The following is a 115,343-nucleotide window of genomic DNA, read 5'->3' as shown; positions in this document are numbered from 1 at the left end:
CCATATGTCTGCTGATGGCAAAATTCCTCTGCAAGCAAGCTTGCGTTGTATTTTTGCCTTCAGCAGCCGCATGGCTGAATAGTTACGAATTTTTATATTTCTTCCGGGTCTTCTAAGGGTTCAGCGGGGATAAAAACGCGGCTCTTTTCCTTTTCTTTTTTTATAACTGCCTTTTCCTGGGCCTCCTTACAGAATTCCATCTGAGAATTTAACAGGGCTTTCCCCCGCTTATCCGGTTTTACATAACTTCCGTCCGGCTGCAGAAGATGCACTTTTACATTGTCTCTCATTTCCACGTCTAAAATATGGATAACCTCTTTCTTAATCTTCTCATCTTCCACAGGGAAAACAATTTCCACACGTCTGTCCAGGTTACGCGGCATCCAGTCTGCACTTCCCATAAATACATCTTCCGCGCCGTTGCAGTGGAAATAGAAGATACGGCTGTGCTCCAGAAAATCTCCCACAATGGAACGAACGGTAATATTCTCGCTGATTCCCGGAATTCCCACTTTCAAACAGCAGATCCCCCGGACAACCAGATCGATTTTTACGCCGCAGGAAGAAGCATAATACAAAGCAGCCATAACCACCGGATCACACAGAGAATTCATTTTCGCCATAATATGTGCCGGTTTTCCTTCCTGGGCGTACTTCGCCTCTCTTTCTATCAGCTTTAAGAATTTATCCTTCATCCAGATGGGAGCAACTACTAACTTATTCCATTTTTTCGGTTCGGAATATCCGGATAACATATTAAATACAGCCGTAGCGTCCTCTCCGATTCTGGCATCTGACGTAAACAGTCCGCAGTCCGTATATAACTTAGCTGTGGAATCATTATAGTTTCCGGTTCCAAGATGAACGTAACGTCGGATTCCCGTATCTTCCCGGCGGACAACCAGCGTAATTTTACTGTGGGTCTTTAAACCTACCAGTCCATAAATAACATGGCAGCCTGCCTTCTCCAGCTTTTTCGCCCATACAATATTATTTTCCTCATCAAATCTGGCCTTTAATTCCACCAGAACCGATACCTGTTTCCCATTTTCCGCCGCCAGAGCCAAAGCCGCAATAATCGGGGAATTTCCGCTGACCCGGTACAGGGTCTGTTTGATAGCCAGTACATCCGGATCCTTTGCCGCCTGGCGGACAAAATTCACCACCGGATCAAAGCTCATATAAGGATGGTGCAAAAAGACATCCTGCTGACGGATAACGGAGAAAATATTCTCTCCATCCTGAAAAGCCGCTACCGGCGCAGGGGTATAGCCCGGCGATTTGTACTGTTTGAAACCGTCCAGGCCGTAAATTTTCATCAGCACGGTTAAATCCAGAGGACCAGGGATTTCGTAGATGTCTTCTTCCTTGATGGAAAACTCATTTTTCAGGATTTTTAAAAGCCGCTTATCCATCTTTTCTTCCACTTCCAGACGGATAACCTCTCCCCACTGTCTCTTCTTTAACTGTTTCTGGATTTCTACCAGCAGATCTTCTGCCTCATCCTCATCAATGGTTAAATCTGCATTTCGCATAATCCGGTACGGGTGGGCGCATACCACATCATAGCTGAGAAACAGTTTGCCGATATTCTTCTCAATAATTTCTTCCAGAAGAATCACCGATTTCTTTCCGTTTTTCCCTTCCGGAAGGAGCACTACCCGCGGAAGTACGGAAGGCACCTGAACGGTGGCGAATTCCAGTACTTCTTTATCTTTCTTCCTGTCTTTTTTCTTGATCAGAGCTCCGATATTCAAGGTTTTATTTCTGATAAGAGGAAATGGGCGGGAAGAGTCCATAGCCATAGGCGTAAGTACAGGATAAATATTTTCTTCGTAATAATGATCCACAAATTTTTCCTGTTCCTCCGTTAGGGCTTCATGTTCCGTAATAATTTCCAGGCCTGCTTTCTTTAAAGCAGGAAGAAGGGAACGGATATACGTATTATACTGCACCTGCACCAGATTATGGGTCTGTGTGCTGATCTGCTGAAGCTGTTCTTTGGGAGTCATTCCGGCAATATCCGGTTTTTCATATTTAGCATGAACCTGGTCTTTTAAAGAAGCCACACGAACCATAAAGAATTCATCCAGATTCGAAGACGTAATGCTTAAGAATTTCAGACGCTCAAATAACGGGATTGTCTTATCTCTGGCCTCGCTTAATACCCGCTCATTAAATTTCAGCCAGCTTAATTCCCGATTCACAAAATATTCTGATTTTTCATATTTTTTTAAATCCATCTCTCTTTTCCTTTCTCCAAATTTTTCAGGCTTCTTCTATTTCTTTCTTATGCGGCGCAGCCGTAAACGAATTCCGAATATCTCCTCAAAAAATTCCACTTTATCTTTCAGAAGTCCCAGTTCCAGACTGAAATCCTGGGTGGAATCAATGCTTAAAACCAGTGTTCTGTCTTTGACCACCGCTTTTAAAGCTGCAACCTTCTGGTAATGGCTTCGATCCATCGCATTGGCCAGACGGAGGATCGCCGTCAGTTTTGCCACCAGACGATACCCTTCTCTGTCAATTCCCGTTTCCGCATTCATTTCTCCAAAATAAGCGAACTCCGTGGTATTATACCGTACAGCGCAGGCGATAATCTGCCGCTCCGCCGTGGAAAGGCCGATCACCTCCGTAGACATAATAATGCTGTAAGAACATTCCGCTACGTCTCCCATACTTATGTATTTCCCGCAGTCGTGCAGCTGTACTGCAATCTGCAGAAGGAGCCGTTCCCTGGATCCCATTCCGTGGATCTTCTTCATGCTGTCAAAGATTGCGAGAGCCAGTTTCGTGGTTCCCTGAATGTGGTTTTTCCCGCTGGAATACCGTTTGGCAATATTTCTTGTGGCCACCAGAATATCATTTTCAAAATTATGGGCGCTTTTGATTAATTTCAGTTTTTCTCCGTAATCATAGGCAATTCCGTCTCCCAGAGACACACCCGGAACCCAGAGCGCCTCCGCTTCAAAAATTTCAATAAACTTCTTATATATTACAATAGTAGGAACCACAAGTGAGGCATATTCTGCTGCAATTCCCATTTCTTCTGCCAGACTGTCTGTGGATTTATAGGCGATCTGTTCATAGCGTTCTATAAATTCATCCCTTGCAATAATTCTGTCGCTTAATTTTTCATGGAAAATTGTCTCTGTCAGAAAGTCACCCATGAAAATTACATGCTTTATATCCCGGTCTTTCAGATACAGCCGCTGAAAACTCATCAAATCGTTCCGTACGAATTCTTCCACCAGCTTTTCATAATGGGTTGTCTCTTTTTCCAGTTCACGAAGGCGCTCCCTTACACGCAGACTTCCCAGTTTCAGATTCTGGGTAGTAACCAGGGCGTCTTTGTCAAACAGAGAAACCTGAATGCTTCCTCCGCCTACGTCTACTATGGCGGTTCCTTTCTGAATCATTTTCTTAAATCCCGTTTCCCGGGCCGCAATGGATTTATACCCCAGAAAATGCTGCTCGGCGTTGCTGAGAACCTCTATCCGGATTCCGGTTCTCTGATAGATCTGTTCAATAATGATAAGCGGATTTCTCAGATCCCGAAAGGCGCTGGTGGCACAGGCTCTGTAGTCTTTTACCCCGTATCCTTTCATAATTCCCTGAAATCCAATCAGTATATCGCACAGTTCGTCGATCATATCGGATTCAATTTTCCCCTGTGAATAGGCACCCCTTCCAAGTTCCAGTCTGGAACGGACATAGTCAATTTCCCGCAGCCCTGCTTTTTTAGACAGCTCAAACACTTTCATGCTGACTTCGTAAGACCCCACGTCTATGGCTGCAAACGTTGAAATCGTCATAAAAATACCTCCTGCATTTACTCCTTCTTTTGTCCTAAAAGATAATCAATGAACTGCTGGGCAGTTCTTCCTGTCAGTCCCCCATGATTCAGTTCCCACTGGTTTGCTTTTAAAAGCAGCTCGTCTTCCGGCATGGTAAGATGATGCCTCTCGGCAAGAACTTTTACGATATTCTGAAACTCTTTCTTATTGGGAGCACAGAAGAAAATCGTAACCCCAAACCGATATACCAGCGATAACTTCTCCTGAACCGTATCGGAAGAATGAAGGTCATCGCGGCGTCCCTCCTTATCACTGAAACTCTCCTTAATCAGATGTCTTCGATTGGAGGTCGCATAAATTAATACATTTTCCGGTTTCTTTTCCAATCCTCCTTCTATTACTGCTTTCAGATACTTATATTCAATTTCAAATTCCTCAAAGGATAAATCATCCATATACAGGATAAATTTATAATTTCTGTTTTTAATCTGAGCGATCACCTTCGGCAGATACTGAATCTGATGTTTATAGATTTCAATAATCCTCAGGCCGTTTTCATAATACTGATTTAAAATCCCCTTAATGCTGGAAGACTTTCCCGTTCCCGCATCACCGAAAAGGAGACAGTTATTGGCCTTGCGTCCGCAGACAAAGGCTTCTGTATTATCAATCAGCTTCTTTTTTGCAATTTCATATCCCACCAAATCATCCAGTTTTACATGGGCAATATTGGTAATAGGAACTATCACAGGTTCTCCCTGCCCATCCTCATCGATCCGGAAGGCTTTATGAAGTCCCAGTTTGCCTACGCCGAAATCTTTATAGAAAGACACCATATCTTCCATAAATTCATCCGTACTTCGAGCCTGTCCCAGTTTCATGCTAAGCCGGCAGATTCTGTCCCGGATTCTCTTATTAAACATTTTACTGCTGTCATTTATATTCTGATAATGACAAAGTACGTTTCCACAGGTTCCGCCCCAGATTTGGTCAAAAGATTCCAACGGGAAATCATACAGTTCTTTGAATATTTCAAAATCATTTCTGGCAAAAGCATTAATACTTCCCTGGACAGGCCCCACGATTTCACAGGCCGTACTAAAAGCATTTTCGTGGTTTACCAACAAAAACGTCAGATAATTATGCCACAGATTCCCTTCAAATCCATATGCCCCCGCCAGTTCCGTCAGACCGTTGGCACATGCATAAAAAACATGCCTGCTTCCCTTTACTTTCCCGGGATCCTCCTGGTAAAGCTGAATTAAAGCAGCCATCTTATCCAGAATCTCCCCGTGTTCAAAACCTCTGTATAAAATACATTCATCCAATCTTGTCATTTCGCACTCTCCTAGTAGTTTCCTAATATCCGAAGCATATTGGCTTCCTGTTTAATTCCTCTTAAGGCATTTTTTACTGCGCTCTTTTCCAGATTTCCGTCAAAATCCAGGAAGAAACGGTATTCCCAGTTCCTGCCCACAATGGGGCGGGACTGAATCCTTGTCATATTCAGCCCGTTGTAAATAATATGAGAAAGCATATTATACAGGCTTCCTGTTTTATGAGGCAGTTCAAAACAAATACTGATTCTCTCAGCCTTCTTTTCATAAACCGGATGTTTACTGATAATGATAAACCTGGTGGAATTCTGCGTATTGTGGTATATTTTGTCTTTCAGGATTTTAAGCCCATAAAACTGCGCTGCCTCTTTACTGGCAATGGCAGCAGAAGTACAGTCCTTCTCTTCCTGTATCTTTTTGGCCGCTACGGCTGTATTCTCTACCTTTATCTGTTTCCACTGCGGATGCTCGTCCAGATATTTTCTGCACTGGGCTAATGCCTGAGGATGGGAATAAACTCTGGAAATTTCTTCTATTTCAGCATCCGGCAGCCCTAAAAGCACATGTTCGCAGGGAATAATCTGCTCTCCCACAATGTATACCGGATGCTGAGCCAGTAAGTCATAATTATCTTCCACAATTCCCGCCGTGGAATTTTCAATGGGAAGCACTGCGTAATCGGCTTTCTCTTCCAGGACTGCCTCAATGGCATCCTTCCAGGTTTCCACGTGGAAACTGTCGTTTTGCTCTCCGAAATAACGCTTCATTGCTGCATAACTATAGGCGCCTTCCACTCCCTGAAAAACTACTTTTTTCCCTTTTTTCGGAAGGGTTTCCGTCATTTCATAATCATAGCCGCCGCCAATTCCATGTTCCGTCATAAGCTGATACTGACGTTTTCTGCTTACTGCCATAATCTGCTGAAACAGTTCTTCAATCCCATGTTGATTAAAGGGTGTATGGGCCTTTGTCTTTAATGCTGTCAGTTTTTCCTTTTCTCTTTGTGTGTCTAAGACTTCTTTTCCTGTTTGTATTTTATATTCAGCCACATCCTGACAGATCGCCATCCGCTCCTCAAAAAGCGCTGTAATCTGTTCATCAATCCTGTCAATCTTTCTCCTGGATTCCTGTAAATCTATCATTTTTCTGCATTATCCTTTCGTTTTTCAATGGCTTCTGCCAGCTCTCTCATAAAGGACAGGGAACCGAAAGCCACAACCACGCCTTCTTTTTCTGCTTTCTCTGTCATTTTTTCCACCGCTTCTTCTATGCTTTTTGCCGGTTCCACATGGGAGTGGTATTTCCGGGCGGCCTGCGCCAGTTCCTCTGCCGGCAGAGCTCTCGGATTCCCGGAAGTCTGAATGGTCATAATCTCTTTCGCCAGAGGAGCCGTCATCTTCAATACGCTCTCATAATCTTTATCCCGAAACATTCCAATAATAAAATACAGATCCTTTCCCTGAAAATACATTTTCAGAGACTGAACCAGCTTTCCTGCCGCATCCGGATTATGGGCTCCGTCTGCAATAAGAAGCGGTTCTGAAAGAAGCGCAGTAAACCTGCCTTTCCACCGGGTGTTCTCCAGACCTTTTTCTATCTGCGCAGGAGTAATGTTATATCCATTTTGGATTAATACCTCCAGAGTATGCAGTGCAACCATAACATTTTCCATCTGGCACGCTCCGGTCAGCGGAATGGTATAAGATCTTTCCCCGTATTCAAACGTCATATGGTCCATCTCATTTTCCGTTACCCTGCCCTCCTCAGGGGAAGAAACAACGGGGATAATATGAAATCTTTCGCAGACTTCCCTGATTTTCTCCATGGCCTCCGGTTTCTGCTCTGCGGCAACCACACGGCAGCCTTCTTTTATAATTCCTGCTTTACACGCAGCGATTTCTCCCAGGGTATTTCCCAGAAAGGCCATATGATCCATGCTAATTGAAGTAAGAACTGCCACTTCCGTGGTACGAATAATATTGGTAGCGTCTGTAAGACCTCCCATCCCCGTTTCCAGTAATACAAGATCACAGTTTTCTTCTGCAAAATAGAAAAAAGCCGTGGCTGTTTCCATTTCAAAGGGAGTGGGATGGGGCTTTCCCTCCTTTTCCATCGCGTCAGCCACCTGCGCCACTTTACTCAGACATCTGGCAAAGGCTTCCCGGCTTATGGGTTTCTGATTAATTTCAAACTGTTCCCGGTAAGAAAATATTGCAGGAGATACATATCTGCCCACCCGGTATCCGGTCTGCGCCAGAACGGAAGAAAGGTAGGCCAGTACACTTCCCTTTCCATTTGTTCCCGCCACATGAATATATTTTAATTGATCCTGGGGATTTCCAAGACGCTTCATCATTTCCCTCATATTATCAAGCCCTAAAACGCTCCCGTACGTTTGCGCCTGTCTCAGATATTCCCGGCTCTGTTGGTAATCCATAATATCCTCCAAATCATCAAAACATTTGTTTTTCATTATAGTACAGGCGTATTGTTTTTTCAAGGCAGGGGCATACTACTAATAGGAATTTTACCAAAACATTACAAAACAAGGAGGACGTTATGGGACAACAATTTATACTGTGCGGAGGCATCGGGTGGTGCATGGAAATTCTGTGGACGGGAATCCATGCCCTGTGCCGCGGCGAGGCAGCTCTGACTGGACGTTCTTCTCTCTGGATGTTTCCCATTTATGGCTTTGCCGCAGTCATTGGTCCTGTTTCCAGACGTCTGAAAAAGATCCCTGTGTTTTTCCGGGGCTGTATCTATATGACCGGAATATTCTTTGTGGAGTTCTCCACCGGCACCCTTTTAAAGTCACACTTTGCCTGTCCCTGGGATTACAGTCATGTTCCTTTTAATTATAAAGGTCTTATCCGCCTCGATTATGCTCCTGTCTGGTTTGCCACAGGTCTGTTTTTTGAGAAAATACTCAGCAAAAATCTTGAAAAAACGGTCTGACTATTATATGATGGTATGCAGAATAAAAAACTTTCAGGAGGTAGTACATGAGACATTTAATCAGTCCTTTGGACTTCTCTGTCGGGGAGCTGGACAAGCTGCTTGACCTGGCGAATCACATTGAACAAAACCCTGAAAAATATGCACATGCCTGTGATGGTAAGAAAATTGCAACTCTTTTTTACGAGCCAAGTACCCGTACAAGACTGAGTTTCGAGGCCGCTATGCTGAATCTGGGAGGAAACGTGCTCGGTTTTTCCAGCGCTGATTCCAGTTCTGCTTCTAAAGGGGAAAGCGTGGCCGATACCATCCGCGTTGTATCATGTTATGCAGACATTGCAGCCATCCGGCATCCCAAAGAGGGTGCAGCCCTGGTAGCTTCTATGTCTTCTTCCATCCCGGTGATTAATGCCGGCGACGGCGGACACCAGCATCCAACCCAGACTCTGACTGATCTGCTGACCATCCGCTCTCTGAAGGGAAGGCTGAATAATCTTACCATCGGTCTGTGCGGCGATTTAAAATTCGGAAGAACCGTACATTCTCTTATTGAGGCCCTGGTCCGCTATGACAATGTAAAATTCGTTTTAATCTCTCCCGAAGAACTTCGGGTTCCCAGTTATATCCGAGAAGATGTATTAAAGAAAAACAACAAAGAATATCTGGAAGTGGAAAGACTGGAGGATGCACTTCCCAGTCTGGATCTGCTCTATATGACCCGTGTCCAGAGAGAACGTTTCTTTAACGAAGAAGATTATGTCCGGATGAAAGATTTCTACATATTGGACAAGTCCAAACTCAGCCTTGCAAAACCGGATATGTACATTCTCCATCCTCTCCCCAGAGTAAACGAAATTGATGTGGAGGTAGACAGCGATCCCCGTGCCGCCTATTTCAAACAGGCACAATACGGTGTCTATGTACGAATGGCGCTGATTCTCACATTATTGGAGGTGGATGTCTGATGTTAAATGTAGGAGCATTAAAAGAAGGATATGTATTAGATCACATTAAAGCCGGTAAGGCTATGACTATTTACCGGGATTTGAAGCTGGATAAACTGGACTGCACCGTGGCTATTATAAAAAATGCCCGCAGCAATAAGATGGGGACAAAAGATATTATCAAAGTAGAATGCCCCATTGAAAAGCTGGATCTGGATATTCTCGGCTTCATTGATCATAATATCACTGTTAATATTATTAAAGACGAACAGATTGTGGAAAAAAAGGTTTTAAAACTTCCCAAACAGATAACAAACGTGATCCGCTGCAAAAACCCGCGCTGCATCACTTCCATCGAACAGGGACTGGATCAGATTTTCATTCTGTCTGACGAGGAAAAAGAAATCTACCGCTGTAAATACTGCGAAGAAAAATACAGAGGAAAACGTAATAAATAATGAGTAAAAAGAAAAGGTATACCATCTGCGGAAAATCTCCGTAAGACGGTATACCTTTTTTCTTTTTTAATAAGCAGAACGATAAGCCGGGTTATGTCGTTGGATGGTCATCTATCTAGACCTGCTGTTGCCAGCAGGTTCAAGCGACCCACCTGAAAGCACGACGGGCCGCCGTATCGCTTTCTTTTCGGTCTTGCTTCGAATGGAGTTTACATGTGCCCTGTCTGTTACCAGCCAGGCGGTAGTCTCTTACACTGCCTTTCCACCCTTACCTCTTAAAGAGGCGGTTTATTTCTGTTGCACTGGTCTGGGAGTCACCTCCACCGGACGTTATCCGGCATCCTGCCCTATGAAGCCCGGACTTTCCTCACCTGGCCCCTTTCGTCTGGCCAGCCGCGACCACCTGTTCTGCTTACGCAACTGCTATTTTAACATGCTTTTTTCTTTTTCGCAATTCTATTTTCTGGCTTTTCTGGCCTCTTTTTTCTTTTCCAGTGCATCAATACAGATGGTGCAGGCTGCGTCGCCGGTGATATTGACACAGGTACGTCCCATATCCAGAACACGGTCGATTCCTGCTACTAAGGCGATACCTTCCACTGGCAGCCCTACACTTTCCAGTACCATTGCCAGCATAATCATTCCGGATCCAGGTACCCCGGCGGTTCCGATAGAAGCCAGTACTGCTGTCAGAATAATGGTAATCTGCTGTCCGATCGTCAGATCGATACCGAAAATCTGTGAAATAAAGATGGCGCAGACACCCTGGTAGATGGCGGTTCCGTCCATGTTAATGGTTGCTCCTAAAGGAAGTACGAAACTTGCCACTTCTTTTTTCGCTCCCAGTTTCTGCGTACATTCCAGGTTAAAGGGAAGAGCACCCACACTGCTGGCGCTGCTGAATGCGAAAATCATAGCTGGGCTCATTCCCCGGAAGAATTTCAGCGGACTCATTTTTGCAATGCCGTATACGGTAGAAGAATAAACCAGTACCATATGTACCACATAAACTACATAGGCAATGACAATCAGTTTTAACAAAGGCAGCAGCACGGACGGACCGTTACTTGCCACAACCGGCGTAATTAACGCGAAAACACCGATCGGTGACAGTTTAATAATCATGCCCATAACCTTAAAGCTGACTTCCGAAAAACTGTCCACAACATTCTTTGCCGTTTCTCCTTTTTCTCCTGCCAGTATAATGCCAAATCCAAACAGCAGAGCAATGACAATTACCTGCAGCATAGTAGCGCTTACCAGTGGTTCTACGGCATTGGACGGAAAGATATTCACCAGCGTATCCATAAAGCTGGGCGCTTCTGACGCCTCATAGACAAGATCTTCTGTGGCAAGCTGATACCCTGCTCCTACCTGAAGCAGATTGGCGAAAATCAGACCGAGGGTTACCGCAAACGCTGTGGTCAGCAGATAGTAACAAATGGTTTTTCCGCCTATGGACCCTACCTTTTTAATGTCCTGCAAAGAAATGATTCCCTGCATGATGGACAGAAGAACAACAGGAACCACAACCATTTTGATTAAATTCAGGAATATTGTTCCAAATGGCTGAATGTAGGATTCCGCAAACTCCGCATGGCTCTGCAGCGCAATACCTGCTACAACGCCCAGCACAAGCGCTAAAAAAATCCATACTGTCAATGATACTTTCTTTTTGGTTGTTTTCTTTTCACTCATAAGACCCCTCCTTTGTATTTTGTTGTATGTGAAAAATCAACACCCTCCTCTATAAATGAAAACATCCGCCTCCGATGAATTCCCTCAACAGTGAATTGGTAGGTACCGCCTCGCTGGGGATCGGAAGAAAATAGTCAAAAAATTTCAACAGCCGTTTGGCCTCCAGATATTCCGGCTCTGTCTTTTCGATGCCGAAAAGCAGAGGTTCCGCATAAACTTTCAGGCAGGCCAGTTCGTAAATCAAAGCAGAATTAAACACCACATCTGCATCTTCCTGATACGGGAAAATATACTGTTCTTCCCCTCTGCGGACAGAGGGCCACATGGCAATGGTATTTTTCGCAGAAGTTCCCCGGGTTCTGGCATCCCTGACGATCCTCCGGATCAGACGGCCGTCAGTAGTTGGAATCCGGTTATGTTCATCAATATTAAGCTGGGTCAGAGCGCTGATATAAATTTTATATTTACTTTCTCTCGGAAGCGCATAGCTCAGCTTGTCATTTAAGCCATGAATTCCTTCAATCACCAGTATATCTTCTGATCCAAGCTTCAGAAAATCCCCTTTGTATTCCCGCTGCCCTGTCACAAAATTAAACCACGGAAGTTCCACCCGTTCTCCTTTTAGCAGCATCAGCATATCCTGGTTAAACTGTTCAATATCAATGGCCTCCAGACATTCATAATTCTTTTTTCCAAATTCGTCCAGAGGTGTCTCTTCCCTGTTTACGAAGTAATTATCCACTGCAATGGGATGAGTTTTAATCCCGTGGGCGGCAAGCTGAATGGACAACCTGTGGGAAAAGGTCGTTTTCCCGGAAGAAGAAGGGCCGGCAATCATAATAAATTTTTTATTATTTTCTCTGACAATCTCTTCTGCAATCTGGGAAATTTTTGCCTCCTGCAAGGCTTCCTGAATCAGCAGGACTTCCTGTAACCCCTGATGGGCAATCCGGTCGTTGAGTTCTCCCACTGTGGAAATATCCAGTTTATCTCCCCAGGCCTGGGACTCTTTCTGCACCTGAAATACTTTCTTATGAGGCGAAAACTCCGGCACTTTCTCCGGTTCTTCTCTGGAAGGAAGCAAAAGGACAAATCCTTCGTCATAAAGCTGCAGATCAAAATACCGGACATAACCTGTATGATTTACCATGAATCCGTAAAAATAGTCTTCGAAATTTCCAATGCTGTAGATATTTACTTTGGAAACGCGCCGGTAACGAAACAGCCTTGCTTTATCGTACATCTGGTGCTTCAGAAACATTTCAATGGCTTCCTCTGTTCCCACACTGCGCTTCATAATAGGGATTTCCTGTTCCACAATCTTCTGCATTTCCTGCCTGATTTTTTCCAGGAATTTCTGATTCAGAAGAGTACTGCCTTTCATGGTGAAATAGTAGGCTTCCCCGATGGAATAATGAATAACGGTTTTATTCAGTTCTTCCTTTCCGGCCACATCATAAATGGCCTTCAGCAGGATCAGACAGGCGCTCCGTTTATATGCTTCGTTTCCGATCTTGTCTCTGGAAGTAATAAAACCCAACGTACAGTCTTTCTTTAACTGTTTGTGAAGTTCCTGTAACTTTCCGTCAACGGTTACCAAAAGAATGGGATCTCTGCAGGTACTTTGATACTTCTTTACAATCTCTGCATAGCAGGTTCCCTCCGGGTATTTTAGCACCTCGTCTCCAATTGTAACCGTATACATCTTCTGGCTCATTTACAGTCCTCCTTTAGTCCGTCATATGCAGGCATATGGAAACTTTTTCACAGCCTGGACGATTTCCAGTTCCGGATAACGCTCTCTCATTTCCTTTCCCATTCTCTCTGTAAACATGTATTCCGTTCCGTAATGTCCTGCATCAATTAAAAACAGGCCCTTTGCAACGGTATCGATTCCTGTGTGATGGTCAATATCTCCTGTAATGTAAACCTCAGCGCCTGTTTCAATGGCTGCATCTATCATACTTTTCCCGGAACCAGTACATACCGCCGCCGTTGTCACCTGGGCCTCCAGGTTCCCATAAACATTTACATGTTCTGTCTGCAGGCAGTCTTTTACATGCAGGGCACATTCCTTTAAGGACATGGACCGGGGCAGTTTCCCCACACGGCCGAATCCCTCCGGGCCATCCGCCGTTTCCTCTGTTACGGACAGCACCCGGGTATCCTGAAGTTTCAGATATTCCGCACTTAGCGAAGCCATCCCCTTCACATCATAATTGGTATGCATTGCATAATAAGAGATTCCATGTTCCACTAAAGACAATATTCTCCTGCCGGTAAAACTATGATTATTAATCTTTTTGATTCCGGAAAAAATCATGGGATGATGAGTGATGATCATATCTGCTCCCAGGGACACAGCCTCCCCTAAGGTTTCTTCTGTTAAGTCCAGAGCCAGAAAAACTTTCTTTACTTCTTTTTCATCACTGCCTACAAGCAGCCCCACATTATCCCAGTCTTCCGCATAGGAAACCGGATATTTCTCTTCCAGCCATTTTATTATATCCTTACATTTCATATGCTTTGAATGCCTCCTCTGTCAGATACTGGTTCTGTCGTATCTGCGCCTCTCTTTCTCTGGAAAAAGCGCTTCCTTTTGCCTGTATCTGCTGTAAAATCTGCTTTTGCAGCCGTGTTTCCCGTTTCAGATATTCTTTCAGAACAGGATGTTTTTCTTTCAACAAAAGTTTTCCGTATTCATATTCCCAGGGCTGATATGCCTCTGACTCTCCGGGCACCGCTTTCATCATAGGGTAATATTTCCCCTCCTCATAAACCATATTTTCCCGGATGATCCGGAACCCTTCCCTCACCAGGTAACGTCGGAAGTTTCCCAGATCCGACTGAGGCTGTAAAATCAGTTCCCGAAAGTCCGTAAGCTGCTCCTTCCCCTCTTCCAGAATTTTTTCCATGAGGGGACCGCCCATTCCGGCAATTATCAGGGCATCCCCCTCTCCTTTTTTCAGATTTTTCAGTCCGTCCGATAGTCTTGTTTCTATGTATGTATCCAAGCCATGCGCTTTAATGTTCTCTTGTGCCCTGCTTAAAGGCCCTGATTTTACATCCATTGCAACAGCACTTGGAATTCTTTTATTCATTACTAAATAAATGGGAAGATAGCCATGGTCACAGCCTACGTCCACAACTCTGCTGCCGGGACTCACAAGCGCAGCTACTGCTTTCATTCTTTCTGATAACTGCATAGGCTGCCTCAATTAATCCAGATAATCTTTCAGCTTGCGGCTTCGGCTTGGATGGCGCAGCTTACGCAGGGCTTTTGCTTCTATCTGACGAATTCGTTCTCTCGTTACATTAAACTCTTTTCCTACCTCTTCCAGGGTACGGGCACGTCCGTCATCCAGCCCGAAACGCAGCCGCAGCACTTTCTGCTCTCTGTCTGTCAGCGTGCTTAATACCTCCACCAGTTGTTCTTTCAGCAGGGTAAAGGCTGCAGCGTCTGCCGGCACCGGCACGTTGTCATCCTGAATAAAATCACCCAGATGACTGTCTTCTTCCTCGCCGATAGGCGTCTCCAGGGATACCGGTTCCTGAGAAATCTTTAAGATTTCCCGTACTCTTTCCACAGACATGTCCATCTCCTCTGCGATTTCCTCCGGGGTTGGTTCCCGTCCCAGTTCCTGAAGCAGCTGACGGGATACGCGGATTAACTTGTTAATCGTTTCCACCATATGCACAGGGATACGAATGGTACGCGCCTGATCGGCAATGGCTCTGGTAATTGCCTGGCGAATCCACCAGGTTGCATAAGTACTGAATTTATAGCCTTTTCGATAATCAAATTTCTCTACGGCTTTAATCAGTCCCAGATTTCCTTCCTGAATCAGATCCAGAAACAGCATTCCCCTTCCCACATAGCGTTTTGCAATACTGACAACGAGACGAAGGTTAGCTTCTGCCAGACGTTTCTTAGCGTTTTCATCTCCTTCCTCCATTCGTTTTGCCAGCTCGATTTCCTCTTCCGCCGAAAGGAGGTTTACTTTTCCGATTTCTTTCAGATACATACGAACCGGATCTTCAATGCTGATTCCCTCAGGAACAGACAAGTCGATTTTGTCCAGCTCAATCTCTTCCTCCTCTTCAATCTTGTCCAGATCCATATCGTCATCCAGGATGAGCTCCGCTCCATCCTGTCCGGTGATCCGCAGTACGTCTACTCCGCTTGCCTCCAGGAACTCAAATACTTTTTCCATCTGTTCCACATCCAGCGGCATGTCCTTAAAAAAGTCGTTAATTTCCTGGTATTCCAGTACGTTTTTCTTTTTCTTTGCAAGCTCCAGCAGCTCCACCAGTTTTTCACTGAATTTACCCATATTCATTTCCATAGGTGTTCCATCCTTCCATATATTGTTTATATTTTATCCTTATTGAAAAGAAATATGCAAATCGGACAGGTTCTTTCTCAGAGCCTCCAGCTCTTTCTTCTTTTGAATCAGCTCCTGAAGCCCCTGCATATCCGAGGGCGCAAGCTCCCTCGTTTTCTTTCCCAGACTTTCCTCTTTCATCCGCACCAGCGTATCGGCAAAGGCCCTTTGCTGTTCCTGTTCCGACTCCAGATGAATCCGGGCATTAAACAGCCCGGCCACCTCTTTCTGCTCTTCACTTTCCTGAAACTGATTTAATAGTTTCGCAGGATTTACATCTCCCTGTTCGTACTGATCATAAAGCATTCGGGCCACTTTACCGTAAAGAGGAATGGTAAAATCATCCGGTAAAATATATTGTCGTACGGTATCAAAGATTGTAGGATAAGTTACCAGCCAAGTCAACATTAATTTCTGGACTTTCTGGGTTCCGGATTCTTTTTCTTTTCTTTCCTGAGGCTCTCTCTTTTTCAGGGTCAGTTTCTGAAGACCGGTGCCCTCCATAGCCATCCGGTTCACCATTTTTCTCAAATCTTCCGGAGAAACGGAAAACTCTCTGGCCACTGCCTCTATATAATTATTTCTTTCCAGTTCATCCGGAAATTCCAGCAGCATGGCCGCTGTTCTTTTAAAAAAGTCCGTTTTCCCCTGGGGATCCGTCATATCGAATTCTTTCCGCAGGCAGTCTGCCTGGAAAAGGAAACTGTTTTTCGCCTGTCCAAGGCGCTCTTCAAAGGCTTCCGGACCCAGATTCTTAATAAACTCATCCGGATCTTTATAAGGTTTCAGATTCACCACCTTTGCCTCAATTCCAGCCTCTTTCAGTATGGGAATCCCCCTTAAAGCCGCCCTAACCCCTGCTTCGTCACTGTCGTATAACAGCAGTACCTCATTTGTATACCGTTTCAGCAGGCTGGCATGCCCGCTTGTCAGCGCCGTTCCCAGAGAAGCCACCGCATTGGTAAATCCCGCCTGATGCATGGCAATCACATCCATATAGCCCTCGCACACAATCAGCGCCTTCTTCCTGCTGGTTCTGGCAATGTTTAAGCCGTATAAATTTCGACCTTTGTCGAAAATTTTCGTCTCCGGGGAATTCAGATACTTGGGTTTTCCTTCCCCCATCACACGCCCGCCAAAACCAATAACCCGGTTGTTCACATCCATAATCGGAAAAATTACCCGGTTCCAGAATTTGTCATACATCCCCCTCTTTTCATCAGCCTGAAACAGTCCTGATTCCAAAAGAAGTTCATCCTTATAATTCTGGCTTTTCATGTATTGGTAAAGATCGTTGCTGTACCGGTCCGAGTAACCAAGCCCGAATTTTTTAATTGTTTCGTCAGATACGCCTCTTTCTTTCAGATATTCCCAGGCCTTTTTCCCATTCTCCCTGCGAAGCTGATAGTAAAAATACTGAGCCGCTTTCTTATTCACTTCCAGAAGAGCTGCTTTTTTATCTGCCTGTGCTTTTGCCTCGCGGGAATATTCTATCTTCGGCAGCTTTACACCTGCCCTGTCCGCCAGATATTCAAGAGCCTCCCGAAAAGAATAATTTTCATATTCCATAATAAAGGTAAAAACATTTCCTCCTGCCCCACAGCCAAAACAGTAATACATCTGCTTTCCCGGCGAGACAGAGAACGACGGGGACTTTTCATTATGAAACGGACATAATCCAAAGTAAGAAGTACCCTTTCGCTTTAACTGTACATATTGTGAAATCACATCAACAATGTCATTTGCAGCGCGTACTTCCTCAATGACATCATCATTATACCGCATCCTGATTCCTCCATTTCTGTGCCCTGATTCCTTGTCTTTGATGCTTTTAATAAACTGACCATGATTTCGGTATGAAAATTTCCTGAAACTTTTCCATGGAGTACTGATCGGTCATGCCCGAAAGGTAGTCGCACACTACCTGCGCCCTGTCTTCTCCCCGGTCAATAAGTTCTATGTATTCCCTCGACATCTGCTTGGGATGTTCAATATAATACTCATATAATTCTGTCAGCATTTTAATTGCTTTTGTTTCTTCTTTTTTGGCAATCGGGTTATTGTAAACGCTGGAAAACATAATCGCTCTCAAATCCATCATGGCTTCCTGTACCTCCTCTGACATACAAATAACCCCTTTATCTCTGCTGTTTTCCACCAGATTGTGAATCAGTGTATTCAGACGTTCTCTTATAGTAAATCCAAGGAGCATTCTCAGTGTTATGGGAATATCATCTTCTGTAATAATCCCCGCTCTCTGCGCATCATCCATATCATGATGGATATAAGAAATCTTATCACAGAATCGCACCACCTGTCCTTCCAGGGTAGCCGGGGAACCGCTTGTTCTGTGATTCCTGATTCCGTCCCTTACTTCCCAGGTAAGATTTAAGCCCTCTCCGTTTTTTTCCAGAACCTGAACCACACGGACGCTCTGTTTATAATGGGCAAATCCTCCGGGATGCACTTCATCCAACGCTCTCTCTCCTGCATGTCCGAAAGGAGTATGCCCCAAATCATGACCCAGCGCGATGGCTTCCACCAGATCTTCATTGAGCCGCAGAGCCTTTGCCACTGTTCTGGCCGTCTGCGAAACTTCCAGAGTATGGGTCAGGCGGTTTCTGTAGTGGGCTCCATGGGGAGCTAAAAACACTTGTGTTTTATCTTTCATCCTCCGAAATGCTTTACAGTGCAAAATTCGATCCCGATCTCTCTGATACGCGGTTCTCATATCGCACTCTTCCTCCGCCCGCATTCTTCCCCGCGTTTCTCTGCTGTGTGAAGCATACGGACTTAAAACCTCGTATTCCCGTTCTTCCAGTTCTTCCCGTATACCCATAGAGCCTCCTTTCTGAAATGGAAATCTTCTGTTCCGTGACAAAATATCTCTTATTATTTATATTCACGAAATCTGAAGTATTTCCTTTTTTTTAAAAAAATTTTGTATTTTTTTATTTTTCTTATTGACGGAACCCCAAAGGGGTGCTATAATACAACCTGTCGCTGATAATTAGCGGTTTGCGGAAGTGTCGGAACTGGCAGACGAGCAAGACTAAGGATCTTGTGGCATTCGTGCCGTGTGGGTTCAAGTCCCATCTTCCGCAGTGAAGAATAAGAGCGTATTTTCAGGAAATTCCTGAAAATACGCTTTCTTTTTGTCATAAGAAAACCCGAAAGCCGGCGGGATTCTTTTCGATTTCATATTTAACTTAATTCCGCAATTCTGGTCACCGCCACATAAATTTCCTGAATTTTATACCAGGTATTATAATCTACAATTCCCGTTACCGGCAGTCCAAAGATTTCCTGGAAATCCCTTACAGCCTGCTGTGTCTCTTCGTTATACTCTCCGTTCTCCACAACCTCCGGCAAGGCAGGATATGCCTCTTTAATCGCATTTAGCTGTTCCTGTATCTGTCTTACCTTCTCTCCAGACGCTCCGATGTCCAAATCGTATCTGGGCCAGGACGCTGGAATGCCGGATATCTCCTCTGCTGTATTAATGTACATATCATTTCCATAAAAATGCCGAAGAATCTCAATAGCGGAATATCCCTGATCTCCCAGGCGCTTTGACCCCCACTGCGTCATCCAGTTCGGACAGGTTACCCTCTCACCATCACAATATTGCGTCAATATCGGCTGCCGCACATTTGGTCTTGACAGGTAATGACTGAACAATTCATCTACCACTCGGTCAATACTGTCAAAAATGTTTCGTCCCCTCATCCATTTGTGATCATAAGCCGTCGAAGAAGTAATTGTAAAATCAAATCCCTTATTTCTGTACCACTCTGTATAAACCCTGTTGAGTGTAAAGGACATAATGGCCAGAACATTGGCTTTGATGGTTTCTTCCGGCCATGTGGCATAGATTTCACTGCAGGCCACATTTTTAATATAGTCCCGGTACCGCACATAATAATCTGTGGCTGTATCGTCATTTACAGACCCGTCATGTACCACCACATATTCAGGAATCACCACCCTGCTCAATACAATTTCCCCTGTTTCCTGCATCGGCTTTATCTCGTCTTCCGGAATCTTTGGCGGATACTCTCCGTAAAGGGTATGATCCGGAATTACGATCCTCTCAAAATCTTCCGGCCCCCGTATCGCTCTGAGTCTCACCGGCTGAACAGAGTCTGTCTGAGGCAGAATCTCCACTCCGGAGATGTTCGCCGGTTCAAAGTCCGAAGCCTCCACATAGACGTTGTATTCTGAATACGGCTGATACTCCACAGGTTCCATACTATACGCCAAAGGAGGCGCTGACAGTTCTAACTCCGGGCTTCTTCCGGAATTGTCTGTACGCACCTCCTCAATAACTTTATCAGGCTCTCCTTTATATGAAATACGAATCAGCGCATTTTCCACAGGGGTGTTTCTGTCCTCTCTTAAAACTCTGATTCTGAGCCTGCCTTTTTCATTTTGTTCTGTCTGCATTGCTTTTAGATTTCTGCCCTTTTTCATCCGAAACCTCACGCATAATAAAGTTATTTTATTCTATGCAGACGGTTTTTAAAACTTTCCATCAGAAAATTCTCTGAATATCATTATACATGACCACAACCATCAAAAGCATCAGTAACATGAATCCTGCAAAATGGACCATACCCTCTACTTTCCGGTTTACCGGCCTGCGGAAAATCACTTCCAGAATCATAAATACCAGCCTTCCTCCGTCCAGGGCAGGAAGAGGAAGTAAATTCATGACGCCCAGATTGGCCGACAGCAGGATTGCCATATTCAGCATATTCATCCAGACCATGAGCGTTCCTGCCGTTTTGCTTTGTTCGTAGGTATCTCCGATAGCATCCACAACTCCCACAGGGCCGGACAGATCCTGAATGCCGAACTGACCTGTAATCAGCTTGCCAAGACTCATAACGGTAGTCCTTATCCAGTATTTAACTTCTATGGCACTGTATTTGATAATATTCCAGCCGCTGGTTTTTACACATCCCACATTATAACCAAATCCCAGCATCGGTTCTTCGTAAAGGGCAGGGGTTATCGTCGCCTCGTAAGAGCGCCCTTGTCTTTCATAAGTCAGAACAACGGATTCTTCCCCTAAAGGGTGGTTTTCCAGATACTCCTCATATTCTGCATAATCTTTTACCGGAACTCCATTAATGGCAGTAATCACGTCTCCGGCTTTCATGCCTTCTTCCTCCATGGACATTCCCGCCGTCACAGCTCCCACCTTCATAGAAGTGGTATCCGCTCTGGTAAAGCCCAGAAGATACCGGGAATATATCTCCGGCATATAAGAAACGTTATATTCTTTGCCGTCTCTTTCATAGGTCAGCTCCACCTGCTGCCCCTCCCGAAGCTCATTCATTGCCAGGTAGGTATTCAAATCTGTCCCTATATCAATCTTATAGCCGTCAAACTCTGTAATCAAATCGCCTTCCTGCAGTCCCGCCTCTTCTGCCGGAGAACCTTCTGTTACAGACAGAACCTCCGCCGGAACATATCCGATAGACGCCACAATAATCAGGGCCAGGAAAAAAGCTAAAATAAAGTTAAAAATCGGCCCTGCGGCAACAATGGATATCCGGCTCCAGACAGAAGCGCCGTTAAAGGATCCCGGCTCCTCTTCCTCTCCGTCTTCGCCCAGCATCATGCAGGAACCGCCCAGAGGCAGCAGCTTCAGGGAATACCTGGTTTCCCCTTTTACTGTGCTTAAGATCCTGGGCCCCATTCCCAGAGAAAATTCAACTACCTTTACTCCGTTCTTTTTCGCCAGCAGGAAATGCCCAAGTTCATGAAAAATAACAATGATACTAAATATCAGAATCGCGATTACAATTTTCAAATTACCACCTGCTTTCAATCCATCGATAAGTCTCTTCCTCTATTGCCAGTATTTCATCTAATTCAGGACTTGAAATCACCTGGTGTCTTTCCATAGACTGGGAAATAATGTCATAAATATCTAAAAATCCTATTTTCTTCTGTAAAAACTTCTGAACTGCCAGCTCATTGGCCGCGTTAAATACCGTTGGCATAGATCCTCCCTGTTTTGCAGCCTCCATAGCCAGAGGAAGCCCCAGGAAGGTATCTGTATCCGGCTGTTCAAAGGTAATAGAACCAAGTTTCGCAAAGTCAAGTCGTTCCCCGGGAAGAAATCTGCGTCTCGGATAATACAGTGCATATTGAATCGGCAGTCTCATATCCGGAGTTCCCAGCTGAGCGATAACACTTCCGTCCTGAAACTCCACCATAGAATGAATGACACTCTGGGGCTGCACCACAACTTCAATCTGAGATAACTCCACATCGAACAGCCACTTTGCCTCCATGACTTCCAGTCCTTTATTGACCAGAGTCGCAGAATCCACTGTAATCTTTTTCCCCATTACCCAGTTGGGATGTTTTAAAGTATCTTCCAATGTCACCTGGGAGAGCTCTTCTCTGCTTCTCCCCCGGAAAGGTCCTCCCGAAGCAGTAATCAGAATCTTGTTTACTTCTTTTTTAGTTTCCCCATTTAATGCCTGAAATATTGCGCTGTGTTCACTGTCCACCGGCAGAATTTTTACCTGGTGTTCTTCGGCAAGGGGCATGATTAAATGTCCCGCCGTTACCAGAGTTTCCTTGTTTGCAAGAGCTATGTCTTTCCCGGAGCAGATTGCTTCCATGGTGGGACGAATCCCAATCATTCCCACAATGGCGGTTACCAGCATATCACAGTTTTCCATTCTGGCCAGTTCAATCAAACCACCCATCCCGGCAAGGACTTTTGTCTGGGTATCAGCCACCTTTGAGGCAAGCTCCTTGGCCGCATTCTCATCCCATACTGCCGCAATCGCAGGAGAAAACTCCCGAATCTGTTCCTCCAGTTTTTTTATATTTTTTCCGGCGCTGAGCCCAACCACCTGAATGTCTTTCTGAAATCTTACCACTTCAAGGGTCTGTGTCCCGATGGATCCTGTGGAACCCAATATTGCAATTTTCCTCATGAAAATCCTCCTCTAAAGATTAAGAATGGTTTTTGCTAAATAGTAAATGACAGGAGCCGTGATAATCACACTGTCAAAACGATCTAAAATTCCCCCGTGACCGGGAATCAAAGTGCCGTAATCTTTAATTTCCTGGTTTCTTTTAATGGCAGATGCAGCCAAATCTCCTATCATGGAAATCAGGGCGCCCACTGCACAGACTACAGCGTATCCCGCCATATCCTGACTGGTAGCGGCTGCATAAACAGCGCCCAGAAGGGCTGCTCCCAAAACACCGCCTACTGCGCCTTCCACAGATTTCTTTGGACTTAACACCGGCGCCATTTTATGTTTCCCAATAAGCATCCCCACACAGTACGCACAAGTATCGCATCCCCAGGAACACAGGAAAATAAGCCAGACAATAAACTTTCCGTCCGGCAGCCCTCTGGTCAGATAGATAAAGGACAGCATCACTCCCACGTAAATTACTGCGAAATAAGCCTCCATAATCTGTCCTGCCTGATATTTCGGATAACGAAACACATACAAAAACAAAAAAATCAGCAAAGACAGAATCAGTCCCATCATACCGAACTTCTCAAACGAGAAATAAATGCCGGCATAATAAATTATGATTCCCACATATCCTGCAGCTTCCAGTGCATCTGTTTTTTTCTCCCGTATTTTCAGCGCGCGGTACAACTCCTGGGTTCCGATTAAGGATACGCACAGCAGGGTTACAAATAATACCGGTCCGCCTGCCATGATTGTCAGCAGAGCCACTGCTATAAGAACCACACCGCTCATCAGCCGAGTCCAGAACATCCCTATTCCTCCTTTACTCCGCCATATCTTCTGTCTCTCTCATTATATTTCTCAATGGCCTTAATCAATTCCTGATAATCAAAATCCGGCCACGGAACTTCGGTAAAATAAAATTCCGTATAAGCCAGCTGCCACAGTAAATAATTAGACAGACGCAGTTCTCCGCTGGTACGAATCATTAAATCCGGATCCGGAATCTGCGCTGTATCCAAATAGGAAGAAATCGTCTCCTCCGCAATCTCTTCCGGCAATAACCGGCCTTCTTTTACGTCTTTTGCCATATGTCTGACAGCTCTTGTAATCTCATCCCGGCTTCCATAATTCAGCGCAATCTGAAAGTGGAGCTCGTCATACTGGCTTGAAAATCGTTCCAGTTCTAAAATACTTTCCTGTATATCTTTGTCGAAGGCCCGAATATCTCCGATAATCCTGACCTTCATTTTATTCTTTTCTGATATTTTAATACACTTCTTTAAATATCCACGGAAAAGAGACATTAAACTGTCAACTTCCTCTTTGGAACGTTTCCAGTTTTCCGTGGAAAATGCATATACTGTTAAATATTTTACTCCTAACTGTTTCATCTCATCACAGATGGTTTCCAGCCGTTCACATCCTTTTTTATGTCCGTACGTTCTCGGCATGTGACGCTTCTTTGCCCAACGGCCATTGCCGTCCAGAATAATGGCTATATGGTTCGGAACATTCATAGCGATTCTCCTTTCATCTTCCTCCTGTTTTATCAGGCTTTTCTCTGTGCAGCCGCACAGGGAAAGGGGCCATTGCAGAAAAATCTGCAACAGCCCTTCTACAATTGTATTCCTTCGCTGTCACTATACAGTTAAAATTTCTTTGGATTTCGCATCTACTGCCGCATCAATATTTTTCACATACTTATCCGTCAATTTCTGAATTTTTTCCTGTAATTCCTCTACCTCATCTTCGGAAACATCCTGTTTTACCAGTTTCTTAAAAGCGTCGTTTGCATCCCGTCGAATGTTCCGGACTGCAACCTTTGCATTTTCTCCGCGCTTCTTCACATCTTTTACCAGTTCTTTTCTTCTTTCCTCTGTCAGTTCCGGAAGTACCAGACGAATTAATTTTCCGTCATTGTTCGGATTCAGACCTAAGTCTGAGGACAGGATGGCTTTCTGAATTTCTTTTATCAGACTGGACTCCCATGGCTGAATCTGAATCATACGTGCCTCAGGTACAGTAATATTCGCCACCTGCTGAAGAGGTGTGGGAACTCCATAATAATCCACTGTTAACTTATCCAGAATATGCGGATTGGCACGTCCTGCACGGATTGTGGCCAGATCTGCCTCGAAACCGCTTAATGTTTTTTTCATCTTATCCTCATATTTCTGAATTCTTTCTTCTGCCATATTTTCTATTCTCCCTCTTCTTTCTTATTTTTATACCACTACTCTGGTGCCGCTGAATGTTCCGTGCACTGCGTTTACAATGCTGTTTTCTTCCTCCAGAGCAAACACCAACATCGACATTTTCTGTTCCATGCACATAATAGATGCCGTCAGATCCATAGCAGCCAGTTTTTTATCAATGATTTCCTGAATGGTAACTTCCTGATACTTTCTGGCCTGAGGATTCGTCTTCGGATCGCTGTCATATACTCCGTCCACCGCTTTTGCAAGAAGAATCATCTCCGCCTCAATTTCCACTGCCCGCAATACCGTTGCCGTATCCGTGGAAAAATAAGGATGTCCGGTTCCTCCGGCAAAAAAGACAACCTTCCCCTCTGCAAAGCTCTTCTCTGTATCGTCTTTGGAATACAGTTTTGTAAAAGAACCGCAGGCAAAGGGCGTATAAACTTCTGTCTGAAGTCCCAGATAACGGCAAATGTCAGAAACGTAAATACAGTTCATAATCGTTGCCATCATACCAATCTGATCTGCTTTATTTCTGTCTATGGTTTCGCTTGTTCTGCCTCTCCAGAAATTCCCGCCTCCGATAACAATTCCTACCTGCGTTCCTTCCTGAACCACCGTCTTAATCTGTTCTGCCACACCAATAATGGTTTTTTCATCAAATCCTGTCTTTTTCTCTCCGGCCAGAGCTTCTCCGCTCAGCTTTAATAGTACTCTTTTCATTTGACCCTTTCCTTATTCCGCTTATTTTTACCAGATTTGTGTTACTACTTCCTGTCCGTCAACTACGGAAGTAGAAACTGTAAAATCATCATAATAATAGTAATGAATCTCTCCGATTTCCGGATCCTCCTCTGTGGAATCCGAATTGGCCGATCCACAGGCTCCGGTCAAATCATCATAAGACTGTCCGATATAATTTTCAGCTTCTGAGCGCAGAGACTGTCCCTGTCCGCCATTCACCAGTTCATCGTAGCCGGCCTGTTCGCTGGATCCTTCCCCGTCGTTCTGGCCGTCGCTGCTGCTTCCATTATTATCAGTGTCGTTTCCATTGCTGTTGTCTGACGGAGCTTGGGTAGGTGACGGAGCTGAGGTATCAGAAGAGCTGTCTGTACTATCAGAACTATCTGTTTCTGACAGACCCATGCGCTTCTTGGCATCTTCTAAAGTAGAAACTTCCTTCTTGGCGGAGGTACTGAAATATGTCACATAAGGTACCCCCTCCTGCATTTTAAGAGTTACTTCCTGCATCTCGCTGAAAGGAAGCTCTCTGAAATAGCAGTTTACCTCATCTTCTTCCTGGAAAGCCACCTGAATATCATAAGCCTTTACTGTGCTTCCGCTATCGTCTGTTTCATTTTTTTCATAATAATAAACAGCTTTATCTTTGTCCTTTAAAGTAAATTTGCTGCTTACCAAGTCAGTTCCCCACTCGTCACCATCGCTGGTAGGACGAATAAAGATTTCGGAAATCTCCAGTCCTGTTTCATTATTAATCACCACATAAGAAGCTGTGGCGGTCTTTGTTCCAATTATATTTTTAATATTACTAATATCGGTTTCATCCGACTGCTGCATTTCAACCACATTGTCATTTTCCTTGTTGTCTTCATCGCCGGAAGTTTCAATAGTTGCTTCGTTTTGAGTGTCTGTGGCTTCTTCTTTCTCTTTCCCGCATCCGGATGCCGCGATACAAAGAGCTAAAATGCCTGCCGCTAAGACGTACTTATATTTCATAACGATTCCTCCCGTAATCTGCATTCTTAAAAATACCAAAGTTTCTTTCCCCTTTGGTATACTCTAATTATATAGGCTCTTTGATTATTGTCAACTAAATACGGAAATTTCACATAATTTTTAGATTATCCCTTTTCCTGCAGAAGATTGCGAATCACCTTTGTACAGTCTTTATAACTCAGCATGGCTGTATTCAGACAGATATCATAGTTTTTCATATCTCCCCATTCCTGTCCGGTATGGAAATAGTAATAATCTTTTCGTTCCCGATCTCTTTGGGCAATCCGGCCGGGCGCTTCTCTCTGACTGACTTTATCCCGCTCCATGATTCTGTTTATTCTTTTTTCCATAGAAGAGCAGTACACATAGACTTTCAGAATCCTTTTCTGCTCTTTTAATATGTAATCTGCACAGCGTCCCACGAAAATGCAGGGACCTTCTTCTGCCAGACGTATCATTGTTTCCTTCTGGGCCTGAAACAATTTATATGGAAGCATTATCTTCTCCTGACTGGTGATTCCATCCGCCAGCATTGCAATTCCATACAAAAAACTGGATGATTTTCTCTCGTCATACTCTGCCATCAGCCCTGGGCTGATTCCGTATTTTTCTGAAGCAATTGCTAAAAGGTCACTGTCATAAAAAGGAATTCCAATTTCTTCTGACAGCATTTTCGCGATCTCTCTGCCGCCGCTTCCATACTGTCTGCTAATCGTAATTGTCTTCATTTTCTCCCTCTCCTTTCTGCAACCCTGTGTTATATACTATATTATATAAATTATCAAATCACTTTTCAAGGACTTTTCGTCTCTTCTTACAAAAATCAATTCTCAGTTTCATTAGTATTTGATATTTTTCAACAAATGTGCTATCCTGTTTTTGTTGACATATTAAGCAACAAAGTACCATTCAGAAGGAGGATTCAATTTGAAAGTTCAGGAATCTGCTGAGAATTATCTGGAGACTATCTTAATTCTGGGAATCAGAAACGGAAATGTCCGCTCCATTGATATTGCTAATGAATTAAATTTTTCCAAACCCAGTGTCAGTGTTGCCATGAAAAATCTCAGGCTTAACGGATATATTCATATGGATCACGACGGTCTAATCACTTTAACAGATGCGGGCAGGGAAATTGCCGAAAAAATTTACGAACGCCATACTCTGCTTACAGAGCTTTTGACAATTCTGGGAGTCAGTCCTGAAACGGCGTCTGAAGACGCCTGCCGGATTGAACATGTGATCAGTTCCGAAAGTTTTGACGCAATTAAACGCCACGTGGCGGAGCACCGTCCCAAATAGAACGAAAAAATGCTTTTATCCCCGGTTGCCAGGGTAAAAGCATTTTTTTGATCCCGGAATTTTCCGTCTCCGGCATTCGTGCTAAAAATTCCAGTATGCCTGACTTCCTTCCCTTCCCTTTTTTACAACTAATTTCTGCTCAATCTGCTCTTTCAGTTCCGCTACATGAGAAATGATCCCGATCATATACCGATCCCGGCTCAATTCTTCCAGAGCCTCTATTGCCTGTTCCCTTGCATATTCATCCAGATTCCCGAACCCTTCGTCCAAAAACAGGGTGTCCAGCCGCACGGCTCCCGCCATATCCTGGATGGTGTCTGCCATTCCGAAAGCCATTGCCAGCGCCGCCAGAAAGGATTCCCCTCCCGAAAGGGTTTTCACATCCCGAACACTGTCTGTGATGGAACTGTATACATTGAGATCCAGACCGGATTTTTCTTTAATACCCAGCTGGGAAACCTCCCTGCATCTTAAAAACAACTGGTTTCCCGTCATTTTTCCAAGACGTTGATTGGCATAGGCAATCATCTGTCTGAAATACTGCCTCTGAATATAAGATTCAAAATCCATTTTCACACTCTGGTTCAACCCTCCGTTGGCAGTCCGGCTCAGATTGGAAATCTCTTCATAATGAGAACAGAGTCCTTCATATTCCTTCCGGCATTTTTCCAGTGTCTTTTGGATTTTCCTATTAACTTCATTCTGGCTGAACAGCTCTTTGGCTTTTTTGGAAACAGTTTCCTGTTCCTCTTTCAGATGTTCGGAAAGCTGTTTTAAATCCGTTTCCTTTAACAGGTCGTTTCCGTCCTTCAGCTCCTCTTCTTCTTTTTTCAAAAGCTCCTCTTTTGCCGTTTTCTCTCCCCGTTTGTGGTCGAAGGCTTTAGCAAATTCCGCTGTTTCTTTCTGCCTCTTTGAAACTTCTTCCTCCAGATTTTTAAGCTTTTGTTTCGCCTGCTTTTTCCTGGCTTCTGATTTGTTTTTTTCCTCTTCATAAAAGGAAAGGGCTTCCTTATATTCTCTTTCTTTTTCCTGTTTAAGAAGGATAAGTTTTTCGTACCAGCCATCTTCAGATAGATAAAGTTTTGCCTTTGCCGTCTTTTTCTCCTCTTCCAGCTTTACGCGTTCCTTCTCCAGCCGGTTTTGGGTATTCATAAATGCCGCCTGCATTTTATCTTTTTCTTCTTCCAATTCCTTAAGAGCCGCTTTTTCCCTTTCCACCTGATTCTGTGTGGGAGCCTCAGGGGGAAGAAGGGCTCTTTTCGGATGTTCACAGCTTCCGCATACGGGACATGGCTCTCCCTCCGGCAGCTTCTGCGCCAGGATACCTGCCTGAGCTTCCAGAAATCGATCATAGACCTCTTCATACGTTTTCTGCTGTTCTTTATAAGATTGATTTGTCTTTTGCCATTCTTTGGCAGCTTTTTCTTTTTTCCTGAGAGCTTTTTGTACCCGGCCGGCCTGTTCCTCCATGTTTTTCAGACTATCCCATTCCTTTTTCAGATTCTCTGCTTTTTCTTTCCAGGCGGGAAGTTCTTTTCCTGCGTTTTCTATTATGTCTTCCCAGCTCTTTCTCTCTGTTCTGTTTTTTTCCAGGCTGCTTTCCAGCTGCTCTTTCAGAAGATTTTGCTTTTCTTCTGCCTGCAATAGCCAGGATTCTAACTGCTGAATCTGCAGACGAAGCTGTTGTATCCTCTTTTGTCTCTCTGCCTGTCTTTCTGTACGGGACAATTTTTCCTGTATTTCTTTTTCCCTATTTTTCGCTTCCTCTTCTTCCTTTTTCCCCTCTTTCAGATAGGAATTCAGATACAGAAGTACTTTCTCTTTGTCTCTTTGTCTGCGGGCTTCTTCCAGCTGTTCCCGAATCGGACTTAAGGTTCTGCAGATAATTCCCGCCGCTTCTTCCTCCCAGGCTCTTTCCGTCTCTTTGAGCTGTTCCTCCAGAGACTTCTCTTTTTCCCTGAGAATTTCCTGCATTCTTCTGTAAATGCCGGTATCAAAAATTTTAGAAAAAATCTCTTTTCGTTCCTCTGATTTTGCATGGAGAAGTTTTAAGAAATCTCCCTGAGGCAGCATAGCCACCTGGGTAAACTGCCGGACATCCAACCCGATTATCTCCTGAATTTTCTCATTGGTTTCCTTTTTATTTCCTTTATACATAGTTTTATCGGGAAGGTAAAGTTCCACTTTGGATTTTTCCTGAGTCAGTCTGTAGTTTCCCTCTTTGTCTTTTCTTTTACTTGTCCGCTTATAGTCCGGATTCCTGTAAATCCTCCATACCTTCTGCTGATGCAGAAACTCCAGTTCCACATAAGTCTGTGCGGAATCGTCGGCATACTCACTTCTCATCATAGCGCCGCTGCGGATCCCTCCGCTTGTTCTGTCGTACAGGGCATACGTAATTGCATCGAAGATGGTTGTTTTTCCGGCGCCGGTATCTCCGGTAATCAGAAAAATTCCACTTTGTACTCCGGAAAAATCAATGGTTACTTCTCCCGCATAAGAGCCAAAGGCAGATATGGTAAGTTTTAAAGGTTTCATGCCTCTTCCTCCTCTGCTTCTTTAAAAATCATCTCTACCCATTCTTTTTCCTGAGCCGTCATAGAAACGCCATGGATTTCTTCATAGAATTCTTCAAACGCCTCCCGGGGATTTATCCGGATTTCTCTTTCAGGCAGACTCAGTTCTTCCCTGATTCTGTTGTTCTCTACCTTTATCTCCAGGATATGGCTGTACCGCTCTTCCAGCCTTTCCCGAATCTGATAGGGCATTTTTTCATCGGTAAGTATAAAGCCTATATAGTCTTCACAGGGCGGCCCTGCCAGAAATTCCTCTGAAGTCCCCTTTCTCTGCTTTACATCCCGTAACGGAATCAGCGGCAGCTCTTCAATCAGAGGTTCTTTCCCTTTTTCTTCTAATGTAACCAGGGTAATTGATTTTTTATCCTCTTTTTCACTGAGGGAATATTTCAATGGGGAACCGCAGTAACGGATGCTTTTTCTTCCGACCCACTGAGGCCTGTGCAAATGTCCCAGAGCCACGTAATCAAAGGGATCCAAGAGGGAAACATCGATATTTTCAATTCCTCCCACCATCCAGGTTTCTGAATCGCTGCGAAGGGGCTCCTTCCCTTTGTGGGTATAAAACTGATGGGATAAAAGCACATTTCTTTTATTTCTGTCAATCCCTTCTCTTTCTGTCAAAAACTGAACGGCCTGATGAAGATTGTATTCTTTTGCTTCCGGTGACAGAGTTCTCACATATCCGGGCTTCAGAAAAGGAAGGAAGTAGAAGCACACCTCTCCGAATTCGTCTTTTAGAACAACTTTATGCAGAAATTCTTCTTTTGTCCGGGGCAGTGTACTGATCATATGGATCTGGCGTTTCTCCAATATCCGGCTGGCAAATGCCAGTCGCTCCGCAGAGTCATGATTTCCGCTGATAAGGAATATCCGTGTCTTCGGTACTCTCTGGGAAATTCCGCTCAGAAAATCATCAAAGACGGTCACCGCTTCAGCCGAGGGGACCGCCTTATCATAAATATCGCCCGAAATAAGAACTGCATCGGGACAATGCTCTTCAATTTTTGTCAGAATTTCCTCTAAGATATACTTCTGATCCTCCAGCAGATTGTAAAAATGGAAACGCTTTCCAATATGTAAATCCGACAAGTGAATAAACCGCATATCTTTCTCCTATTCTTTATGGGGCTGATTTTTCCTGTAGATTATCTGCAGGCCTTTCAATAAAAGTTCCTCATCCAGCATAATGTGTCTGCGGCAATGGGGGACGATCTTTTTTGCCAGGCCGCCGGTGGCAACCACGGTAGCCTTTTGCCCAAGCTCTTCCTCGATCCGGTCGACAATTCCGTCAAGGCTGGCAGCGCTGCTGTAAATCACGCCGCTTTTCATACATTCCACCGTGTTTTTGCCGATAATTCTTTTCGGCGCTTCCAGGCTGATTCCCTGAAGCTGGGCAGCTCCCGCCGTTAAGGCATCCAGAGAAACTCCCACACCCGGTAAAATCATGCCCCCAATATAATGATTCTTTTCATCTACTACGGATACTGTCGTTGCCGTCCCCATATCGATCACAATACAGGGAACCGGATACTGGGCGATGGCAGCCACTGCATCGGCTACTAAGTCAGCTCCTGTCGCCGCCGGATTGTCCATCAGGATATTCAGTCCTGTTTTCGTTCCCGGCCCTAATACCAGGATTTTTTTTCTCAGTATTTTTTCCGCAGCCAGACGGGCAATTTCCGTAATCTGCGGAACAACGGAAGAGACGATTCCGCCTTCAATTTCCTCCCGTCTGATTTTATAAATATCTAAAACATTTTTAATATCAATGGCATATTCCAGTTCTGTCTTCGTTTTCACCGTAGACAGACGTTCGATAAAATGAATTTTTTCCTGGTCAATGCATCCGATTACAATATTTGTATTTCCAATGTCAATGGCTAATATCATTGATTCCTCCACCCATTAAAAACCGATTTTACTGCGTACTTTCTTGTTTAAAAGTACTTTTCCTATAAGAACTGTCAAAATAGCAGCCACAATTGCCTCCGGAATTCCGTTCATGCCGATAATTGACAGAATAAATCCGTACACTGCTGTTTCAGCTACTCCGTTTGCCGCCGCATATCCTTCCCGGAAAAAGAGAAAAATAAGGTTCATTACCAGAAGCGTATTCGTCAGCGCTCCGGAGAAACCAGCGCACACCAGTCCCGGCGCTGATACGTCTTTTTTCCCTTTCTTTAAGAATAACTGATACACATAATACGGTACGACTCCTGTAAGAATTCTGGGAATAAAGCAGATAATCAAACTGCCGATACCTCCCTGGAATTCGCCGAGGGTATAAAACGGGGTGAATACAAAGGATGTCACAGTTGGATTAATGGTGTTATTCACAAAACTGGTTAATCCGAAAACACCTCCAAGCAATGCTCCTTTCTTCGGTCCCAGTAAGAGAGACCCCAGAATAACCGGTACATGAATGATGGTCGCCCTTGTAAATCCCAGAGGAATGTACCCCAGAAACGGCGTAAACGCCATTAATACAATTAACGCCATAAACAGCGCTGTCTGCGCCATTTTCTGTACCTTCGAGTTTCCTTTTGCTGCTACTGCCTGATTCATCTTTTTTCCTCCTTGTTATTATTCCCGATTACGGGATACAATACAGTTGCGGAATCTGTTCTAGCTTTGTTTCGCTTTCCACAGTTCCAGTGTTTTATTCAGGATATGGACGGATGCCTCCTCCTTGGTCATAATCGGGAGTGAAACTTCCTCCTCCTGTGTAATCAGGGTCACCACATTGGTGTCGCCTCCGAAACCGGCCCCGGATACTTTCAGGTTATTGGCCACGATCATATCCAGTTTCTTTTTCTGAAGCTTCTCCCTGGAATTACCAAGCATGTTTTTTGTTTCCATGGAAAACCCGCATAAAACCTGTTCTGGTTTCTTGTGTTCCCCGAGATATTTTAAAATATCCCGGGTGCGTTCCAGTTCTATTATACAGTCATTGTCTGATTTCTTTACTTTTTCTGTACTGACCTCTTTGGGTCTGTAATCTGCAACAGCGGCTGCCTTAATGATAATGTCCTGGTTCGGGCTTTCCCGAACTACTTCCCGGTACATTTCTTCTGCTGTAACCACTGGTATCTTCTTTACAAACATGGGACATTCAATGGAAGTCTTACCGCTGACCAGAGTCACTTCTGCTCCCCGAAGCATGGCCATTTTCGCCAGGGCATATCCCATTTTTCCTGAAGAATGATTCGTCAGATACCGGACCGGATCCACAGACTCCTGAGTCGGCCCTGCTGTAATTAAAAGTTTCATTCCTTCCAGATCTTTTTCAAATGCTGCTTCTCTCAGCAGATACTGAAGCAGTTCCTGAGGCTCTGCCATCTTTCCTGTTCCTGTATCTCCGCAGGCCAGATAGCCCACCGCCGGATTTACGATTTCATATCCGTGCTTTTTCAGAATCTCCAGATTTTCCTGAACGATAGAATTCTCATACATATTGGTATTCATAGCCGGGGCCACAAATTTCTTACATTTACAGGCCAAAAGGGTGGTCGTAAGCATATCGTCTGCAATTCCATGGGCCAGCTTACCGATTACATTGGCGCTTGCCGGAGCCACCATCACCACATCTGCCCTTTTTGCTATCGCCACATGTTCTACCTGAAACTGAAAATTCCGGTCAAAGGTATCCGTCAGACATTTATTTCCCGTCAAAGATTCAAACGTAATAGGATTGATAAAATTACATGCGTTTTTTGTCATCAGAACATGTACGTCTGCCCCCTGTTTCTTTAAAGCGCTTGCAAGATATGCGCTTTTATAGGCTGCTATACTTCCCGTCACTCCTAATAAAACCGTTTTTCCTTTTAACATCTGTTTCCTGCCTTTCTTTTTGCCGCCTGTTTAACAGCTCCCTCTCAGAATACACCACTGCCCGATTCCCGCTGCAGTCACACAGATCAGAACACTGCCTGCCGCATAACACCCTGCAGACAGGAAATTTCCATTTCGATAAAGCTGCAGTGTTTCCAGGGAAAAGGTCGAAAAGGTGGTGAACCCTCCACATAAACCTGTTTTCAGAAACAAAATCAGATATTCATTGCTGCCGGTATGCTTCATGGCATATCCGGAAACCACTCCGATTATAAAAGCGCCTATGGTATTAATCAATAAAGTAGAAAAAGGAAACGGACTTTTATCCCAGACGGGTAACAGTCCCAACAGGTATCGTAAAACTGCGCCGACACATCCGCCGGCTCCTACAGCCAGACAAGCTCTCATATCCAGACCTCCTTTTCCTTCTTGTATTATACCTGGAAAATCGTATTTTTCAACTGTATTTTTCTTCTTGCAAGTAAATTCTTCCACTTGTATAATAAAAAAAACAAAACACAGGGAGGTTTTTATGACTGGCTATAAAATGTTGGTTTTAGATATTGATGGGACAGCTACGGATTCAAAAAAAGAAGTGCTGCCCCGGACGCGGGATGCAGTTATCCGGCTTCAAAAAGCAGGGATTTCTGTGGCCATTGCTTCCGGCCGTCCTTCTCAGGGAATTGCCCCCATTGCCGATCAGTTTCAGTTTGATAAGTACGGGGGATACATTCTGGCTTTTAACGGCGCCAGGATTATGAACTGGAAAACCAGAGAATGTGTTTACGCCCGCAGTCTGAATCCGTCCATGGTCCGGAAACTCTACCGGGACGCCCTGGACTTTCAGGTTGGTATCATCACCTATGAAGATACCCGGATCGTATCCGGAACCCCGGAAGACCCTTATATGAAAATAGAAGCAGGTATTAACCACCTTCCCCTTTACTTTCCGGAAGATTTCGGACAGTATGTAACTTCTCCTGTTCCCAAATGCCTCTTTACCGGTGAACCGGAGCGCCTGGAAAAAATGGAATCCATACTGGCGGATAAATACTTCCACGAAGCCCAGATTTTCCGTTCGGAACCCTACTTTCTGGAAGCTACGCCCAAAAACGTGGATAAAGCTTACTGCCTGGAGCGCCTTTTGAATCTGCTCTCTCTTTCCAGGGAAGAGCTGGTATGCTGCGGAGACGGTTATAATGATATTTCCATGATCCAGTTTGCCGGCTTAGGTGTAGCTATGGCAAACGCCCAGGAAAAAGTGAAACAGGTGGCCGATTACATTACATATTCCAATGATGAGGACGGCGTTGCCCATGTTATTGAAAAATTTTTCCAGATATAGAAACCAGAAAGGATTTTGAAATGAAAAATTATCAGATTACCCAATGGTGCCATCATTTTATCCGGGAGCAGGTGTCCGCCGGAGATCTCTGTATTGACGCCACCATGGGAAACGGTAAGGATACTCTTTTATTATCGGAACTGGCCGGAAAGGACGGACAGGTACTGGCTTTTGACATCCAGCCTGCCGCCCTCGTCCATACCAGAGAACTTTTAGACTCCAGAGGACATTATGCGAATTACCGTCTGATTCTGGATTCCCATGAAAATCTTCCCCAATACGCCCGGCCGGAAACCGTCAGCTGTATTGTTTTCAATTTCGGCTATCTTCCCGGAGGAGATCATACAAAGGCTACAAAGGCATCCACCAGCATTCCTGCCATCGCCGCCAGTCTTTCTCTTTTAAAGAAGGGCGGTCTGCTCTCTCTTTGTATTTATCACGGAAAAGATTCCGGCACAGAAGAAAGGGATGCTATTTTTCGTTACATCCGGACGCTGGATCCCCGCAGGTTTCTGGTCATTGCGTCTTCTTATTTAAATCGTCCCAACCATCCTCCCATCCCCGTTCTTATCATTCGTCTGTAATCGCCTTCCCACGAAAATTTTCACGCTTCGCGGTCCTATGGTCAGAGACTGTCCCGGAAGAATTGGTCTTTCCCTTTGTCTCTCGTCCATAGTATCTGCGATTTGAAACCAGGAATACGTTTCCTCTAAAAGGGGCAGACCTATGGTCAGCTCCTCCCAGTAGGCATTTACCGCATAATAAATAAAATCGTCTTCTTCCTTTGGACCTTCCTTCTTTCCCGAAAACAAAATCCCAAAATATTTCGTCTCGTCTTTTATCTGATTGTTTCGGGGATTTTCCAGATGTACACTGATTTCCTGCCAGCCCCCTCTGGCTGTTTTTGTCTGTTTTCTTAAAACGGGATGTTCTTTCCGAAAAGCAATCATCTGACAGCAGAACTCAAACATTTCCTGATTCTTTTTCAAATCTTCCCAGTTCAGCCAGGAGATTTCATTGTCCTGACAATAGGGGTTATTGTTTCCATACTGAGAATTCAGAAACTCATCCCCTGCCGGAAACATAGCCGCTCCCCGGCTGCACATCAGGGTGGCAAAGGCATTTTTGCACATTCTTTTTCTTAATTCTGTGACTTCCTTTCGGGAAGTTTCTCCCTCTTCCCCGCAGTTCCAGCTTAAATTGTTATTACATCCGTCTGTGTTGTTCCAACCGTTTGCTTCATTGTGCTTTTCATTATAGGCATACAAATCATATAAGGTAAATCCATCATGACAATTAAGGAAGTTTACGGTAGCATCGTTTCCCCTCGTCTCCGGAGGATATAAATCCAATGAACCGTTTATCCGGTGAATGGCCGCAGCAGCCATCCCATAATCTCCTTTTAGAAAACTGCGCATATCATCTCTGTATTTGCCATTCCATTCCACCCATCTTTTCCAGGAAGGAAAACTGCCCACCTGGTACATGCCTCCTGCGTCCCAGGCCTCGGCAATCAGCAGAGTTTTTCCCAGAATGGGATCAAAGGCCAGTTCCTCCAGAATCGGCGGATGTTCCATCGGCGCCCCGTTTTCATTTCTTCCCATCACCGACGCCAGATCAAACCGGAAACCGTCCACACGGAATTTTTCCACCCAGTAGCGCAGACAGTTCAGAATCATGTTGCGTACAATGGGATGGTTACAGTTCATGGTATTTCCGCAGCCGCTGAAATTATAGTAATATCCGTCCGGGGTAAGCATGTAATAAATATTATTGTCTATGCCTTTAAAAGAGAAAAAGGGCCCGTTTTCGTTTCCTTCCGCCGTATGGTTAAATACCACATCCAGAATGACTGCAATCCCATTATCATGGAGATCCCGAATCAGCCTCTTAAATTCTCCCGCAGGGGTATTCCCCTCTTCATTGGTTCCGTAACTGGCATTTGGAGCAAAAAAGCTGACCGTATTATATCCCCAGTAGTTATAGAGATATTTCCCCTGGCAGGTTCTGGATTCTTCCAGTTCGTCAAATTCAAAGACCGGCATCAGTTCTACGGCATTGATTCCCAGCTCTTTCAGATAAGGAATTTTCTCCCGGATTCCCTCGAAGGTTCCGGGATATTTCACTCCTGAGGAAGGATGCCGGGTAAATCCGCGCACATGCATCTCGTAAATAATCAAATCAGACATATCGTAGTCCGGTCCTGCAGAAGTTCCCCAGTCGAAGGTATCCGCCACCACTTTTCCCCGATAAACAGATCCTTTTAGATTTTCGCTTTTCTTTCCCCAGATTTCCTGCCCCACTACCGTTCTGGCATATGGATCCAGTATATCTTTTTCTTTATCAAACAAAAATCCCTTTTCCGGCTCATAAGGTCCGTCAAACCGATACACATATTCTGTCTCATTTATATCCAGGCCGAAAATGAAGATCGAAAAGGTATTGCCAAGCCGGTACCCTTTCTTAAAAGGAAAGATCAGCCAGGGCTGTTTTTGATGTCTTTTATACAGAAGTAGTTCACACGACTCTGCATAATGGGAATGTATGGTAAAATTAACACCTCCCGGAAATACGGTAGAACCATTCACCGTAAAAAATCCGGGACAAATCTGGTATCCGTTCATCTCTTCCCTGGGTTTCAGGTTTCCGAACATTTCATCAAAAAATGTAATCTGATTATGTTGTCTCATTTTTCCAGTTTCCATTTCAGCCTCCTGTCTGTGCAATATTTAAAAGGGATAAATAATGTTTATCATAACATACTATATTCCCATGTACAAACTTCTTTCCCCTTATGTTATAATGAAATTGTCACCTGAAAATCCAGTCTGGAAAAGAAAGGAGCCCTTTATGTTAAACTGTGACTATCTGGTAGAATCCATTGACGGCGACTATGCCCATCTGAAGCGTCTGGATCTTCCGGAAGAAACGAAAATCGTAGCAAGAGCCCTTCTCCCCATGGAAATCCGGGAAGGTTCAAAGCTGCACTACGAAATGATGCAATATACACTGATTCAGTAAAAGGAGAAATTATGGAACTGCAGTTTATAAAAGAAGAAAACCGAATTTATTGCCATAATGCTCAGGGAAAACTCCTGGCGGAAATTACCTTTCCTGCGAAAGGCCCTGATACCGTAGACATCAATCACACATTTGTTGACGATTCTCTGCGCGGGCAGGGTGTGGCCGGGCGGCTGATGGGAGAAACCGTTCAGGTACTGTCCTCCTCCGGCAGGAAAGCGTTCACCAGCTGTTCCTATGCTGCCGCCTGGGCCAAAAAGCATCCCCTGTACCGGGAGCTTTTCCTGTCAGAAGAGGAATCCCTTTAAGTGCCGCTAATGAGTTGAAAACGTAACCGTGACATCACCGCTTCCAAGCGCTTCTTCCCAGCCGGTCAGATCATCAATCCTGCCAAGCCTTGTATAGCTCCACGAATTAGCTCCGTAAAAGATAACGATCTGGCTGTTGTTATACAAAACAATGTCTCCTGTCTGTGTTGTGATCTGGCTGTTGCTCGCCGGAAGGATCGTTCCAAGCGAGCCCACCTTTTCAAAACCGGAGTAGTCACTCATCTGTATGACCACCGGTTCTTTCTTCATCATTTCAGTAAAAGCGGCCACAGCCTCGTTATCTTCCAGCGTGGCTGTAAAATTTTCTGTTCCGACCTGTACATTCATTTTCATTTCCGCATCCTCTTCTGAAATCTCTTCCTTCTGTCCACCCTTTGTTTCTTCGCCTGAAATCTCTACATCGCGGGTATCGTTATTCTGAACCGTACTCTTCTGTTCATCTTCGGTTCTGCAAGCGGTATATACTGCCATTCCTCCTATGAAGACAGCAAGCAGAACTGCTTTTTTTAGTTTTACAGCAATATTCATTGGATTTTGACTCCTCCTTCATTTTGTCATCTGATAAACAAGATAATCCAGACAGTTAATCCGTTTTTCCTCTTTATGGACCCTGTCCAGAAGCCGCGTTCTTTGTACTGCGAGCATTTTAAGCTGTTCATCCTTCTTTCCGCTTTTATCAAAAAATTCTGTTATCATTTCCGAGTCGCAACCGGCATCTTTCAGGTTTTGAGTAATTGCCTGAACGGAAAATTCAGTAAACAATTTTTATCCCCTCTTTCATCCTTAAATTACCTTTTCATTCTGTGTTTATTATATGGCGGCTTATAATTAGCCAAATCTAACAGAACCCACGGACACTCTCTTTAACAACGCTCAACGATCCATCTCTGATATTCTCTGACTCCTGACACCAATCGTTTCAAACCGTCTTCCAGACGAGCTCTGGGGCAGGCAAGGTTCATTCTTAAGAATCCGCCCCCATCTCTGTATTCTCTGCCATCTGATAAAATAAGTCCTGTATATGCCCTGAGAAATCTGCACAGCTCAGAGGAATTCCCTAACAGACCTCGGCAGTCCAGCCAGAGCAGATAGGTGGCATCCGCTGATACCGGACGAATTCCTTCTATCTGGTCTGTAATGAAGTTTTCTGCATATCGCCTGTTTTCAAAGAGATATTCCCGCAGTTCATCCAGCCACGGTTCTCCCTTTTCAAATGCCGCCGCAGGCGCGATCGCGGCTAAGATATTTGGCTCAGCGACTTCATCTGTATTTAGTCCCCGGTTCACCTTATAGCGTATATTTTCATCCGGTACGATCACCGCCGCCGTCTGGAGCCCTGCCAGATTAAATGCTTTTGTGGGCGCAACACAGGTGATACTGTTCTTTCTACACTTCTCTGAGACAGAAGCGAACGGGATATATTCCGTCCCAGGCGCAGTAAGATCGCAATGGATCTCATCCGACAGGACAAGCACATGGTGTTTCCAACAGATCTCTCCTATCCTTTCCAGTGTATCTCTGTCCCATATTTTCCCCACAGGGTTATGGGGATTACACAGAAGCAGCATGGACGTCTGCGGATCAGCCAGCTTCTTTTCCAGATCCTCAAAGTCAATCTCATAATTACCCTCTTTTAATACAAGCCGGTTCTCCAGCACATTCCTGCCGTTATTTAAAATGGAATTGAAGAATATATTGTATACCGGTGTCATCGCCACAACGTTTTCTGCCGGTGTCGTCATTTTCCTGACGATACTCGAAATTGCCGGAACTACACCTGTGCAAAAGAGCAGCCATTCTTTCTGGATCTCAAAGCCGTGTCTTTTCTGCCACCATGCTCTGTATGCTTCATACCACTGCTCATTCAGCTCTGTATACCCATAGATGCCGTGGGACACACGCTGATTCAGGCCCTCGATGATCTCCGGCGCGGTCTGAAAATCCATGTCGGCAACCCACATCGGAAGCTCATCCTCGCCCACATTCCATTTCATCGCTCCTGTGTTTCTTCTGTCTGTTATTTCATCAAAATCATATTTCATATTTCTATTCCCTTTCCTGTGTTTTACAGTATATCAGCAGCTAAACGTATAAAAACAATTATTCCGAATCCAACAAATATTGTTCCAAATACCCGGTTCGTCTTTCCTATTTTCAGATTTCTGGCTCTCCTTTTCAAAAGGGCTGTCACGAAGGACAAAATGCCCCACCAGATATAGGTGCCGGCGAATCTCAAATTATCGGAATGTCTGTTTTCTATGCACAGAAGCGTTCTGATCTGCTTCCAATCTGCTGGCATACAATTTCTGTTTTTTCCGGATCCACCTTTTCTTTTTCCATAATCAATTCTCCGATCTCATCAGCCCTGATCACACCGCCGGCCGGATTCATAACGCTGTCGATCTTCCCGTTAATTTCTGCGTCTACCGTGGAATACTCGAAAGCAAGTGTCGTATTCAGCAGACGGCAGTTCTTTATTGTTAAGTTCTCGATATAGCACATTCCCTGCAGGCTCTCAACCGTACAGTTGATCAGTGTCAGATTTTTCGCATTCCAGCCAAGGTATTCCCCGGAAATAAAAGAATCATATACGGTCACATTCTCACTGTTCCAAAACGCATCTTTGGAAAGCATTTTCGCATTATGTATCTCCACATTTTTTGCTCCGTCAAAAGAATAATTACCCACAAGCTGGAAATCACTTATCACCATATCCCGGGAATTCATGGCGAAATAGTCGCCTCTGGCAGTCACATGTTCCATCTTTACACCGCTGCAGTGCCATAAGGTCTCAGAGGCATTGGGGAACTCCACACGCTCTAAAGTCACTTCCTGACATCTTCTGAAATTCTTCGGAGCCTCGATCAGCGCATTTTTTACGGTGATATTGTTCGTATACCACACACCGGCTCGCCCCATCTCAAACCATGTACAGTTTTCTGCAAGGATGTTTCTGCTGTACCAGAGAGGATATTTCCATTTAAACATACTGCCGTACAGTTCAATATCCTGACTCTCCTTCAAAGGCGACTCGCCATCATCAAAAATCGTATCGTAGATTTTCAGATTTCTTCCTTGAAATAGAGCCCGTTCTCCTTTTAAAAACTGCTGTCTGATTTCTCTTGTTTCTGTTTTCATAACTTTAAAGTCCTCCTGATTTTTATTTTGAGTCACACATTACGGCTGGCTGATTAAAATGATTTTATTTCCCCAGCCCTCCAGTTCCGGGTTCTCCGCCACCGCTGTTACAAATTCTTCGGTTGCGTCAAAAGTTCCAATCTTTGTATATTCTTCGGAGATCTCCGCATCCTGATAGTATAGTACGATCCGGTTTGGATCAGAATAGTAGACGTCTCCTGCCTTTGCCTCTGTCACAGTCTGCGACTCGGAAGGAATCTCGTAACGGCTTGGAATGTCATAATACTGCAGTACGCTGTAGTCCGCATCGTCATCACGCTCATAGATCGGAAGCCTCCAGTCTGATGTACCTACATATCCGGCGAGCGCCCTTGCCGTATCGTTATCCTCCAGCCGCATCATGAACGCATCACCGTTGTCTCCGAAACGCACCTCCAGTTCACTTACGTCTGCCCCGGCCTGTACTGCCTGTGTTTCTCCATCTCCGCTTTGTCCGGTTGTATCCGTATCGGAAGAGACATTTGTATCTGCCGGTGTATTTCCCGGATCTGATGCTTTCTCCTGTCCGCAGCCGGCAAGAAGTCCTATGGAAATTATCGTGGCTGCCCCTATTGTCGTCATTCTTTTTACAAATTTGCTTTTCATGGTTTTCCTCACTTTCTTTGTTCTGATTCGTATCATTCCACTGTCAGCATATTCATATCGGTTCTTCGTATTTTCACTGCCAGAAGCCATGCCGATGCAAAAAAGAGCAGTGTCACTGCCGCGCCGGGCACAAGAAGATTGCTGATCGCAGGATGGGATGCGAAATTACTAATCCCTGCCAATCGCATCACCGCTGATACGAAAGGATCTGTAAGAACCGCGGCACAAATGGTTCCCGCCACAGCTCCGGCAAAAGCGATGATTCCAAACCGGATTGCAAATGAAACCTGCAGCATTCCTGCGGAACATCCCATGGAACGGTAGATCGCCAGATCTCTCTGCTCTGCATTGAGGATCTTTTTCCCTGCCATCACGGTAACAATGGCAATAAATACTGCGATCATTCCATACATGAACGCCAATGACAGATGCATTGCCATAATGATCCCGGATAATCCCGGCCATGTATTCTGGTGTACATGGACATCTCCGCCGTAAGCTGTCTCCAGAGCGCTTGTAATTGCTTCCTTCCGGGACGGATCTTCCAGAAAATAATGGTGGCACCAGATCCTTGGCTCATCCTGACCGATGGAAAGATATCCTTTCCTGCTCATTCCCAGATTCGCGCCCATATCATTGGCACAGTGATAAATGCCGGAAACAGTGTATTCTCTGCTTCCCGTATCTCCCCGGATCATCACGGTACTGCCTACGTCCACGCCAAGATCTGCCGCAGTGACTTCTGTCAGCACCACCTCGTCCGGATCCATGCAAGCCTCTCCTCTGCTGATATGAAAGCGTTCCGGTTCTGTGATCACATTTGCCGTATAGTTCGTTCCGTTTACAGAAACCGTGGGCATAGCCAGATCATAACTGTCCGTGATCATGCTGTAAGAGCGCACCACCGCTTCCATCTCTTCCTCGCTGAGTTCCCCCATTGCCTGAACTCCCAGATCCAGATCCGCCGGATTGAAAGCATCCATCATTCCCTGCCCGTCCGTTCCCAGCCAGCTGTTCATACGCCCCGCGAGGGAGGCAAAAAAGACAAGGAAGCAGGCCACAAGGCAGGCGCTTAGATACCTTTTTCTTCCCGATAATAACTGCCGTACCGCCAGATGGAATACCAGCCCGTTTTTCTGTATGCCGCTGCTTACAGATGCTGATTTTTCCTTTCCTTTTCTCCTGCTTTCGCTTCTCATAAAAACCGATGCATCATAGATCGCTTCCATCGGTGATATATGCAGGATCCTCTGCATCCGCAGCGCCGCATATCCTCCAAGCAACAGCAGGATTACCGAAAACACACCCAGACACGGGAGCACCGGGATCCCTGATGGGATGAGAAGTCCGGTAGTTGTAACTGTCATAGCAGATATCACGCGAGTAAATGGGATCACTGCAAAGGTTCCCATGATACTCCCCAGAATAATTGCCACCAGATATTCCATTTCCTGAACCAAAACCAGTGTACGCCCGGTCACGCCCAATGTCTTTAAGATTCCCATGTTCTTTTGTTCCTGTTCCACGATCCCTGAGATACTGTGCCCCAGAACGACCATTGCCACCAGCAATAAGATCAATGCAAATGCCGCAAGGATCGCGCAGAATGCATTTTGCAGAATCATCATGAAACTCCCGATCGTATAGGCACTGTGTATTTCCTCTGTATATTCCGGGAGCGATGTCTGGCTGTTCAAAAGCTGATTGATCTGGTCGATCTCAGCTTCTCCATCTGCCTGAACAAAAATATGAAGCATCGCACCGCTTCGGGCAAGGGCGTCTGCCCCTTCCTGCTCCACGGTTTCTATGATCTGTCCATAGTCCGCCCCGGAGATAAGGAATCCTTTCATCCCAATCATCGAACTGCCCATGAACGGATCTTCATAGTAGCCGGCAACTGTCAGGTCTACATTCATTCCTCCTCTCGCAACAGGGAAGGTAATGGTATCCCCAACCTGCAGATCCATGATGGAGACCATGGACGGTGAGACATACACCTCTCCCTGCCGGATCTCCTCCGGCGCCTGCCTGTAACCGCCCATATCATCAGTCAGAAAGCGGTATCTTGTCTCACCCGGCTGCCATAGGATCAGTTGTCCTTCGCTGTCCGACTCGATGCCATTCCCTTCATATTCGGAGAAAATAATATTCTGGCTCTGCACCTCCCCAATTCCCTCCTGAGAGGATATTTCCTGCAGCAAGTCTCCCACATCCGGCACATCAGATACCCATGCCGTAAGCTGACCGAAGCCTGCACGCTCCATCTCGCTTCGGATATAAGCATTTCCATTCAGGGAAACAGCAAGAACTGTAAACAGGGAAAGCACTGTGAAAAATACCAGCAGACTGATCCCGATAAGGCTCCCTTTTTGCCTCTTTATTCCTCTGCGAAAGAGAATATTCTTTTCCAACGCTTTTGCCTCCTTTTACCACCGCAGCCCGGACAGCCAGCCGCTCACCTTGCTCTCTCTGTTCTGCTCTCTGATCTCACTGTATGGCGGAAGCCTCAGTTCATCCAGAACTTTCCCGTCCTCCAGATACAGGATGCGGTTTCCCCTTGCCGCTGCTCTCATGTCGTGGGTGACCATAAGGATACTCTGACCGGAACAGTTTAAATCTGTCAGAAGATTCAGCACTTCCGTCGTATTAGACCGGTTCAGCGCTCCAGTAGGCTCATCAGCAAACAAAAGACCCGGGTTCCCAACCATCGCCCGTGCGATCGCCGCCCGCTGTGCTTCCCCGCCTGATACCTGAGAGGGGAATCGGTTCTGTGCTTTGTCAATTTTCATTTGCCTTAACAGTCTCCCAGCCCTGTCCCGTATTTCCTCCGTACTTCCCTTTTTTCCCACATAACCAGCCACAGCCACATTTTCAAACAAGGTAAGATTGCTCACCAGATTGGTCTGCTGGAACACGAAACCGAATTCCTTTGCCCGCAGATTAGCCATCTGCTTCTCTTTTAAGGAAGTGATCTCTCTATCCTTGTAAAAGACCTTTCCCCCGGAAACAGGATCCATACCGCTGAGGGCATAGAGGAGTGTCGATTTCCCTGCCCCGGAAGAACCCATGATCACTGTGAAATCCCCTTCATAGATAGAGATATCCACCTGATCAAGTACCGTATTTCTCATGGATCCCTGCCGGAATATACGGCTTATCTTTTTACCCTGCAAGATTGTATTCATGGTTTTCTTCCTTTCCTTCTGTAAGGATTAATGGTTTCTTCCCGGTTTTCGGATCCGGCAGGATCTCATCCACAAAATTCACATAGAACTGTACATAATCTAAATGTTTTTCTGCCAGGATACGCCCCATCTGCCGCATCATTTCAGAGCGGATCATGCTTTTCGATGCTTCCGCTGTAATTTCCGCATACATCTCAAAGGAGTCCTGCGTGATCTGCCGGAACTGATAATCTTTGAGTCCTTCGATACAAAATCCTTCGATAGCAAGAGGATGTAAAAATTCCCGGTGTCCCGATCCATCCTCAAACCAGAGGATATCTTCATTTCTTCCCAGAAGCCCTACTGCTCTGGTAAAAGGATATCGGTCTGTTTCATCCGCCGCTTTTAGTGTCAGATGGTCTGACAGACGATAACGGATCAGGGGCTGGGCGAAATTATAAAGAGAGGTGAGATACATGACCCCGCTTTCCATCTCGATCACATTCAGATCATCAAAAAGGATCATCCCCTCTTTCGGATCCATCTCCACACCCAAAGCAAGAGACTCGCTTGCCCCATAGACATTGACCACTTCTGTATGAAATATCTGTTCCAGATAATTCCGAAGTCCCGTGCCCAAAGGCTCTCCGCAGGAAATGACCTTCTCTATATCTGCCTTTACTTCCCCGCATTCCACAAGCTCCGCCATGATCTTCACAGCGGAAGGATAACCGATCACAATATTAGGACGGAATTCAGATAACTTTTCCACCCACTGATTCAAAGGTGTCTTAATATCCAGATACATCTGCTTCGCCCCGACTCCGTCTATGCCGTCTCCCACGGCCATTGCTCCACCGTATCTTCCGTCGGTAGCCGCTATATACACAATTCTCGGCCGTTTCAGAAGCAGTTTTAAAATCTGCGGCATAGTCATATTCCACAAGGCTGCCCGGATAATCCCCATAAGCATACTGTTCCATGCATTTTCGTCATATACAAAATATCCCGGTTTCCCTGTGCTTCCGGAAGAATGGACCACATGATACTTTCCGTTATAAGGTTTTCTGTCTGCCTCGATCTCTTCATCGAACTTTCTCAATTCTTCCTGCGTCACCTCAGGCAGTGTAATCAGTTCATCAAAATGTGTGAGGAGAGCCTGTTTATCCATTGTGGGAAAACAGGACAGCGGCAGTGTGTCAAGCTGGTCTTCCGTAATCCCGGCAAGTTCGAATGTCCTCCGGTAATACGCCGAATGTTCCCACGCATAATGCAGAAGTCTTCTCAGTTTCCGATCCTGTAATTTCTTGATTCTCTCAGGGCTGAATTTTGCTTGTTTCCTCAATCGGTTTAATTCCAGCAGTGTGTTCAGATAATTCACGCTTTCCTCCTTACTCTACAGAAACGGTATATTCGTTTTCGTAGTTTTCTCTGTGAAAATAAGTCAGCTCCTTTGTTTCCTGATTCATGACAATGCTCCACTCCGTAGAGGCGAACTCATCAGTGAAGTTATCCTTGCTTACACTGTCTAATGCGTCTCTGACCTCAGCTTCTGTCATGCTTTCCTGTCCGGCAAGTGTCTGCTGCAGGATGTCGTATCTCTCATGGGACTGGGAAGTGCCGATACCGTATTTTTCTCCTTCTGTCAGATAGAAGTTTGTTACCACCTGTGTCTTGGTCACTGTCATCTCGTTATCCACATATTCCACTACGACGCTTCTTCCGGAAGCGTCGGACAATGCGAAATGAATCATCATGTTCATAGAAGCATGCAGGTCATACTGTCCAAGAAGCTCCACTGCTTCATTCACATCTGCCGCCCGGTCAAGAAGCAGCCGTACCGCTGTTGTGGTAGTCAGATCCGGTTTCCCTGTATTCTGGTTAATTGTTTCCGAATCCTGGATCATGTTTACAGAAACAGCCAGCCCTTCCTCATTCATACCATCAAGAGGCGCATAAAGCCCAACCGCCGCCTGCATGCGGTCCGGCAGTTTGGAGATATCTACGCCTCCCGCCTGTATAAAGTCCCTATTCACTGTGGAAACAGACGCATATCCATTCTCCGGTCTCGCGCTGATGATCAGCCCGTTACAGGTGTCCCAGTCGAAGTTCCTTCCGAATAGATATCCACCGTCTGCTCCCTGTACGGACAGGGTACTGCAGCCAAATGGATCCCCGCCGAAGATCAGTCCCGGAAGATTGCCCATGATCCGCTCACTGACATACGATACGACTCCTGCGTCGGAATCTGCGCCGCCCTGCTCCAGAAATCCGTCAAATCCGTAATCCCCTTCATAGCGCACGATGGAGAGTCCTTCCTCCAGTTCTGTAATATCTTCTGTAGGAGTGATAAACGTGCTGCCCAGCTCCTCCGTCTGATGCGTCATACCCGCTTCTCCCTGTATTCCATTTTCTTCTCCTCTGCCTGCACGGCTGCATCCGGTGATCAGAAGCCCGGCTGCTGCAAGAACTGTCAGGGAAAGGATATATTGTCTTTTTTTCATGTTGTCCTGTCCTTTCTCTTGATATATGACACTCGGTGGACAAGAGGCTATCTTACAAAAACGCCCCATTACATACCTGCAGCACCTGTCCGCGTACGGCCCGTCCCATTTTGCTTGCAAGATAAAGACACGCATATGCCTGATCCATGGGAGCGCACTCCGGTCCGGGGAAATAGACATAATGACCGCTGTATTCCAGCATCTTTGCTCCTCCCGGCTGCTCCCCCGCCTTATTTGCCAGATGCGCCGGCGTTACTGTCGCTCCCGGTGCCACTGCATTGCAGCGGATATTGGTATCTACAAGACGCATAGCTACATTTTTCGTCAGAGTGTTTAGCGCCCCTTTCGTAGATGTATACGTCGCTCCGCAAAATGGCCTTATCCCGTTCACTGATGAGATATTGATGATCACACCATCATTTTTCGGAAGAAAAATTTTCAGCGCTTCCCGGATGTATCTCATAGGCCCTCCTAAGTTCGTATCCATAACAAATCGCATCCAGTCATCTTCTGTCTCGTCAATCAATTTCTGCTCCCCGATTCCCGCATTATTAATCAGAATATCCAGATCCCCGAATTCCTTTAATGCTGCATCCATAACCTTTCTTGTATCTTCCGTGGAGCACACATCTGCTATAACTCCTATTGCATTTCCACCCTTTGCACGGATACGCTCTACTGCCTCATCGAGCTTATCATGTCCTCTGGCCGTAAGGACGACATTTGCACCTTCCTTCGCAAAGAGTTCCGCCATGGTCTGTCCCATACCATAACTTGCACCTGTGATGATCGCTGTTTTTCCTTCTAACATTTTTGTATCCATTTTCCTTTTCCTCCTCTTACATACTCTGATTTAAAATGGGCTCTATATCTTCTTCCTCAATAGCTTATACCCGCCTGTCATGGTAGTGTGGATTAGCCTCTTTTTTGTTCATCTTTATTCTATCCCCGGCTTATTAATATATCAAATACTTATATCATATACACTTCTATAAAAAAAAACTATTTCATTTCTTGTTTTCTTTTACTATTTCCGTTATAATACAAGAAAAAGAAATGGAGGAATCACTATGGATCTGCGTGTCCTTACCTATTTTCTCGCTATCGCAAGGGAGCAAAGTATTGTTCATGCCGCTGAGTCTCTTCATCTTTCACAGCCCACTCTTTCTACTCAGATCAAAAATCTGGAGGAGGAACTTGGAAAGCAGCTTTTTATCCGCGGGACGCGCGGTACCCGAAAGGTTACACTGACGGAAGAAGGGATGATTTTAAAAAAGCGTGCGGAGGAAATTCTTGATCTAGTCAGCCGTACAGAACAGGAAATTACCATGAATGATGGTATTCTTGTAGGAGATATCTATATCGGGACCGGTGAGACTGACGGGATCCGTCTGATTGCAAAAGCTGCACATCTTTTACAGAACAAATATCCCGGTATCCACTACCATATTTTCAGTGGAAACGCGGATTTTGTATTTGAACATCTGGACAAAGGTCTCATCGACTTTGGACTTATCTTCGGTGATCTGGATTTAACCAAATATAATGCTTTGGACACTCCATATTTCGACACATGGGGGGTTCTGATGAGGAAAGATTCCGAGCTTGCACAAAAAGAGTATATAACTCCAAAAGATCTGCGAACCAAGCCTCTAATCCTTTCCCAACAGGAAGCGCGGGGAGGTACTCTCACTCAGTGGCTTGGTCGCGAGCCAGATAAGTTGAATATTATTGCTACTTATAACCTGATCTTTAATGCGTCCCTGCTTGTAGATGAAGGGCTTGGTTATGCGATTGGTCTGGATAAGATCATCAACACTTCCGGCAACAGTACCCTCTGTTTCCGGTCTCTTGAACCGAACCTGAAAGTCAAAATGAATATTGTATGGAAGAAATATCAAATGTTCTCAAAACCGGCAGAGAAATTTCTCCAAATTCTCAAAGAATCTTTTGGTTTAACTGAAACAATGGCAGATACACCAAAACAAAGCGTGCAGGCGGATATAACAAATTAAGGAGCCTTTCGGCTCCTTAACTACTTACAACTCTTTTAAAATATCCTGATAAACCTGAATAAAAGGCCGGTTCAGTTTCCGGCTCAAAGCTGCCACATCCTCGTATTCCGGGTAGCATTTTTCCCCTTCCGCAAGCCGGCAGACTTTCACCCGTACCTGCCCATAGGGAGTATCTGCCTTTTTTATTTCTCTTTTCAATACCGTTCTCTCCACCTTCATCTTACGGATTCCAATGGTGGTAGTCTCTGCGAAGATAATGCTTTCCATCTGAGAGACTTTATCTGCATCGCACAGTACATTCAACTGATAGGCAGGCCGGTTCTTTTTCATATAAACAGGAATATAATTCACATCCCTTGCCCCTGCTGCCAGCAGTCTTTCCATCACATATCCCAGAGCCTCTCCGCTGCAGTCGTCAATATTGCTTTCCAGCTTATAGACCGGCTCCTCTTGTCCTGTCTCTGAGCGGATTTGAAATATTCTAACCCCCCGCTCTTTCCGGTTTCCATATCCGATTCTTTTTATTAAAAAAGTCTCACTGTCCCGGGTTTCTTCTGTAACGGCTGCTAAAACTGCCAGAGCTACAGGTGAAACTGCTGCCTTTTGGCTTGTAAAAAAGACCTGAAAACGGTATCTTTCGGCTATTTCACAGAGTTCTCCCGGCGCTGAATCCTCCCGGAGCCCCACAGGAATCCCGCTTCTGAATACTTCAGATGGTTTCAGACTGCAGATTAGTTCAGAGACAGACGCTGCTGTTTCCAGTTCATCTCTCTGAACCTTTTGCTCCATTCCCATATGTTTTCTTACATTTCCTAAAATCTCAATACTTTTTTTTGCAAGTCCTTTCCCTTTTCCGGTCATATGCGAATTCGTTACAATTTCTGTTGCTTTTTCTGTATCAAATGTTTTCTCAAAGGAATCATCCAGAAGCTTTCCGACGCATCCTGCATTTCCTCCCAGCTCCAGCAAAGCCTGTATGAATTCCTCATCCCGAATCCCCTGCCTGCAGTCAATATATAAACTCTCCATGCTGCTCTCCCTGTTTCCTCTTTCACAGATCTGTTCGCATCAGGTGGACTAAACCTCCAAATACCCCGATAACTGCTCCTGCCAGTATGGCAGAGTAGATAATTCTGGCAAATACGGTTCCCAGTGCGACGCCTGTAAGCAGGCTGACCAGGATCTCCAACAGAAAAACGCCCGCTATCCAGCAAATACTGTTTATCGCCAGAAATGCACCCACTAAATGTTTTCCATGATAGATACGGTTTGTCAGATTCCATATAGTATTCATTTTGCACCTCCTGTAACCATTCTGTTTTCTGATATAAACATATCCGTCAAATGTTAAAAACAGAGCGGCCTTCTGCTAAATTCATGTAAAATTTAGCAAAAAAGAAGGGGCTTACATTTATTTATGAAAATAATTCTACGTTGCCTTCTGTCTTTTTATTAATAATAAAATAAGCTTTGCCGTCCTCCGGCTTTATATAAATGTCTGCATTTTCCAGGCTTTCTTCTGTATTTCCCTGATCGACCCACCATTTTTTCACTTTTTCAAACAGGTCTTCTTCTCTGGTTTCCTTCCCCTGGTATTGCAAAAGCACGTTCATCTGAGCGCTTTTCTTTGGTTCCTCTTTTTCACATACCATGGCTTTCTTTGTCTCTGTCTCTGTTTCTTTTCTTTTTGCCATTTTCTTGTTCATTCTTCTGTTTGCCATAATTGTTCACTTCTTTCCTTTCTTTCGACGCCGCTGATTTTTCAGAATTTTCTTGGGCATCTCGCACTTTATTATAGCACATCCCTGAATTTATTCACAAGTCTATCCTTCCAACTTCTACTCTTAAAAAATAAACGTTGACAAAGAAAAGCCGACCACCTATAATAGACGTAACTTTAATTTTATACGTGAAATGCAGGGAAAAGGAGGAGTACATAGTTCTGGATCTCCAGAGAGAAGATGGCCGGTGCAAATCTTTGTGACAGGATTATGGAAGTAGCCTTGGAGCAGTGAACCGAACAAGGTGTTTACCTTAAGTAGACTTCAACGTCATTCCCACGTTACAGGGAAGCAATATGTATTGTATTGACAGAGTGCAGAAATTTTTTCTGAAGTTAGGTGGTACCACGGATTTATTCGTCCTAAGCAGCAATTGCTTAGGACGTTTTTATTTTATATGTAGAAGGAGGCGTCATTTTATGAAACACATTTCTGGAAACAAACTGCTTGTGAAAGCTTTAAAAGAAGAAGGAGTGGAGGTTCTCTTCGGCTATCCGGGAGCCTGCACCATTGATCTGAGCGATGAACTTTATAAACAGAATACCATTGACATCGTACTGCCAAGACATGAACAGGCTCTGGTTCACGAAGCCGATGCCTATGCCAGGACCACGGGAAAAGTGGGCGTCTGTCTGGTTACCAGCGGCCCCGGAGCCACCAATCTGGTTACCGGTCTTGCCACTGCCAATTACGACAGTGTTCCCCTTGTCTGTTTCACCGGTCAGGTTGCCCGTCATTTAATCGGAAATGACGCCTTTCAGGAAGTAGACATTGTAGGCATTACAAGGAGCATTACCAAATACGGAATCACGGTCCGCAACCGCGCCGATTTAGGCCGTATTATTAAAGAGGCTTTCTATATTGCCCGTACCGGAAGACCCGGCCCGGTTCTGGTGGATTTACCGAAAGACGTAATGTCTGAACTGGGAAGCGCCGACTATCCGAAAAACGTCAATATCCGCGGATACAAACCGAATACCAGCGTACATATCGGCCAGTTGAAAAAGTCCCTGAAACTTCTGAAAAAAGCAAAAAAACCTCTGTTCCTTGCCGGAGGCGGCGTTAATATTGCCCGCGCCAATAAAATTTTCACACAGGTAGTAGAAAAAACTCAGGTTCCTGTTATTACAACCATTATGGGACGGGGAGCTGTTTCCACCAACCATCCGTTATTTATGGGTAATGTGGGAATGCATGGTTCCTATGCGGCCAATATGGCGGTAAGCAACTGTGATCTGCTGTTTTCCATCGGAACCAGATTCAACGATCGTATTACAGGCAAACTTCATGAATTCGCACCTCATGCACAGATCGTACACATTGATATTGATACGGCGTCTATCTCCCGGAACATTCACGTAGATATACCGATTGTTGCCGATGCCAAAGAGGCCATTACGAAAATGGCAGAATATGTGGAACCCTGTTCCACTCAGGAATGGGTGAAACAAATCCGTTCCTGGAAAGAAGAACATCCACTGACTATGGCTCCCCGCCCCTTCATGAGCCCTCTGGATATTATTGAAGAAATGAACCGTCAGTTCCAGGATGCCATTCTGGTTACAGACGTGGGTCAGCATCAGATGTTAATTACCCAGTATGCAGAAATTACGGAAAACAAGCAGCTTGTTATGTCCGGCGGACTGGGCACCATGGGATATGGACTTCCGGGAGCCATCGGCGCTCAAATCGGAAATCCGGATAAAACGGTCATCTCCATTTCCGGTGACGGAGGAATGCAGATGAATATTCAGGAATTTGCCACTGCAGTACTGGAGGAACTGCCTGTTATCACCTGTATATTTAATAACGAATACCTGGGAATGGTCCGCCAGTGGCAGAAACTGTTCTATGGAAAACGCTACAGCATGACAAACTTAAGAGCCGGAGCTCTCTCCCGCCGTACAGACGGAGAAGAATATCCGGAATATACGCCCGATTTTGTAAAACTTGCAGAAAGCTATGGAGCCAAAGGGATCCGGGTAACGAAAAAAGAAGAGATTGCCCCTGCCTTTGAAGCTGCAAAACAGAACAGGAAAACACCCACATTAATTGAATTCATCATTGATCCGGAAGAAATGGTTTATCCTATGATTCAGCCAGGCGGAACCTTAGAAGATATGATTATGGATTGTTAAAAGGAGGGAAACAGTTATGGATAAGGGAATGAAGAAAAGATGGATTTCACTTTATGTGGAAAATCAGGTCGGTGTTTTATCAAAAATTTCCGGACTTTTTTCAGGAAAATCTTATAATCTGGACAGTCTGACTGTAGGCACAACAGAAGATCCCACAGTATCCCGGATGACGATTGCCACCGTCAGTGACGACGAAACTTTTGAACAGATAAAAAAGCAGCTTAACCGGATGGTGGAAGTCATTAAAGTCATCGATTTTACGGATATTTTTGTCCGTATGAAGGAGATTCTGTATATTAAAGTAAAAAAATGTACCCCTGAAGATAAGGTGGTTTTATTCCAGATAGCGGAAACCTTTAAGGCAAAGGTAATTGACTACGGACATGACAGTCTGCTGATTGAATTCGTCCAGACTGCTACCAAAAACGACGCGGTAATTAAACTGATTAAGGAAGAATTTAAGACCATTGAGGTAGTGCGCGGAGGAAGCGTAGGCATTGAATCCATAAGCATGATGGAACGGTAAACGTACAGGAACCGGTGAGCAGACGCTCCCGGTTCCGTTTGTTTTGTGTTTTTTAAAAAACGAACTGCACCAGCAGCATGTAAAAAACAGTTCCTCCCGCAATGGAAAGAAGCATCTGTCTTTTCCACAGATGGAGTGCAATCACCACTGCGATGGAAAGAAGCTCCGGCACTGCATGGCTTCCTGTAAAAATACTTACATTTTTCAGACAGTAAATAATCAGAAGTCCAAACACAGCGGAAGGCAATACCTTCCCCAGATATTGTATGTATTTGGGCGTGGGCTTTCCCGCCGGAAAAACCAGAAATGGAAGAAACCTGGTCAGGACTGTACCTAAAACCACCAGCCCGACAGTAAGTATCTGCTGCGTTAATGTCATATCTCCACTCCTTTCTCCAACGGCTTTCTCAGGAATGTTAAAACAACAAGAATCGCAAGCATCGATGGAATAATGAAATTATCCGCTCCAAACGCCGCCAGACAAAGCAGCGAAATGGCAAGTCCTGCCAGCGAGCTGAAGTGATTCTTCTCTTTGAGCCATTGCTCCATAAAAATCACCACAAACATGGCTGTCATAACAAAGTCCAGTCCTTCTGTATTAAATTCAATGAATGAACCGAAAATTCCTCCCAAAGTGGAGCCGGAAAACCAGTAGAAATGGTTTAACAGGGTAACAAAAATCATAAACCATCCCCGATCCACATCCTCTGGAATGTCTGCCGTGTAATTAATGGAAAAACTTTCATCGCACATCCCAAAAATCAAATACATTTTTTTCAGACCCAGTCCTCTGAATTTATCCAACATGGAAATTCCGTAAAATAAATGTCTCGCATTAATCATCAGCGTCATAGTAAAGGCCTGCAGGGGATTAAAAGCTCCCAAAAGCATATTCACCGTTACAAACTCCATGGAACCTGCAAAAATGGTAAGGCTCATAAGCATTGGATACCAGAAACTGAATCCGGAAACATTCATATAAATTCCATAAGTTAATCCAAGGAACCAAAATCCTGCAAAAATCGGTATGGTATAAGGAAATGCGCAGCGAAAGGCCTTACTTATGACTTTTCTTTTCGTCGCCATAATTCCCCTCCTCAAATAAACATTTACTGTCTGCCGAAAATCCGGCAGACGGATTTATTATACCTCCACATTTCCCAATTGACAATACTTCTTTCTTCTCAGACATGCTCTTTACAGGACCATTTTGTCACTTCCAGTTTCAGCACGGCCACAGCAGATACCATTTTCTCTGGAAATTCCCAGGAATCTCCGGAAGAATAATGTTCCATCACTTTCTGCAGTCCATGTACTTTCTCTTCATAATTCTCAAGGATTCGGATCCTGCCTTTTCCCATAATGCACTGATACAGGTAAGAATATTCACAGGCAGCATTTCCCTGTGTCAGCTCATGTCTTGTATCCATTTCAAAGCTTACCCTGTCCTGACTCTTCAGCAGCTCCATTTTCTTTCCTGCTTTGGCACTGTGGAAATAAAGAACCAGGCCCTCTTTTGTCTTTTCACAGCCAAAATTGAGCGGGACAATATATGCTCCTTCTTCCTCCATAAATCCCAGTCTGCAGCAGTCGCAGGATTTTAAAATCTCCAGCATTTTCTCTTCATCTTTTACTTCTCTGTCTTTTCGTCTCATATTCCTTCTCCCTTACCGTAAAATCCGTACTGTCATCTTAGTATGGGAAACCCAAAAAGTCAAGAAAGCCCTGGCACCTGCAGCTCCTTCACCCAGTCCTGTATTGCCTGCTGTGATCCGGATGCATCCTCTTCATAGCAATCGAAAATGTCATCGGAAAACTTCCCGTCGGGAACCACTCCTTTTATATCCTCCACGCTATTGGCAAGCCCTCCTGTTCCGTGAGAACAGAAAAGATAGATCTGTTTTCCTGATAAATCATTCTCTTCCAGAAAAGAGAGGACTGCCATAGGCGCTCCGTACCACCAGTTTGGAAAGCCTAAAAACACAATATCGTAGTCTTCCAGATTTTCCACTTGTTCCGTCAGCTTTGGCCGGGCATTTTCTCCCCGTTCCTGGTTGGCCCGATCCAGACAGGCATCCCAGTCGCTGGGATACGGTTCCGTTACACGAATGGAAAACAAGTCCCCGCCTGTTTCTTCCTGTACCCATCCTGCCAGTTCCTGTACATTTCCCGGGGAAACCACACTGGGAGAGGCTACTGCATCCACATCCTCATCTAAAACCGCATTATCTGCCCAGGAAAAATAAGCCACTAAAACTTTCCCCTGATCCAGGGACTGACTTGTGGCGGAATCCTGTTCAGATGTCTGCGGGGTAACCGAAGGCGCCGCAAAACTTTCTTTTCCGGAACTCTCCTCCTCTTTACAGGCTGTCAAAGCCGCAAGCAAAATAACAATCATGCCTATTCCAATTAATTTTCTCATAAACCAGTCTCCTTTTTCCTGTTTTTATTCTTATTTTTTCTGGGTTTCTTTAAAAATTTTGTAAGATAGTGAGCCACAAAAATCCACAGCCCCATCAGGCAGAGATAATCCAGATAATACGCCCAAAACGGTTCCCCGTAATCCAGAAAAACAAACTCTGACTGTAAAAACAAATAAAGAGGGAAGTCCCGCTTTAGAAATACCCAGACTCCGTACAGGGAAATAAATACTCCCAAAAGAAAAGGCAGACCGGAGAAACGTTTCGCTTTTTCTGTAAAAGAGAGCTTTTTCTTTGTCATGTTTAAAAACATATTCCAGTGCAGGCCCAGATGGACACTCATCAGAAGGAATCCCCAGTAAGCCCCCAGAATATGCAGCCGTCTGGCCAGAGCCATTCCTTTGCCAAAAGGCAAAAAGGCGAATACATGGCGGGACATGACAATTCCGCTGTACATCTGAGCGGCCATTGCCACAAGCAGCAGTGTATCAATAAGAATCAGAACTATCCGGCCGGGAGTATATCTTCCCTTTGTCAGGTTTTTATAAAAGCTTCGGTTTAAAATATGATGAGCCAGAAACAAAACCAGCATTCCTGTTCCAATCCATTCATGAGCCTCTTCTCCCCATATCTGGTATCCCATAAGCAGCAAAAGCCCGGCCGTCATCAAAATGTCAATCCCTGTTTTCACATACCGAGTTCTCATAAAGGCCTCTCCTTTCGTAATCCTTCTAAGTGCATTTTTTCTGTATTATATACCGGAGATAATCCAGACGATCCAACTGGTTCTGCTTAAAATGAATTTCATGCAAAGTTTCACTCCGGTGTCTGTTAATCATTTCCAGACGCTCTTCCCGGGTATGTTCTCCTTCCTGGAGCAGTCTCATATAAGATTCCACGTTTTCCTCTGTAAATCCCGCATCGTGCAGTGTCATAATCATACTCAGACGTTTAATATCCTCCTCCTCATACTGTCCCTCTCTCCTATCCGACTTTCTCTGACTGCATAGTTTCAAGTCCTCATATTCTCTGATGATTTCCATAGGGATCTCATAACGCCTGCCCGCTTCTTCGATGGTCATCTTCTCACCTCACCCCTCCCTTTAAAATTTTTCACCAAAATAAAGGTGTCCCTTTCCGGAACACCTTTATTTTAAAACGGCCGTATGACATTTTCTAATACTTATAATATATTTCATGTGATACCTTTCAAGTATTGAGCGGCAAACTCTATGAACCCTGCTGTCGCAGGCGGAAATATCTGATCTTTTTTCCATACCAGCGCAGTACGGGATTCCACTGCGGGATACAGCGGAATAAATTTCAGATTTTCATAACTGCAGTTCAGCTTAATACATATCACCGCCCCGAAACCACTTTCTACCAGCATCGCTTCATTATAGAGCAGGTTGCCCGTAGCAGCTATATTTACCTGTGCATACAGCTCTCCAAACCATTCGCCCAGTTCACTCCGGAAATCTCTGGAAGCCATTACCAACGGAATTCCCAGCAGATCTTCCGGCTGAATTCCTTCTTTTTGTGCAAGGGGACTATCCGTCCTTACCAGAATTCCCCACTGCTCTTTCACCGGCATGGAAACAAATTCGTATTTGCGAATATCCACAGACCCGCCCATAACTCCCAGATCCAGAAGTCCTCTTTCAATATAGTCTTTGATATTATCTGCATTACCGCTGTAAATCCGGTATTGTACAAGCGGATGTTTCTTCCGGAAGGCGGCCATCATTTTTGCAAATTCTCTGGTACTTTGAAATTCGCCGCTTCCTATAGTAATTTCACCGGTCAGTTCCGAATCTTTCTGGAGAAATTCTCTTTTTGTTTTATCTGCCAGGGTGATCAGTTCCTGAGCCCGGCGTTTTAACAGTTGCCCGTCTTCTGTTAAGACGATACGATGGCTGCTTCTGGAAAAAAGCTTAACCCCCAGTTCTTCCTCAAGCTGCATAATCTGCCTGGAAAGGGTCGGCTGGGTAATGTGAAGCATCTGAGCCGCTTTTGTAATATTTTCTTCCCTGGCAATTGCCAGAAAATAATTTAAAACACGTAATTCCATTCTACCTTTCCTGTACTCCTTGTCCATATAAACGTTTTCCCCGTAAGTCTATGATTTTATCTTACTATACCCCTAAAAATAAGTAAAGGAAAAAGGAAAGGCCTTTCACAACATAGCAGTGCCGGCAGAAAAGAGGGGTCTCTGCCGACACTGAAACCTACTATTTTTATTCCGTTCCTTCTTTCATACACAGATGCACGGCACCTACTTTATAGGTCAGCGGCAGAGCCAGAATACTGGGATTTTCTCCTACGTATTTCTTTCTGGCATCTTCCAGTGCTTCCTCGAAGGTAGCTCTTGTCTTTAATCCCATGCCTCTGGCAATTCCCGGCTCCTGGGCGCCTACAATGTAAATGGCAGAGGTATTCATCTCTGCTATATGGCCGCAGCTCATCATGGAGAAGCCATGGAAGGGATGGAATCCGCCTGCAAAACGGTATTTCCTTATGTACTCCTCATTGGTGGCAAAATACTCCCCATACCGATTCATATCCGGCAGAATGTTCATATAATCATGCTGGAACATCTCATAAAGCTCCCGCAGATAGGGCCAACGCTCGTCATGAAAGTATCCGTTGCAGACAGAGGAACAGATAATCACACAGCGCTCACTCATAATTCTCTTATGACGGATAACCTGGGCAGACAGAGCCTGCATCATCTGAATGGGATTGGTTCCCATACCATTTCCATAATGGAAATCCTGCGGCATACCGAACACGAGAACATCGTATTTCTTCTCTGCCCACGGCACATAGGTCCGCTTATCTGCAATTTCCCAGGACTTCGGCTGCATCTCTTTCGCATAGCCGCTGTAGACGGCAATCTGCCGGGAATAGGTATCTAAAACAGCGTCGCAGCAGAAGAATTTCTTACCCATACAGGCTTCCATATGCATTCCGATTTCATCGAATTTCGTCCGCATTAGAGAATGAGAGCTGACCGGAGTAAAATCTTTCCGGTGCATGACACTTGGCACGTGATGAGAAGCAATGCTTCTCCAGTGGGTAATTCCTGTGGCACAGTGTTTATAGCCGCCGGAATAACCGCCGTAAGGATTTCCCTGTACATGCCCGATTAAGATGGCAATATCTGAATCATAAACATACTTATTCATCAGAACCGGATCCCCCCGTCGGGTAGTTCCCAAATCCACCAAATGCTCGTAATCTTCACTGTCGTGGCTGATCATCTGACGGCTGTAGTAGAACTCTTCAAAAAGATCATCCCCTAAAATCTGCCGCATTTCCTTTTCCGGCGTGCGGGGATGCAGACCGTTTGAAAAAATAAAGAGAATATCCTTTTTCTCTACCCCTGCTGTATACAATTCTTCCAGAATGACTTTCACCGCTGTTTTTCTGTGGGAGGTTGGCTGCAGCCCTCCCTTAACTATATCCGGTATTACAATGGTTACTGTACTTCCTTTATGAGCAGTTTCCGATAAAGCAGGCATCCCGATAGGATTTCTCACGGATTCCCTGGTTTTCTCAATTAATTGTTCTTCGGGTATGTAAGGAGGATCCGAAACCGTCTCCCCAGGGATAAAAACATCCGTGGAATCCGGAAGCTCTGCCTCCATCGTCCCCTGCCCGTATTCAAAATTTAATTTCATAGCGTTCCTTCTTTCTGTATTTTTCTGTAATTATTGTATCTTAATGATAACTTTCATATATTTACCCGGATTCTTCAGCATATCCTCTAATGTTTCTTTTGCTTCTTCCATGGTTACAATATGGGAGATAAAACTGTCAGCATTGACTTTCTTATGGGCTACTAAATCTATCGATTCTTCAAAACATCCGCTGCTGTTTCTGGAACCCAGAATTGTTAATTCTTTTCTTGTAATATTTCCTGTATCTATCTCTGAAAACGGAACATGAGGCCAGCCTATCAGCACAATCTTTCCGCATTGGCTGATATACTGATGAAGATTTTCCAATACCGGTTTTGCTCCGGAACACTCGAAAATCACACTGGGCATATCTCCTCCTGTAAGTTTCTCCAGATAGGGGACAGGATTTCCATTTACATTGTTATATACATGTTCAAATCCCATCTCTTTTGCTTTTTCCAGTCTCTCATCTACCGGATCAAAGAAAACAGGAGTACCGCCATATACCTTAACAATCATTCCGCAAATTAATCCAATTGCGCCTGCTCCTATAATGAGACAAACTTCCCCCTGCTCCACTTCCGCCCGGTGAACTGCATGGATTCCAATGGTAAATGGTTCTATCATACATGCCTGTTCATCCGTAATGCTGTCAGGAAGTTTATATATCTTTTCCACAGGGATACTTACTTTCTCTTCCATCATACCGTCTCTGTGAACCCCATAAGTCTGCAAATTTTTACAGGCATTATATCTGCCCCTTCTGCAGGCAAAACATTCTCCACATCCCATATAAGGCTCCATCACTACCCTGTCTCCTGCTTTTAATCCTTTTTCGTTTTCCTCTATCTGCTCAATCGTTCCCACCGCCTCATGTCCAATTACGAGAGGATAAATTGTATTCGCATTATTTCCGGAAAAAGAATGTACATCCGTTCCGCAGACTCCTGACATTTTCACTTTCACAATTCCATGTTTCTTTCGAGGTTTGGGTTCTTCCACCTCCTTTACATACAAATCATACTTTTTCTCTAAATATAAGGCCTTCATTTTCTGTCCTCCCTGTTAATCGGCAAATTGTTTCTCCTCATAGTTTCTTAATGTTTCGTTCTGTCCCTGCAGAAATTCCACCCTCCACTGAGGAAAATCCTGTACAAATCCAGTATTTAAAAACGTATTTACCATTTCCGCCGCCATTGTTTCACCTACAATGAAGGCTCCTATACAAAGAATATTCGCATCGTTTATCTTTCTGCAGTATTCCGCCGCATAAACGCTTTCTACAACGGCCGCGTAAATGCCCTTATGCTTATTTGCCACGATACTCATACCCATTCCTGTGCCACAGATAAGAATTCCTTTTTCTGCCTCTCCTTTCATAATTTCTTTTGCTGCTGCAGGGGCGGTTACCGTATGAGGCCTCGGATGGTCTGTATCCACAGTTCCAACATCCTTTACTGCATGTCCCTGCTCTGTTAAAAGTTTCTTTATTCGTTCTTTTAACTGAAATCCTGCTTTGTCTGATCCAATTACTATCTTCATGTCTCATTCCTCCTGGTCAGAAAATCTTATATAAATTTATTGACGCACATAATAGCGCCCATACATCCTACATAAACAAATGTCATTTTCCTTAATCGTTCAACACTTATTTTCTTAAAAATGCATACTCCTATACCCGTTCCAATCATTACCGTCCCCACAGATGCCAAACTCATAATCATAGTAAATGGCGTATAGTTACCATATAAAATATGTATTAAAATTCCTACGTAAGCCGATGGAACAAAGGTAAAATTCAAACAGGCGGAATACTCTTTCGTATCCTCACAAATGGCCAGATAATAAATAGACGCCATGGGGCCTGAGACGTTAAACATTCCGCCCAGTATTCCCCCTGCAAATCCCAATACGGCTCCCTGTCCCTTTGTTCCCTGTATCTGGAACAGACTTCTTTTCTGCAGAGAAGTGACTGCATACCATACTAAGAAGATACCAAATAAAAATTCTAATATCCTGGAAGATACTCCCATCAGAATCACAATTCCCAGAATCTTTCCAAAAATCATAAAAACCGACGGCCCAAAAACTTTCTTCCAGTTTATGTATTTTCTTAACAGAAAAGAAATCTGCGTACAAACCACTGCCAGTGCAATTGTCCCGATTGCCGCACTGTCCACTAAAGAAATAAGCAGGGGAAGGATGGACATTGCAATCATCGAATAGCCGAAACCTAAAAGTCCGTGCATAAAACTGGAGATAAGTGCGATCAGCGCAATAAGCAGTACAAGTTGGATTGTCATCTTCCCCCGCCTTTCTCTGTCTTTTTATTTTTCCCCGTTTGCTGCGTTCATAAAACGTCTGTGGAACTGCAGCACTAACGGATTGGATGTAAACTGGGCCAGTAAATCCGGAGATGCGGTTATTACAATCCGATCTGCCATGTCTGAAAATTCCGGTTCTGCCAGCACTCTGTCAATATAGGGATAATAATTCTCTCCCTGCATATTACAGATAATCAGTCTGGTATCGGGAAGATTTGCCTGTCTGAGAACTCGCAGATTATGACGGATTCCATCCAGGCCATCCGAAATCTTTTCCCCTGTAAAGCCCCGATATTTCAGAATCTCTCTGGCTCTTGCATAGGCGCCAAATAAGTCTTTACCGGCCTCTGAAGAAGACAGATAATCGTTATCCAGCATATAGTTTCTTAAAGCTTCTACAAACTGTACATCTCCCGTTTCCTCATAGGCTTTCATCATTCCTTCCATCTGCAGACTCTGAGAATGGCGGAACATAATAAAACTGTTAATAAAATAAGGTCTTGCCTGCAGCGCCATCGCTGTCTGATAAGGCTCAAACATTAAGGTGAAGTTTACCCGGTATCCATGCTCTTTCAGCATCAGGGCAATGTTGTGACCGCGATAGAAGTCTTTTGTATTTCCCTGATTATAGCGATTGCCAAATCTCTTATCCCCGGTCATTAGCTGTCCTACATTCTCCTGATTTACAGGGCCTGTATGAGGAACTTTGATAACAACTCTGTGTTCGGAAAGCATCTCTTTAAAATGCTGCGCCTCTTCTAAAATCTGGCTTTCACTGGCGGAAAAAGGATCGTTAAGCTCTACACTGATGTCGCATCCGGGACCTAAAATGTTTCCAATCTCCCGCATTACCTCATCTCTGTTTTTAAATTTTCCTCCAACGTTTGCCTTGGGATTATTAATAAACAGATTGTAGATAATCGCCGGATTACAGGTAAGGTTTCCAATTAAATTTTTAATCCCGTCGATTTCATAGGGATCTGCAGAATCTGCGCTGAAAAGTGTCTTGGTGGGCCGCTTTCTCCCGTTTTTATCATAAGAAATATCTCTTACTAAATCTGCGTAAACGGCTCCGTCCTTTTCCAGCTGATACTCAATCCGAAACCCGGCCGGCGTCTCTCCTTCCGGCACCTTAAAGTCCCCAATTACCTTCTTAAAATGTTCCGTTACCCCCAGGGCCATCCCTCTTTTGCGGATGCTGTCATATAGTTCCAGAGAAATTTCCTGATTTTCAATTCTTTTTACGTAATCTTCATCTTTTGAAATCACTTTCATCTGCCCTGTTTTATCTCCTAACAGACTACTCACTGTGCATTTTAACAGCTCCATTTTTACAAGTCCTCCTTACCACCATTTAATCTGTTCTGTAATATGTTTTCTCATTTTTATAAAGTCGTCGCTGGTAATATCTCTTGGATAGGGAAGATCATTCTGAACAATTTCTTTAATGGAAGCCGGCTTATTGGTTAAAATTAAACAGCGTTCTGATAAGTATACCGCTTCCTCAATGTTATGGGTAATAAACACCACCGTTGTTCCAAACTCTCTCCACAGTCTTAATACTTCATCTTCCAGATAAAAGCGAAGTTTAATATCCATCTGGCCATAGGGTTCGTCCATCAGCAGCAAATCCGGCTGCATGGCAAAGGCCCGTCCGATAATAATCCGCTGTTCAGAACTTACCGAAAGCTGGCTGGGATAAGAATGACGAAACTGTTCCAGTCCCAGAATCTGTATGATTTTTTCCACTCGCTCTCTGATTTCTTTTTCCGGGATTTTTTTTATTTTCAGCCCGAATTTCAGGTTTTCTTCCACTGTAAGCCAGGGAAAGGATGACGGTTCCTGAAATACACAGGCCAGATTATGTTTCTTAGGATCTGCCAGCTCCCCGTCAATCCGAAGCTCTCCGCTGGTTGGCTCATAAATCTTGGTCAGCATATTTAAAAATGTTGTTTTTCCGCATCCGGTAGGGCCAACCACGCACATAAATTCTCCTTTTTTAATATCAAAGGAAACATCGTCCAACACATGCAGACTTCCAAAATACTTGGTCAAATGATTTACTTGCACTTTCACTTCACGCTTATCTTCTTTTGCCATTTCGTACTCCTTTCCATCTGCATCGTTTACAGTGCCAAATCTGTGTTATCTGAAATCCTTGTTCTCAGTTTCAGAAATTCCGGTGAAATCACATCCCGGGGTCTCGGAAGATCGTTTACATAGATTTCCTTCACTTTTGCCGGGCACTCACTGAATAAAACAATGCGATCCCCCAGATAACAGGCTTCTTCAATGTTATTGGTTACGAATATAATCGTTCTTTTCTCCTGCTCCCAGATTCTGGAAACCTCCTGTTCCATCACAAACCGGGTCTGGGCGTCCAGAGCGCCAAAGGGTTCATCCATCAGCAATATTTCCGGATCATTGGTGTAAGCCCTGGCAATTCCCACTCGTTGTTTCATTCCCCCTGACAGCTCCGAAGGATAGGATTTTTCAAATCCTTTCAGCCCTACCAGGTCAATATATTCCTGTGCTTTTTTTCTTCGTGGGGTTTTCTCCACTTTTCTGAATTTCGGTCCGATTTCCACATTCTGCATAACCGTCTTCCAGGGCATTAACGCTGTCTTCTGAAAGACCATTCCGATTCTGGGATCACTACCATTAATGGCTTTTCCATCCAGCAGAATTTCTCCTTCTGTCTGTTCTTCCAGCCCCGCAATCATGTTTAAAAGAACGGTTTTCCCACAGTGACCGGGACCCAAAAGCACTAAGAATTCATTGTCATAAACCTCTAAATCCACCTGTTCCACTGCCTGAAATTTCCCTTTGGCTGTATCGTAGGATTTTTTCAGATTCGTAAGTTTCAGTCTTATTTTTTTCTCTCCCATGGACAAAGCCCCCTTTCAATGCAGTTTGTAATAATGGATAATAACGCTCCCACGATTCCTATGGTAATCATGGCCACTAATACTAAAGGCATATCAAAACCATCCATACCTCTTACCACCAGGAATCCCACACCAGACTTTGCTCCCAGCATTTCTGCTGCCAGAACAACCATCCATGCCGTACTGGTGGAGGTTCTGATACCTGCAAAAATAGATGGCAGCGCCGATGGGATTGCAATTTCAAATAACATCTGTCTCTTATTGGCATTAAACGCCGTACCTACATTTAAATACAGATCTTCTACGCTGGAAAGCCCTGCATGGGTATTGATAACCACCGGCATAACGGCGCCAATGAATACGATTAGAATTTTAGGAAATTCATCAATTCCAAACCATATGGTAATCAATGGTATCCAGGCGATCGGCGGTATGGGGCGGATGAAAGAGAAAATTGTTCCGAAGAAAGCGTCCATTTTCTTATTCCATCCGATTAGGATACCGAAGGAAATGCCAATGGCCCAGGAAACAATCAAGGCGATACACACTCGCTTTAAACTTGCCAGAATATGTCCCCAATAGCTGACCCTCATAATCGGCTTGTCTAAAAGCCTCAGAAACCGTTCCCAGGTAGCTGTAATTGTAGGGAAAGATTCTGCCGTGTTTTTAGATGCTACTTCCCAACATACAATCAGTAAAGCAATGGAGAGAATAGGAAGGACAAAATAAAGAACATCGGATGCTTTTATCTTATTGGGCACAACTGTGTTTTCTTTCTTCATTTCACATTCCTCCATCCCACAATTCTCTTTTCAACAATGCCTAAAATAAAGGTGAACAAAGCTCCCAGTGCGCCAATACAAACCATACCCAACATGATAATGTCCGGTCTTGCAAAGCTTCTTCCCATTAATATCATATACCCTAAACCCGCGTTGGCAGCCAGCATCTCTGCCGCCACTAATGTGGACCAGGCATTACCGAATGCAACTCTTATTCCGGCAAAGGTCATAGGCATGGCCGATGGAATTCCCACCTTCCAGAAGATTGTAAAATTGGATGCCCCACAGGTTTTTGCCACATTGATCAATACCTGCTGCGTCAGTTTAATTCCTGTATAGGAATTAATCACACAGGGAATGAATGCTGCAAAAAAGATAATAAATGCTTTTGCTTTCAATCCGATTCCCAGCCATACAATCGTTAAGGGAATCCAGGAAATGGGCGGTATCGGACGAATGATTTCAAAAATTGGTTTAAAAAATTTATCCAGGCCTTTATACCATCCCATCAGCAGCCCCAACGGAACTCCAGTTACAATTGCTAATAAAAGCCCTGTAAGAGCAACCTGTAAACTTGCCAGTGTCGCAATAGGTAACGTGGAACCGTCTGGAGAAGAATCTGTCATCTTTTGGATAAATAATGCCACCAATTCCGTGGGTTTAGATATATAACGATCAGACAGAATTCCAAATTCCAATAATAACTGCCATACAAGAAGAAAACTTAAAATTCCTGCTATGGATAACATTTGATACGTGTATTTACTGCAGTTTCTTCCCCTGCCTAATGGATCCGTTTTCTTTTTCCTTTTCTTCATATGCTTAATCTCTTTCTGAATTCTAATCTATGCCTCATTTTCTGTCTCTGTAGCTTCACTTTTAATTGTTTCCACTACCACATTGGTGATTTTATTGTTGTCGATAATAAAATCTCTGTCTTCTTCTGTATACATATCTAAGCCTTTAAAAAAGTCAAACAAATTAAGAATATCTCTTTCCGCAGTGCTTATTTTTCGTTTTGCAAGACCTGCGTCATCGTCACACTCCGTGGTCATATAATCCAACATATATTCCAGATCATAAGATTCAAAACTTTCCGTAATTTTCTTAGCTACATCTTCTGAGCAGGCAATTCCTTCGATTTCACAGGTATCGTAGAAATGCTGAGCGAATTCTTTCGGATGGTCATAGCACCATTCTACGGTCCTGTAATATAATTCATACAGTTTACAAATTGCTTCATACTTTGTTTCCAGCGCTTCATCTGTGGCAACTAAAACTGAAGGAATCATATCTTTATTAATTTTAGCGCCTCCCACTTTCTTGAATCCCGCTTCTTCTGCTGAAAGTGCCACACTAATCCAAACGCCAAGTCCGTCTGCTTCTCCTGCTTTGAATGCTGATAGAGCGCTTGTAACATCCATATTAATTACGTTTACATCATCTAAAGTCAGTCCGAGTTTTTCCAAAGTAGAGCCTAAAACCTTATGCATTGTAGTCCCTACCGGAAGTATCCAGGTGGTTCCTTTCCAGTCTTCCGGAGTTCCATAAATATCCGGATAATCTTCCACATGTCCTTTTCCGGCTTTATAAATCGGAGAATCCTCTCTTACATATAAATTCAGCATAGAGTCATTATCACACACGCCGATAATGGATACATCATACCCCAGAACACCGCTGATTCCTCCAGGTCCTCCTGTGGAACAAATATCCCAACTGGAACTTGCCTCCATCATTGCCGGCCCGTTTACAAAAGACTGATATTCAAATTCCATATTTAACTCATCCAGAAATCCTTCCTGCTCCATTATATAAAAGGGGACTGCATGCAATGTTCCTGAAAAATATCCTAAATTAATAGTGGTTGCCTCTTCCATAGGCGTTATGCCAAAGGTGGTTTCTCCTGATCCGGAACTGTTTTCCGCCTCTTCTGTTCCTTTCGTTTCTGTATCCGAAGCTCCGCATCCTGTCAAAAGACTCATTGTAAGTAAAACAGCCAATAATACACTCCACAGTTTTTTCATACCGTTCTCCTTTCTCTTTCTATTGCCTATCTTTTATTTCCGTTCCAATACCTTCTCTATCTTCTTCGCGATGTCTTCCGCCTTCAGTTCAAACCGTTCTTTCAGCCAGTCTGCCGGCCCTACTTCTCCGAAAGTATCTTTTACGCCGATTCTTTCCAGCGGTACCGGATAATTTTCGGCCAGCACTTCCGCCACTGCAGAGCCCAGTCCCCCTATGATGTTGTGGTTTTCTGCTGTAACAATGGCGCCTGTCTCTTCTGCCGCTTCCAAAACTGCCTCCTTATCCAGGGGCTTTATGGTAAACATATCGTAAACACGAACGGAAACTCCTTTTTCCTTCATTATTTCTGACGCTTTTATGGCCTCCGCCACTTCTGTTCCGGCAGCAATCACCGTAACGTCCGTTCCATCCTTCACCTTCACTGCCTTTCCAATCTGGAACTTCGTTCCTTCTTCGTAAATTTTCACTGCCTTAGAGCGGAATAACCGAATGTAAAACATTCCATAAGTTTTTGCTGCCAGATAAGTCAGTTCTTTTGTCATCACCGCATCGGTAGGTTCAATAATCGTCATACCGGGTATGGCTCTCATAATTGCAACATCTTCCAGCGCCTGGTGTGTCCCGCCGTTTAGTCCTGCCAGAACGCCCGGATCACTTCCCACAACTTTTACATTCTGTTTTGCGTAGGCGCCGCTCATAAACACCTGATCACAGCCTCTTCTGGAAGCAAACACCCCAAAGGTATGAGGAAACGGAATGAATCCTTCTGCCGAAAGCCCTGCTGCCACTCCGAACATATTAGCTTCCGCGATTCCGCAGTCTACAATATTGTCAGGATATTGATCCCGGTAAGGAAGAAGTCCGATTGCACGCATTAAATCCGCATCCATTGGCATTACCGGCATGTTCTGATCCATCATATCTCTCAGTGCCTCTCCATAAGCCTGCCTCATTTCTATTTCTTCCGGCTTATTTTCTTTTGCAAGTAAAACTTCCATCTGTCTTCTCCTTTCTCAGGCTAAATCCGCTTTCCGTTTTTCCAGTTCTTCAATAGCTTCTTTGGCTGTTTCTGCCGGCACCGGCATATTGTGATTCAAAGGATTTCCTTCTGAGAAAGCGCATCCCTTTCCTTTTACTGTCCGAAGTACAATCAGAGACGGTTTCTCTTCTACCCTTTTTGCCGCTTCTACCGCGCTGCAAATCTGTTCCACATCATTTCCGTCTGCCACGTCTACTGTATGCCATCCAAAGGTTTCAAACTTTTCACAAAGGTTCCCCAAATCCAGCACTTCATCAATAAATCCGTCCAGCTGCCGGTTATTAAAATCTACGAAAACAATCACACGGTTTAAGTGTTTTGCCGGAGCAAATAAAGCACATTCCCAGACCTGTCCTTCGTCACACTCCCCGTCGCCTAACAGGATATAAGTATAATTATCAAGTCCTTTTAACTGACATCCCATGGCAATTCCCAGTCCGGAGGAAAATCCCTGTCCCAGGGAACCAGTTGTCATATCCACCCCCGGCGTTCGGTTCATATCCGTATGACTCGGAAGATTAGTTCCCGGCTGATTCAGTGTAAGCAGCTCTTCTTCCGGGAAATACCCCTTTAATGCCAGCGCCGCATACATAGCCGGTCCGGCATGGCCTTTTGACATAATGAAGCGATCTCTTTCCTCCCATCCGGGATTTTTCGGATCCACATTTAAAATTTCTCCGTACAGACACGCCATTAAATCACAGCAGGATAAGGAGCCTCCCACATGGCCTACACCCAGATGTCCAAACTGTTTCATGCACTGAATCCGGATATTAATTGCCAGTTCCTGCAGTTGTCTTTTCTTTTCGTTGCTAATCATGTTATCCTCCTTTGTTATTCTGCCTGTCTATTTCACATATGCCTCCACAATCCTTTTTAAGCTTTCCACATCAAATCCGATGGGCGGATCAAATTTGGTAAGCGCTACAAGACCTCCGTCAATGGATTCTACCGAAGCGATCTCTTCTGCATTTTCTTCTTTTAAACCACCTCCATAAACCACCGGAAACTCTTCTTTAAAGTATTCCCGGCACACCTCTTTAATATAATCGCTGACAAACCGGATATAGTCGGCATTCGGCGGTATCTTTCCCGGGCCGATGGCCCATATGGGTTCATAACCGATTACAATTTTTCTGTTCCCTTTAATTTTCTGTACGCCTTTCAGCCCTTCTGTAATCTGAGCTTTTAAAACTTCTTTTACTCTCGGTTCGTACTCCTTGGGGTTATCTCCTCCTTTCTGCTGTTCTGTTTCACCAATGCAAAATAAAACATTCATATCTCTTTCCAGTGCTCTTATGACTTCCTGATTCAGAAGTGTTTCTACTGTTTGCGCCGCATCCTTATACTGTTTCTCACAGATTGCTATTTCTTCATCATAACAGGATAAAATTTCCAGTTTATCTTTTCTTTCTTCACTGTGTCCAATCATAGTCCATTCATACCCCAGAGCTGCAATTGCAGCGGCCGGCCGGTTTGCAGTAAATGCTCCGAAGTTTCCTCCCTGTTTCACATCCTGGCGGAATACTCCCTGACATCCCAGTGCAAAGGCTCCCGCTTCCTCTTGGGAATATTGATCTTTCACTGTTTGCGCCGGAACCAGCAAAGCCTCCGGCAGAAAATAGGTAAGTGACAGGTCTTTCTTCTTTCCGATTCCCAGCTCTATGGTTTCTTTCACAATCTTCTGAATCCACTCAACCGGAGAATCACAAGGACAAATCCCTCCCATCATTTTGGGTACATCAAATCGTTTTAAATTCACAAATATTTCTTTCAATTTTCTCCTCCTTTTCTAAAATTCTACTGTTTCGACATATTTAGCGCTAATAAAATAGTAAAAATCACTATAATCACTCTTTTTTCTAACTTTTTCTTTATTTATAATATACATGATTGAAATTTATTTTCTACAGCGAAAGAAACAATCGTTTGACTAGCAATTCTCTTATTTTTCGCAATTTCTTACCGCCTCTTTGAGGATAGGAAGGCAAAAAAAGAACGCCGCAGAAGTTCTTACTTCCACGACGCTCTTAGTTTTTGATGATGATCACATATCTGCTATAATCTTCATTCGTTCTCCTGCATGCCCCTACCAGGTGCACATTACTCTTTGTTCTGAAATATCAGAATAAAGACAGGCTTCTTCTCTTTCAATAACCGTCAGAATCTGTTCATACTCCAGGCTGTCAGAAATATATTCCTTAAGGCGGTTCTCCTCTTTTTTTATCTTTTCAGGCAGATACAGAGTCTCTTTCTTATCAGGGAACAGCGCCAGATAGAAAATCTCTGTTTCCACCATATCCTGAAAGAAATGGCTTCCATAGGAAACCTCCGGCATGATTCCCTTTTCTTTCACAGATACCTCGCACAAAGCTGACATGTGGCTAATCTCGCTGAAATGAACCGGAACTCCCAGGGATGAGGTGGTGGTACCGAATCTGCCGGGGCCGATTAAAAGAATTCTTTTCTCTTTCAGTTTTTCGTTTAATTTTCCGATCATTCTCGCTACTCCATGCCGTTTCTGTTCCGTGCAGGCCAGATAGGCCTCTGTATTTACATATATGATTATATCCAGAGGAATCTTGACATTTCCTCCCATAAAATCTCCCTCTGAATAAAATAAAAGCTGTTCTTTCTTTTTTTCCAAAGGCATCTCTACCTGATTTCCCATAGCAAAGGCCTGCAACGGGCGGCACTGCACCAGATTGATTCCGAATTCCTGTTCCGTCACAAAATTTGCTGTAAATTCAATATCCACCGGATTTTCATAGGCCTCTGAAAGACTTTTTAAAATTTCTTTCATAATTCCGGTAAAGGATGTTCCTTTCAGTAGCTTTTTAAAGTCCAGACGACGGGGAACTTCCAGGTTTGTATAGCCCAGTTCCCTCAGTCTTGCCGCCTCTTTCATGTCCGGCGTCGCAAACAGTCCACTGGAAATGTGAAGATCGGTTTTCCATATCGTTTCCGTCGGTACGCTCTCAAAACTGTTCTCCCCAATATCCAGCAAATCCACTTTCGCCTGCTGGTATCTTCGTTCTTCCCCGTATTCCACCGGAGGCTGCCGGCATGGATCATCCAGAGGAACAATCCGCACATAATCGTCATTGTTTCTGTCTACCGCCCTGGTTCCAAGTCCCAGTACCAGACGCAGCATCCCGGCCTCCGGATTCATATCTTTATTCCATACATACAGATTTTTGGAATAACCCACGCCTGCCACATGGGGAAAGAAATAATTCCCATAATAGTCTCCGGAAACTCTCTGCACCAGAATTGCCATCTGTTCATCTTTCTTAGATAATCCGCGAATTTTCCTGTAGTGAAGGGCGTCTTCGTTCATCGTACTGGCATATACGGTACGAACCGCATCTTCAAAGGCTGCCAGACGATCCTGGGGGGTTCCCTGATTTGCACAAAATACACTTTCATATTTTCCGGCAAAGGCATTTCCGAAATTGTCTTCCAACAGTGAGCTGGAGCGTACAATAATGGGAGACTGCCCGAAATATTCCAGCATATGCATAAACTCTTCCTCTACAAATTCCGGGAAGGCTCCATTTAACAGGCGGTCATGAAATTCCTCAGCCAGTACCAGGTACCCCTCTTCTGTCTTCTGCCGGGTACGCAGATCCCACCAGCCGTTAAGAACGATATAAGTATAAAAAACATCTGTCCCTATGAAAAAGGAATCGTCCGGCTCCAGATGCTCTTTTATTTCCTCTGAACCCATCGTTTTCACAATTTTCCTTGCCAGCAGCATTCCCACACTTTTACCGCCGATTAGTCCTGTACCGATTTCTCTGGAAGCAATATTCAGCAGATCTTCCAAAGTAAAATAATGTTCGCATAAGTTCCGGATTCGGCTTTCTCCTCCCATAAAGATTTTAATCAGGAGGGTCTTCATCCGGTTTCTCTCTTCTTCCGACTGATTTCTGGCCGCCTTTGCCTGATCCAGAAGGGCATTCCAGTAATCTACCCGTTTTTGATCCCACTGGAAATTAGAAAACAGGCGGGCCGTAAGATAGCTGGAAGTAATTTCTGTTGCTTCTTCTCCCTGAATCAGATGAGGAAAGAACATGGTAGGAGAATATCTCCCCATCATTTTCAGAGGATGAAGATAGAGTTTATTCTGAATCACATACAGATCCAACAGACATTGTGTGGTCTCCCTGATGCTGGCAATGGTATTAAAGGTATGGGCTCCTCTTTCAATGCAGAAATAGGCCACAGTATCCAGCTTATATAAATACGGACAGGTTACCTGAAAAAAATTTCCGATCATTAAATCCGAGTACCAGAATTCCAGCAAATCGGTGAGACAGTCAAACACATAGAAAGTCCGTCTGCCCTCTTTTGTTAAGATCTGTCTGACACTGGAAGCGAAAGTCTCAAATCCCACACTGGCATTCAGACGGTAGGTCTTTATTTCATCTTCCTCCTGAAAAATTGGTTCATGCTTTCCGAAACGGATATATACGATGGATCTCCGATCCCTCTTTGCCTGTTCTACATATGGAAATACCACTCTCTTGTAATCTTCTGTATTGAGGATCTGCCAGACAACATTATCTCCCATCCGGAGTCGGTCGATCACTTTGTCAAATCCCGGAATCCCTGTACTTACTTTCTCATGTATCCGCATAATTCCCTCCCTGAAAAATTTTCACCAAAACACACGTCTTCGTTCAGCGCCGCTAGGAAATTCGGCAAAATTTCCTATTACATAAAAAAAGAACAGGGAAATTCCTTTTGGAACATCCTTGTTCTTTCTGCTTTTCTGCTATTTGTTTTATCTTATCACGGGAATCCTGCCCTGTCAATTTCTGTTCTGAACTTTTTCGATTTCCCGGGCCAGCCATGTTCTCTCTTTTCCTGTCAGTTCTGCCTTTTCCAGAAGATCCGACCGCATTTTCCAGGTACGGAGAATGGACTGTTCTCTTCTCCACTTTTCCACGTTGGCATGATGTCCGGACAACAGTACTTCCGGAACCTTTCTTCCCCGCCACTCTTCCGGCCGGCTGTACTGCGGATATTCCAGAAGATTTCCGGCGAAAGTTTCGGTTTCTCCGGATTCCTGGTTGCTGAGAACGCCGGGAACCATTCTGGAAATGGAATCTATCATCACCATTGCCGGGAGTTCGCCTCCGGTTAGAACATAGTCTCCAATGGATACATAATCGGTTACAATTTCTTCCAGAACCCTCTCGTCAATTCCCTCATAATGACCGCAAAGAAATACCAGGTCTTCCTCTTTTGCCATTTCTTTGGCCATTTCCTGATGAAAGACATTCCCCTGGGGAGTCAGATAAACAGTGCGGGGCTTTCTTCCAATTTTCGCTTTTACTGCTTCATAGGCCAGGAATACAGGCTCAGCCTGCATGACCATTCCTGCGCCCCCTCCGTATGGATAGTCGTCTACTTTCTGATGTTTATTAAAGGCATAATCCCGAATATTTACAGCTTCCAGACTTATAATTCCCTTTGCCATGGCTCTTCCGATAATACTGGTCTCCAGCCCCTGGCGGATCATTTCCGGAAATAAGGTCAATACGTGATAATTCATGGTTCTCTCCTGTTACAACAGACCGTCCATGATATGAACTGTCATCTTATTATTTTCTATATCCACATCCAGAATGCAGTCTTTGATCGCCGGGAGCAGCACTTCTTTCCCTTCCCGGGTGGTCACGATGTAAACGTCATTGGCTCCCGTTTCCATTACATCCTTTAGAGTTCCGAATAAAGTCTGATCTTCCAGATATACATCCATGCCCAGTAAATCTGCAATATAATATTCCCCTTCTTCCAGAGGCTGTCCCTTTTCTCTTGGAATCCAAAGACCGCATTTCCTGTATTTTTCTATATCATTAATGTTATCAATTCCCTGAAACTTCAGAATTACCAGTTGTTTAAAAAAACGAACCTTCTCAATTTCCAGCTCTATTTTTTCTTTTCCTGTATCCAGCCAGACCGTATCCAGATCCAGGAAACGTTCCGGAAAGTCTGTGGTTGGATAAACTTTCACCTCTCCCCGGATTCCGTGTGTGGTGGTAATTACTCCCACCCGCAGCATTTTTTCCATATAAACTCCTCTTCTATTGCATCTGGCGGCATCCACAGCAAAGCGTTTTTTATGTAACAGGAAATCCGACGGAATTTCCTGTTACATAAAAAAACATGTCTGCTGCAGTACGCCCTGCGGCAGACATGCCCTCTTATTTCACTGCAGAATATCTACAACCACTTTTTTGGGGCTTTTTGATGAAGCAGCTTTTACCACCGTACGAATTGCTTTGGCGATTCTTCCCTGTCTTCCGATTACTTTACCCATATCAGAAGCGCCAACCTTTAATTCCACCAGAATAATGTCTTCTTTTTCTGTTTCGGTAACACTGACTTCATCCGGATTTTCTACAAGAGATTTTGCAATTACTTCCACTAATTCTTTCATTACAAGTCCTCCCTGTCTTTAGAAATGGAAAATCCAGAATTTATTTTTCGATACCGGCTAACTTGAAGATCTTGCTTACAACTTCTGTAGGCTGTGCGCCTGCTGCCAGCCATTTCTTAGCTGCTTCTTCATCTACTTTATATACGCTTGGATCTACGTTGGGATCGTAAGTTCCAATCTCTTCAATACATTTTCCATCTCTTTTGGATCTGGAATCTGCAACGATAATTCTGTAGAAAGGTGCTTTCTTCTGTCCCATTCTTCTTAATCTGATTTTTACTGCCATTTTTGTTTTCCTCCATATATTATTGGTTTTATTTGTTCTTATTTATGTTAAAAGGGAAGCTTAAAGCCGCCTCTTTTACCACCTTTTCTGCCCATACTGCCGGACATTTGTTTCATCATTTTCTTAGACTGTTCGAACTGTTTTACAAGCCGGTTCACTTCACTGATATTCACTCCGGCTCCTTTTGCAATCCGGTTCTTTCTGGATACATTTAAAATTGAGGGATTGGAACGTTCCTTCGGCGTCATGGACAAAATAATCGCTTTTGTTCTGTCCATAGCCGACTCGTCAATCATTCCTTCAATATCCTTTATTTTTCCGCCTCCGATTCCGGGAAGCATATTCAGGATACTGGACAGTCCGCCCATCTTGTTCATCTGTTCCATACTTTCCAGATAATCGTCAAATCCGAAATCGCCTTTCATGGCGCGTTTGCCCATTTCTTCTGCTTTGTCCTGATCAAGAGCTGCTTCCGCTTTCTCAATCAGGCTCATCACATCGCCCATTCCCAGGATTCTGGATGCCATTCGATCCGGATAAAACTGTTCCAGATCGGATAACTTCTCACCCATACCCACATACAGAATCGGTTTTCCGCTTACTGCCTTAATGGAAAGAGCCGCACCGCCTCGGGTATCGCCGTCCATCTTTGTAAGGATAACTCCGTCGATCCCTACTTTCTGACTGAAAGACTCCGCCACATTAACAGCATCCTGTCCTGTCATGGCGTCCACAACTAAAACCGTTGCATCCACCTGGATATTGGCCTTAATCTCTTCCAGTTCCCTCATCATGTCTTCATCTATGTGAAGACGGCCTGCCGTATCAATCAACACCACATTCTGCTGGTTTGACCTGGCATGCTCGATTGCTGCCTTTGCAATATCCACGGGTTTCTGTTTATCTCCCATGGAAAAGACCTCAACACCCTGCTTTTCTCCATTTACCTGCAGCTGGGTAATCGCGGCGGGACGATATACATCACAGGCAACCAAAAGAGGATTCTTTCCTTTTGATTTCAGCTTCCCTGCCAGTTTCGCCGCAGTCGTTGTTTTTCCGGCGCCCTGAAGTCCTGCCATCATGATGACTGTCATTTCTTTGCCCGGTTTAATGGGAAGTTCTGTAGTCTCGCTTCCCATCAGGGAAACCAGTTCTTCATTTACAATTTTTATTACCATCTGTCCGGGATTCAGGCCGTTCATCACGTCCTGGCCAATGGCTCTCTCCTGTACAGACTTTATGAACTGCTTAACTACTTTAAAGTTTACGTCTGCCTCCAGCAGGGCCATCTTTACTTCTTTCAGAGCTGTTTTTACATCTGCTTCTGTGAGACGGCCTTTACTTCTGAGCTTTTTAAATACATTTTGTAATTTATCGGTTAAGCTTTCAAATGCCATGGATTATAACTCCTCTAAAATTTCGCTGGATATTGCCGCTATCTCTTCGGCATGATATTTTTTGGTCAGCTTGTGAATTTCATGCACTTTTTCACGGATATGGAGAAACTTCTCCACCAGATGAAGCTTTCCTTCGTAATCTTCCAGAATTTTATTGCATCGCCGAATCATATCGTGCACGCCCTGCCGGCTGATTCCCAGCTCCTGGGCTACCTCGCTTAAGGAATAATCTTCCAGGACAACACTTTCATAAACCTGACGCTGCTTACTGGTAAGTAGTTCTCCGTAAAAATCATACAGCAATGTCTGCTCCACAAATTTCTCCATCTGTTCATCACCTTGCCTATCATACTCCATCAAAGAAAGACTGTCAAGTATTTTTTCTTTACAAATGTATGTTCGCTGTCTATTCAAAACCGCAACTACATGTGATTTTAATATTTTCGTTTTCCGATTTCTTTTTCTGCCGTAGTCTGATCGTATACTTTTTCTTCTGTTATGATTCGAAGGGGCATTTCTTTCCCTGCCACCATATCTCTCACCGCCTTCATAAGCTGTGGCCCCAGAAGAGGATTACACTCCACCGCACAGTTTAGTTTTCCTTCTGTCATAGCCTCAAAGGCATCTCTTGTGGCATCCACGGAAACAATTGTCACATCCACACCGGGACGGATTCCGTGTTCCTCCAGAACTTCAATAGCGCCCAGCGCCATATCGTCATTGTGAGAATAAATAATGTCTATGTCCCATTCCTGACCTTTTAAATAGTCCTCAACAATCTTCTTTCCGCCCTCGTAAGTAAAATCCCCGTAGGCGCTGTAAGCCATCTGATATCTGGGATATTTCTCCAGAATTTCCAGAAATCCTTTTCTTCTCTCCTCTGTAGGAGACGCTCCTTTGTTTCCCTGAAGCTCCAGAATCTTCTTCGTCCCATCTCCGGTTTCCACATTTTCCCGGATCCACCGCATGGCCCGTTTTCCCTCTTCCACAAAATCAGCTCCGATATAAGTATTTACCAGATCGGAATCTGCCTCTATTTTTCTGTCTGACATTACCACGGGAATTCCTGCGGCCCTGGCTTCCTTTAAAACTTCTGTCCACCCCGTCTCCACAACGGGAGAAACCACTATCACATCCACCTTTTTCTTAATAAAACTTCGGATGGCCTCTATCTGCTTCTCCTGAGACTGATTAGCATCTTCCATAAATAACTGAATGTGAAACTCCTCTGCTGCTTCTTTAATGGATCTGGTATTCGCCAGCCTCCACTGACTTTCTGTCCCCACCTGAGAATATCCTACAGTAATTTCCTCTCCGTTATCCTCATAGTCTTTTCTGATTCTTTCCAGATACTCCCGTGCATTCTTCTTCTGAATCGTATGACTTCTTAAAATCACCTGTTTGGGCACGCCGCTGTCTTCTTCCAGAATGTTCAGGGCGTACTGGATAGCCTCTTTTCCTCCCGTAGGGCAGGATATGGTGGCTGCCAGTTTATTTTGCAGCACCAAATCCACCCCTTCATTTTCTCCTGTATAACCGTCACATCCCACAACAGGAATTTCTTTCTCCATTCCCAGATCCGTCAGAGCTTCATATGCTCCCAGGGCAACCGCATCATTGTTGGCAAAAATCACATCCACCTTTTCCAACTCGTCTTTTTTTACATAGACCCTGTCATAGGCCGGATCCTTCATATCATTTTCCAGATTCCATGTTTCTTTGTGAATCCCCGGATACTGCCCGATAACTTCATCAAAACCTGCACTTCTCTCCTGACTCTGAATCGTTGCATAAGAAGCACACAGTTCCAGAACCGTTCCTTCTTTCTCCCCCAGAAGCTCCAGAACACACTCTCCTCCCTGACTTCCAATCAACTGATTGTCCGGACCGATAAACAGAGAATAGTCAAAACTTCTACGGCCCGATCCATAACAATCACGGGAATTCCTCTCTCATAAACTTCTTTTACCTTTTCTGTCATATGGCTGGAATCACAGGGTGAAATAATCAGCAAATCAATTCCATATTTCTGCAGTTTATCCACATCCTGCTTCTGCTTTTTCAGGCTGGAAGTGGCGTCCATCGTGACAATCCGCACATTTTTATGCTTCCTTGCTTCTTCCTCAATCTCCTGAATCAGAGCCAGCCTCCAGCCTTCTCTCATATTTGCCTGAGAAACGCCGATCACATATTCAATTTCATCCTCGTGCTCTGACTGTATCATTTTGCTGCTGTACAGTTTCCATCCTGCAAAAACCAGAGACAGCGCAGCCAGCAATATTAAAATTTTATATTTTCTTTTCATCCTGACCGCCCTTTCCTTCCTCCTGATATTCTGCAGGTACGATAACTGAAACTTTCGTTCCTTTCTCCTTTTCACTGGCCACCGTTACCTGGAACTTCTCTCCGTACCGGATACGCAGACGTTCTTTTACATAAAACAGGCCAAAACTCTGATTCTGCTCTGACTCACTGGGCTTATTCAGTAAGTCCGTCAGCTGCCTCACCTTCTCTGCATCCATTCCCCGGCCGTCATCTTCCACTTCCAGAAGCACATCCTCTCCCCGCCTCTGTACGGAAATTTTTAAATGGCCTTCCCCTCTTTTCATTTTGACTCCATGGTAAATAGCGTTTTCAACCAACGGCTGAAGTATCAGCTTGGGAGCATAGACCTTCTTACTTTCTTCATCTGTCTGAACTTCATAGAGCACTTTAGAACCATAACGAATCTTCTGTATGTACAGATAATTGGAAATATACCGCAGTTCTTCCTCGATGGTAATATAGTCTTTACCGCGGCTTAAACTCACCCGGAAAACATTAGTCAGAGCATCTACAAGATGCACAATATCATATGCTTTATGTTCCCTTGCCATCCATCCGATGGTATCCAGGGTATTGTACAAAAAATGAGGTTTAAACTGCTCCTGTACCACTTTTAGCTGGGCTTTTCTCTTCTTTTCCTGCTCCTGATAAACCGCGTCCAGAAGTTTCTGAATCCGTTCCAGCATGTGGTTAAACTTTCTTCCCAGCTCGCTGACTTCGTCCTGATAGTCTCCCTGGAAACGTACTGACAAATCTCCTTTTTCTGTCTCTTTCATTAAATGGGCCAGTCCCACAATCGGCTGTGTAATGGTTTTTGACAACTGAAAAGCTACCAGAAGAACAATAAAAAGCGTTATGATTAAAACTGTCCCAAAAATCACCAGCATTACATTTGTTCCATGCATAATCTCCTGAAAAGAAGCTACACTGACAAATTTCCAGCCGGTATATTCTGACTGCTGATAGCGAATCTGGAACTTCTCTCCGTTGATTCTGGCTGTCACCGGCATCTTTTCATCAGAAAGCCATTGAGGGTTGATTCTGTACACCACCTGGTTTGTGGGAGCATAAACCATCTGATCCTGACTGTCCAGGACAAACACAAATCTTTCATTTCCAATACTGGCTCCCTGAATAGCAGAGGAAATAATATCATGCTTAATATCCAGAAGAATCACTCCCATAATCTCTCCTGTTCCCGGCTCCGCCACTGCCTTTGCCACAGAAAATACATCATCAATGCTGTACGTGGCGTCTGTCATAATGTTTCTTCCTGTTGTATCACTGAGTATCTGCATTTCTTCCGGATTGGCAGCCGCTTCCTGATACCAGCTTTCCAAAAGGAACGGATCTCTGGATACACGCGACATTCCAGTGCTGGCGTAAAACCCTTTTTCCGTAGCAAAGAAAACACCCGCAATCTCATCATGGGTATCCGACACTGTCTTCAGGCTCTGTTCCAGTTCTTTTTTATACTTTTCCCACTGTTGTTCCGTTTGCAGCTCCTGCGTGCTCAGCTCTTTATAATGAATGGTTTCAATCAGCATATTAACTGTCTTTTCAATACTGTTTACGTATATATCCACCGTCTGCTGCACCTGACCTACCATCTGAGCAGTATGCTGCATAACGTTTTTTTCTTCTTCCTTTGTAGAAATTAAGATGCCCACAGCTCCTACCAGAAAAAAGGGAATAAGTGCAATAAAAATATGAGAAAACAGCATTTTCCCCCTTATTCGCATATTTAAAAAATGTTTTCCAATACTTCGGATTGTCTTCACCTCCCCTTTCCTTTTTCCTGCAGAAACGCAAATAGAGGGTGTCTTAAAACAAAAGAATTTGTTTTAAGACATCCTCGTTCATACAACTTCTCCGAATTTTATATACACTTCTCTTTCGAGTCTGTATATGGATTAGTATGCACGTTCTGCAATCACATCTTCTGTAACCTCTGTAACCGGATATTCGGTTCCTTCTATGGTAACAGATTCTACATCTGTTCCGTGTGCGAAGATTTCACCGTCAACATAATTTTCTTTCTCAATTTCTTCTCCGGCTTCCAGCTTCTTAATCAGTTCTTCTGCACGCGGTCCGTGAAGCGGATTACACTCAACATCGCAGATAATCTTTCCGGATAATACGTCAGTTAAACCTGCGTTTGTGGAGTCAAAAGAGATTACCAGCATGTCGCCGTCCGGTCCCACTGTTTTTCCGGAAGCTTCAATGGCGTCAATGGCACCAAATGCTTCGTTATCATTCTCACAGTATACCACATTAATGTTGTCATACTGTTTTAAAATGGATTCCATAACTTCCTGGCCTTTTGCCTGTGTAAATTCACCTGTCTGCTGTACAACGATATTCCAGCCATATTTCTCAGCAGCCTCTTCCAGTCCCTGTGTTCTTCCGATCTGTGCGGTAGAACCGATGGTTCCCTGAATGTCAGCAATGTTCAGTTCTTCAATATTATGAGCCTCTGCATAAGCCTTCAGCCATTCGCCGGCCTTACGTCCCTCTAACAGCGGGTTCGTTCCCACCCATGCTGTGTAAAGGCTGTCGTCAGATACATCTACCATACGGTCAACGATGATCACAGGAATTCCTGCATCTTTTGCTTCCTGAAGAACCGTATCCCATCCTGTTTCTGTAACCGGAGCTAACAGAATATAGTCCACATCCTGCTGAACAAAGTTACGGATTGCCGTAATCTGATTTTCCTGTTTCTGCTGCGCATCATCAAAAATGAATTTGTATCCGTTTTCTTCGCTGAAGGTATTCTTCATGGATTCGGAGTTTGCAGTACGCCAGTCAGACTCTGCGCCAACCTGTGAGAATCCCACGGTGATAACTCCGCCGTCACTCTCTTCTGCCGCTGCGTCATCGCCGCTTTCTTCCTCTGCTGCATCGGTTGTATCCTCTGCTGCGCTTTCTTCTGCCGCCGTATCATCTGTGGATGCTTCATTGCTGCTTCCGCCGCATCCTGCTGCTCCCATTGTAACAACCATTGCTGCACAAAGGAATGCTGCTAATAATTTTCTTTTCATCTTAAATTCCTCCTTTATTGCCTTAACAATTATTGATGTTATTATAGACTTTCTTTTCCCGAAAGTCTTTGCAATAATCGGATGGAAAAATATAATATTTTAACTTTTTTTAAGCCCTTTCCGATATTCGGCCGGGCTAACTCCCAGACATTTCTTAAATACATTACTAAAATAATGCTGGGTTGTATATCCTACCTTTTCCGCGATTTCATAAATTTTCAATTCATCATTCTGAATCAGTTCAATAGATTTCCGAATCCGGACGCTGGTTAAATAATCGCTGAACGTGATTCCCATTTCTTTTCGGAACAGCTTGCTTAAATACTGAATAGAAAGATTCACCTGGCCGGCTGCGTCCTGAAGGGAAAAGGACTCCTGATGGTAATGGGTTTCCACGAATTTTTTCACTTCCCGGATAACAGCAGAAGCTTCCCTTGTCTTTTCCATTTCCAGGACAGCCTCATCATAGATTTCAGAAAGCATTTCCAGTCCTTTTCCCGTCTTCTGAATCACAGAACATCTTACAGGCGCGTGTTCCTCCATAATTTTACAATACGTTTCCCGCTGTTTCTGCGCTTCCTTTTCTTCCTGAATTTTTCCGGACAGCACCACCAGATTTCCATAATCATCCTGGCAGCTATTCAGGTTCTGGTGAACGCTGAAAAGCTCATCTGCAATATTTTCTGCCACAAAATAAATCAAATCATCACTCCAGGCATCCTGCAGGTCTTCTTCCCTTCGATAAGAAAGCCGTACAAGGGACAAAGTAAATTCTTCCGGAATGACCATATCCAGATAGCTGCATCGTTCCTCTATCTCTTCTTTTGTAAATTTTCCGGCCAGAATCCCTTTTAAAAACTCAGAACTTAAATATTTTCTGTTCTTTTCCAGCATTTTCTTTGCCCATTTCAGATATTTATCCTCTGATTTATCTGCCAGAAGCCTGGCTTTTACCTTCTGTATCATTTCGTCAAAAGGTTCTTCCATAATGGGCTTCAGCAGATATTCAAAGGTTCCCAGACGCAAAGCTTCCCTTGCATATTCGAACCGATCGTACCCTGTAATTACCACCACCAGAGCTTTGGGGTGGATTTCTCTTAACTGTTCTATAAACTGAAGTCCGTTTACAAAAGGCATATTGATGTCCACCAGGTAAACATCTATCTCTTCCTGCCTTGCCAGCTCCAGCGCCATCTCTCCGTCTTCCGCTTCCGCTGTCACCTGAAACTCCTCATATTGCTCCAAAAATGAACGAATCCCCCGGCGGATAATATATTCATCATCTGCAATCAGTACTTTAAAACTCATGCTGCAGTTTCCTCCCCTTCGTTTTTCACACCTTCTATGCCTCATGCAAAAGCATCGCCCGAAGTACATTGGCGTGGGGATAGGTTCTCTTCCCGGTTCCAATGCCCACCTTTTCAATCTGAAAGGCTTCCGGAAGCCGTTCTCTGGTCCGCAGCGCTCCGGCAATGGCTGCGCCTGTAGGCGTTACCATTTCGCCTTTAACTTCAGTAATGTGCAAAGACATTCCTGTCTCTTTAACAATTTCCACAACGGCTGGTACCGGTACCGGAATCCGTCCGTGCTGGCACATAATCGTCCCCTGTCCTTCCCATAAATCAGAAACAACCACCTGTTTCACCTGAAGATCGTGGAGACAGAAAGCTGCGGATACAATATCCACAATGGAATCTACAGCTCCCACTTCATGGAAAGTCACTTCCTCCTCGGGAACACCGTGGGCTCTTGCTTCCGCCTTCGCCACCAGGGCGAAAATTTTTCCGGCAGTTTTCTTTACTGGCTCGTCCAGCGAAGACTCTTCCAGTATTCTGCAAATATCCCCATAGCTTCTGTGACCGTGATGATGTCCGTGACTGTGATGATGTTCCTTTTGCTTCTCGTCCAGAATCACGTCAAAGTCACAGCCCCTTAGCCCATGGACTCTCTTCTCTTCTATTTTAACAGAATATCCGTCTACAGGAAGTCCCTTAAGTGTTTCTAAAAGCTTCTCTTTATCTGCTCCCAAATCTAAAAGGGCCCCCACCGTCATATCTCCGCTGATTCCGGAATAACATTCTAAAAATAATATTTTATCTGCCATTTTTTGCCTCCTTTATAATGCCTCATGCAAACTTATAAATATTATAACAATTAATTGCCATAATAACTACCATTAAAATCAGAAACAGCCTGTCCACGGTTTTCGCATCCATCTTCTTATTCCACCAGTTCCCTGCCATCGCTCCCAGGATACCGCCTGATGCCAGTGCCAGAAAATATGGGGGAGAAATTTCCGGAATCGTATGGGTAACTGCTGCATAGAGCAGGTTCGCAGCCTGAGAAAACAAAATAACATACAGGGAATGAAGGGCTGCCTTCTTCGTCTCCATAGAGAAAAGCAAGCTTAAAACCATTAAATTGACAGGCCCTCCGCCAATCCCGAGAAATGCAGAAAAAATCCCGAGCAATAATCCCGTTATCATACAGATCCCCTCATTTTTTATATGGTATGTATGGATCTTTTCCTTTTTCAGGGTATAAAAAAAGGTAGTGGCTGTAATGAAAAGAAGTACGAATGACTGAACCATTCCTACTGTATTTTCATTACCCACTGCCTCTTTTATACTTTGAAATAATATTTTTCCAAGAACGCCTCCTGCCGCAGCTCCCACGGCCAGGAAAGTTCCTGTTTTCCAATCAATTTTTTCGGAAGAATTTCGGAAAGATTTTCCCACAGATATAACTGTCATGGATAAAACAGTACATCCGGATAAAAAGCTGATACTGCTTACACTCATTACATGAACGGCATCCAGAACGGGTTTGATAATTACCCCTCCGCCAATCCCGCAAATAGAGCCCGCAGTCGATGCCAGGAAGCTGACAAGAAAAAATAAAAATGTCACTTCGTTCCCCCGTGCACGGCTATCCGGTTAATCTGAGCTGCCAGATAGCCGGCTCCGAACCCGTTATCAATATTTACTACTGCAAGTCCTTCTGCACAGGAATTCAGCATAGTCAGAAGGGCTGAAAGTCCGCCGAAATTGGCTCCGTATCCTACAGAGGTCGGAACAGCGATGACCGGCTTATCCACAAGGCCTGCCACTACGCCGCCCAGGGCGCCTTCCATTCCCGCCACTGCGACTACGCAGTTCGCCTTATGCAGCTCCTCCTGCTTGGATAACAGCCTGTGAATTCCGGCCACTCCCACATCATAAAGACGGATGACCTTACTTCCGAAAAATTCGGCCGTCCTTGCGGCTTCTTCTGCCACCCTGATATCAGAGGTTCCTCCTGTACAAACGGTGACATATCCGATGGGAGCCACTTCGTGATGCATCAGAATCAGTGTTCCGGCCATTTCATCATAGGAAATTTCCGGAAGAAAACTCCTGGCGTACTCGTATTGTTCCGGCGTTGCCCTGGTGCCCAGAACGTTTGCTCCTCTTTCGGCAAAACACTGATAAATTTTTACAATCTGATCCTTTTCCTTCCCCTGGCAGAAAACCACTTCCCCGAAACCGGAACGCAGTTCTCTGTGGTGATCCAGTTTCGCAAATCCCAGATCCTCATAGGGCAGTTTCTTTAGCAAGTCTTCTGCATCCTCCAGGGAAATTTCTTTTCTCTGCACTTGTAGTAGTAATTTTTGTATATCCATGTCTATTGTTCTTCCTTTCTGTCTCAGGCAGTGCTTCTGATTTGATTCTAGCACCGCCCTTATTCTAAAAAAACCTGAGATAGCGCAATCGTTTGATACTATAAATCCATACTTCCTGACCGGAATCCTTCCAAATCCAGGGTAACATAAGAAAATCCCAGTTCTTTCAGTTTCCGGATAATCCTGTCTTTATGTGTCAGCACTTTCCCAAAATCTTTCGGATCCACTTCCAGACGAACCAGGTTCTGGTATACCCTTATACGCACATTCCCATAGCCCAATTGTCTTATGTATTCTTCTCCCTCTTCTATCTTCTTTAGTACCTCCTTCTGAATTCTGGTTCCATAAGGAAGCCGTGTGGCAAGGCACGGAGCAGAAGGACGGGATGCCGTAGAAATCTTGTATTCCCCGGCCATTTTACGCACCTCTTCCTTGGTAAACCCGCATTCTGCCAGAGGACTTCTGATTCCCAGCTCTTTCACTGCTCTCAGTCCCGGCCGATACTGGTGCAAATCGTCTTCATTGGTTCCTTCTATCACCACCGGCGCCTGTACTTCTCTGGCATAGTCCAGAATTTTTTCATACAGATAACGTTTGCATAAATAGCAGCGATCCTTTGGGTTTTCCATAATCTTTGGATTCTCCAGTTCATCCACCCGAATCACCTGAAAAATGGCAACTGTCTTTTCTGCCACCTGTATTGCTGTCTGAACGTCTCCTTTCGGGTGCAGAACCGTATCCAGCATAACTGCGTATACTTTTCCTCCCGTCCGGGCGGCGCCTTCACAGGCCAGAGTCAGAAGCAGACTGCTGTCCACTCCCCCGGAAAAAGCAATACAGACATTTCCCTTTGTATATTCCTCTATTTTCTTTCTTAATACTGTTTTCTTTTCATCCCAGTTCATACTCATTTCCTCCTGCCTTATACTTTATCACAAAATCCTTGCCAATTCCACTTTGGGAGTGCTATCATTTAAATATAGCGCCAGTGTACACACACGGCTGCTGATTTTACAGAAAGGACGGATAGGATGACTACAGAAGCAAAAAAATCAAAAGTATATTTCACCGATATGCGTGTCAAATCCGGAGACACCCTCTTAAAAAAACTGGAAAGACTTATGAAAAAAGCCGGCATTGAAGATATTGATTTCCAAAACAAATATACCGCCATTAAAATTCATTTTGGCGAACCGGGAAATCTGGCTTATCTTCGCCCGAATTATGCCAAAGTGGTAGCCGATCTGGTAAAAGAAGCAGGCGGCAGGCCTTTTCTTACCGACTGTAATACCCTTTACATAGGCGGACGAAAGAATGCTCTGGATCATATGGAAAGCGCTTATCAGAACGGTTTCTCTCCTTTTTCTACCGGCTGTCATATTATTATCGGAGACGGCCTGAAAGGGACGGATGAAGTTTATGTTCCTGTGGAAGGCGGAGAATACGTAAAAGAAGCGAAAATCGGACGGGCTGTCATGGATGCGGATATTATCATTTCCCTGAATCATTTTAAGGGTCATGAATGCGCCGGTTTCGGCGGTGCCCTGAAGAATCTGGGTATGGGATGCGGTTCCCGTGCCGGGAAAATGGAAATGCACAGCGCAGGAAAGCCTTATGTCCATCAGGAGCTGTGTATCGGATGTAAGAAATGTACCAATATCTGTGCCCACGAGGCGGCTATTGTTACCGACAAAAAAGCGTCTATCGATCACAACAAGTGCGTCGGCTGCGGCAGATGTATCGGCGTCTGTCCCCAGGATGCAGTGAAACCGGCCCAGGATGAATCCTTTGACATTCTGAACCGAAAAATGGCAGAGTATACAAAAGCAGTTATTCAGGGAAGACCTAACTTCCATATTTCCCTGGTAATTGATGTATCGCCTTTCTGCGACTGCCATGCGGAAAACGATGCTGCCGTTGTTCCCAATGTGGGAATGTTCGCCTCCTTTGATCCGGTAGCTCTGGACGTGGCCTGTGCGGATGCCGTAAACGCCCAGCCTGTCATTGCAAACACCCTGCTGGCAGAATCTAACCATGAAGGCCATGATCACTTTGGCGCCATCAGCCCGGATACCAACTGGAAATCCTGTATTGAACACGCAGTAAAACTGGGAATCGGTTCTGACCAGTATGAATTAATTACCATTCGCTGATTTTCCTGTTATGGATAAAAAAAGTATGCAGACAAATCCTGCATACTTTTTTTGTGCATTAAATACTTACAGATTAATCCGGATTAATCTGGGACGGAATCCGTCTTTGTCCAGAGCCTCTACAATTTTCTTTTTATGCTCTGTTCCAAACGCTTCCATGGTAACTTTCAGTTCCACTGCCGCATTCCGGTTGGTGCTTACAAACTGATTGTGATCCAGTTTGATGACATTTCCCTGATTTTCGGCAATGATCGTAGCTACTCTTACCAGTTCTCCTGCCCGATCCGGCAGTAAAACAGATACGGTAAAGATACGATCTCTCTGAATCAGACCATGCTGTACCACAGAAGACATGGTAATCACATCCATGTTGCCGCCACTTAAAATGGATACGATTTTCTTATTTTTTACATCCATGTGACGCAGAGCGGCAACGGTTAAAAGTCCGGAATTTTCCACAATCATTTTATGATTTTCGACCATATCCAGGAAGGCCACAATCAGTTCATCGTCTTCTATGGTGATAATTCCGTCCAGATTTTCCTGCAGATAAGGGAAAATTACATCTCCCGGGGTCTGTACCGCCGTACCATCGGCAATGGTATTTACTTTAGGCAGGGTGCATACTTCCCCCTTTTCCATAGAAGCCTTTAAACAGGCAGCCCCTGCCGGTTCTACGCCGATAACTTTAATATGCGGATTCAGAAGTTTCGCCAGAGTAGATACGCCGGTGGCAAGTCCGCCTCCTCCTACGGGAACTAAAATGTAGTCCACAAGAGGCAGTTCCTGTACTATTTCCATAGTAATCGTTCCCTGACCGGTAGCGACTGCCGGATCGTTAAACGGATGAATAAAGGTATATCCTTCCTGCTCCGCCAGTTCCATTGCATGGGCGCAGGCTTCGTCGTATACATCTCCGTGCAGGATGACTTCTGCCCCATAACTCTTGGTTCTTTCCACTTTAATTAGCGGCGTAGTAGTAGGCATTACGATTACGGCTTTCACTCCGTATTTTTTCGCCGCATAAGCCACACCCTGCGCATGGTTTCCTGCGGAAGCGGTAATCAGGCCTTTATTTCTTTCCTCCTCAGAAAGGGTACTGATTTTATAATAAGCGCCCCTTACCTTATAGGCTCCTGTTCTCTGCATATTTTCCGGCTTGAAATAAATCTTATTTCCCGTTAAATCGCTGAAATAACTGCTGTAAATCAGTTTTGTCTCCTGTGTCACCTTTTTTACGATTTCCGACGCTTCTTCAAACTTGTCTAATGTCAGCATAATTGTACTCTCCTTTATCCTTCTTCCTGATCTGATACATTGAATAATGCATTTACAAATTCTTCTGCATCAAACTTCTGTAAATCATCAATGGTTTCTCCCACGCCAATATATTTCACCGGGATATCCAGCTCAGACTGAATTGCCACTGCAATTCCTCCCTTTGCCGTACCATCCAGCTTCGTTAAAATGATTCCGGTCACATTGGCCACTTCGGCAAACTGGCGGGCCTGTGCCAGTGCATTCTGTCCTGTGGTACCGTCCAGAACTACCAGTGTTTCCAGATAGGCTTCCGGGTACTCTTTCTCCAGAATCCGGTAGATTTTTCGGAGTTCTTCCATCAGATTCTTTTTATTATGCAGCCGTCCGGCTGTATCACACAAGAGAATGTCTGCATTTCTGGCCTTGGCTGCCGCTACGGCATCGTATACCACAGAGGCCGGATCTGCCCCCGGCTGACCGCCTATGATTTCCACGCCTGCCCGGTTTGCCCACTGAGTAAGCTGTTCTCCCGCTGCTGCACGGAAGGTATCCGCAGCCGCCAGAATCACTTTTTTCCCCTGCTCTTTCAGTTTTCCTGCCAGTTTGCCAACGGAAGTGGTTTTTCCCACCCCGTTGACCCCGATTACCAGAACCACTGATTTCTGATTTTCAAATTTATATTCTGTATTGTCAACTTCCATCTGCTGTTTAATGCTGTTCAGCAAAAGCTGCTTGCATTCCTGCGGATCTTTAATATGCTGCTGTGCAACCTGCTCCTTTAAGTTCTCTATAATCGCTGTGGTAGCGTTAATTCCAATATCTCCCATGACTAAGATTTCTTCGATTTCTTCATAAAAATCTTCATCAATGCTGGAAAATCCGCTGAAAATAGAATCAATCCCAGATACGATATTATCCCTTGTCTTCGCCAGTCCGCTGACCAGCCGCTTAAAAAACCCTTTCTTTTCCTCTGCCATCTCTTCCCTCCTACTTATCCAGTGCATTCTCCACTAAATCCACAGATACCAGCGTAGAAACGCCTTTCTCCTGCATGGTAATTCCATAAAGACGATCTGCGGCATTCATAGTTCCACGCCTGTGTGTAATTATAATAAATTGTGTATTTTTCGTCAACTTTTTCAGATAGCCTGCGAACCGATCCACATTGGAATCATCCAATGCAGCTTCAATTTCATCCAGAAGACAAAAAGGCGAGGGCTTTAAATTCTGAATAGCGAACAGCAGGGCAATTGCCGTAAGGGCTTTTTCCCCTCCTGACAATTGCATCATATTCTGCAGCTTTTTCCCCGGGGGCTGAGAAATAATCTTAATCCCTGCCTCCAGAATGTCTTCCTCCTGGGATAATTCCAGGGTTCCCTTTCCTCCGCCGAACAGTTCTTTAAAGGCTTTGTCGAATTCTCTCTGAATATCTTTAAATTTCTCTGCAAACTGGCGGCGCATTCCTTCATCCAGCTCCTGCACAATTCCCATTAAAGTCTGTTCTGCTCTGGTTAAATCCTCATACTGAGCAGATAAAAAGGCATGTCTTTCTGAAACGTCTTTGTAATCTTCAATAGCGTTCACATTTACGTTTCCCAGTTTTCGTATCTCGTCTTTTTTCTCACTGACCTTTTTCTTCAGCAGAGACCGATCCGCATACTCTTCTTTCCGGTACTCCTTTGCCTGGCCGGGAGTGATTTCATATTCTTCCCACAAGTAGCTGATCTGGCCCTCCTGAATGTCTTCCAGTTTTTCAATCTGACTGTTCAGCCGGAAGCATTCCTTATCCAGCCGGCTGATATGAGAAGATAATTCATCCCGTTTCTCAAAAAAGCTCCTGTGACTTCTGGAGATAGCTTCTTTTTCTTTCACATATCCTTCCATCCGGGCCTTTGCCTCTTCCTCTGTCATAGAAGCCTGACGGACGTCTTCCAGAATTTCTTCTGTTTCCTGCTTCCGGTTTTCTATCTCCTGCTGCCATAGTTTAAGATTTTTTTCAATTTCCTGCTGCTCCTGCAGATATTTTTCCTGTTCCTGACGGATACGGCTGAGATTTTCTTTCAGGAAACTCTCTTTTTGTACTGCCTGGGAGGATTCCATCCGGATCTTCTCCAGTTCTTTTTGTCCCTGTCCTTCTTCTTCCCTTAACTGATCCAGTTCCTTTTGCTTTGTTTCAATAAAAGCTTCCAGTTCTTTCTCATCTCTGGAAGAAGCTTCCAGCTCCTCCCGGATTGCCTGATGGCTGTTCTGGATTTCCCTGGTCTGCCGCAGAATCTCATCATGCTCCATCTGAATCTGACGGTATCCTTCCTGGATTTCCGTTCCTTTTTGTTTCATCTGCTCCATCTGAAGTTTCGCTGTATTCTGCAGGATGTATTGTTTCTGCATCTTTTCGTGGAACTGTGCGATCGTATCCCTTAACAGATTTCTCTGTTTCCGGTTTTCTTCAATTGCATGCTGCATCTCATCCATATCTTTTTTCAGAGCAGCTACGCTGGATTCCAATTCCTCTATTTCCCGGCGTCTTCCCAGAAGATTGCTGGTGCTTTTAAAGGCGCCTCCTGTCATAGAACCTCCGGGATTAAGAGATTCTCCTTCAATGGTAACCATACGCAGGGTATGACGGTACTTTTTTCCAATGGCAATGGCGTGATCAATCTGATCCACTACCAGGGTACGTCCCAGAAGATATTTTACCAGCCCCTCATATTCCTGATCTGCCTGTACAAGTTCATGGGCCAGTCCAATAACACCCGGCTCCTTCAGAGCGTCTTTCTGGTTGAATTCCCCTCGGCTGGTAACTGTACTTAACGGCAGAAATGTGGCCCGCCCATAACGGTTCTTTTTCAGAAAGCCGATCATCTGTTTGGCCGTCTGCTCGTTGTCTGTAACAATATTCTGGATGCTGCCTCCAAGGGCCGTCTCAATGGCCGTTTCATAGCTTTTCTTTACTTTGATAATATCCGCCACCACACCCTTAATCCCGGTGATATGTTTTTTCTGTTCCATTACTTTCCGAATGCTGTTCCCATAGCCGTCGTAGCGTTCCGTAATGTTTTTCAGGGACTCCAGACGGGAGGACTCTCTGTGGTAAGCTGTATGCCCCACATCCATCTGTTCATTTTGTTTCCGGATTTCTTCCTGAAGCCTTTTTACTTCTTCATCCATCTGGATGCTTTCTTCTTTCATCTGCTTCAGTCTTTTGGTAATGGCGTCATATTCTTCTTTCGTTTTCCGGAAGACGGACTGCTGCTGTTCTTCTTCTGTTTTTAAAGTTAAGGTTCTCTGATTTAATTCTGCACGACGGATTCCGATCTGCTCCATCATAGCGTCATAACGCTGGGCTTTGCCTCTGGTATTGGCGCGGCTGTTCAAAAGTTCAATAATCTCGCTCTTACCACCTTCTACGGCTTCTGCACACTCTCCTATAGCGTCTTCCAGTTTCTGAACCCGCATCTCTTCCCGGGTTAAACGGCTTTTTACTGCTTTCTGGGTTTCTTCCAGTTCTTCTTTTTGTTTCTGATAATCTTTTATCTCCGCCTTTCTCCTCTGAATTTCTTCCAGTATGGTCTCCAGACGGTTCTGATAATGTTCCTGATTCTGCTGCGCCGCATAGATCTGCTCCTGAAGAACGTCTTTTTGCCCCTCCAGCTGTTGTTTTTTCAGAGCTTCATTTTGAGAAATTTCTCTGGCCTCATCCATTTTTGCATTCAGGGAATCTAACTGGCTTTCTAATTTCTCATACTCCGTTTTTATCTCCTGGAATTGTTCTCTGGAAGTTTCCAGATCCCCCTGGGTGTTCTGACTTTTTTCTTCCAGCTCTTCCAGCTGCTTACGGATATGATCGGCCTCTAAAAGGAACAGATTCATATCCAGTTCTTTCACTTCTTCCTTTTTTGCCAGATACAGTCTGGCCGTCTCTGACTGCTTTCTGAGAGGCTCTAACTGTCTGGTCAGCTCGGTGAGAATATCCGTCACACGAACCAGGTTCTGTTTCTCTTCTTCCAGTTTCTTTAAGGTCGTGTTTTTACGTCGTTTAAATTTGACGATTCCTGCGGCCTCGTCAAAGAGTTCTCTCCTCTCTTCCGGCTTTCCGCTTAATATTTTATCAATCTGGCCCTGGCCGATAATGGAGTATCCCTCTTTACCGATTCCTGTATCGTAAAACATTTCATTTATATCTTTCAGACGACACCCGCTGCCATTGATCAGATATTCACTTTCTCCTGAACGGTAGAGTCTTCTTGTGACAGTGACCTCTTTATAATCCACTGCCAGCTTGTGATCTCCGTTATCCAGCGTAATTGCCACAGAGGCATAACTTAAAGGCTTTCTGTTCTCTGTCCCGGCAAAAATCACATCCTGCATGTTTCCGCCCCGAAGCTGCTTGGCGCTCTGCTCTCCCAGAACCCAGCGTACTGCATCTGCCACATTACTTTTTCCGCTTCCATTGGGGCCTACAATTCCTGTTATTCCATTGTGGAATTCAAAATTGATTTTCTGGGCAAAAGATTTGAAGCCCTGTACCTCAATGCTCTTTAAGTACATAATTCCCCTTCCCGGCTTTTCAGTCGTTTTACAGCCTCATATGCGGCCGCCTGTTCCGCCGCTTTTTTTGTATGTCCGCTGCCCTGTCCCACGGATTTTCCTGCCACAAGGGCTTCTACGGTAAACTTTTTATCATGGTCCGGACCTTCTTCCTTCAACAGGTGGTAAGCAATCTGGTTTTTCCCTTTTCCCTGTACGAATTCCTGCAAGATGGTTTTGCTATCAAAAAAGAGCTGTTTATTTTCCAGGTCATTTAAAATATGGTTCAAAATAAACTCTTTTGCATTAGCAAACCCACCGTCCAGATAAATGGCTCCGATTAAGGCCTCCGCCGCATCAGAAATAATGGAGTCCCTTTTTCTTCCTCCTGTCAGTTCCTCTCCTTTTCCAAGCAGAAGAAAAGCCGGAAGTCCCATCTCCCTGGCAGAAAATGCCAGAGCCGGCTCACAGACCATACTGGCCCTTTTCTTAGTCAGTTCTCCTTCTGAAAGTTTCGGAAATTTGCCGTACAGATACTCACTGCTGACAATTTCAAGTACTGCGTCTCCTAAAAATTCCAGTCGCTCATTGCAGTTTAATTTTCCCAGATTATGTTCGTTTGCATAAGAGCTGTGGGTCATTGCCTGTTTCAATAACTTTTTATCCTGAAACTGATATTCTGATATTTCCTCTAATTTTTCTAACATTTTCATCCTCATTTCTAAAATACAGAAGCTGCTGCAGAATAAATACATTCTGCAACAGCCTCATTTTTCCTGTTTTCAGCCGATCGCTCTGCGAATTTCCTCTGCTGCCGCTCCCACGGAAGTAATCTTTTCTGCGGTTTCATTATCGATTTCAATATCGAACTCTTCTTCAATCCCCATAACGATCTGAAAAATATCCAGGGAATCTGCTCCCAAATCATCCACAAATGTGGTCTCTTCTGTAATCTCCTCTGTATCCACATTTAAAACATCTGCGATAATCTGTTTTAACTTTTCCAGTTCCACATTCATGTCCCCCTTTCTGAATATTGCTTTTATTTTTCAGGCGTATCGCCGGCTTCTTCCGCTAAATGCTCTTTTATTCTCTCATTGATTCTCTGTTTCTTAAAATCCACACACTGGAAAATACCGTTTCTGATTTCCACGGCTGTGGCGCTTCCATGGGTCTTGACCACAAGCCCTTTTAATCCCAGCAGGGGGGCTCCCCCGTGCTCGCCGGCGTCAAAAGATTTCAGGGTGGCTTTCAAAGCCGGTTTCACAAGCAAAGCTCCTATCTTGCTTCTCAAAGTGCTCATCATACCTTCTTTTACTTTGGAAATCAAAGTTGCTCCCACGCCTTCATATAATTTCAGAATTACATTTCCCACAAAGGCTTCGCATACAATTACATCCGCATAGCCTGCCGGAATATCTCTGGCCTCAATACTTCCAATGAAGTTCAGGCCTTTGCATGCTTTCAGAAGCGGAAATGTTTCTTTAACCAGTGCATTCCCCTTTTCTTCTTCTGCACCGATATTTACGATGGCAACTTTCGGGTTTTTAATCCCTACCACATTTTCCATATAAATGGCCCCCATTTTGGCAAACTGTACCAGATGGGACGCCCTTGCGTCCACATTGGCGCCGCAGTCAATTAACAGGGAAACACCTTTGGCAGTGGGAATCAAAGGTGCCAGAGGCGGCCGTTCCACTCCTTTTAATCTTCCCACCAGTACCTGTCCGCCAACTAAAACGGCTCCCGTACTTCCAGAGGAAATAAAAGCGTCAGCCTCCTGATGTTTTACCATCATCAGCCCCTTCACAATGGAAGAGTCTTTTTTCTTCCGGATTGCCATTACCGGAGGTTCTGCCGTCTCTATGACTTCTCCGGCATCTTCAATCCGGATGGCTGTCTTATTATATTCATATTTATCGAGCTCCCGCTGAATCTCCTGCTGACGTCCCGTTAATATCACCTGAATATCTTCCCGGCCTTTCACAGCTTCGACAGCTGCCTGTACCGGTACCCGGGGTGCATAATCTCCCCCCATGGCGTCTACTACAATTCTTGTTTTCTCAGACATTTGTAATCCTCCTGCTACATCTAAAAAATATCATATAGACATTCTTTTGAAAAGTCAATAGGCTTGCCCCTATCCCCGTGGATTTTTGTCTGCCTTCTCTAAAAATTCTGCCAACTGATCATAACATTTTTCTGCATCTTCATAGCCTTCGTTGTACAGTTTCGTTAATTTTTCCCTGTTTTTTTCGATTCTTCCGATTTCTACCGGTTTTTTCGGACGGATAACAAATACTTTTCCCGCCTTTTCTCCCTTTTCAATTAATTTTAAGGTCCGGTTATAATGGAGATGCCGGTTTTTCATCTGCTCCACCAGTTTCGGATACTTTTTATAGCGTGCCTTTAAAAGAGGCATCATGGAGTTAGGGGATTTCCGATAGGAACTATCCCTGGTTAATATTACCACATTCCATTTGTTTCCGTTTTTTAAGGACTGCTCCAGAGGAATCGAGTCGCTGATTCCGCCGTCCAGATAAGGAACTCCTTCAATCCACACCATTTTTGAAACCAGAGGCAGAGAACTGGAAGCCTGGATTGCCGAAATATCTTTATGCATTTCTCTGACCGGATAATATACCGGCTCTCCGGTCACACAGTTGGTAAGAACTGCATAGAACTTTCCCTGATACTTCATAAAAGTATCATAATCGTATTGATTTAATTTATCGGGTATGGTGTGATATAACATTTCTGCGCCAAACAGGTTGCCGGTTTTCACCAGGCTTCTTACGCTGCAGTACTGGGGATCGTCCAGATACTGTACGTTCACATCGAACGCCCGGCCTCTCTGTTTGGATAAATAACTGCAGGCATGGCAGCTTCCTGCCGAAACTCCGTAGATTTCTTTAAATTCAATCTCTTTATCCAGAAAGAAATCCAGGATACCCGCGGTGTAAACTCCCCGCATTCCTCCGCCTTCTAATATCAGTCCCGCATGATGCATTTATTCCACCTCCAGCATATTTCCGTCCAGACAGGCTACTTTCAGCTCGTCTTTCACATAAGTCAGTTTCAGAGAAAAAAACGGCGCCTCTTCTGCCAGCAGTTTCAGAAAAATCCGATCTCCCGTCCATAAATTCAGATCTTTGATTTCTTCTTTGGGAATCCATTTCAAATCCCCTTCTCTGCATTGCTGCAGCTCTCCTTCAAAGCCGTCTGCCGTATAAAGACACATATATTCTGTCCCGTACCCTTCCTGGGTAAACGTAACCAGACCACGAAAACGATAGGAGGTAAGAGAAAGCCCTGTTTCTTCATGGACTTCCCGCAGCAGACAGTCCTCCGGACTTTCCCCTGTTTCGAAATGGCCGCCTACTCCAATCCATTTTCCTTTATTTACATCCTTCTCTTTCCGTATCCGGTGCATCATCAGATAGCATCCGTCTTTTTCTATATAACACAGTGTTGTCATATTTGACTTTCCCATGTTTCCTCAACCTTTCCATACCTTTTTTGATATAAAGAAAATGGTGTCGGAATAATCCAACACCATTACACTCTTTTCCAGTCTTAGTCTTCTACTTTAATAATTTCCTTCTTGTTATAGCTTCCACAAGCTTTACATACTCTATGAGGCATCATTAAAGCACCGCATTTGCTGCATTTCACCAAGTTTGGAGCACTCATTTTCCATGTTGCTCTTCTCTTATCTCTTCTTGCTTTAGAAGTTTTATTTTTTGGACAGATGGACATCGGTTACACCTCCTTAAATTTGCTAAATATATCACTGATTGCCGCCATCCGCGGATCCAGACTGGTTCTGTCACACTGACAGGTACCCTCATTTAAATTCTGGCCGCACCGGCTGCAGATTCCTTTGCAGTCTTCTTTACACAGAACCTTCAAAGGCCAGTTAATCAGCACCTCATTACAGATCAATAAATCCGTATCCAGGTCCAATCCTGTGATATAGTCACTCTCATCTAAGTCCTTTATCCTATCTTCCCTGGATTGCTTCATATCCAGTTTGCTCTGAAAATGCAAATCAAAGTCAACCGGAACCTCCTTCAGACACCTGTCACAGGGCATTGGAATTACCAGTTTCACATCACAGGTTAATTCCAGAACCTTGTTACCGGTATTTATAATCTGCAAATGCAGAGGAGATTTTTCCGCAATCTTAAAACTTCCCAATTCAGACTTTATCACATCGACAGTTACAGGAACCTCCATGTTCTCAGTCTTCCCAGTCTGGGATACGATATCTGACAAATGAACTAGCATAAACAAGTCTCCTAATCACACCTAATGAATTATACCGACTCCCCGCAGTTTTGTCAACGGTTAATTTTCCGTCTTCTTTAAACCAGAGCCAAAGTTTCTCTTGCAATTGCAAGCTCTTCGTTGGTAGGCATTAACATAACCTTTACTTTGGAATCCGGTGCGGAAATCATGGTAGCTTTTCCTCTTACGTTGTTTGCTTCTTCGTCAATCTTAACCCCTGCATAGGTAAGGCTGTCGCAGACTTCTTTTCTGGTATCCGCGTCGTTTTCTCCTACACCTGCTGTAAATGCAATGGCATCTACACCATTCATAGCTGCAATATAAGCGCCTACATATTTGATGACACGGTAGCGGAATGCATCCAGAGCCACTTCTGCCAGATGATTGCCTTCTTCTTTCGCCTTTTCAACATCACGGAAATCGCTGGAGATGCCGGTCATACCCAGAATACCGGATTTTTTATTTAAAATATCCAGCATTTCGTCAACGCTGATATTTTCATGGTTGCAGATGAACTGAACAACAGCCGGATCCACGTCACCGCTTCGGGTACCCATAATCAGACCTTCCAGAGGGGTCAGACCCATGCTGGTGTCCACACATTTGCCGCCGATGGAAGCGGAAATACTTGCACCGTTTCCAAGATGACAAACGATTACCTTTGCTGTTTCCGGATCCAGTCCTGCAAATTTGATAGCTTCTCCGGATACGAATTTATGGCTGGTTCCGTGGAAACCGTATCTGCGGATGCCGTATTTCTCATAATATTCATGAGGAATTGCATACATACATGCTTTTTCCGGCATGGACATACCGAAAGCCGTATCGAATACAGCTACGTTTGGTTTGCCCGGCATTGCATGTTCACATGCTTCGATACCAATCAGGTTTGCCGGATTATGTAACGGTCCGAGAGGGAAACATTCCCGGATAACTCTCTTCACATCCTCATTTACAACGATGGAATCACTGTATACGGTACCTGCATGAAGTACGCGGTGACCGATAGCAGAAATATCATCCTTGCTGGCAATCACGCCGTGTTCTGCATCCTGTAAAGCATCCAGAACCAGCTGTACAGCCACTTTATGATCCGGCATTTCCTTCTCGATTACAAATTCTCCTTTTCCGGCCGGCTTATGGGTCAGCTTGGAGCCTGCAATACCGATTCTTTCACAAAGGCCTTTTGCTAATACATTTTCGTTTTCCATATCAATTAACTGATATTTTAAAGAGGAACTTCCGCAGTTAATAACTAATATTTTCATTCTTGTTTCTCCTTTAACTTCGTTTTTTACTGATTCTGGCACTGTACTGCTGTGATTGCCACTACGCCTACAATATCGCTGGCAGAGCATCCTCTGGATAAGTCGTTAACCGGGGCTGCAATTCCCTGGGTCATCGGACCGTATGCTTCTGCTTTTGCCAGTCTCTGTACCAGTTTGTAACCGATATTTCCTGCATCCAGATCCGGGAAGATCAAAACATTTGCCTGTCCTGCAACTGTGCTTTCAGGAGCCTTGGAAGCACCTACAGAAGGAACGATTGCTGCATCAAGCTGCAGTTCTCCGTCTAACTGCAGCTCCGGAGCCATCTCTTTTGCTGCTTTCACTGCTTCTACAACTTTTGTAACATCATCATGTTTTGCGCTTCCTTTAGAAGAATGAGACAGCATTGCCACTTTCGGTTCTTTTCCTACCAGCATTTTGAAGCTTTCTGCAGAAGATACTGCAATTGCTGCCAGCTCTTCGGAAGTCGGATTCTGATTTAATCCGCAGTCGCCAAATACGAACGTACCGTTTTCCCCGTATTCACAATTCGGCACTTCCATTAAGAAAAATGCGGAAACCAGTTTCGTGCCTGGTTTTGTCTTCAGAATCTGAAGACTTGGTCTTAAGGTGTCGGCGGTTGAATGACATGCACCGGAAACCATTCCGTCTGCATCTCCCATCTTAACCATCATTACGCCGTAGTAGGTTCTCTGATTCAGCATAATGTCTTTTGCCTGTTCCTGAGTCATTCCCTTTTTCTGTCTTAATTCCACTAATTTGTCAATATAGGACTGTGTTTTATCGGAAGTTGCCGGATCTACGATTACTGCTCCCGTAATATCAAGCCCTTCTGCATCTTTCCTGATCTGCTCTTCATTTCCAATTAAAACAATATTTGCAAGTCCTTCTTTCAGTATCTGAGCAGTTGCCTCCAGAGTTCTTCTGTCTTCGCTCTCCGGAAGAACAATGGTTTTCTTGTTCGCTCTGGCTTTTTCCTTGATTACATCAATAAATCCCATGATTAAATGGCTCCTTTCGTATTTTACTCGCTGTTTTTATTATAACTCCTGGCCCCTTGTATTTCAAGCATTTCAATGGTAGAATACTGGAAACTGTCATGTATTTTTTGAGGTGCAATTTCTATGAAAGTTACTGGTATAATCGCAGAATATAATCCTTTCCACAATGGACATGAATATCAGATGAAAACCGTTCGGCAGGCCCTGAATCCTGACTTTTTGATTGTTGTCTTAAGCGGGGATCACGTACAGAGAGGAACCCCTGCTCTTCTTGACAAATTTTCCAGAACACAGATGGCTCTTTGCTGCGGCGCCGATCTGGTTCTGGAACTTCCGGTTTCCTACTCCTGCTCAAGCGCCGAATACTTTGCCGAAGGAGCCGTTTCTCTCCTCCATGGCCTTGGGGTGGTAACCCACTTATGTTTCGGATGTGAGACTCCCCGACAGGAGCTGTTTATTAAGACCGCCTCCCTCTTAAATCAGGAACCCCCTTCTTACCGGCAGGCATTAAAAGCCTCTTTAAAAAAAGGGCTGCCTTACCCTGCTGCCAGAGCCGGGGCTCTTACTGCCTGTCTGCATCCGAATCAGGCTGATTCAGAGGAAGCGGCTTTGCTTCGTTCCCCTAACAATCTGTTAGGGGTGGAATACTGCCGGGTACTTGACAAACTGCACAGTCCCATAAAACCCTGGCCTATTCTCCGGGTAGGATCCGGGTATCATGAGCAGTCTTTTTCAGATCCTGACAGCTACCCCTCTGCCTCTGCCATCCGCAGCTATCTTTCTGCCCATTCGGATTTAAACGGGCTGTATAGCCAGATGCCCCGGACTGCCGCCCGGCTTTTGCAAAAGGCCGTCAAAGAGCGCAGAAACATTCTGGAAGACGATTATTCTCTGTTGTTACAGACGCAGCTTTTAAGGGAATCCCTATTATCTTTAACAGAATATCTGGATCTCTCAGAAGAATTAAGCCGCAGAATTATAAGAAACCGGAACCAGTTTCAGTCCTTTTCTCAGTTTTGCCGGCTTTTAAAAACAAAGGAGGTTACCTATACCCGGATTCAGCGCTCTCTCCTGCATGTTCTGTTAAACTTAAAGGAAATTTATCCGGTTTCTTACGCCAGAGTCCTGGGCTTTCGCAAAGAGTCGGCAGAGCTGCTTCACCGGATAAAAAAGGAAGGCAGTCTCCCTCTGCTTACCAAACTGGCCAATGCCCGGGAGATTCTATCCCCCTCCGGACAGAAACTTCTGGCTCAGGATGTCTTTGCCTCCAATTTTTATCAGGCCGTCTCCAGCCAGAAAAGCGGACTTCCTTTCATCCACGAATATCAGAAGCCGATTATAATTCAGGAATAAGAATAAAAAATGTCGTTTTCCAATGCTTCTTGTTCACATTGGAAAACGACATTTTTCTATTAGTTTTTAAAACTATGGATGGGAGCCGGAATTCTTCCGCCTCTTGCCACAAATCTCTCACAGGAGAAGGAATTCACCGGCATAATCGGCGCATAGCCCAAAAGTCCTCCGAATTCTACGGTCTCGCCCACATCTTTTCCGATAACAGGGATGAGACGTACGGCTGTAGTCTTCTGATTCACCATTCCCAGCGCTGCCTCGTCTGCAATGATTCCGGAAATGGTACTTGCACTTGTATCTCCGGGAATTGCAATCATATCCAGACCCACAGAGCAGACACAAGTCATGGCTTCCAGTTTTTCCAGATTCAGAGCGCCTGCATTAACCGCATCAATCATTCCCTGATCCTCGCTGACAGGAATAAATGCTCCGCTTAAACCGCCCACGGCAGTGGACGCCATAACGCCGCCCTTTTTCACCTGGTCGTTCAAAAGAGCCAAAGCTGCTGTTGTTCCGGGGGCGCCGGCCCGCTCCAGTCCAATCTCTTCGAGAATCTCAGCCACACTGTCTCCCATAGCCGGTGTGGGGGCAAGGGACAAATCGATAATACCAAAGGGAACCCCCAGACGTCTGGAGGCCTCCTGAGCCACCAGCTGTCCCACACGCGTTACCTTAAAGGCTGTCCGTTTAATCATTTCACATAAGGTTTCGAAATCTTTTCCTCTTACTTTTTCCAGAGCCGTTTTTACCACTCCCGGGCCGCTGACTCCCACATTGATAATGGTATCTGCCTCCGTTACCCCGTGAAAAGCTCCTGCCATAAAAGGATTGTCATCCGGCGCATTGCAGAATACCACCAGTTTGGCACATCCCAGGGAATCCTGGCTTTCTGTCTTTCTGGCTGTCTCCAGAACCATCTCTCCCATCAGCTTTACTGCATCCATGTTAATCCCCGTTTTCGTGGAACCTACGTTCACAGAACTGCAGACACGTTCTGTGCAGGCCAGGGCCTCCGGAATAGAACGAATCAGATTTTCATCCGCCGGCGTCATTCCTTTGGATACCAGCGCGGAATACCCTCCGATAAAGTTCACGCCCACCTCATGGGCTGCCCTGTCTAAGGTCTGTGCCAGAGTTACAAAATCCTCCGGGCTTTTGCAGGCGGCTCCCCCGATAAGACTGATGGGAGTTACAGAAATCCGTTTGTTGACAATGGGAATTCCGTATTCTCTTTCGATCTGGTTCCCCACTTCCACCAGATTCTGCGCCTTTTTCGTAATCTTTTCATAGACTTTCCGATTCACTTCCTCCAGATCGGCATCAATGCAGTCCAGCAGGCTGATTCCCATAGTAATGGTACGCACGTCCAGGTTTTCCTGCTCGATCATTTTATTGGTTTCATTTACTTCAAATATGTTAATCATCTGTGTCTCCCTTCGGTTTAAATACGGTGCATTTTGTTGAAAATGTCTTCATGCTGGCAGCGGATAACAACTCCGATTTCCTCTCCCAGTGTTTCCAGATCCCTTACCATATCTCCAAATTCTTTCACAGACTGATTGGTGTCTACAACCATCATCATATTAAAATATCCCTGTACAATGGTCTGGGAAATATCCAGCACATTGATGTTGTTTCCTGCCAGATACGTGCAGACTTTTGCAATAATCCCCACAGTGTCGTTTCCTACTACAGTAATAATAGTTTTTTTCATAATAATATTCTCCTCCTATACGGTAACTAAGTCAGAAACACAGTTTCTCTTTGCTACCTGAATTTTAAAATCTTTTGACTGATAGGGATTATCTCCCAGCGTTACTTCCTGACATACGGTCTCGTAAGCCAGCTCTTCATAATTGTTCTCTTTACTTAAATGCCCTAAAAGCACAGCTTTTAAATGGTCATGGAGCAGCCTGCACAGCAGTCTTCCTGCATTTTCATTGGATAAATGCCCCTTATCCCCTAAAATTCTCTGTTTCAGGTAATAGGGATAGCTGCCCACCTGAAGCATCCGAATGTCGTGATTGGCTTCCAGAAGCAATGCATCCAGATTCTGTAGTTTTCCTACTATGTACTCATCGTATTTTCCCAAATCCGTGGCAATTCCTATGGATTTGTTCTCATGTTCCAGCCGGTATCCCACCGGCTGTGCCGCATCATGGGGAATCTGGAAGGGTTTAATCACCATATCTTTAATCTGAAAGGGAATATCCTCCTGAATCTCACGGAAAATCCCCTCCGGAAGCTTTCCAACGCTGGACATCCGGCAGATCGCTTCTATGGTTCCTCTGGTGGCATAAATGGGAAGTCCGTACTTTCTGGCCAGCACACCCAGTCCTTTCATATGATCGGAATGTTCATGGGTAATTAAAATCCCGTCCATATCTCTCGAAGTCATATCTATGGCATTTAAGCCCTCTTCCACTTTCTTTCCGCTGATTCCCACATCCACCAGTACATGGGTACTTTCCGTTCCCACATAAATACAATTGCCGCTGCTGCCGCTGGCAATGCTACATATTCTCATACTCTCTGACCCTTTCTGCGATCTGACGGCAGGTTTTCTCTATTTCCCCGTTATTTTCAATCTGATAATCACATCGCGCTTTGAATTCTTCTTCTGAAAGCTGCCGATCCATCGTCTGCTGAATCCGCTCCTCAGAATACTGGCGGCTGTCCTTTAATCTTTTCTTTCTGACAGCCTCATCTGCATAAATATACCACACCTCGTCACAAAATGCATCATAATGATCTTCAAAAAATAACGCTGCTTCTATAAACAGAAATTTTTTGCCCTCTTTTTCTTTCCTGGATTTCTCCTGAAGAATGTATTTCCTAACCGCAGGATGAATAATTCCATTTAACTGCTTTAAAAGATCCGGCGAGGAAAATACCAGGGCCGCCACTTTTTTTCGGTCAATTTTTTCCTGTTCTCCCAGGATCTGCCTCCCCAGAAGCCTGACCACCGGCTGATAACAGGCGCCCTCCGGTTCCAGCAGCAGGTGTCCGATTTTATCTGCCTCCAGCACATCTGCCTGAAACCGGTTCTTCAGATAAGACAGCACCGTACTCTTTCCTGCTCCTACTCCTCCCGTAATTCCTATGGTTCTCATTGTTTCCCTCTTTGTCTCTTATTTTGCTTCATACCAACTGTTTCCCACCTGCATATCCACTTCCAGTTCCACCTGAAGACGGGCAGCCCCTTTCATTTCCTCTTCCAGAATCCGGGAAACCCGCTCCACTTCATTTACCGGCGCTTCAATCAGAAGTTCATCGTGAACCTGAAGAAGCAGTCTGGATTTGAGTCCTTCTTTTTTCAGTCTCTGCCAGACCCGGTTCATGGCAATCTTAATGATGTCCGCTGCCGTTCCCTGAATAGGTGAATTCATGGCCACCCGTTCTCCGAAAGAACGCTGCATGAAATTACTGGATTTCAATTCCGGAATAGGCCGTCTGCGGCCAAACAAAGTCTCCACGTATCCTTTTTCCTTTCCCTGGGCAACCAAATCATCCAGGAATCCTTTAATTTTCGGATAGGTTTCAAAATACTTTTCAATATACTGGGCCGCTTCTTTCCTGCTGATACTTAAATCCTGGGAAAGCCCGAAAGAACTGATTCCATAGACAATTCCGAAGTTTACCGCCTTCGCATTTCTTCTCTGAAGAGGAGTTACTTCTTCAAAGGGGGTATGGAATACCTGAGAAGCTGTCAGTCTGTGTATATCCTGTGCCTGGCGGTAGGCCTGTATCAATTTCTCGTCGTTGGACATGTGAGCCAGAACCCGCAGTTCAATCTGAGAGTAATCGGCATCCAGAAATACCCATCCGTCTTCTGGTACAAAAACCTTGCGGATCAGCCTTCCCAGTTCCATTCTCACAGGAATATTCTGCAGATTCGGTTCCGTGCTGCTGATACGTCCTGTAGCGGTAATAGTCTGATTAAATGTGGAATGAATCCTTCCGTCTTCCCTGATTTCATTTCCCAGACCGTCCGCGTATGTGGACTTTAATTTTGTCAGCTGTCTGTATTCTAAAATGTCTTTTACAATTTCATGATCCGCAGAAAGTTTTTCCAGTACATCCGCCGCTGTGGAGTATCCGGTCTTCGTCTTTTTTCCTCCGGGAAGCTGCATCTTTTCAAATAAAATCACGCCCAGCTGTTTGGGCGAATTGATATTGAATTCTTCCCCTGCCTCTTCCCAGATTTTCTTTTCCAGCTCCACAATCCGTATTTTCAGTTTATCTCCATAGCGTTTCAGTTCCTGAGCCTCTGCCCGGATTCCCAGTTTCTCCATAGAATCCAGCGCAAAAACCAGGGGCATTTCGATTTCCCGGAACACTCTTTGCATACCGGCCGTCTCAAGTTCCTTTTCAATTTCCGGTCTGGTGCAAAATGCTGTATAAGCCATATAGCAGGCCATCTGCGCCAGCTCTTCCTCTTTTTCCAGAAGTGCTTTTTCATAAGAAAGTTTTCCCAGAAGTTCTTCTCTGGCAGGAAACAGTTCTTTTAAGTATTCCCGGGCCAGATCGTCGTACGTATAAGAAGATTTCAGCGGATTCAGCAGATAGGCCCCGATTCCGCAGTCAAATACCTGTCGACTGTCTTCTATGGAAAGATACTTTAACATCTCTTTTACATCCATACAGGAAAGAAGGGTTACTCCGGCCAGTTCTTCTGCTTTGGATACCAGATAGGCAGAAGTGATAAATCCCTGCACCGGCAGATAATAAATTTCTTCTTCGGAGACGGCCACACCCACTCCATACACTTCCTGCCCCTGTACCGGGGTTTTCTTTCCGATAATCTGAATACCCACAGTTTCTTTGGACGCAGCTTTCTGAAAAACAGATTCCGCCCCTTCCAGATCCATACAGGTAAAGAATTTTTCTCTGACGTCTGTCTTTCCCTTTTTTCCTTCAAATCTTCCCAACAGGTTTTTAAATTCCAGACGTTTAAATAATTCATAGGCCTCCTGGGTATAAAAATCCGCTACTTTCGCCTCTTCATAGGAAAATCCCACAGGGGAATCCAGACAAATCGTAGCCAGTTCTTTACTTAAAACTGCCTTTTCGTAATTGTTCTTCAGGGATTCCATAGCCTTTTTAGGCTTGATTTCATCCACATGGGCATAGGCATTTTCGATGCTTCCGTATTCCACAATGATTTTCGTGGCCGTTTTTTCTCCCACTCCCGGAATTCCAGGAATATTGTCAGCACTGTCTCCCATTAAAGCCTTCAGCTCAATAATCTGCCTGGGAGTTACCTGGTATTTTTCCAGAACTTCCTGTGTGTGATAGTCCTCAATAGTTGTCTTTCCTCTGTAGGTTTTGGGAATCCGGATTAAAATATGTTCGCTGGCAAGCTGCAGCAAATCTCTGTCTCCGGATAAAATGGTAACTTCCATCCCCTCCCCTTCACTTTGTTTCGCTATCGTTCCCAGTAAATCGTCCGCCTCATACCCCTCCAGGGAGATCTGTTTGATTCCCATGGCCTGCAGCACTTCTTTCATCAAAGGCACCTGTTCTCTCAGTTCTTCCGGCATGGGCTTTCTGGTTCCTTTATACTCCTGAAACATTTTGTGGCGGAAAGTAGGGGCATGAAGATCAAAAGCAACCGCCAGATACTGCGCCTGTTCTTCCTCCAGTATTTTCAGAATGATATTCAAAAATCCATAGACAGCCCCTGTATGGCGTCCTTCTGAATTGGTCAAATCCGGAAGCCCGTAAAAAGCCCGGTTTAAAATACTGTGACCGTCGATTAATAAAATTTTCTCACCCACTGCTTTTCCTCCATCTGCTTGTTTTATTCAGGTCTTCTAATAAATAATATTGTTCATATGAAGCCCGGTTATTCCGAAAAACACCATCAGGCCTAAAACAATCAAAAAGAAAATACCTATCGCAATTGTGCGCTGTATTTTTTTCATATGAACATACTTTTCTTTCTTTTTCAGGTCCAGCTCCAGAAGCTTTTTCATATTCAGAGTTTCCTCTTTTTCTCCGTCCAGATGCTGCATGGCATAATAGACGATAAAATACGTTTCCAGCTCTTCATAGCAGGAGGGACACTCTTTAATATGTTTCAAAAAATCACTTAATTCATCCACAGACAACGTATTCTGGATGTATCCTCCCACCATACTCTCTGCTTTTCTGCAGTCCATTGCCGCCCTCCTGTCTTTTGTATTGCCTTTCTCTTTGTTCTTTCCCTGTTTACTGTCCTTTATTATATCTTTCTGTTCCCAAAAAAGCAACCTGTGGTATAATAACTCTCCGGGGAACAACATCAAAAAGAACGAAAGAAAAGGAGTTTCATGCCATGTTTACATCCAATTATACCCATAAAGTTCAGTATTATGAAACCGATCAGATGGGAATTGTCCATCATTCCAATTATATCCGCTGGTTTGAAGAAGCGAGGATTGTTTTTCTGGAAGAGATTGGATTTCCTTATCAGCGGCTGGAACAGGAAGGTATTCTGAGTCCGGTTATTTCTGTGGACTGCAGCTATAAATCTATGGTCCATTTTGGAGATACGGTGCTTCTTACTGCCCGGGTAGAAAGTTTTAACGGCATTAAGTTAAAGCTTTACTATCAGGTTCTGGATGCACAGACCCAAAAGCTGATGGCCTGCGGCAGCAGCAGTCATTGTTTCTTAAATGAAAAAGGACAGCCCGTTTCTTTAAAACGAAGCCGCCCTGATCTTTACAGCGTTATCTGCTCTTGTATGGAAGAAGCGGCTGATTAACAGCCGCTCTCCATCCTTATTCAATCATTTTGGGAACCGGCAGGCCGTGTTCCAGAATATTCATAAATTCTTCTCCTGTAATTGTCTCATTTTCATACAGATATTTTGCAAGCTCATGAAGCTTAGCCATATTTTCTGTAAGAATTTTCGTGGCTTTTTCATACTGCTGACGTATCAGAGCAATTACTTTCTTATCCAGTAAAGTCTGGGTTTCAAAGGAACAGGCTAAGGAAGCGTCTCCGCCCAGATATTGATTGCTGATATTTTCAAGGGCAACCATACCGAATTCTTCACTCATTCCATACTGGGAAATCATAGCCCGGGCCAGTTTCGTAGCCTGTTCAATGTCATTTGACGCCCCTGTAGTTATGGAATGGAAGATTAATTCCTCTGCTGCCCGGCCTCCTGTGAGGGTTGCAATCTTATTTTCCAGTTCTTCTTTACTCATCAGGAAATGCTCCTTTTCATCTACCTGCATGGTATATCCGAGGGCTCCTGAAGTCCTGGGAATAATCGTAATTTTATGCACAGGAGCAGAATCTGTCTGTTTTGCCGCCACCAGTGCATGACCGATCTCATGATAAGAAACGATCAGCTTTTCCTTATTGGAAAGCACCCGGTTCTTTTTCTGGTATCCTGCAATTACCACTTCAATACTCTCTTCCATATCTGCCTGGGTGGCGAATCGTCTTCCGTCCCTGACTGCACGAAGGGCTGCCTCATTGACCACATTGGCCAGCTCTGCCCCGGAAGCTCCTGCCGCTGCTTTGGCAATCTCATGAAAATCAACGGAATCGGCAATTTTAATCTTTTTTGCATGAACTTTCAGGATTTCTTCTCTTCCCTGTAAGTCCGGCAATTCCACAGGAATTCTCCTGTCGAAACGGCCGGGGCGCAGCAGCGCCGGATCCAGGGAATCCGGCCGGTTGGTAGCCGCCAGAATAACTACGCCTCTGGAACCGTCAAATCCGTCCATCTCTTGCTCCATCACGCTTTTTACCAATAGTATCGATTTCATCAATAAATACGATGCAGGGCGCTTTTTCATTGGCTTGTTTAAACAAGTCTCTGACCTTGGCTGCTCCCATACCTACAAACATTTCTACAAACTCTGAGCCAGAAATAGAAAAGAAGGGTACCTCCGCCTCTCCGGCAACAGCCTTTGCCAACAGTGTTTTTCCCGTTCCGGGAGGGCCTACCAAGAGCGCCCCCTTGGGCATAGAAGCTCCGATTTCTCTGTATTTCTGCGGATTATGCAGATAATCCACAATCTCCGTCAGCAAATCTTTTGCCTCATCTTCTCCTGCCACATCGGTAAATTTAATTCCTGTAGAGGATTTCACATAAATCTTGGCATTACTTTTTCCGAAGGACATCATACCTCCGGGGCCGTTCCCCATAGACTTCATCATTTTTTTACTCAGCCACTGCCCGATTAAAACAAAAAAGGCCAGAGGCAGAACCCAACTTATCAGAAGAGTAAGGATCGGAGACTGCTCCGTTTCAATCTTTGAGGTAAACTCCGCTCCGGAATCCCGCAGCCGGTCCACCAGGGCATTGTCTTCCATCTTCCCGGTCTTATATACCGTTTCTCTCCCATTGTTCCCGGCAGAGAAATAAATGGTATCTCCGTCTACTTCTACCTGCTCTACTTCCCTTTTCTCCAGCATATCCAGAAATGTACCGTAATCGGTTTCTTTAATCCTTCCTTCCCGTACCATGGGAAAAACAAGTAAATTCAGTAAAAGGATGACCAGAATCGCAATGCCGTAATAGAAAATCAAAGGTTTTTTCTCCGGTTTTTTCTCTCTTATATCCAAATACAATCGCCTCCACCTATAGTATTCCAATAACCCGATAAATTATCTGGGGATTGTGTTGTAAAGTACTATAACGCGATTATTTCTGAATGTCAAAAGAGTTTTCTCCAAAATAAGAAGTTTTTAGACTTTTTTCACAATTTCTTTAGAAATATATTTTTAAAAAGAAAAAACCTTGATTTCTCAAGGTTTTCAGACTGCCGATGGCCGGACTCGAACCGGATGATAACCTATTATATAGAAGAAACACATTCCGCTAAAACGTGAAACACCGCATAAATACAGCATTTTAAAGCTTTTTGATTTTTTAATTACATCATGTATTCTTCCGAAAAATACAACTATGCAACACGAAATGCAACACGGAGATGATACAATACTTTCTTTATTAAAATCATACCACATCAAAATATGGTTGACTTTAAGTCCCAAAAAGCATATGATAAGAGTAGCTAAAGAATCGGATTTAGTTCCATGCTTAAGGAAACCCCAGAGAGGCCAGTCTCTGGGGTTTTTGGGGTTAGCTGTCTTTATCGTTCCGGTCTAACCACTTGCGTATGTAATAGCCAGTTACACTTGCCATGACCGAAACAAAGAATCGGATGATATATTCCATGCTCTCACCTCCCTTCTGCTGGAGGTTCGACAGCCTTTTTATTTTACCATACTTTCATGGTCTTTTCTACATTATTACTTCGTGTTTGCCAGCATGTGCGCGGCCACGGCTTTCCAACCGTTTTCTCCACAGATGCCGTCCTGACTCTGTTTGGTATTCTTCTGAAACGTTTTAAAAGCCTTTACATCATCGTCATTAAAGGTTCCGGTCACTTTTGTTCCTAACATCGTCTGTAACATGCTTACACCTACCCCTTTGCTGCCTTTTTTGATATAAGGGAACGTTACTTTATCTAATACTGCTGTCTGCAACTTATTTGCCTCCTCTTCTTTCTTTTTCTGTGCTACAGCTTTGTCTACGGCGTTTTTGGTCTTTAATCCGTACTGGCCGTCCTGGGTTAAACCGTAGGCCTTCTGGGCTGCCTTCACCGCTTTGACGGTGTTATCCCCGTATTCTCCGTCTGCCCCATCCGATCCGCAGGAAAAGCCTAAGTAAATCAAATCTTCCTGGACTTCTTTTACTAAAGCCCCTGTATCTCCTTTTTCTAACCAGTGATTAGCATCAATAACCAGTTCTGCCTCTTCATATCGAAGCACATAATTCCAGGGATAATTCCGGTAGGAACGAATAAGAAATTCTTTCCCTGTCTGGTCTCCCGGCTTTCCTCCCGTCGCCGTCCCCTTTTCATTGATACTTGCTTCTACTTCTTTTCCATTTCCGCAATACATAGCCGTATGATGCACGGTATTTAAAAGGACGTCTCCGCGCTTTAATCCGGATCCTGTAGATAAGTTGCATTTACTTGTCACGTCTTTAAATCCGCACTGGAGGAACACACTCCGCATATTTCCGGTATAGGTGGCTCCTTTCGTTTTCACAGGAACCCCTGCATTTTCATAAGCCTGAATCACGGCGGAAGAACAGTCGTAATCTCCTTTTTCTCCCCACCGGTAAGTCTGGTCATAGCCGTGTGCAGAATCATTCGCCCAGGCTTCCATCTGTTTTATTGCTTTCTCAATTTTACTCATTTTTAACCCCTCCTTGTCATACTGTATCAGGTTGTACTGATTAACCACCGCCATCGTATTGGCCACATAATTACTGCTTGTGGCGTATCCATCCGCTTTGATTGTCTCCAGGTACGTCTGTGGATCCTTAATACCTTTCAAGTTCTGATACCGGGATAACTGGATGAATTCAAAATACCCTTTCACGCCTTCTTCCATGCTGCCATAAACACGGAAATTATCCTTTATTGTAGTCAATGTCCCCGGCTGATACTCTTCCTGTGTGGCCATATTGACAGAAGGGCCTGTCCACTTGGTACCGCATTTCAGCCCGAAATAATTGTGGTACTGGGCTGCCAGCCGGCTTCCTCCCCAGCCGCTCTCTAAGATAGCCTGGGCAATCACAGCGCTGCAGCACTTAATTTCATACTGTGGTGCATATTTCTGTACATACCCGGCGATCTGGGTGATAAATTCTTGTTTTGTCATAATTAAAAGCCCTTTCGTATCTTCCTATTAAAAAAAGAACCCGGAGCGGATTCTTCTTATGATTTTTCTTCCTTTTCGGATTCTTCTTTATTTACCATTTTATCTGCTACTTCCAACCCTTTGATTAAAATTGTGGGTACATGATAGCCGGCCTCCACAAAGTTCTCCAGGATAGACCTTATCTCATTAATAAGCAGGGATGCCAACACAAACCATCCCAGTAAAGTGGTAATCCCTAAATCAATCCCTATGGTTTTTCCAATCTCTATAAAGACGGCAGATGCCCCGAAGGCCACCAGAATCATCAGCCAGTATCCAAGTTTTTTCAGGACTCCTTTCCAGCCTTTTACAGAGTTTTCCTTTCCGGCCATCCGGCTCTTCATCCAACCGGTCACCCAGTCTGCCAAATTTAAAAACAAAAAGGCCACAAACAGGATCCAGTGTTCTCCTAACAGATAAGAGAGCACTGCAATCACTGTTCCAACAACTGCATTATAGCTGTCTATAATCGCTTCTGCGTAATTCATTTTCTTCATATCCTCACTTTCCCTTCTTTTTTTCTTATATGGATGCCTGCCATTCGATATTTGGTGCAAAGCGGCCGGTATGCCCGTTAAAGATTTTGGCTGTAAATCCAGTGGTATCAATATCGATTACGGATAAATTTACTTTTGAGAAGTTTACCTCTGTAGAACCGGAATAAAAGCAGGCCACTACATTGGGGATACTGGCAAACGCTTTCGGGAAGTTGATGCGTTTTTCCGTGATTCCGCTGGCACTTACGGTGATGGCTTCCGATATTCCCGACTGTCTGCTGGCTTCCAGGGTATTCAGACGCTCCACCAGGCTGTTAATGGCTTTTACCAAATCCGCCGATACCTCAGTGTCCAGTTCGGAAAGCGTCCCTACCATCTCCGCAAGCTTCTTCCCCATGCTTGCTGCTAAGATCGAGCTGTCGCTGCTGCTTAGCAGGTTGGCAATGATGACAGGCTTATATCCTAAGTCCTGGTACAGCCCGGAAAAGGCCACGGTCTGTAAATCCGCCAGGTATTTCATGATTCTCCCCAGGTTAACGGTCATCGTTTCATCCGGGGAGATGTTCACGCGGCTGGATGCTTTGGAAAAGGGGATGGTTTCCTGCGCCAGGTCCGGAACTTCCCCAGGCGGCCCCTGGGGACCGATGACGCTCCCTAAATCTATCTCTCTTTTTGCCATACGGATCACTCCTCATAGATGGCATATAAGTGTCCATCTTCCCGGATTTCAAGGTCCGGCGTCTGGCCGGCCGGTCCCTGCGCCCCAGTATCTCCTTTTTCTCCTTTTTCCCCGGTATCCCCTTTCGGCCCCTGCTCTCCGGTGTCTCCTTTTTCGCCCTGGATTCCCTGTTTTCCCTGAGGACCCTGAGGTCCGGTCATACCATTTGCGCCGGAAAGGTCTGTGATGTAGGTATACGATGTACTGCCCTTTACGTACAGTTTGGCGTTGTCTTCATCCTCTACGCTCCCGGTGTCAATCAGGACAAACTGTCCTTCTTTCACACCGTCCGCGGAAAATCCCGCATTCATTTCCGCAATCGATGTAAAAGTTTTGGCAATGGCAAAGGGATCCCCCTTCTCTCCTTTGGGTCCCTGTTCCCCCTGGATGCCCTGCTCCCCCTGGGGCCCGGT

112 protein-coding genes, 1 tRNA gene, 1 other RNA gene, 2 pseudogenes and 1 other annotated feature are annotated in these 115,343 nt (G+C 44.6%); of the genes and pseudogenes, 15 read left to right on the top strand and 101 right to left on the bottom strand.

Features of this window, described 5'->3' with window-relative positions; genetic code table 11:
* Positions 1-92: 92 nt before the first annotated feature.
* From B5F53_RS10240 to B5F53_RS10220, 5 genes are read right to left on the bottom strand one after another with little or no spacing between them, the layout of a single operon-like run.
* A complete protein-coding gene (locus tag B5F53_RS10240) occupies positions 93-2,243 on the bottom strand; it encodes an RNA degradosome polyphosphate kinase (RefSeq protein ID WP_087223004.1) in 2,151 nt (716 codons plus the stop codon).
* Positions 2,244-2,279: 36 nt separating this feature from the next.
* Positions 2,280-3,815 carry a Ppx/GppA phosphatase family protein gene (locus tag B5F53_RS10235; RefSeq protein WP_087223002.1) on the bottom strand — a complete coding sequence of 512 codons (1,536 nt, stop codon included), beginning with the start codon at positions 3,813-3,815 and terminating at the stop codon, positions 2,280-2,282.
* 17 nt (positions 3,816-3,832) lie between these two features.
* A complete protein-coding gene (locus tag B5F53_RS10230) occupies positions 3,833-5,134 on the bottom strand; it encodes an ATP-binding protein (protein ID WP_087223000.1) in 1,302 nt (433 codons plus the stop codon).
* Between the two features lie 11 nt (positions 5,135-5,145).
* Positions 5,146-6,276: a prephenate dehydratase gene (gene pheA, locus B5F53_RS10225; RefSeq protein ID WP_087222999.1), complete on the bottom strand. Its 1,131-nt coding sequence runs from the start codon at positions 6,274-6,276 to the stop codon at positions 5,146-5,148.
* The gene (locus B5F53_RS10220) at positions 6,273-7,571 is read right to left on the bottom strand and encodes a bifunctional folylpolyglutamate synthase/dihydrofolate synthase (protein WP_087222997.1); all 1,299 of its coding nucleotides are present in this window, start codon (positions 7,569-7,571) and stop codon (positions 6,273-6,275) included. Before B5F53_RS10220 ends, pheA begins: the two co-directional genes overlap by 4 nt.
* 122 nt (positions 7,572-7,693) lie before the next feature.
* Between B5F53_RS10220 and B5F53_RS10215 the strand changes: the two genes are divergently transcribed.
* The 3 genes from B5F53_RS10215 to B5F53_RS10205 are packed head-to-tail and all read left to right on the top strand — an operon-like array spanning position 7,694 to position 9,494.
* Positions 7,694-8,092 carry a putative ABC transporter permease gene (locus B5F53_RS10215; RefSeq protein WP_087222995.1) on the top strand — a complete coding sequence of 133 codons (399 nt, stop codon included), beginning with the start codon at positions 7,694-7,696 and terminating at the stop codon, positions 8,090-8,092.
* Positions 8,093-8,139: 47 nt separating this feature from the next.
* The gene (pyrB, locus tag B5F53_RS10210; RefSeq protein WP_087222993.1) at positions 8,140-9,057 is read left to right on the top strand and encodes an aspartate carbamoyltransferase; all 918 of its coding nucleotides are present in this window, start codon (positions 8,140-8,142) and stop codon (positions 9,055-9,057) included.
* The gene (locus tag B5F53_RS10205; RefSeq protein WP_087222991.1) at positions 9,057-9,494 is read left to right on the top strand and encodes an aspartate carbamoyltransferase regulatory subunit; all 438 of its coding nucleotides are present in this window, start codon (positions 9,057-9,059) and stop codon (positions 9,492-9,494) included. Before pyrB ends, B5F53_RS10205 begins: the two co-directional genes overlap by 1 nt.
* A gap of 66 nt (positions 9,495-9,560) precedes the next feature.
* On the opposite strand, the gene rnpB is transcribed toward B5F53_RS10205, so the two are convergent.
* The 8 genes from rnpB to B5F53_RS10165 all read right to left on the bottom strand — a co-directional run bounded on the left by rnpB (position 9,561) and on the right by B5F53_RS10165 (position 18,416).
* An RNA gene (rnpB, locus tag B5F53_RS10200) (RNase P RNA component class A) lies at positions 9,561-9,909 on the bottom strand.
* 41 nt (positions 9,910-9,950) lie between these two features.
* Positions 9,951-11,192, bottom strand: coding sequence for a dicarboxylate/amino acid:cation symporter (locus B5F53_RS10195; RefSeq protein WP_087222989.1), 1,242 nt, complete (start codon positions 11,190-11,192; stop codon positions 9,951-9,953).
* Between the two features lie 49 nt (positions 11,193-11,241).
* Entirely contained in the window at positions 11,242-12,909 is a 1,668-nt protein-coding gene (locus B5F53_RS10190) for a nucleoside kinase (RefSeq protein WP_087222987.1), read from the bottom strand.
* A gap of 21 nt (positions 12,910-12,930) precedes the next feature.
* On the bottom strand, positions 12,931-13,713 hold the full coding sequence (locus tag B5F53_RS10185) for a Nif3-like dinuclear metal center hexameric protein (RefSeq protein WP_087222985.1): 783 nt from the start codon (positions 13,711-13,713) through the stop codon (positions 12,931-12,933).
* Positions 13,703-14,398, bottom strand: coding sequence for a tRNA (adenine(22)-N(1))-methyltransferase (locus B5F53_RS10180; protein WP_087222983.1), 696 nt, complete (start codon positions 14,396-14,398; stop codon positions 13,703-13,705). Before B5F53_RS10180 ends, B5F53_RS10185 begins: the two co-directional genes overlap by 11 nt.
* Before the next feature lie 12 nt (positions 14,399-14,410).
* Positions 14,411-15,538, bottom strand: coding sequence for an RNA polymerase sigma factor RpoD (gene rpoD, locus B5F53_RS10175; protein ID WP_087222981.1), 1,128 nt, complete (start codon positions 15,536-15,538; stop codon positions 14,411-14,413).
* A 39-nt stretch (positions 15,539-15,577) separates the two neighbouring features.
* Positions 15,578-17,362, bottom strand: coding sequence for a DNA primase (gene dnaG / locus B5F53_RS10170; RefSeq protein ID WP_087222979.1), 1,785 nt, complete (start codon positions 17,360-17,362; stop codon positions 15,578-15,580).
* 46 nt (positions 17,363-17,408) lie between these two features.
* Positions 17,409-18,416: a deoxyguanosinetriphosphate triphosphohydrolase gene (locus B5F53_RS10165; RefSeq protein WP_087222977.1), complete on the bottom strand. Its 1,008-nt coding sequence runs from the start codon at positions 18,414-18,416 to the stop codon at positions 17,409-17,411.
* A gap of 181 nt (positions 18,417-18,597) precedes the next feature.
* Here B5F53_RS10165 and B5F53_RS10160 point away from each other — a divergent pair.
* Positions 18,598-18,681: transfer RNA gene (locus B5F53_RS10160), tRNA-Leu, on the top strand.
* 100 nt (positions 18,682-18,781) lie between these two features.
* On the opposite strand, the gene B5F53_RS10155 is transcribed toward B5F53_RS10160, so the two are convergent.
* From B5F53_RS10155 to B5F53_RS10115, 9 genes are all read right to left on the bottom strand, one after another.
* Complete coding sequence (locus B5F53_RS10155) at positions 18,782-20,050, bottom strand: peptidoglycan-binding protein (RefSeq protein ID WP_087222975.1); 1,269 nt, start codon at positions 20,048-20,050, stop codon at positions 18,782-18,784.
* A 61-nt stretch (positions 20,051-20,111) separates the two neighbouring features.
* Positions 20,112-21,398, bottom strand: a complete 1,287-nt coding sequence (rseP, locus tag B5F53_RS10150; RefSeq protein WP_087222973.1) for an RIP metalloprotease RseP — start codon at positions 21,396-21,398, stop codon at positions 20,112-20,114.
* 1 nt (position 21,399) lies between these two features.
* On the bottom strand, positions 21,400-22,542 hold the full coding sequence (dxr, locus tag B5F53_RS10145) for a 1-deoxy-D-xylulose-5-phosphate reductoisomerase (protein ID WP_087222972.1): 1,143 nt from the start codon (positions 22,540-22,542) through the stop codon (positions 21,400-21,402).
* 12 nt (positions 22,543-22,554) lie between these two features.
* A complete protein-coding gene (locus B5F53_RS10140; protein ID WP_087222970.1) occupies positions 22,555-23,349 on the bottom strand; it encodes a phosphatidate cytidylyltransferase in 795 nt (264 codons plus the stop codon).
* 2 nt (positions 23,350-23,351) lie between these two features.
* Positions 23,352-24,092: an isoprenyl transferase gene (locus B5F53_RS10135; RefSeq protein WP_275532203.1), complete on the bottom strand. Its 741-nt coding sequence runs from the start codon at positions 24,090-24,092 to the stop codon at positions 23,352-23,354.
* A 90-nt stretch (positions 24,093-24,182) separates the two neighbouring features.
* Positions 24,183-24,701 carry a ribosome recycling factor gene (frr, locus tag B5F53_RS10130; protein WP_442856296.1) on the bottom strand — a complete coding sequence of 173 codons (519 nt, stop codon included), beginning with the start codon at positions 24,699-24,701 and terminating at the stop codon, positions 24,183-24,185.
* Between the two features lie 66 nt (positions 24,702-24,767).
* Positions 24,768-25,463: a UMP kinase gene (gene pyrH / locus B5F53_RS10125; RefSeq protein ID WP_087222966.1), complete on the bottom strand. Its 696-nt coding sequence runs from the start codon at positions 25,461-25,463 to the stop codon at positions 24,768-24,770.
* A 27-nt stretch (positions 25,464-25,490) separates the two neighbouring features.
* Positions 25,491-26,477: a hypothetical protein gene (locus B5F53_RS10120; RefSeq protein ID WP_140398235.1), complete on the bottom strand. Its 987-nt coding sequence runs from the start codon at positions 26,475-26,477 to the stop codon at positions 25,491-25,493.
* Positions 26,478-26,602: 125 nt separating this feature from the next.
* Positions 26,603-27,205 carry a cytidylate kinase-like family protein gene (locus tag B5F53_RS10115; protein ID WP_087222962.1) on the bottom strand — a complete coding sequence of 201 codons (603 nt, stop codon included), beginning with the start codon at positions 27,203-27,205 and terminating at the stop codon, positions 26,603-26,605.
* A gap of 199 nt (positions 27,206-27,404) precedes the next feature.
* On the opposite strand from B5F53_RS10115, the gene B5F53_RS10110 reads away from it, so the two are divergent.
* Positions 27,405-27,779: a metal-dependent transcriptional regulator gene (locus tag B5F53_RS10110; RefSeq protein ID WP_087222960.1), complete on the top strand. Its 375-nt coding sequence runs from the start codon at positions 27,405-27,407 to the stop codon at positions 27,777-27,779.
* Between the two features lie 81 nt (positions 27,780-27,860).
* Here B5F53_RS10110 and B5F53_RS10105 read toward each other — a convergent pair whose 3' ends face one another.
* Genes B5F53_RS10105 through crcB form a run of 6 tightly spaced genes read right to left on the bottom strand, consistent with a single transcriptional unit; the run spans position 27,861 to position 34,597 of the window.
* Positions 27,861-30,317 carry an AAA family ATPase gene (locus B5F53_RS10105; protein ID WP_087222958.1) on the bottom strand — a complete coding sequence of 819 codons (2,457 nt, stop codon included), beginning with the start codon at positions 30,315-30,317 and terminating at the stop codon, positions 27,861-27,863.
* Positions 30,314-31,462, bottom strand: coding sequence for an exonuclease SbcCD subunit D (locus B5F53_RS10100; RefSeq protein WP_087222956.1), 1,149 nt, complete (start codon positions 31,460-31,462; stop codon positions 30,314-30,316). Before B5F53_RS10100 ends, B5F53_RS10105 begins: the two co-directional genes overlap by 4 nt.
* Before the next feature lie 9 nt (positions 31,463-31,471).
* The gene (locus B5F53_RS10095; RefSeq protein WP_087222954.1) at positions 31,472-32,248 is read right to left on the bottom strand and encodes a type III pantothenate kinase; all 777 of its coding nucleotides are present in this window, start codon (positions 32,246-32,248) and stop codon (positions 31,472-31,474) included.
* A 15-nt stretch (positions 32,249-32,263) separates the two neighbouring features.
* Positions 32,264-32,923, bottom strand: a complete 660-nt coding sequence (locus B5F53_RS10090; RefSeq protein WP_242970291.1) for an ECF transporter S component — start codon at positions 32,921-32,923, stop codon at positions 32,264-32,266.
* 60 nt (positions 32,924-32,983) lie between these two features.
* The gene (gene coaBC, locus B5F53_RS10085) at positions 32,984-34,189 is read right to left on the bottom strand and encodes a bifunctional phosphopantothenoylcysteine decarboxylase/phosphopantothenate--cysteine ligase CoaBC (protein ID WP_087222952.1); all 1,206 of its coding nucleotides are present in this window, start codon (positions 34,187-34,189) and stop codon (positions 32,984-32,986) included.
* A 30-nt stretch (positions 34,190-34,219) separates the two neighbouring features.
* Positions 34,220-34,597, bottom strand: a complete 378-nt coding sequence (crcB, locus tag B5F53_RS10080) for a fluoride efflux transporter CrcB (protein WP_087222950.1) — start codon at positions 34,595-34,597, stop codon at positions 34,220-34,222.
* 124 nt (positions 34,598-34,721) lie between these two features.
* Here crcB and B5F53_RS10075 point away from each other — a divergent pair, with 124 nt between their 5' ends.
* A complete protein-coding gene (locus B5F53_RS10075) occupies positions 34,722-35,534 on the top strand; it encodes a Cof-type HAD-IIB family hydrolase (protein ID WP_087222948.1) in 813 nt (270 codons plus the stop codon).
* A gap of 20 nt (positions 35,535-35,554) precedes the next feature.
* Positions 35,555-36,118: a tRNA (mnm(5)s(2)U34)-methyltransferase gene (locus tag B5F53_RS10070; protein ID WP_087222946.1), complete on the top strand. Its 564-nt coding sequence runs from the start codon at positions 35,555-35,557 to the stop codon at positions 36,116-36,118.
* Here B5F53_RS10070 and B5F53_RS10065 read toward each other — a convergent pair.
* A complete protein-coding gene (locus B5F53_RS10065; protein ID WP_330396182.1) occupies positions 36,068-38,239 on the bottom strand; it encodes a glycogen debranching protein in 2,172 nt (723 codons plus the stop codon). The two genes, B5F53_RS10070 and B5F53_RS10065, sit on opposite strands and share 51 nt — an antisense overlap.
* 145 nt (positions 38,240-38,384) lie before the next feature.
* Here B5F53_RS10065 and B5F53_RS10060 point away from each other — a divergent pair, with 145 nt between their 5' ends.
* Positions 38,385-38,555, top strand: a complete 171-nt coding sequence (locus B5F53_RS10060; RefSeq protein WP_087223063.1) for a chorismate--pyruvate lyase — start codon at positions 38,385-38,387, stop codon at positions 38,553-38,555.
* Between the two features lie 11 nt (positions 38,556-38,566).
* Positions 38,567-38,863, top strand: coding sequence for a GNAT family N-acetyltransferase (locus B5F53_RS10055; RefSeq protein WP_204246927.1), 297 nt, complete (start codon positions 38,567-38,569; stop codon positions 38,861-38,863).
* A 6-nt stretch (positions 38,864-38,869) separates the two neighbouring features.
* On the opposite strand, the gene B5F53_RS10050 is transcribed toward B5F53_RS10055, so the two are convergent.
* The 10 genes from B5F53_RS10050 to B5F53_RS10005 form a co-directional block, all read right to left on the bottom strand.
* Entirely contained in the window at positions 38,870-39,412 is a 543-nt protein-coding gene (locus B5F53_RS10050) for a cyclophilin-like fold protein (RefSeq protein ID WP_087222944.1), read from the bottom strand.
* 18 nt (positions 39,413-39,430) lie between these two features.
* On the bottom strand, positions 39,431-39,646 hold the full coding sequence (locus B5F53_RS10045; protein WP_087222942.1) for a hypothetical protein: 216 nt from the start codon (positions 39,644-39,646) through the stop codon (positions 39,431-39,433).
* A 101-nt stretch (positions 39,647-39,747) separates the two neighbouring features.
* Entirely contained in the window at positions 39,748-40,926 is a 1,179-nt protein-coding gene (locus B5F53_RS10040; protein WP_087222940.1) for a MalY/PatB family protein, read from the bottom strand.
* Positions 40,927-41,140: 214 nt separating this feature from the next.
* Entirely contained in the window at positions 41,141-42,022 is an 882-nt protein-coding gene (locus B5F53_RS10035) for a DUF3737 family protein (RefSeq protein ID WP_087222938.1), read from the bottom strand.
* A 39-nt stretch (positions 42,023-42,061) separates the two neighbouring features.
* A complete protein-coding gene (locus B5F53_RS10030) occupies positions 42,062-42,667 on the bottom strand; it encodes a cyclophilin-like fold protein (protein ID WP_242970290.1) in 606 nt (201 codons plus the stop codon).
* 32 nt (positions 42,668-42,699) lie between these two features.
* Entirely contained in the window at positions 42,700-45,078 is a 2,379-nt protein-coding gene (locus tag B5F53_RS10025; protein WP_087222936.1) for an ABC transporter permease, read from the bottom strand.
* Between the two features lie 15 nt (positions 45,079-45,093).
* The gene (locus B5F53_RS10020) at positions 45,094-45,852 is read right to left on the bottom strand and encodes an ABC transporter ATP-binding protein (protein ID WP_087222934.1); all 759 of its coding nucleotides are present in this window, start codon (positions 45,850-45,852) and stop codon (positions 45,094-45,096) included.
* Positions 45,830-47,212 (bottom strand): phenylacetate--CoA ligase family protein, encoded by a 1,383-nt coding sequence (locus B5F53_RS10015; protein WP_087222931.1) that lies wholly within the window; start codon positions 47,210-47,212, stop codon positions 45,830-45,832. Before B5F53_RS10015 ends, B5F53_RS10020 begins: the two co-directional genes overlap by 23 nt.
* A gap of 10 nt (positions 47,213-47,222) precedes the next feature.
* On the bottom strand, positions 47,223-48,335 hold the full coding sequence (locus tag B5F53_RS10010) for a C45 family autoproteolytic acyltransferase/hydolase (protein ID WP_087222929.1): 1,113 nt from the start codon (positions 48,333-48,335) through the stop codon (positions 47,223-47,225).
* 52 nt (positions 48,336-48,387) lie between these two features.
* Positions 48,388-49,158 carry an SDR family NAD(P)-dependent oxidoreductase gene (locus B5F53_RS10005; RefSeq protein WP_087222927.1) on the bottom strand — a complete coding sequence of 257 codons (771 nt, stop codon included), beginning with the start codon at positions 49,156-49,158 and terminating at the stop codon, positions 48,388-48,390.
* Between the two features lie 247 nt (positions 49,159-49,405).
* Here B5F53_RS10005 and B5F53_RS10000 point away from each other — a divergent pair, with 247 nt between their 5' ends.
* Positions 49,406-50,350: a LysR family transcriptional regulator gene (locus tag B5F53_RS10000; protein WP_087222925.1), complete on the top strand. Its 945-nt coding sequence runs from the start codon at positions 49,406-49,408 to the stop codon at positions 50,348-50,350.
* A 24-nt stretch (positions 50,351-50,374) separates the two neighbouring features.
* Here B5F53_RS10000 and B5F53_RS09995 read toward each other — a convergent pair whose 3' ends face one another.
* The 3 genes from B5F53_RS09995 to B5F53_RS09985 all read right to left on the bottom strand — a co-directional run bounded on the left by B5F53_RS09995 (position 50,375) and on the right by B5F53_RS09985 (position 52,071).
* Complete coding sequence (locus B5F53_RS09995; RefSeq protein WP_087222923.1) at positions 50,375-51,379, bottom strand: LarC family nickel insertion protein; 1,005 nt, start codon at positions 51,377-51,379, stop codon at positions 50,375-50,377.
* A 22-nt stretch (positions 51,380-51,401) separates the two neighbouring features.
* On the bottom strand, positions 51,402-51,644 hold the full coding sequence (locus B5F53_RS09990) for a hypothetical protein (protein WP_087222921.1): 243 nt from the start codon (positions 51,642-51,644) through the stop codon (positions 51,402-51,404).
* 121 nt (positions 51,645-51,765) lie between these two features.
* Positions 51,766-52,071, bottom strand: a complete 306-nt coding sequence (locus tag B5F53_RS09985; RefSeq protein ID WP_087222919.1) for a DUF6465 family protein — start codon at positions 52,069-52,071, stop codon at positions 51,766-51,768.
* A gap of 189 nt (positions 52,072-52,260) precedes the next feature.
* Positions 52,261-52,499 (top strand) — a binding site (T-box leader).
* 51 nt (positions 52,500-52,550) lie between these two features.
* Between B5F53_RS09985 and ilvB the strand changes: the two genes are divergently transcribed.
* Both ilvB and ilvN read left to right on the top strand, forming a co-directional pair.
* Positions 52,551-54,269 (top strand): biosynthetic-type acetolactate synthase large subunit, encoded by a 1,719-nt coding sequence (gene ilvB, locus B5F53_RS09980; RefSeq protein WP_087222917.1) that lies wholly within the window; start codon positions 52,551-52,553, stop codon positions 54,267-54,269.
* A gap of 16 nt (positions 54,270-54,285) precedes the next feature.
* Positions 54,286-54,795: an acetolactate synthase small subunit gene (gene ilvN, locus B5F53_RS09975; protein WP_087222915.1), complete on the top strand. Its 510-nt coding sequence runs from the start codon at positions 54,286-54,288 to the stop codon at positions 54,793-54,795.
* Between the two features lie 52 nt (positions 54,796-54,847).
* Here the strand turns inward: ilvN and B5F53_RS09970 are convergent, their stop codons facing one another.
* The 36 genes from B5F53_RS09970 to larE all read right to left on the bottom strand — a co-directional run bounded on the left by B5F53_RS09970 (position 54,848) and on the right by larE (position 88,034).
* Positions 54,848-55,174 (bottom strand): branched-chain amino acid transporter permease, encoded by a 327-nt coding sequence (locus B5F53_RS09970; protein ID WP_087222913.1) that lies wholly within the window; start codon positions 55,172-55,174, stop codon positions 54,848-54,850.
* A complete protein-coding gene (locus B5F53_RS09965; RefSeq protein WP_087222911.1) occupies positions 55,171-55,881 on the bottom strand; it encodes an AzlC family ABC transporter permease in 711 nt (236 codons plus the stop codon). The genes B5F53_RS09970 and B5F53_RS09965 overlap by 4 nt, the downstream gene beginning before the upstream one ends.
* A 98-nt stretch (positions 55,882-55,979) precedes the next feature.
* Positions 55,980-56,450 carry a pyridoxamine 5'-phosphate oxidase family protein gene (locus tag B5F53_RS09960; RefSeq protein ID WP_087222909.1) on the bottom strand — a complete coding sequence of 157 codons (471 nt, stop codon included), beginning with the start codon at positions 56,448-56,450 and terminating at the stop codon, positions 55,980-55,982.
* Positions 56,451-56,509: 59 nt separating this feature from the next.
* Positions 56,510-57,217 (bottom strand): flavodoxin, encoded by a 708-nt coding sequence (locus B5F53_RS09955; RefSeq protein ID WP_204246926.1) that lies wholly within the window; start codon positions 57,215-57,217, stop codon positions 56,510-56,512.
* Complete coding sequence (locus tag B5F53_RS09950; RefSeq protein ID WP_087222907.1) at positions 57,214-57,921, bottom strand: DUF4405 domain-containing protein; 708 nt, start codon at positions 57,919-57,921, stop codon at positions 57,214-57,216. Before B5F53_RS09950 ends, B5F53_RS09955 begins: the two co-directional genes overlap by 4 nt.
* A gap of 25 nt (positions 57,922-57,946) precedes the next feature.
* A complete protein-coding gene (locus tag B5F53_RS09945; RefSeq protein ID WP_087222905.1) occupies positions 57,947-58,297 on the bottom strand; it encodes a MerR family transcriptional regulator in 351 nt (116 codons plus the stop codon).
* Positions 58,298-58,410: 113 nt separating this feature from the next.
* Complete coding sequence (locus tag B5F53_RS09940) at positions 58,411-59,286, bottom strand: LysR family transcriptional regulator (protein WP_087222902.1); 876 nt, start codon at positions 59,284-59,286, stop codon at positions 58,411-58,413.
* A gap of 166 nt (positions 59,287-59,452) precedes the next feature.
* Entirely contained in the window at positions 59,453-60,898 is a 1,446-nt protein-coding gene (locus B5F53_RS09935; protein ID WP_087222901.1) for a lactate racemase domain-containing protein, read from the bottom strand.
* A gap of 30 nt (positions 60,899-60,928) precedes the next feature.
* The gene (locus tag B5F53_RS09930) at positions 60,929-61,948 is read right to left on the bottom strand and encodes an alcohol dehydrogenase catalytic domain-containing protein (protein ID WP_087222899.1); all 1,020 of its coding nucleotides are present in this window, start codon (positions 61,946-61,948) and stop codon (positions 60,929-60,931) included.
* 15 nt (positions 61,949-61,963) lie between these two features.
* Positions 61,964-62,440 (bottom strand): RpiB/LacA/LacB family sugar-phosphate isomerase, encoded by a 477-nt coding sequence (locus tag B5F53_RS09925; RefSeq protein WP_087222897.1) that lies wholly within the window; start codon positions 62,438-62,440, stop codon positions 61,964-61,966.
* A 26-nt stretch (positions 62,441-62,466) separates the two neighbouring features.
* Positions 62,467-63,201 (bottom strand): sulfite exporter TauE/SafE family protein, encoded by a 735-nt coding sequence (locus B5F53_RS09920; RefSeq protein WP_087222895.1) that lies wholly within the window; start codon positions 63,199-63,201, stop codon positions 62,467-62,469.
* Positions 63,202-63,225: 24 nt separating this feature from the next.
* A complete protein-coding gene (locus B5F53_RS09915; protein ID WP_087222893.1) occupies positions 63,226-64,551 on the bottom strand; it encodes a transaldolase family protein in 1,326 nt (441 codons plus the stop codon).
* A 15-nt stretch (positions 64,552-64,566) separates the two neighbouring features.
* Entirely contained in the window at positions 64,567-65,322 is a 756-nt protein-coding gene (locus tag B5F53_RS09910; protein ID WP_087222891.1) for an ABC transporter ATP-binding protein, read from the bottom strand.
* A 26-nt stretch (positions 65,323-65,348) separates the two neighbouring features.
* Positions 65,349-66,110: an ABC transporter ATP-binding protein gene (locus B5F53_RS09905; protein ID WP_087222889.1), complete on the bottom strand. Its 762-nt coding sequence runs from the start codon at positions 66,108-66,110 to the stop codon at positions 65,349-65,351.
* Positions 66,092-66,892: an ABC transporter permease gene (locus B5F53_RS09900; protein WP_087222887.1), complete on the bottom strand. Its 801-nt coding sequence runs from the start codon at positions 66,890-66,892 to the stop codon at positions 66,092-66,094. The genes B5F53_RS09905 and B5F53_RS09900 overlap by 19 nt, the downstream gene beginning before the upstream one ends.
* On the bottom strand, positions 66,889-67,641 hold the full coding sequence (locus B5F53_RS09895) for an ABC transporter permease (protein WP_242970293.1): 753 nt from the start codon (positions 67,639-67,641) through the stop codon (positions 66,889-66,891). The genes B5F53_RS09900 and B5F53_RS09895 overlap by 4 nt, the downstream gene beginning before the upstream one ends.
* Positions 67,642-67,737: 96 nt before the next feature.
* Positions 67,738-68,919 (bottom strand): ABC transporter substrate-binding protein, encoded by a 1,182-nt coding sequence (locus tag B5F53_RS09890; protein ID WP_087222883.1) that lies wholly within the window; start codon positions 68,917-68,919, stop codon positions 67,738-67,740.
* 33 nt (positions 68,920-68,952) lie between these two features.
* Positions 68,953-69,918, bottom strand: a complete 966-nt coding sequence (locus tag B5F53_RS09885; RefSeq protein WP_087222881.1) for a transketolase family protein — start codon at positions 69,916-69,918, stop codon at positions 68,953-68,955.
* Between the two features lie 15 nt (positions 69,919-69,933).
* Positions 69,934-70,779 (bottom strand): transketolase, encoded by an 846-nt coding sequence (locus B5F53_RS09880; protein ID WP_087222879.1) that lies wholly within the window; start codon positions 70,777-70,779, stop codon positions 69,934-69,936.
* Positions 70,780-70,806: 27 nt separating this feature from the next.
* Positions 70,807-71,736: a triose-phosphate isomerase gene (locus tag B5F53_RS09875; RefSeq protein WP_087222877.1), complete on the bottom strand. Its 930-nt coding sequence runs from the start codon at positions 71,734-71,736 to the stop codon at positions 70,807-70,809.
* Between the two features lie 312 nt (positions 71,737-72,048).
* Positions 72,049-74,601 (bottom strand): PEP/pyruvate-binding domain-containing protein, encoded by a 2,553-nt coding sequence (locus B5F53_RS09870; RefSeq protein ID WP_087222875.1) that lies wholly within the window; start codon positions 74,599-74,601, stop codon positions 72,049-72,051.
* Positions 74,602-74,775: 174 nt separating this feature from the next.
* Positions 74,776-75,522 carry a tRNA (guanosine(37)-N1)-methyltransferase TrmD gene (trmD, locus tag B5F53_RS09865; protein ID WP_087222873.1) on the bottom strand — a complete coding sequence of 249 codons (747 nt, stop codon included), beginning with the start codon at positions 75,520-75,522 and terminating at the stop codon, positions 74,776-74,778.
* Positions 75,523-75,534: 12 nt separating this feature from the next.
* Positions 75,535-76,041 (bottom strand): ribosome maturation factor RimM, encoded by a 507-nt coding sequence (rimM, locus tag B5F53_RS09860; protein ID WP_087222871.1) that lies wholly within the window; start codon positions 76,039-76,041, stop codon positions 75,535-75,537.
* A gap of 138 nt (positions 76,042-76,179) precedes the next feature.
* Positions 76,180-76,410 carry a KH domain-containing protein gene (locus B5F53_RS09855; protein WP_087222869.1) on the bottom strand — a complete coding sequence of 77 codons (231 nt, stop codon included), beginning with the start codon at positions 76,408-76,410 and terminating at the stop codon, positions 76,180-76,182.
* Between the two features lie 40 nt (positions 76,411-76,450).
* Positions 76,451-76,696 (bottom strand): 30S ribosomal protein S16, encoded by a 246-nt coding sequence (rpsP, locus tag B5F53_RS09850; protein WP_087222867.1) that lies wholly within the window; start codon positions 76,694-76,696, stop codon positions 76,451-76,453.
* 47 nt (positions 76,697-76,743) lie between these two features.
* A complete protein-coding gene (ffh, locus tag B5F53_RS09845; RefSeq protein WP_087222865.1) occupies positions 76,744-78,093 on the bottom strand; it encodes a signal recognition particle protein in 1,350 nt (449 codons plus the stop codon).
* A 3-nt stretch (positions 78,094-78,096) separates the two neighbouring features.
* Positions 78,097-78,420, bottom strand: coding sequence for a YlxM family DNA-binding protein (ylxM, locus tag B5F53_RS09840; protein ID WP_087222863.1), 324 nt, complete (start codon positions 78,418-78,420; stop codon positions 78,097-78,099).
* Between the two features lie 107 nt (positions 78,421-78,527).
* Positions 78,528-79,967, bottom strand: coding sequence for a substrate-binding domain-containing protein (locus tag B5F53_RS20575; RefSeq protein ID WP_275532202.1), 1,440 nt, complete (start codon positions 79,965-79,967; stop codon positions 78,528-78,530).
* The gene (locus B5F53_RS20570) at positions 79,964-80,398 is read right to left on the bottom strand and encodes a substrate-binding domain-containing protein (protein ID WP_275532201.1); all 435 of its coding nucleotides are present in this window, start codon (positions 80,396-80,398) and stop codon (positions 79,964-79,966) included. Before B5F53_RS20570 ends, B5F53_RS20575 begins: the two co-directional genes overlap by 4 nt.
* Positions 80,382-82,046: a cache domain-containing sensor histidine kinase gene (locus tag B5F53_RS09830; RefSeq protein ID WP_242970289.1), complete on the bottom strand. Its 1,665-nt coding sequence runs from the start codon at positions 82,044-82,046 to the stop codon at positions 80,382-80,384. Before B5F53_RS09830 ends, B5F53_RS20570 begins: the two co-directional genes overlap by 17 nt.
* A gap of 285 nt (positions 82,047-82,331) precedes the next feature.
* Positions 82,332-83,462 carry an ABC transporter substrate-binding protein gene (locus B5F53_RS09825; RefSeq protein WP_087222861.1) on the bottom strand — a complete coding sequence of 377 codons (1,131 nt, stop codon included), beginning with the start codon at positions 83,460-83,462 and terminating at the stop codon, positions 82,332-82,334.
* Between the two features lie 99 nt (positions 83,463-83,561).
* Entirely contained in the window at positions 83,562-84,770 is a 1,209-nt protein-coding gene (locus B5F53_RS09820) for a response regulator transcription factor (RefSeq protein WP_087222859.1), read from the bottom strand.
* Positions 84,771-84,804: 34 nt separating this feature from the next.
* On the bottom strand, positions 84,805-85,566 hold the full coding sequence (locus B5F53_RS09815) for a LarC family nickel insertion protein (protein ID WP_087222857.1): 762 nt from the start codon (positions 85,564-85,566) through the stop codon (positions 84,805-84,807).
* Between the two features lie 22 nt (positions 85,567-85,588).
* Entirely contained in the window at positions 85,589-86,371 is a 783-nt protein-coding gene (locus B5F53_RS09810; RefSeq protein WP_087222855.1) for a sulfite exporter TauE/SafE family protein, read from the bottom strand.
* Complete coding sequence (larB, locus tag B5F53_RS09805) at positions 86,368-87,123, bottom strand: nickel pincer cofactor biosynthesis protein LarB (protein ID WP_087222853.1); 756 nt, start codon at positions 87,121-87,123, stop codon at positions 86,368-86,370. The genes B5F53_RS09810 and larB overlap by 4 nt, the downstream gene beginning before the upstream one ends.
* A gap of 98 nt (positions 87,124-87,221) precedes the next feature.
* A complete protein-coding gene (larE, locus tag B5F53_RS09800) occupies positions 87,222-88,034 on the bottom strand; it encodes an ATP-dependent sacrificial sulfur transferase LarE (protein ID WP_087222851.1) in 813 nt (270 codons plus the stop codon).
* Positions 88,035-88,154: 120 nt separating this feature from the next.
* Between larE and B5F53_RS09795 the strand changes: the two genes are divergently transcribed.
* Positions 88,155-89,276, top strand: coding sequence for a DUF362 domain-containing protein (locus B5F53_RS09795; protein WP_087222849.1), 1,122 nt, complete (start codon positions 88,155-88,157; stop codon positions 89,274-89,276).
* A gap of 66 nt (positions 89,277-89,342) precedes the next feature.
* Here the strand turns inward: B5F53_RS09795 and ilvA are convergent, their stop codons facing one another.
* From ilvA to pta, 12 genes are all read right to left on the bottom strand, one after another.
* Positions 89,343-90,554 carry a threonine ammonia-lyase gene (gene ilvA / locus B5F53_RS09790; protein WP_087222847.1) on the bottom strand — a complete coding sequence of 404 codons (1,212 nt, stop codon included), beginning with the start codon at positions 90,552-90,554 and terminating at the stop codon, positions 89,343-89,345.
* 14 nt (positions 90,555-90,568) lie between these two features.
* Positions 90,569-91,513, bottom strand: a complete 945-nt coding sequence (gene ftsY / locus B5F53_RS09785; RefSeq protein ID WP_087222845.1) for a signal recognition particle-docking protein FtsY — start codon at positions 91,511-91,513, stop codon at positions 90,569-90,571.
* Positions 91,514-91,523: 10 nt separating this feature from the next.
* Entirely contained in the window at positions 91,524-95,084 is a 3,561-nt protein-coding gene (gene smc, locus B5F53_RS09780) for a chromosome segregation protein SMC (protein ID WP_087222843.1), read from the bottom strand.
* Positions 95,075-95,776: a ribonuclease III gene (rnc, locus tag B5F53_RS09775; RefSeq protein WP_087223052.1), complete on the bottom strand. Its 702-nt coding sequence runs from the start codon at positions 95,774-95,776 to the stop codon at positions 95,075-95,077. The genes smc and rnc overlap by 10 nt, the downstream gene beginning before the upstream one ends.
* A 69-nt stretch (positions 95,777-95,845) precedes the next feature.
* Entirely contained in the window at positions 95,846-96,076 is a 231-nt protein-coding gene (gene acpP, locus B5F53_RS09770) for an acyl carrier protein (protein WP_087223050.1), read from the bottom strand.
* Between the two features lie 29 nt (positions 96,077-96,105).
* The gene (gene plsX / locus B5F53_RS09765) at positions 96,106-97,134 is read right to left on the bottom strand and encodes a phosphate acyltransferase PlsX (protein WP_087222841.1); all 1,029 of its coding nucleotides are present in this window, start codon (positions 97,132-97,134) and stop codon (positions 96,106-96,108) included.
* A gap of 69 nt (positions 97,135-97,203) precedes the next feature.
* Entirely contained in the window at positions 97,204-98,073 is an 870-nt protein-coding gene (locus tag B5F53_RS09760; protein WP_087222839.1) for a patatin-like phospholipase family protein, read from the bottom strand.
* The gene (locus tag B5F53_RS09755) at positions 98,074-98,556 is read right to left on the bottom strand and encodes an NUDIX hydrolase (RefSeq protein WP_087222837.1); all 483 of its coding nucleotides are present in this window, start codon (positions 98,554-98,556) and stop codon (positions 98,074-98,076) included.
* Positions 98,557-98,639: 83 nt separating this feature from the next.
* The gene (gene rpmF, locus B5F53_RS09750; RefSeq protein WP_087222835.1) at positions 98,640-98,822 is read right to left on the bottom strand and encodes a 50S ribosomal protein L32; all 183 of its coding nucleotides are present in this window, start codon (positions 98,820-98,822) and stop codon (positions 98,640-98,642) included.
* A gap of 3 nt (positions 98,823-98,825) precedes the next feature.
* A complete protein-coding gene (locus B5F53_RS09745; RefSeq protein ID WP_087222833.1) occupies positions 98,826-99,353 on the bottom strand; it encodes a YceD family protein in 528 nt (175 codons plus the stop codon).
* A 77-nt stretch (positions 99,354-99,430) separates the two neighbouring features.
* Positions 99,431-100,621 (bottom strand): acetate/propionate family kinase, encoded by a 1,191-nt coding sequence (locus tag B5F53_RS09740; RefSeq protein WP_087222831.1) that lies wholly within the window; start codon positions 100,619-100,621, stop codon positions 99,431-99,433.
* Between the two features lie 26 nt (positions 100,622-100,647).
* A complete protein-coding gene (gene pta / locus B5F53_RS09735) occupies positions 100,648-101,643 on the bottom strand; it encodes a phosphate acetyltransferase (RefSeq protein ID WP_087222829.1) in 996 nt (331 codons plus the stop codon).
* Positions 101,644-101,766: 123 nt separating this feature from the next.
* Here pta and B5F53_RS09730 point away from each other — a divergent pair, with 123 nt between their 5' ends.
* Complete coding sequence (locus B5F53_RS09730; RefSeq protein WP_087222827.1) at positions 101,767-102,996, top strand: nucleotidyltransferase; 1,230 nt, start codon at positions 101,767-101,769, stop codon at positions 102,994-102,996.
* Positions 102,997-103,055: 59 nt separating this feature from the next.
* Here the strand turns inward: B5F53_RS09730 and B5F53_RS09725 are convergent, their stop codons facing one another.
* The 6 genes from B5F53_RS09725 to B5F53_RS09700 are packed head-to-tail and all read right to left on the bottom strand — an operon-like array spanning position 103,056 to position 109,160.
* Positions 103,056-104,420, bottom strand: a complete 1,365-nt coding sequence (locus B5F53_RS09725; RefSeq protein WP_087222825.1) for a PFL family protein — start codon at positions 104,418-104,420, stop codon at positions 103,056-103,058.
* A 17-nt stretch (positions 104,421-104,437) separates the two neighbouring features.
* The gene (locus B5F53_RS09720) at positions 104,438-104,710 is read right to left on the bottom strand and encodes an ACT domain-containing protein (protein WP_087222823.1); all 273 of its coding nucleotides are present in this window, start codon (positions 104,708-104,710) and stop codon (positions 104,438-104,440) included.
* Between the two features lie 15 nt (positions 104,711-104,725).
* Positions 104,726-105,523, bottom strand: a complete 798-nt coding sequence (locus tag B5F53_RS09715; RefSeq protein WP_087222821.1) for an MBL fold metallo-hydrolase — start codon at positions 105,521-105,523, stop codon at positions 104,726-104,728.
* Positions 105,510-106,109, bottom strand: a complete 600-nt coding sequence (gene coaE / locus B5F53_RS09710) for a dephospho-CoA kinase (protein ID WP_087222818.1) — start codon at positions 106,107-106,109, stop codon at positions 105,510-105,512. Before coaE ends, B5F53_RS09715 begins: the two co-directional genes overlap by 14 nt.
* Before the next feature lie 18 nt (positions 106,110-106,127).
* Entirely contained in the window at positions 106,128-108,776 is a 2,649-nt protein-coding gene (gene polA, locus B5F53_RS09705) for a DNA polymerase I (RefSeq protein WP_087222816.1), read from the bottom strand.
* 36 nt (positions 108,777-108,812) lie between these two features.
* Positions 108,813-109,160, bottom strand: a complete 348-nt coding sequence (locus B5F53_RS09700; protein ID WP_162610571.1) for a zf-HC2 domain-containing protein — start codon at positions 109,158-109,160, stop codon at positions 108,813-108,815.
* 155 nt (positions 109,161-109,315) lie between these two features.
* Between B5F53_RS09700 and B5F53_RS09695 the strand changes: the two genes are divergently transcribed.
* Positions 109,316-109,744 (top strand): acyl-CoA thioesterase, encoded by a 429-nt coding sequence (locus tag B5F53_RS09695; protein WP_087222812.1) that lies wholly within the window; start codon positions 109,316-109,318, stop codon positions 109,742-109,744.
* Positions 109,745-109,760: 16 nt separating this feature from the next.
* On the opposite strand, the pseudogene ftsH reads toward B5F53_RS09695, so the two are convergent.
* From ftsH to B5F53_RS09665, 5 genes and pseudogenes are all read right to left on the bottom strand, one after another.
* Positions 109,761-111,558, bottom strand: a pseudogene (ftsH, locus tag B5F53_RS20835) (ATP-dependent zinc metalloprotease FtsH).
* Positions 111,559-112,254: 696 nt separating this feature from the next.
* Positions 112,255-113,676 carry a glucosaminidase domain-containing protein gene (locus B5F53_RS09685; protein ID WP_242970288.1) on the bottom strand — a complete coding sequence of 474 codons (1,422 nt, stop codon included), beginning with the start codon at positions 113,674-113,676 and terminating at the stop codon, positions 112,255-112,257.
* Between the two features lie 56 nt (positions 113,677-113,732).
* Positions 113,733-114,212 carry a phage holin family protein gene (locus B5F53_RS09675; RefSeq protein ID WP_087222810.1) on the bottom strand — a complete coding sequence of 160 codons (480 nt, stop codon included), beginning with the start codon at positions 114,210-114,212 and terminating at the stop codon, positions 113,733-113,735.
* 25 nt (positions 114,213-114,237) lie between these two features.
* Complete coding sequence (locus tag B5F53_RS09670) at positions 114,238-114,891, bottom strand: H-type lectin domain-containing protein (protein WP_087222808.1); 654 nt, start codon at positions 114,889-114,891, stop codon at positions 114,238-114,240.
* A 5-nt stretch (positions 114,892-114,896) separates the two neighbouring features.
* A pseudogene (locus tag B5F53_RS09665) lies at positions 114,897-115,343 on the bottom strand (collagen-like protein); the annotation flags it as partial.

It is taken from the genome of Blautia sp. An249 (genome assembly GCF_002159835.1).
Classification (GTDB): Bacteria; Bacillota; Clostridia; order Lachnospirales; family Lachnospiraceae; genus Blautia_A; species Blautia_A avistercoris.
The sequence above is the reverse complement of the archived record's forward strand: the minus strand, read 5'-3'. Positions and strand labels throughout refer to the sequence as shown.

Coding starts and splice junctions, on each gene's coding strand:
- B5F53_RS09695 (WP_087222812.1), top strand. CDS start 109,316: ATGTTTACATCCAATTATACCCATAAAGTTCAGTATTATGAAACCGAT.
- coaE (WP_087222818.1), bottom strand. CDS start 106,109: ATGAGAACCATAGGAATTACGGGAGGAGTAGGAGCAGGAAAGAGTACG.
- B5F53_RS09895 (WP_242970293.1), bottom strand. CDS start 67,641: ATGTTATCCATAGCAGGAATTTTAAGTTTTCTTCTTGTATGGCAGTTA.
- B5F53_RS10060 (WP_087223063.1), top strand. CDS start 38,385: ATGTTAAACTGTGACTATCTGGTAGAATCCATTGACGGCGACTATGCC.
- B5F53_RS09855 (WP_087222869.1), bottom strand. CDS start 76,410: ATGAAAGAATTAGTGGAAGTAATTGCAAAATCTCTTGTAGAAAATCCG.
- B5F53_RS09745 (WP_087222833.1), bottom strand. CDS start 99,353: ATGCTAGTTCATTTGTCAGATATCGTATCCCAGACTGGGAAGACTGAG.
- coaBC (WP_087222952.1), bottom strand. CDS start 34,189: ATGTTAAAAGGAAAAACGGTTTTATTAGGAGTGACGGGAAGTATAGCA.
- B5F53_RS10010 (WP_087222929.1), bottom strand. CDS start 48,335: ATGAAAAAAAGACAATATATCCTTTCCCTGACAGTTCTTGCAGCAGCC.
- B5F53_RS09955 (WP_204246926.1), bottom strand. CDS start 57,217: ATGAGAAAATTAATTGGAATAGGCATGATTGTTATTTTGCTTGCGGCT.
- pheA (WP_087222999.1), bottom strand. CDS start 6,276: ATGATAGATTTACAGGAATCCAGGAGAAAGATTGACAGGATTGATGAA.
- B5F53_RS10230 (WP_087223000.1), bottom strand. CDS start 5,134: ATGACAAGATTGGATGAATGTATTTTATACAGAGGTTTTGAACACGGG.
- B5F53_RS09725 (WP_087222825.1), bottom strand. CDS start 104,420: ATGATTAACATATTTGAAGTAAATGAAACCAATAAAATGATCGAGCAG.
- B5F53_RS09830 (WP_242970289.1), bottom strand. CDS start 82,046: ATGCAGCATACTGCTCAGATGGTAGGTCAGGTGCAGCAGACGGTGGAT.
- B5F53_RS09670 (WP_087222808.1), bottom strand. CDS start 114,891: ATGGCAAAAAGAGAGATAGATTTAGGGAGCGTCATCGGTCCCCAGGGG.
- ilvA (WP_087222847.1), bottom strand. CDS start 90,554: ATGCTGACATTAGACAAGTTTGAAGAAGCGTCGGAAATCGTAAAAAAG.
- B5F53_RS10195 (WP_087222989.1), bottom strand. CDS start 11,192: ATGAGTGAAAAGAAAACAACCAAAAAGAAAGTATCATTGACAGTATGG.
- B5F53_RS10100 (WP_087222956.1), bottom strand. CDS start 31,462: ATGCGGTTTATTCACTTGTCGGATTTACATATTGGAAAGCGTTTCCAT.
- B5F53_RS10005 (WP_087222927.1), bottom strand. CDS start 49,158: ATGGATACAAAAATGTTAGAAGGAAAAACAGCGATCATCACAGGTGCA.
- B5F53_RS09915 (WP_087222893.1), bottom strand. CDS start 64,551: ATGGAGCTGTTAAAATGCACAGTGAGTAGTCTGTTAGGAGATAAAACA.
- B5F53_RS10205 (WP_087222991.1), top strand. CDS start 9,057: ATGTTAAATGTAGGAGCATTAAAAGAAGGATATGTATTAGATCACATT.
- B5F53_RS10055 (WP_204246927.1), top strand. CDS start 38,567: ATGGAACTGCAGTTTATAAAAGAAGAAAACCGAATTTATTGCCATAAT.
- B5F53_RS09760 (WP_087222839.1), bottom strand. CDS start 98,073: ATGCATCATGCGGGACTGATATTAGAAGGCGGAGGAATGCGGGGAGTT.
- B5F53_RS09940 (WP_087222902.1), bottom strand. CDS start 59,286: ATGGAATTACGTGTTTTAAATTATTTTCTGGCAATTGCCAGGGAAGAA.
- B5F53_RS10220 (WP_087222997.1), bottom strand. CDS start 7,571: ATGGATTACCAACAGAGCCGGGAATATCTGAGACAGGCGCAAACGTAC.
- frr (WP_442856296.1), bottom strand. CDS start 24,701: ATGAAAAAAACATTAAGCGGTTTCGAGGCAGATCTGGCCACAATCCGT.
- B5F53_RS10165 (WP_087222977.1), bottom strand. CDS start 18,416: ATGGGTATACGGGAAGAACTGGAAGAACGGGAATACGAGGTTTTAAGT.
- B5F53_RS09925 (WP_087222897.1), bottom strand. CDS start 62,440: ATGAAGATAGTAATTGGATCAGACAAAGCAGGATTTCAGTTAAAAGAA.
- B5F53_RS09740 (WP_087222831.1), bottom strand. CDS start 100,621: ATGAAAATATTAGTTATTAACTGCGGAAGTTCCTCTTTAAAATATCAG.
- B5F53_RS10235 (WP_087223002.1), bottom strand. CDS start 3,815: ATGACGATTTCAACGTTTGCAGCCATAGACGTGGGGTCTTACGAAGTC.
- pta (WP_087222829.1), bottom strand. CDS start 101,643: ATGGGATTTATTGATGTAATCAAGGAAAAAGCCAGAGCGAACAAGAAA.
- B5F53_RS09960 (WP_087222909.1), bottom strand. CDS start 56,450: ATGAGACGAAAAGACAGAGAAGTAAAAGATGAAGAGAAAATGCTGGAG.
- B5F53_RS09890 (WP_087222883.1), bottom strand. CDS start 68,919: ATGAAAAAACTGTGGAGTGTATTATTGGCTGTTTTACTTACAATGAGT.
- B5F53_RS09970 (WP_087222913.1), bottom strand. CDS start 55,174: ATGACATTAACGCAGCAGATACTTACTGTCGGGCTGGTGGTTTTAGGT.
- B5F53_RS09870 (WP_087222875.1), bottom strand. CDS start 74,601: ATGCGGATACATGAGAAAGTAAGTACAGGGATTCCGGGATTTGACAAA.
- B5F53_RS10050 (WP_087222944.1), bottom strand. CDS start 39,412: ATGAATATTGCTGTAAAACTAAAAAAAGCAGTTCTGCTTGCTGTCTTC.
- ilvB (WP_087222917.1), top strand. CDS start 52,551: ATGAAACACATTTCTGGAAACAAACTGCTTGTGAAAGCTTTAAAAGAA.
- B5F53_RS09815 (WP_087222857.1), bottom strand. CDS start 85,566: ATGGCAGATAAAATATTATTTTTAGAATGTTATTCCGGAATCAGCGGA.
- ffh (WP_087222865.1), bottom strand. CDS start 78,093: ATGGCATTTGAAAGCTTAACCGATAAATTACAAAATGTATTTAAAAAG.
- B5F53_RS10155 (WP_087222975.1), bottom strand. CDS start 20,050: ATGAAAAAGGGCAGAAATCTAAAAGCAATGCAGACAGAACAAAATGAA.
- B5F53_RS09685 (WP_242970288.1), bottom strand. CDS start 113,676: ATGACAAAACAAGAATTTATCACCCAGATCGCCGGGTATGTACAGAAA.
- B5F53_RS09985 (WP_087222919.1), bottom strand. CDS start 52,071: ATGGCAAACAGAAGAATGAACAAGAAAATGGCAAAAAGAAAAGAAACA.
- B5F53_RS09990 (WP_087222921.1), bottom strand. CDS start 51,644: ATGAATACTATATGGAATCTGACAAACCGTATCTATCATGGAAAACAT.
- B5F53_RS09700 (WP_162610571.1), bottom strand. CDS start 109,160: ATGGACTGCAGAAAAGCAGAGAGTATGGTGGGAGGATACATCCAGAAT.
- B5F53_RS09965 (WP_087222911.1), bottom strand. CDS start 55,881: ATGGCGACGAAAAGAAAAGTCATAAGTAAGGCCTTTCGCTGCGCATTT.
- pyrB (WP_087222993.1), top strand. CDS start 8,140: ATGAGACATTTAATCAGTCCTTTGGACTTCTCTGTCGGGGAGCTGGAC.
- B5F53_RS10115 (WP_087222962.1), bottom strand. CDS start 27,205: ATGAAGACAATTACGATTAGCAGACAGTATGGAAGCGGCGGCAGAGAG.
- dnaG (WP_087222979.1), bottom strand. CDS start 17,362: ATGCGGTATAATGATGATGTCATTGAGGAAGTACGCGCTGCAAATGAC.
- smc (WP_087222843.1), bottom strand. CDS start 95,084: ATGTACTTAAAGAGCATTGAGGTACAGGGCTTCAAATCTTTTGCCCAG.
- larE (WP_087222851.1), bottom strand. CDS start 88,034: ATGAGTATGAACTGGGATGAAAAGAAAACAGTATTAAGAAAGAAAATA.
- B5F53_RS09675 (WP_087222810.1), bottom strand. CDS start 114,212: ATGAAGAAAATGAATTACGCAGAAGCGATTATAGACAGCTATAATGCA.
- B5F53_RS09720 (WP_087222823.1), bottom strand. CDS start 104,710: ATGAAAAAAACTATTATTACTGTAGTAGGAAACGACACTGTGGGGATT.
- rpsP (WP_087222867.1), bottom strand. CDS start 76,696: ATGGCAGTAAAAATCAGATTAAGAAGAATGGGACAGAAGAAAGCACCT.
- dxr (WP_087222972.1), bottom strand. CDS start 22,542: ATGAGGAAAATTGCAATATTGGGTTCCACAGGATCCATCGGGACACAG.
- B5F53_RS09730 (WP_087222827.1), top strand. CDS start 101,767: ATGAAAGTTACTGGTATAATCGCAGAATATAATCCTTTCCACAATGGA.
- B5F53_RS09905 (WP_087222889.1), bottom strand. CDS start 66,110: ATGGGAGAGAAAAAAATAAGACTGAAACTTACGAATCTGAAAAAATCC.
- B5F53_RS10020 (WP_087222934.1), bottom strand. CDS start 45,852: ATGAATACAATCTTGCAGGGTAAAAAGATAAGCCGTATATTCCGGCAG.
- larB (WP_087222853.1), bottom strand. CDS start 87,123: ATGGATATACAAAAATTACTACTACAAGTGCAGAGAAAAGAAATTTCC.
- B5F53_RS09930 (WP_087222899.1), bottom strand. CDS start 61,948: ATGAAGGCCTTATATTTAGAGAAAAAGTATGATTTGTATGTAAAGGAG.
- B5F53_RS09795 (WP_087222849.1), top strand. CDS start 88,155: ATGACTACAGAAGCAAAAAAATCAAAAGTATATTTCACCGATATGCGT.
- B5F53_RS10180 (WP_087222983.1), bottom strand. CDS start 14,398: ATGCAGTTATCAGAAAGAATGAAAGCAGTAGCTGCGCTTGTGAGTCCC.
- B5F53_RS10035 (WP_087222938.1), bottom strand. CDS start 42,022: ATGAAAACAGAAACAAGAGAAATCAGACAGCAGTTTTTAAAAGGAGAA.
- B5F53_RS09920 (WP_087222895.1), bottom strand. CDS start 63,201: ATGACAATCCAACTTGTACTGCTTATTGCGCTGATCGCACTTATCTCC.
- ftsY (WP_087222845.1), bottom strand. CDS start 91,513: ATGGCAGAGGAAAAGAAAGGGTTTTTTAAGCGGCTGGTCAGCGGACTG.
- B5F53_RS09995 (WP_087222923.1), bottom strand. CDS start 51,379: ATGGAGAGTTTATATATTGACTGCAGGCAGGGGATTCGGGATGAGGAA.
- B5F53_RS10075 (WP_087222948.1), top strand. CDS start 34,722: ATGACTGGCTATAAAATGTTGGTTTTAGATATTGATGGGACAGCTACG.
- B5F53_RS10240 (WP_087223004.1), bottom strand. CDS start 2,243: ATGGATTTAAAAAAATATGAAAAATCAGAATATTTTGTGAATCGGGAA.
- B5F53_RS09910 (WP_087222891.1), bottom strand. CDS start 65,322: ATGGCAAAAGAAGATAAGCGTGAAGTGAAAGTGCAAGTAAATCATTTG.
- B5F53_RS09945 (WP_087222905.1), bottom strand. CDS start 58,297: ATGACCATCGAAGAAGCGGGCAGGCGTTATGAGATCCCTATGGAAATC.
- B5F53_RS10040 (WP_087222940.1), bottom strand. CDS start 40,926: ATGAAATATGATTTTGATGAAATAACAGACAGAAGAAACACAGGAGCG.
- B5F53_RS10070 (WP_087222946.1), top strand. CDS start 35,555: ATGAAAAATTATCAGATTACCCAATGGTGCCATCATTTTATCCGGGAG.
- rnc (WP_087223052.1), bottom strand. CDS start 95,776: ATGAAAATGTTAGAAAAATTAGAGGAAATATCAGAATATCAGTTTCAG.
- B5F53_RS09715 (WP_087222821.1), bottom strand. CDS start 105,523: ATGAGAATATGTAGCATTGCCAGCGGCAGCAGCGGCAATTGTATTTAT.
- B5F53_RS10090 (WP_242970291.1), bottom strand. CDS start 32,923: ATGAATCAGGCAGTAGCAGCAAAAGGAAACTCGAAGGTACAGAAAATG.
- B5F53_RS09885 (WP_087222881.1), bottom strand. CDS start 69,918: ATGGAAGTTTTACTTGCAAAAGAAAATAAGCCGGAAGAAATAGAAATG.
- B5F53_RS09935 (WP_087222901.1), bottom strand. CDS start 60,898: ATGAAATTAAATTTTGAATACGGGCAGGGGACGATGGAGGCAGAGCTT.
- B5F53_RS10215 (WP_087222995.1), top strand. CDS start 7,694: ATGGGACAACAATTTATACTGTGCGGAGGCATCGGGTGGTGCATGGAA.
- B5F53_RS10190 (WP_087222987.1), bottom strand. CDS start 12,909: ATGAGCCAGAAGATGTATACGGTTACAATTGGAGACGAGGTGCTAAAA.
- B5F53_RS09755 (WP_087222837.1), bottom strand. CDS start 98,556: ATGGGAAAGTCAAATATGACAACACTGTGTTATATAGAAAAAGACGGA.
- ylxM (WP_087222863.1), bottom strand. CDS start 78,420: ATGGAGAAATTTGTGGAGCAGACATTGCTGTATGATTTTTACGGAGAA.
- B5F53_RS09900 (WP_087222887.1), bottom strand. CDS start 66,892: ATGAAGAAAGAAAACACAGTTGTGCCCAATAAGATAAAAGCATCCGAT.
- crcB (WP_087222950.1), bottom strand. CDS start 34,597: ATGAGAGCTTGTCTGGCTGTAGGAGCCGGCGGATGTGTCGGCGCAGTT.
- B5F53_RS10095 (WP_087222954.1), bottom strand. CDS start 32,248: ATGATATTAGCCATTGACATTGGAAATACAAATATTGTAATCGGATGC.
- B5F53_RS10030 (WP_242970290.1), bottom strand. CDS start 42,667: ATGAAAAGCAAATTTGTAAAAAGAATGACGACAATAGGGGCAGCCACG.
- rpoD (WP_087222981.1), bottom strand. CDS start 15,538: ATGGAAATGAATATGGGTAAATTCAGTGAAAAACTGGTGGAGCTGCTG.
- trmD (WP_087222873.1), bottom strand. CDS start 75,522: ATGAATTATCACGTATTGACCTTATTTCCGGAAATGATCCGCCAGGGG.
- B5F53_RS09825 (WP_087222861.1), bottom strand. CDS start 83,462: ATGAAAAGAAAATTATTAGCAGCATTCCTTTGTGCAGCAATGGTTGTT.
- plsX (WP_087222841.1), bottom strand. CDS start 97,134: ATGTCTGAGAAAACAAGAATTGTAGTAGACGCCATGGGGGGAGATTAT.
- B5F53_RS09880 (WP_087222879.1), bottom strand. CDS start 70,779: ATGATTAGCAACGAAAAGAAAAGACAACTGCAGGAACTGGCAATTAAT.
- ilvN (WP_087222915.1), top strand. CDS start 54,286: ATGGATAAGGGAATGAAGAAAAGATGGATTTCACTTTATGTGGAAAAT.
- B5F53_RS10185 (WP_087222985.1), bottom strand. CDS start 13,713: ATGAAATGTAAGGATATAATAAAATGGCTGGAAGAGAAATATCCGGTT.
- B5F53_RS20570 (WP_275532201.1), bottom strand. CDS start 80,398: ATGAAAAGAAAATATAAAATTTTAATATTGCTGGCTGCGCTGTCTCTG.
- B5F53_RS09950 (WP_087222907.1), bottom strand. CDS start 57,921: ATGAGAACTCGGTATGTGAAAACAGGGATTGACATTTTGATGACGGCC.
- B5F53_RS10065 (WP_330396182.1), bottom strand. CDS start 38,239: ATGGAAACTGGAAAAATGAGACAACATAATCAGATTACATTTTTTGAT.
- B5F53_RS10000 (WP_087222925.1), top strand. CDS start 49,406: ATGGATCTGCGTGTCCTTACCTATTTTCTCGCTATCGCAAGGGAGCAA.
- B5F53_RS10120 (WP_140398235.1), bottom strand. CDS start 26,477: ATGAAATATAAGTACGTCTTAGCGGCAGGCATTTTAGCTCTTTGTATC.
- rpmF (WP_087222835.1), bottom strand. CDS start 98,822: ATGTCCATCTGTCCAAAAAATAAAACTTCTAAAGCAAGAAGAGATAAG.
- rimM (WP_087222871.1), bottom strand. CDS start 76,041: ATGGAAAAAATGCTGCGGGTGGGAGTAATTACCACCACACACGGAATC.
- B5F53_RS10140 (WP_087222970.1), bottom strand. CDS start 23,349: ATGTTCTGGACTCGGCTGATGAGCGGTGTGGTTCTTATAGCAGTGGCT.
- B5F53_RS09820 (WP_087222859.1), bottom strand. CDS start 84,770: ATGAGTTTTAAAGTACTGATTGCAGATGATGAATATATTATCCGCCGG.
- B5F53_RS10105 (WP_087222958.1), bottom strand. CDS start 30,317: ATGAAACCTTTAAAACTTACCATATCTGCCTTTGGCTCTTATGCGGGA.
- pyrH (WP_087222966.1), bottom strand. CDS start 25,463: ATGAAAAGAGTACTATTAAAGCTGAGCGGAGAAGCTCTGGCCGGAGAG.